Source organism: Streptomyces sp. PL-29 (assembly GCF_058344425.1).
Genome location: NZ_CP136996.1, coordinates 2256226 through 2371568, shown reverse-complemented (window position 1 = coordinate 2371568; position 115343 = coordinate 2256226). Strand labels below are relative to the sequence as shown.

Annotated in this window: 91 protein-coding genes, 4 tRNA genes and 3 pseudogenes (2 of these 98 only partly in view); 74 read left to right on the top strand and 24 right to left on the bottom strand. The window is 71.8% G+C overall.

Annotated features, from left to right (window positions below; all coding sequences use genetic code 11):
- Positions 1 to 537, bottom strand: partial view of a mechanosensitive ion channel family protein gene (locus R4Z63_RS10840; protein ID WP_384445901.1) — the 5' end (the start) only. 546 nt of this gene lie to the left of the window's left edge; 537 of the gene's 1083 nt are visible here — the first part of the coding sequence; it begins with the start codon at positions 535 to 537; its stop codon lies beyond the left edge, outside the window.
- A gap of 285 nt (positions 538 to 822) precedes the next feature.
- Between R4Z63_RS10840 and R4Z63_RS10835 the strand changes: the two genes are divergently transcribed.
- The gene (locus R4Z63_RS10835; protein ID WP_030650158.1) at positions 823 to 1365 is read left to right on the top strand and encodes an HNH endonuclease; all 543 of its coding nucleotides are present in this window, start codon (positions 823 to 825) and stop codon (positions 1363 to 1365) included.
- Positions 1366 to 1528: 163 nt separating this feature from the next.
- On the opposite strand, the gene R4Z63_RS10830 is transcribed toward R4Z63_RS10835, so the two are convergent.
- Positions 1529 to 4555: a beta-N-acetylglucosaminidase domain-containing protein gene (locus R4Z63_RS10830; RefSeq protein WP_384445898.1), complete on the bottom strand. Its 3027-nt coding sequence runs from the start codon at positions 4553 to 4555 to the stop codon at positions 1529 to 1531.
- Between the two features lie 230 nt (positions 4556 to 4785).
- On the opposite strand from R4Z63_RS10830, the gene R4Z63_RS10825 reads away from it, so the two are divergent.
- Together R4Z63_RS10825 and R4Z63_RS10820 are read left to right on the top strand one after the other, a co-directional pair.
- Positions 4786 to 6792: a 4-alpha-glucanotransferase gene (locus R4Z63_RS10825; protein ID WP_384445896.1), complete on the top strand. Its 2007-nt coding sequence runs from the start codon at positions 4786 to 4788 to the stop codon at positions 6790 to 6792.
- Positions 6793 to 6812: 20 nt separating this feature from the next.
- A complete protein-coding gene (locus tag R4Z63_RS10820) occupies positions 6813 to 7055 on the top strand; it encodes a hypothetical protein (protein WP_030650150.1) in 243 nt (80 codons plus the stop codon).
- 110 nt (positions 7056 to 7165) lie between these two features.
- Here R4Z63_RS10820 and R4Z63_RS10815 read toward each other — a convergent pair whose 3' ends face one another.
- On the bottom strand, positions 7166 to 7657 hold the full coding sequence (locus tag R4Z63_RS10815) for a MarR family winged helix-turn-helix transcriptional regulator (protein WP_384445893.1): 492 nt from the start codon (positions 7655 to 7657) through the stop codon (positions 7166 to 7168).
- Positions 7658 to 7764: 107 nt separating this feature from the next.
- Between R4Z63_RS10815 and R4Z63_RS10810 the strand changes: the two genes are divergently transcribed.
- From R4Z63_RS10810 to R4Z63_RS10795, 4 genes are all read left to right on the top strand, one after another.
- Positions 7765 to 9102: an MFS transporter gene (locus tag R4Z63_RS10810; protein WP_384445891.1), complete on the top strand. Its 1338-nt coding sequence runs from the start codon at positions 7765 to 7767 to the stop codon at positions 9100 to 9102.
- 64 nt (positions 9103 to 9166) lie between these two features.
- Positions 9167 to 10099 carry an EamA family transporter gene (locus tag R4Z63_RS10805; protein WP_384445889.1) on the top strand — a complete coding sequence of 311 codons (933 nt, stop codon included), beginning with the start codon at positions 9167 to 9169 and terminating at the stop codon, positions 10097 to 10099.
- A gap of 48 nt (positions 10100 to 10147) precedes the next feature.
- Positions 10148 to 11068 carry a DMT family transporter gene (locus R4Z63_RS10800; RefSeq protein ID WP_384445980.1) on the top strand — a complete coding sequence of 307 codons (921 nt, stop codon included), beginning with the start codon at positions 10148 to 10150 and terminating at the stop codon, positions 11066 to 11068.
- A 10-nt stretch (positions 11069 to 11078) separates the two neighbouring features.
- Complete coding sequence (locus R4Z63_RS10795) at positions 11079 to 11978, top strand: LysR family transcriptional regulator (RefSeq protein ID WP_037923670.1); 900 nt, start codon at positions 11079 to 11081, stop codon at positions 11976 to 11978.
- A gap of 98 nt (positions 11979 to 12076) precedes the next feature.
- On the opposite strand, the gene pepN (R4Z63_RS10790) is transcribed toward R4Z63_RS10795, so the two are convergent.
- Entirely contained in the window at positions 12077 to 14677 is a 2601-nt protein-coding gene (gene pepN / locus R4Z63_RS10790) for an aminopeptidase N (RefSeq protein ID WP_384445887.1), read from the bottom strand.
- Between the two features lie 139 nt (positions 14678 to 14816).
- On the opposite strand from pepN (R4Z63_RS10790), the gene R4Z63_RS10785 reads away from it, so the two are divergent.
- Positions 14817 to 15317, top strand: coding sequence for a DUF1203 domain-containing protein (locus tag R4Z63_RS10785; RefSeq protein ID WP_384445885.1), 501 nt, complete (start codon positions 14817 to 14819; stop codon positions 15315 to 15317).
- A gap of 64 nt (positions 15318 to 15381) precedes the next feature.
- Here R4Z63_RS10785 and R4Z63_RS10780 read toward each other — a convergent pair whose 3' ends face one another.
- The 3 genes and pseudogenes from R4Z63_RS10780 to R4Z63_RS10770 all read right to left on the bottom strand — a co-directional run bounded on the left by R4Z63_RS10780 (position 15382) and on the right by R4Z63_RS10770 (position 20838).
- On the bottom strand, positions 15382 to 16410 hold the full coding sequence (locus R4Z63_RS10780; RefSeq protein ID WP_037923676.1) for an aspartate-semialdehyde dehydrogenase: 1029 nt from the start codon (positions 16408 to 16410) through the stop codon (positions 15382 to 15384).
- Positions 16411 to 16679: 269 nt separating this feature from the next.
- Positions 16680 to 20003 (bottom strand): S8 family serine peptidase, encoded by a 3324-nt coding sequence (locus tag R4Z63_RS10775; protein WP_384445883.1) that lies wholly within the window; start codon positions 20001 to 20003, stop codon positions 16680 to 16682.
- Positions 20004 to 20276: 273 nt separating this feature from the next.
- Positions 20277 to 20838, bottom strand: a pseudogene (locus R4Z63_RS10770) (CGNR zinc finger domain-containing protein).
- A 122-nt stretch (positions 20839 to 20960) separates the two neighbouring features.
- Between R4Z63_RS10770 and R4Z63_RS10765 the strand changes: the two are divergent.
- Both R4Z63_RS10765 and R4Z63_RS10760 read left to right on the top strand, forming a co-directional pair.
- The gene (locus tag R4Z63_RS10765; protein WP_491522531.1) at positions 20961 to 21419 is read left to right on the top strand and encodes a VOC family protein; all 459 of its coding nucleotides are present in this window, start codon (positions 20961 to 20963) and stop codon (positions 21417 to 21419) included.
- Positions 21416 to 22300 carry a pyridoxamine 5'-phosphate oxidase family protein gene (locus R4Z63_RS10760; RefSeq protein ID WP_384445877.1) on the top strand — a complete coding sequence of 295 codons (885 nt, stop codon included), beginning with the start codon at positions 21416 to 21418 and terminating at the stop codon, positions 22298 to 22300. The genes R4Z63_RS10765 and R4Z63_RS10760 overlap by 4 nt, the downstream gene beginning before the upstream one ends.
- Here the strand turns inward: R4Z63_RS10760 and R4Z63_RS10755 are convergent.
- Both R4Z63_RS10755 and pepN (R4Z63_RS10750) read right to left on the bottom strand, forming a co-directional pair.
- Positions 22276 to 23238: a hypothetical protein gene (locus tag R4Z63_RS10755; protein WP_384445875.1), complete on the bottom strand. Its 963-nt coding sequence runs from the start codon at positions 23236 to 23238 to the stop codon at positions 22276 to 22278. The two genes, R4Z63_RS10760 and R4Z63_RS10755, sit on opposite strands and share 25 nt — an antisense overlap.
- 275 nt (positions 23239 to 23513) lie before the next feature.
- Entirely contained in the window at positions 23514 to 26069 is a 2556-nt protein-coding gene (pepN, locus tag R4Z63_RS10750; protein WP_384445873.1) for an aminopeptidase N, read from the bottom strand.
- 139 nt (positions 26070 to 26208) lie between these two features.
- On the opposite strand from pepN (R4Z63_RS10750), the gene R4Z63_RS10745 reads away from it, so the two are divergent.
- Positions 26209 to 26859 carry a mycothiol-dependent nitroreductase Rv2466c family protein gene (locus R4Z63_RS10745; protein WP_384445871.1) on the top strand — a complete coding sequence of 217 codons (651 nt, stop codon included), beginning with the start codon at positions 26209 to 26211 and terminating at the stop codon, positions 26857 to 26859.
- Between the two features lie 123 nt (positions 26860 to 26982).
- Here the strand turns inward: R4Z63_RS10745 and R4Z63_RS10740 are convergent, their stop codons facing one another.
- The 3 genes from R4Z63_RS10740 to R4Z63_RS10730 form a co-directional block, all read right to left on the bottom strand.
- Positions 26983 to 27639: a superoxide dismutase gene (locus R4Z63_RS10740; RefSeq protein ID WP_037923692.1), complete on the bottom strand. Its 657-nt coding sequence runs from the start codon at positions 27637 to 27639 to the stop codon at positions 26983 to 26985.
- A 161-nt stretch (positions 27640 to 27800) separates the two neighbouring features.
- Positions 27801 to 29204: an amino acid permease gene (locus R4Z63_RS10735; RefSeq protein WP_384445869.1), complete on the bottom strand. Its 1404-nt coding sequence runs from the start codon at positions 29202 to 29204 to the stop codon at positions 27801 to 27803.
- Positions 29205 to 29432: 228 nt separating this feature from the next.
- Positions 29433 to 30833, bottom strand: a complete 1401-nt coding sequence (locus R4Z63_RS10730; RefSeq protein WP_037923698.1) for an amino acid permease — start codon at positions 30831 to 30833, stop codon at positions 29433 to 29435.
- Positions 30834 to 31118: 285 nt separating this feature from the next.
- Between R4Z63_RS10730 and R4Z63_RS10725 the strand changes: the two genes are divergently transcribed.
- Complete coding sequence (locus R4Z63_RS10725) at positions 31119 to 31703, top strand: biotin transporter BioY (protein ID WP_037923700.1); 585 nt, start codon at positions 31119 to 31121, stop codon at positions 31701 to 31703.
- Positions 31704 to 31796: 93 nt separating this feature from the next.
- On the opposite strand, the gene R4Z63_RS10720 is transcribed toward R4Z63_RS10725, so the two are convergent.
- Entirely contained in the window at positions 31797 to 33233 is a 1437-nt protein-coding gene (locus R4Z63_RS10720; protein WP_037923702.1) for an amino acid permease, read from the bottom strand.
- A gap of 219 nt (positions 33234 to 33452) precedes the next feature.
- Between R4Z63_RS10720 and R4Z63_RS10715 the strand changes: the two genes are divergently transcribed.
- The 3 genes from R4Z63_RS10715 (at position 33453) to R4Z63_RS10705 (ending at position 36234) form a co-directional block, all read left to right on the top strand.
- Positions 33453 to 33938: a ribose-5-phosphate isomerase gene (locus tag R4Z63_RS10715; RefSeq protein ID WP_037923704.1), complete on the top strand. Its 486-nt coding sequence runs from the start codon at positions 33453 to 33455 to the stop codon at positions 33936 to 33938.
- Between the two features lie 107 nt (positions 33939 to 34045).
- Positions 34046 to 34855 carry an Fpg/Nei family DNA glycosylase gene (locus R4Z63_RS10710; protein WP_384445866.1) on the top strand — a complete coding sequence of 270 codons (810 nt, stop codon included), beginning with the start codon at positions 34046 to 34048 and terminating at the stop codon, positions 34853 to 34855.
- Between the two features lie 236 nt (positions 34856 to 35091).
- On the top strand, positions 35092 to 36234 hold the full coding sequence (locus R4Z63_RS10705) for a SpoIIE family protein phosphatase (protein ID WP_384445864.1): 1143 nt from the start codon (positions 35092 to 35094) through the stop codon (positions 36232 to 36234).
- A 363-nt stretch (positions 36235 to 36597) separates the two neighbouring features.
- On the opposite strand, the gene R4Z63_RS10700 is transcribed toward R4Z63_RS10705, so the two are convergent.
- Positions 36598 to 37209, bottom strand: coding sequence for a DUF4232 domain-containing protein (locus tag R4Z63_RS10700; protein ID WP_384456456.1), 612 nt, complete (start codon positions 37207 to 37209; stop codon positions 36598 to 36600).
- Positions 37210 to 37317: 108 nt separating this feature from the next.
- On the opposite strand from R4Z63_RS10700, the gene R4Z63_RS10695 reads away from it, so the two are divergent.
- From R4Z63_RS10695 to R4Z63_RS10685, 3 genes are all read left to right on the top strand, one after another.
- Entirely contained in the window at positions 37318 to 38706 is a 1389-nt protein-coding gene (locus R4Z63_RS10695; protein WP_384456458.1) for a pyridoxal phosphate-dependent decarboxylase family protein, read from the top strand.
- On the top strand, positions 38703 to 39158 hold the full coding sequence (locus R4Z63_RS10690) for an HD domain-containing protein (protein ID WP_384456461.1): 456 nt from the start codon (positions 38703 to 38705) through the stop codon (positions 39156 to 39158). The genes R4Z63_RS10695 and R4Z63_RS10690 overlap by 4 nt, the downstream gene beginning before the upstream one ends.
- Positions 39159 to 39313: 155 nt before the next feature.
- Positions 39314 to 39508: a hypothetical protein gene (locus R4Z63_RS10685; protein ID WP_384456464.1), complete on the top strand. Its 195-nt coding sequence runs from the start codon at positions 39314 to 39316 to the stop codon at positions 39506 to 39508.
- Positions 39509 to 39703: 195 nt separating this feature from the next.
- Here the strand turns inward: R4Z63_RS10685 and R4Z63_RS10680 are convergent.
- Positions 39704 to 39774, bottom strand: a tRNA-Gly gene (locus R4Z63_RS10680).
- A gap of 168 nt (positions 39775 to 39942) precedes the next feature.
- Here R4Z63_RS10680 and R4Z63_RS10675 point away from each other — a divergent pair.
- The 5 genes from R4Z63_RS10675 to clpX all read left to right on the top strand — a co-directional run bounded on the left by R4Z63_RS10675 (position 39943) and on the right by clpX (position 44659).
- A tRNA-Pro gene (locus R4Z63_RS10675) sits at positions 39943 to 40019 on the top strand.
- Between the two features lie 151 nt (positions 40020 to 40170).
- On the top strand, positions 40171 to 41565 hold the full coding sequence (gene tig / locus R4Z63_RS10670) for a trigger factor (protein ID WP_037923720.1): 1395 nt from the start codon (positions 40171 to 40173) through the stop codon (positions 41563 to 41565).
- Positions 41566 to 41876: 311 nt separating this feature from the next.
- On the top strand, positions 41877 to 42494 hold the full coding sequence (locus R4Z63_RS10665) for an ATP-dependent Clp protease proteolytic subunit (protein ID WP_030760907.1): 618 nt from the start codon (positions 41877 to 41879) through the stop codon (positions 42492 to 42494).
- A 56-nt stretch (positions 42495 to 42550) separates the two neighbouring features.
- The gene (locus R4Z63_RS10660) at positions 42551 to 43219 is read left to right on the top strand and encodes an ATP-dependent Clp protease proteolytic subunit (protein ID WP_030649987.1); all 669 of its coding nucleotides are present in this window, start codon (positions 42551 to 42553) and stop codon (positions 43217 to 43219) included.
- Positions 43220 to 43372: 153 nt separating this feature from the next.
- A complete protein-coding gene (gene clpX / locus R4Z63_RS10655) occupies positions 43373 to 44659 on the top strand; it encodes an ATP-dependent Clp protease ATP-binding subunit ClpX (protein WP_030840753.1) in 1287 nt (428 codons plus the stop codon).
- 63 nt (positions 44660 to 44722) lie between these two features.
- Here the strand turns inward: clpX and R4Z63_RS10650 are convergent, their stop codons facing one another.
- Entirely contained in the window at positions 44723 to 45661 is a 939-nt protein-coding gene (locus R4Z63_RS10650) for a hypothetical protein (protein ID WP_037923726.1), read from the bottom strand.
- 127 nt (positions 45662 to 45788) lie between these two features.
- On the opposite strand from R4Z63_RS10650, the gene R4Z63_RS10645 reads away from it, so the two are divergent.
- Positions 45789 to 48410, top strand: a complete 2622-nt coding sequence (locus R4Z63_RS10645; RefSeq protein WP_037923727.1) for a valine--tRNA ligase — start codon at positions 45789 to 45791, stop codon at positions 48408 to 48410.
- A gap of 251 nt (positions 48411 to 48661) precedes the next feature.
- Complete coding sequence (locus R4Z63_RS10640; protein WP_037924365.1) at positions 48662 to 49810, top strand: sensor histidine kinase; 1149 nt, start codon at positions 48662 to 48664, stop codon at positions 49808 to 49810.
- Positions 49811 to 49866: 56 nt separating this feature from the next.
- Here R4Z63_RS10640 and R4Z63_RS10635 read toward each other — a convergent pair whose 3' ends face one another.
- Positions 49867 to 50910, bottom strand: a complete 1044-nt coding sequence (locus R4Z63_RS10635) for a rod shape-determining protein (RefSeq protein ID WP_384455153.1) — start codon at positions 50908 to 50910, stop codon at positions 49867 to 49869.
- A 117-nt stretch (positions 50911 to 51027) separates the two neighbouring features.
- On the opposite strand from R4Z63_RS10635, the gene folC reads away from it, so the two are divergent.
- The 17 genes and pseudogenes from folC to galE all read left to right on the top strand — a co-directional run bounded on the left by folC (position 51028) and on the right by galE (position 73995).
- Positions 51028 to 52566: a bifunctional tetrahydrofolate synthase/dihydrofolate synthase gene (folC, locus tag R4Z63_RS10630; protein ID WP_037923729.1), complete on the top strand. Its 1539-nt coding sequence runs from the start codon at positions 51028 to 51030 to the stop codon at positions 52564 to 52566.
- Between the two features lie 4 nt (positions 52567 to 52570).
- Entirely contained in the window at positions 52571 to 52939 is a 369-nt protein-coding gene (locus R4Z63_RS10625) for a DUF4233 domain-containing protein (protein ID WP_384455149.1), read from the top strand.
- A gap of 90 nt (positions 52940 to 53029) precedes the next feature.
- Complete coding sequence (gene ndk / locus R4Z63_RS10620; protein WP_361596845.1) at positions 53030 to 53440, top strand: nucleoside-diphosphate kinase; 411 nt, start codon at positions 53030 to 53032, stop codon at positions 53438 to 53440.
- 296 nt (positions 53441 to 53736) lie between these two features.
- A complete protein-coding gene (locus tag R4Z63_RS10615) occupies positions 53737 to 54756 on the top strand; it encodes a rod shape-determining protein (RefSeq protein ID WP_030008578.1) in 1020 nt (339 codons plus the stop codon).
- A gap of 133 nt (positions 54757 to 54889) precedes the next feature.
- Positions 54890 to 55837 carry a rod shape-determining protein MreC gene (gene mreC / locus R4Z63_RS10610; RefSeq protein WP_037923737.1) on the top strand — a complete coding sequence of 316 codons (948 nt, stop codon included), beginning with the start codon at positions 54890 to 54892 and terminating at the stop codon, positions 55835 to 55837.
- Between the two features lie 13 nt (positions 55838 to 55850).
- Positions 55851 to 56558 (top strand): rod shape-determining protein MreD, encoded by a 708-nt coding sequence (gene mreD, locus R4Z63_RS10605; protein ID WP_037923739.1) that lies wholly within the window; start codon positions 55851 to 55853, stop codon positions 56556 to 56558.
- Positions 56559 to 56571: 13 nt separating this feature from the next.
- Positions 56572 to 58743, top strand: coding sequence for a penicillin-binding protein 2 (mrdA, locus tag R4Z63_RS10600; RefSeq protein ID WP_037923740.1), 2172 nt, complete (start codon positions 56572 to 56574; stop codon positions 58741 to 58743).
- A gap of 15 nt (positions 58744 to 58758) precedes the next feature.
- The gene (rodA, locus tag R4Z63_RS10595) at positions 58759 to 59958 is read left to right on the top strand and encodes a rod shape-determining protein RodA (protein ID WP_037923744.1); all 1200 of its coding nucleotides are present in this window, start codon (positions 58759 to 58761) and stop codon (positions 59956 to 59958) included.
- 49 nt (positions 59959 to 60007) lie between these two features.
- Positions 60008 to 61525 (top strand): CYTH and CHAD domain-containing protein, encoded by a 1518-nt coding sequence (locus R4Z63_RS10590; protein WP_384455143.1) that lies wholly within the window; start codon positions 60008 to 60010, stop codon positions 61523 to 61525.
- Positions 61526 to 61601: 76 nt separating this feature from the next.
- Positions 61602 to 63527 carry a TIGR03960 family B12-binding radical SAM protein gene (locus tag R4Z63_RS10585; protein ID WP_172671350.1) on the top strand — a complete coding sequence of 642 codons (1926 nt, stop codon included), beginning with the start codon at positions 61602 to 61604 and terminating at the stop codon, positions 63525 to 63527.
- A gap of 434 nt (positions 63528 to 63961) precedes the next feature.
- Entirely contained in the window at positions 63962 to 64741 is a 780-nt protein-coding gene (locus tag R4Z63_RS10580; protein ID WP_037924370.1) for a TIGR03936 family radical SAM-associated protein, read from the top strand.
- A gap of 112 nt (positions 64742 to 64853) precedes the next feature.
- Positions 64854 to 68763 (top strand): annotated as a pseudogene (locus R4Z63_RS10575) (Rne/Rng family ribonuclease).
- 261 nt (positions 68764 to 69024) lie between these two features.
- Positions 69025 to 69345, top strand: coding sequence for a 50S ribosomal protein L21 (gene rplU, locus R4Z63_RS10570; RefSeq protein WP_015033583.1), 321 nt, complete (start codon positions 69025 to 69027; stop codon positions 69343 to 69345).
- 13 nt (positions 69346 to 69358) lie between these two features.
- Positions 69359 to 69613, top strand: a complete 255-nt coding sequence (gene rpmA / locus R4Z63_RS10565; RefSeq protein WP_030027134.1) for a 50S ribosomal protein L27 — start codon at positions 69359 to 69361, stop codon at positions 69611 to 69613.
- A 176-nt stretch (positions 69614 to 69789) separates the two neighbouring features.
- Positions 69790 to 71235 carry a GTPase ObgE gene (obgE, locus tag R4Z63_RS10560; protein ID WP_037923754.1) on the top strand — a complete coding sequence of 482 codons (1446 nt, stop codon included), beginning with the start codon at positions 69790 to 69792 and terminating at the stop codon, positions 71233 to 71235.
- A 70-nt stretch (positions 71236 to 71305) separates the two neighbouring features.
- Positions 71306 to 72922 (top strand): glycosyltransferase family 2 protein, encoded by a 1617-nt coding sequence (locus R4Z63_RS10555; protein ID WP_384451006.1) that lies wholly within the window; start codon positions 71306 to 71308, stop codon positions 72920 to 72922.
- 59 nt (positions 72923 to 72981) lie between these two features.
- Positions 72982 to 73995 (top strand): UDP-glucose 4-epimerase GalE, encoded by a 1014-nt coding sequence (galE, locus tag R4Z63_RS10550; RefSeq protein ID WP_037923760.1) that lies wholly within the window; start codon positions 72982 to 72984, stop codon positions 73993 to 73995.
- A 126-nt stretch (positions 73996 to 74121) separates the two neighbouring features.
- Here galE and R4Z63_RS10545 read toward each other — a convergent pair whose 3' ends face one another.
- Both R4Z63_RS10545 and R4Z63_RS10540 read right to left on the bottom strand, forming a co-directional pair.
- Entirely contained in the window at positions 74122 to 75270 is a 1149-nt protein-coding gene (locus R4Z63_RS10545) for a glycosyltransferase (protein WP_037923763.1), read from the bottom strand.
- The gene (locus R4Z63_RS10540) at positions 75267 to 78146 is read right to left on the bottom strand and encodes a bifunctional glycosyltransferase/CDP-glycerol:glycerophosphate glycerophosphotransferase (protein WP_384451010.1); all 2880 of its coding nucleotides are present in this window, start codon (positions 78144 to 78146) and stop codon (positions 75267 to 75269) included. Before R4Z63_RS10540 ends, R4Z63_RS10545 begins: the two co-directional genes overlap by 4 nt.
- A gap of 176 nt (positions 78147 to 78322) precedes the next feature.
- Between R4Z63_RS10540 and R4Z63_RS10535 the strand changes: the two genes are divergently transcribed.
- From R4Z63_RS10535 to R4Z63_RS10505, 7 genes are all read left to right on the top strand, one after another.
- Positions 78323 to 79315, top strand: a complete 993-nt coding sequence (locus tag R4Z63_RS10535) for a glycosyltransferase family 2 protein (RefSeq protein ID WP_384451013.1) — start codon at positions 78323 to 78325, stop codon at positions 79313 to 79315.
- Positions 79312 to 79752, top strand: a complete 441-nt coding sequence (locus R4Z63_RS10530; RefSeq protein WP_037923771.1) for a GtrA family protein — start codon at positions 79312 to 79314, stop codon at positions 79750 to 79752. Before R4Z63_RS10535 ends, R4Z63_RS10530 begins: the two co-directional genes overlap by 4 nt.
- Positions 79753 to 79829: 77 nt before the next feature.
- Positions 79830 to 80957 carry a glutamate 5-kinase gene (gene proB, locus R4Z63_RS10525; RefSeq protein WP_037923773.1) on the top strand — a complete coding sequence of 376 codons (1128 nt, stop codon included), beginning with the start codon at positions 79830 to 79832 and terminating at the stop codon, positions 80955 to 80957.
- A gap of 105 nt (positions 80958 to 81062) precedes the next feature.
- A complete protein-coding gene (locus R4Z63_RS10520; protein ID WP_236647721.1) occupies positions 81063 to 81458 on the top strand; it encodes a DUF8830 family protein in 396 nt (131 codons plus the stop codon).
- A gap of 139 nt (positions 81459 to 81597) precedes the next feature.
- Positions 81598 to 82881: a glutamate-5-semialdehyde dehydrogenase gene (locus tag R4Z63_RS10515; protein WP_384451017.1), complete on the top strand. Its 1284-nt coding sequence runs from the start codon at positions 81598 to 81600 to the stop codon at positions 82879 to 82881.
- 77 nt (positions 82882 to 82958) lie between these two features.
- A complete protein-coding gene (locus tag R4Z63_RS10510) occupies positions 82959 to 83525 on the top strand; it encodes an SCO2584 family spore wall biosynthesis protein (RefSeq protein WP_384451021.1) in 567 nt (188 codons plus the stop codon).
- A 68-nt stretch (positions 83526 to 83593) separates the two neighbouring features.
- Positions 83594 to 84727 carry an SCO2583 family membrane protein gene (locus R4Z63_RS10505; protein ID WP_384451024.1) on the top strand — a complete coding sequence of 378 codons (1134 nt, stop codon included), beginning with the start codon at positions 83594 to 83596 and terminating at the stop codon, positions 84725 to 84727.
- Here R4Z63_RS10505 and R4Z63_RS10500 read toward each other — a convergent pair.
- Entirely contained in the window at positions 84711 to 85799 is a 1089-nt protein-coding gene (locus R4Z63_RS10500) for a M48 family metallopeptidase (RefSeq protein ID WP_384451027.1), read from the bottom strand. The genes R4Z63_RS10505 and R4Z63_RS10500 overlap by 17 nt on opposite strands.
- A 138-nt stretch (positions 85800 to 85937) precedes the next feature.
- On the opposite strand from R4Z63_RS10500, the gene R4Z63_RS10495 reads away from it, so the two are divergent.
- The 14 genes and pseudogenes from R4Z63_RS10495 (at position 85938) to R4Z63_RS10430 (ending at position 100098) form a co-directional block, all read left to right on the top strand.
- On the top strand, positions 85938 to 86105 hold the full coding sequence (locus R4Z63_RS10495) for a hypothetical protein (protein ID WP_037631388.1): 168 nt from the start codon (positions 85938 to 85940) through the stop codon (positions 86103 to 86105).
- A 36-nt stretch (positions 86106 to 86141) separates the two neighbouring features.
- Positions 86142 to 86759, top strand: coding sequence for a nicotinate-nucleotide adenylyltransferase (gene nadD, locus R4Z63_RS10490; protein ID WP_030760999.1), 618 nt, complete (start codon positions 86142 to 86144; stop codon positions 86757 to 86759).
- Positions 86760 to 86782: 23 nt separating this feature from the next.
- Positions 86783 to 88459 (top strand): LCP family protein, encoded by a 1677-nt coding sequence (locus R4Z63_RS10485; protein ID WP_384451031.1) that lies wholly within the window; start codon positions 86783 to 86785, stop codon positions 88457 to 88459.
- A gap of 120 nt (positions 88460 to 88579) precedes the next feature.
- Positions 88580 to 89026 carry a ribosome silencing factor gene (gene rsfS / locus R4Z63_RS10480; RefSeq protein WP_037923787.1) on the top strand — a complete coding sequence of 149 codons (447 nt, stop codon included), beginning with the start codon at positions 88580 to 88582 and terminating at the stop codon, positions 89024 to 89026.
- A complete protein-coding gene (locus tag R4Z63_RS10475) occupies positions 89023 to 89679 on the top strand; it encodes a histidine phosphatase family protein (RefSeq protein WP_037923789.1) in 657 nt (218 codons plus the stop codon). Before rsfS ends, R4Z63_RS10475 begins: the two co-directional genes overlap by 4 nt.
- A gap of 124 nt (positions 89680 to 89803) precedes the next feature.
- Positions 89804 to 89876, top strand: a tRNA-Ala gene (locus R4Z63_RS10470).
- Positions 89877 to 90019: 143 nt separating this feature from the next.
- Positions 90020 to 90253 carry a hypothetical protein gene (locus R4Z63_RS10465; RefSeq protein WP_008738908.1) on the top strand — a complete coding sequence of 78 codons (234 nt, stop codon included), beginning with the start codon at positions 90020 to 90022 and terminating at the stop codon, positions 90251 to 90253.
- A gap of 131 nt (positions 90254 to 90384) precedes the next feature.
- Positions 90385 to 90457, top strand: a tRNA-Ala gene (locus tag R4Z63_RS10460).
- A gap of 254 nt (positions 90458 to 90711) precedes the next feature.
- Positions 90712 to 93576: a leucine--tRNA ligase gene (gene leuS / locus R4Z63_RS10455; protein ID WP_037923791.1), complete on the top strand. Its 2865-nt coding sequence runs from the start codon at positions 90712 to 90714 to the stop codon at positions 93574 to 93576.
- A gap of 122 nt (positions 93577 to 93698) precedes the next feature.
- Positions 93699 to 94424 carry a hypothetical protein gene (locus R4Z63_RS10450; protein WP_037923794.1) on the top strand — a complete coding sequence of 242 codons (726 nt, stop codon included), beginning with the start codon at positions 93699 to 93701 and terminating at the stop codon, positions 94422 to 94424.
- Between the two features lie 326 nt (positions 94425 to 94750).
- The gene (locus R4Z63_RS10445; RefSeq protein WP_384451037.1) at positions 94751 to 95596 is read left to right on the top strand and encodes a DegV family protein; all 846 of its coding nucleotides are present in this window, start codon (positions 94751 to 94753) and stop codon (positions 95594 to 95596) included.
- A 98-nt stretch (positions 95597 to 95694) separates the two neighbouring features.
- The gene (locus tag R4Z63_RS10440; RefSeq protein ID WP_384451040.1) at positions 95695 to 96714 is read left to right on the top strand and encodes a ComEA family DNA-binding protein; all 1020 of its coding nucleotides are present in this window, start codon (positions 95695 to 95697) and stop codon (positions 96712 to 96714) included.
- Positions 96711 to 99080: pseudogene (locus R4Z63_RS10435) on the top strand (ComEC/Rec2 family competence protein); the annotation flags it as partial. The gene R4Z63_RS10440 and the pseudogene R4Z63_RS10435, both read left to right, overlap by 4 nt.
- Positions 99081 to 99216: 136 nt before the next feature.
- The gene (locus R4Z63_RS10430; protein WP_201773412.1) at positions 99217 to 100098 is read left to right on the top strand and encodes a YceI family protein; all 882 of its coding nucleotides are present in this window, start codon (positions 99217 to 99219) and stop codon (positions 100096 to 100098) included.
- A gap of 25 nt (positions 100099 to 100123) precedes the next feature.
- Here R4Z63_RS10430 and R4Z63_RS10425 read toward each other — a convergent pair whose 3' ends face one another.
- Positions 100124 to 100366, bottom strand: coding sequence for a hypothetical protein (locus R4Z63_RS10425; RefSeq protein ID WP_037924385.1), 243 nt, complete (start codon positions 100364 to 100366; stop codon positions 100124 to 100126).
- 76 nt (positions 100367 to 100442) lie between these two features.
- Between R4Z63_RS10425 and holA the strand changes: the two genes are divergently transcribed.
- Positions 100443 to 101435, top strand: coding sequence for a DNA polymerase III subunit delta (holA, locus tag R4Z63_RS10420; protein ID WP_384451044.1), 993 nt, complete (start codon positions 100443 to 100445; stop codon positions 101433 to 101435).
- A gap of 215 nt (positions 101436 to 101650) precedes the next feature.
- On the opposite strand, the gene rpsT is transcribed toward holA, so the two are convergent.
- On the bottom strand, positions 101651 to 101911 hold the full coding sequence (gene rpsT, locus R4Z63_RS10415; RefSeq protein WP_030030523.1) for a 30S ribosomal protein S20: 261 nt from the start codon (positions 101909 to 101911) through the stop codon (positions 101651 to 101653).
- Positions 101912 to 102191: 280 nt separating this feature from the next.
- Here rpsT and lepA point away from each other — a divergent pair, with 280 nt between their 5' ends.
- The 3 genes from lepA to hemW all read left to right on the top strand — a co-directional run bounded on the left by lepA (position 102192) and on the right by hemW (position 107545).
- A complete protein-coding gene (gene lepA, locus R4Z63_RS10410) occupies positions 102192 to 104057 on the top strand; it encodes a translation elongation factor 4 (protein ID WP_037923804.1) in 1866 nt (621 codons plus the stop codon).
- A 234-nt stretch (positions 104058 to 104291) separates the two neighbouring features.
- Positions 104292 to 106184: an AMP-dependent synthetase/ligase gene (locus R4Z63_RS10405; RefSeq protein WP_384451048.1), complete on the top strand. Its 1893-nt coding sequence runs from the start codon at positions 104292 to 104294 to the stop codon at positions 106182 to 106184.
- A 128-nt stretch (positions 106185 to 106312) separates the two neighbouring features.
- On the top strand, positions 106313 to 107545 hold the full coding sequence (gene hemW, locus R4Z63_RS10400; RefSeq protein WP_384451051.1) for a radical SAM family heme chaperone HemW: 1233 nt from the start codon (positions 106313 to 106315) through the stop codon (positions 107543 to 107545).
- Between the two features lie 226 nt (positions 107546 to 107771).
- On the opposite strand, the gene R4Z63_RS10395 is transcribed toward hemW, so the two are convergent.
- Positions 107772 to 108587 carry a DUF3097 domain-containing protein gene (locus R4Z63_RS10395; protein WP_037923811.1) on the bottom strand — a complete coding sequence of 272 codons (816 nt, stop codon included), beginning with the start codon at positions 108585 to 108587 and terminating at the stop codon, positions 107772 to 107774.
- Positions 108588 to 108621: 34 nt separating this feature from the next.
- The gene (locus R4Z63_RS10390; protein WP_384451054.1) at positions 108622 to 109341 is read right to left on the bottom strand and encodes an MBL fold metallo-hydrolase; all 720 of its coding nucleotides are present in this window, start codon (positions 109339 to 109341) and stop codon (positions 108622 to 108624) included.
- A gap of 153 nt (positions 109342 to 109494) precedes the next feature.
- On the opposite strand from R4Z63_RS10390, the gene hrcA reads away from it, so the two are divergent.
- The 7 genes from hrcA to R4Z63_RS10355 all read left to right on the top strand — a co-directional run.
- Positions 109495 to 110511 carry a heat-inducible transcriptional repressor HrcA gene (hrcA, locus tag R4Z63_RS10385; protein WP_037923815.1) on the top strand — a complete coding sequence of 339 codons (1017 nt, stop codon included), beginning with the start codon at positions 109495 to 109497 and terminating at the stop codon, positions 110509 to 110511.
- Complete coding sequence (gene dnaJ, locus R4Z63_RS10380; RefSeq protein ID WP_037923817.1) at positions 110512 to 111648, top strand: molecular chaperone DnaJ; 1137 nt, start codon at positions 110512 to 110514, stop codon at positions 111646 to 111648.
- 157 nt (positions 111649 to 111805) lie between these two features.
- The gene (locus tag R4Z63_RS10375) at positions 111806 to 112897 is read left to right on the top strand and encodes a nitronate monooxygenase (RefSeq protein WP_384451058.1); all 1092 of its coding nucleotides are present in this window, start codon (positions 111806 to 111808) and stop codon (positions 112895 to 112897) included.
- Positions 112894 to 113637 (top strand): 16S rRNA (uracil(1498)-N(3))-methyltransferase, encoded by a 744-nt coding sequence (locus R4Z63_RS10370; protein ID WP_037923821.1) that lies wholly within the window; start codon positions 112894 to 112896, stop codon positions 113635 to 113637. The genes R4Z63_RS10375 and R4Z63_RS10370 overlap by 4 nt, the downstream gene beginning before the upstream one ends.
- Positions 113638 to 113749: 112 nt before the next feature.
- On the top strand, positions 113750 to 114109 hold the full coding sequence (locus R4Z63_RS10365) for a histidine triad nucleotide-binding protein (RefSeq protein ID WP_037923825.1): 360 nt from the start codon (positions 113750 to 113752) through the stop codon (positions 114107 to 114109).
- Positions 114110 to 114112: 3 nt separating this feature from the next.
- Positions 114113 to 115018, top strand: a complete 906-nt coding sequence (locus tag R4Z63_RS10360) for a ribonuclease Z (protein WP_384451063.1) — start codon at positions 114113 to 114115, stop codon at positions 115016 to 115018.
- Positions 115019 to 115197: 179 nt separating this feature from the next.
- A protein-coding gene (locus R4Z63_RS10355; protein WP_384451066.1) for a PfkB family carbohydrate kinase crosses the window boundary here: on the top strand, positions 115198 to 115343 show its beginning. 949 nt of this gene lie beyond the right edge of the window; only the first 146 of its 1095 coding nucleotides appear in the window; its start codon is at positions 115198 to 115200; its stop codon lies off the right edge, out of view.

Below are 115343 nucleotides of genomic sequence, written 5' to 3'. Positions count from 1 at the left end.
GGCCACCCCGGCGTCGATCTTGTCGCCCACGCCGTACTGGTCCTCCATGATCATGAAGACGCCGGAGAGGAAGTCCGTCACCAGGTTGCGGGCGCCGAAACCGATCGCGACACCGGCCACACCGGCACTGGCCAGCAGCGGGGCCAGGTCGATCTTCAGGGCGGCCAGGACCATCAGCGCGGCCGTGCCCAGGATCAGGAAGGAGGCCACCGACCGCAGCACGGAGCCGATCGCCTCGGACCGCTGGCGCCGCCGCTCGGCGTTGACCAGCAGCCCGCCGAGGGCGGTGCCCTCGACCGCCTCGGCACTGCTGTTCATCCGGTTTATGAGCTTGGTCAGCGCCTTGCGGACCGCGGAGCGGATCACGGCCGCTATCACGACGATCAGCAGGATCCGCAGACCGATGCTCAGCCAGGTGGCCCAGTTCTGCTCGATGAAGCTCGCGGCCTCGGTGACGCTCTCCTGCGCCTCCTTGACCGAAGCGGGCGTGTCCGGGACATCGGCTGCCAGCGGCAGCAGAACGGCGGGCCAGGGCACGACAGGAACCTCCAGATGTGCGGTCTGCCCGTCCGGGGTGTCCCCCCGGACGAGGTCCGGGGGCGGTTGCGCGGGCAGACCAACCACACTAACGGGGCAACCCCGTCACCTCGGCGCCATGTTCGAGGGAGAGACAGGACTCACCCGGGGATGACTGACTGTGGTCGAAAACACCTCGGACCCGTTACGGGCGAGTGGTGGCGCTTCGACCAGCCGTAAGGAGAGACTGGAGAGCAGATCGTCCCGGCGCGAGCCACGCGCCGCCGACGTACAAGGAGGCAGTCCGTGCCGCACGTCCTGGTCCTCAACGCGTCGTACGAGCCCCTCGGCGTCGTACCGCTCCGCCGCGCGCTCGTCCTCGTCCTGGAGAACAAAGCGGTCTCCCTGGAGGAATCCGGCGCCTATCTGCACAGCGCGACAAGGGTCGTCCCCGCGCCCAGCGTGGTACGGCTCAAGCGCTTCGTGCGGGTCCCCTACCGGGGGCCCGTTCCACTCACCCGGCGCGCCCTGTTCGCGCGGGACGGCGGGCGCTGCATGTACTGCGGTGCCGTCGCCACCAGCGTCGACCACGTCATTCCGCGCAGCCGGGGCGGACAGCACGTCTGGGACAACGTCGTCGCGGCGTGCCGGCGCTGCAACCACGTCAAAGCCGACCGGCACCTGCTGGAACTGGGCTGGCGCCTGCGCCACCAGCCGGCCCCTCCCTCGGGCCTTGCCTGGCGCATCATCGGCACCGGGCACCGGGACCCCCGGTGGATGCCCTACCTCCAGCCGTACGGGGCCGACGACGCCCTGGAACGGATCGGGATCGGCGTGGCCGCCTCCTGACGGCCCCGCCCCGTCGAAGGCCGGCGCGGCGGGAACCGGCCCCGCCGGCCTTCGCGGCTCGGAGTTCGGGGCGGTGGCCCGGAAGCCGGGGCGCGCGCCCCGGCGCCGAGGTGCGCCCCGGCGCCGACGTGCGCCCCGCGGGTCCGGCGGAGTGCCGCCAGGGCTACGGGGTGACCGCGTAAGCCTCCGCCGACCAGAGCGAGCAGCCGTAGCGCGTCGCCCGGCGTTCGCACGTCACCCGCAGGAACCGGGTGCCCGGGGCGTCGAGTCGGAGCGACTCGTGCCCGCCCGCGGAGCCCGTGACGGCCACGGCCGGCCGCCAGGTCACCCCGTCCGCCGAGGTCTCCACCCGGTAGGCGGAGGGGTACGCGTCCTGCCACTGCAGCTCCAGCCGGCCGACGCGGGCCGGAGCAGGGAGCTCCGCCTGCCACCACGCGCCGTCCACCGGCGGTGACGACCAGCGGGTGCTCGGGGAGCCGTCGACGGCCGCCGACGCCGGGAAGGCTGCGGTCTCGTTCGCCGAGGAGCTCGCCCGCGCGGTGCGCAGCAGATCCGGTCCGCCGGTGCGCGGCACCGCCCGCACCGTCAGGGTGCGCGACTGCCCGTCGAAGGCGACCGGTACCTGGTAGGTCCCCGGCGGGGTGTTCGCGGCGACGGCCACCTCCAGCGGTATCGACGCCCGGCCGCCGCGCGGGACCACCGCGGTCTGCGGGACGCGGACCTCGATCCCGGCCGGCGGCTGGGCCGACAGCGGCCCGCGGAGCTCGCCCGGGCCCAGGGCGGACAGCTGAGCGGTGACCCGCTGCGGGGCGCCGCCGATCTCGGCGTCGGCCCGGCCGCCGTTCGCCAGCTCGAAGCCGGCCCGAGGGCCGTCGCCGAACCACGGGACCACCCGGTGCACCACGGGCGAGGCCCCGGACCAGGCCAGGCGCACCGCATCCGCGCGCAGGCCCGCCGTGTCGATCTGGGTCCAGCCCGAGGGGGCCGCATCGCCGACCTTGCGCCAGCCCTCACCCGGTACGTGGACCTCCACCACAGCGCCCCGGGAGCCCGCCGGGAGCGGATCCGTCATCGCCGTCACCGCCGTCACCGGGCGGGCGGTCTCCAGCCGCACCGTCCAGGCCTGCGCCTCCGTGGTCACCGTGCCGGTCGTGCGGGCGACGCCGGTCCAGGCGTCCGCCTCCTCCGCCGCCTTCGCCAGGAAGGGGTCCAGGACGGCCTTGTCCACCTGGGCGGGTCCCGGTTCGGTCAGGGCCTCGCGCGCCTCGGCGAGGGCCCGGGAGGCCTGCCAGGCGGCCGCTCCGTCCCCGCGGGCCTGGGCCCCCAGGACGTCCACGGCCAGCTCGCCGGCCGTGCCGTAGCGCGAGAGGCGCTCCAGCCAGGGGCCGGCCTCGTCCGACAGGGCGGTGAGCCGGTCCGGGGCCTCGCGCAGCACCGTGAAGGCCTTGCGCAGCTCGGTCCCGGCTGCCGGATCGCCGGCGGCCCTGGCCTTCCAGAACTGCTCGACCAGGGGCTTCAGGTACGCCGACTCCTCCTGCTTGAGCCCGGAGGCGGTGGTGTTCCCGGCCAGCGCCGCCACCGCCTCGCGCTCCCGCGGGTCCGAGCCCGCGAGGTCGCGCACCGCGGCCTGCCAGGACTCGCCGGCCCGGTAGCCGCGCGGGTTCCAGGCGAAGTCCGCCGCCGTGAACAGCGGGATGCGCGACAGGATGGGCTGCTGCATCGCGTTGGACAGCAGGGCCGCCGAGCCGCCGGCCACCGCCGGCTCGCGTCCCGCGTACGGGCCCAGGAAGATCCGGCCCGGATCCCAGTCGTTGACCGGGTAGTTGTCCATGGTGATCAGGGGCTGCTGTCCCAAGGCGGAGCGCGCTCCGGCCAGTTCCCGGCCGGTGATCGTGCGCGGCACCACGCCGACGCCGGTCCAGGCCACCTCCACCCGCGCGTCGAGCCCGCGGGCCAGGGCCGTCCGGTAGGACGTCGCGCCCTCCTGGTAGTACTCGGTCGGCAGCAGCGAAAGCGCGGGCGCCCCCGGATACCGGGAGGCCAGGTGCGCGGCCAGCTCGTTGGCGACCTCCGCGTGCGCCTTCGCGGCGGCCTGCGGGCCCCTCCCGTACCGCTGTACGTCCGCGCGGCAGCCCCATTCGGTGTAGCTGACGTCCTGGAACTGCACCTGGAAGGCGCGGAAGCCCAGGTCCCACATCGCGTCCAGCTTGCGTCCGAGCGCCGCCCGGTCGGCCGCCGACGACAGGCACATGGACTGCCCCGGCGTGACGGCCCAGGCCAGCACGACCCGGTTGGCGCGGGCCCGCTCGGCCAGCGCGCGGAACTCCTCCTGCCGTTCCTTCGGGTAGTCCTCGCGCCAGCCCGTCGTGCGGTACGGATCGTCGCCGGACGCGATCAGCAGCCGGTTCTGCTTGGTGCGGCCCATGAAGTCCAGCTGGGCCAGGCGCTGCTCGTGGCTCCACGGCTGTCCGTAGAAGCCCTCGGTGATCCCGCGCACCGGCGCCGCCGGCCAGTCCCGCACCACGACGCCGGGGACCTTCCCGCCGCCGGCGGCGAGCAGCTGGCGCAGCGTCTGCGCCGCGTGGAAGAGCCCTTCCTCGCCGACGCCGGCCAGCGCGACCGTGTCCCGCCCGCCGGGCCGTCCCACGGCCAGCCGGTAGCCGCCGTTCGGCAGGTCCGTGGCCGCGGTCGCGCCCAGCGCCAGCAGTGCCTCCTGCGCGCCCGCGTCCTGGAGCCGTACGACGGTGCCCCGACCGGGCAGCGGCTCCCCGGGGGCGGGTTCGCGCAGGGTCTTCACGCCCGCCTTGCGCAGGGCCTCGCGCACCACCCCGACGGCGTACGGATCGGCGTCGGCCGGAGCCACCAGCACAGCCTCCCTGCCGAGCGGCACCTCACGCGCCGGATCGGCGGCCATCGACTGCGGTCGGGGCCACACGGCGGGGCCCTCGGCGGCACTGCGGGGCGTGTCCGCCCCGGGGTCGAGCACGGGGCCGACCGTGCCGTTGGTGCCGACACCCGCCGCACCCGCGGCGCCGGCCGCGCCGGCGGCGCCCGGTGCGGCCGGCGGACCGTCGGGGAGAGAGGGGCCCGCGAGGAACCCGGGCGGCGCGGAGGCCACGGCGCCGCCGAGCAGCGACCCGATCACCGCGATGGCGGCGGCCGTCGACCGTTTCCTGCCCCTGAGCTGCACAGAGCCTCCTCGTCGCGAGACGTCCCCCACTCGTACGAATGAGCCCGAGCCCACCACCCGTGCGGCTGGAGTGTCAATGCGAGTGGGCGATCTGCCCCGGATCTGCCAGGAATGCGGCCCCTTCGAATGGGTATGGCTGCGTTGTCCCCCGGCGGCGTCCCGCCTTGGTGCTCCACGCTTCTGACCCACCCTCATTCCCTCTGCCCGCACGCACGAAGGAGCGCCCGTCCATGGACGACCTGGCCCGGCTCGCCACCCTGCACGGCATCGCCACCGCCTACCAGCCGGCCCCCGGCGTGACCGTCGAGGTCCCCGAGGCCACCGTCAGAACGGTCCTCGGCCTGCTCGGGGTGTCCGCCGGCTCCCCCGAGGACCTCCGGGCCCAGGCCGACCGGGCCGACCGGGAGCGGGCCGACCGGCTGCTCCCGCCGACCGTCGTGCACTGGCAGGGGTGCGGTGAACCGCCCGCGCTGCCGCCGGCCCTGGCCGCGCTGCCGACGGGCACCCGCGTCCGGGTGGTGCTGGAAGACACGGGCGAGAGCGTGCCGTGGAATCCCGTACTGCCCCTCGGGGTCCACCGGGTGCACGCCGAGGCCCCGGACGGGCGGCGTGCCGAGGCCGGCCTGGTCGTGGCCCCGGACCGGGCGCCCGCCGTGCCGGAGCGGGCCCACGGGCTGCTCGTCCAGCTCTACTCGCTGCTCTCCGAACGCTCTTGGGGCATGGGCGACCTGGGGGACCTCGCCGCACTCGCCCGCTGGGCGGGCCGGACCCACGGCGCGGCCTTCATCCAGGTCAACCCGCTGCACGCGGCCGTGCCGGGGACGCCGACCGACCCCTCCCCCTACCGGCCGTCCTCGCGCCGCTTCCCCGACCCCGTCCACCTGCGGATCGAGGACGTGCCCGAGTACCCCGACTGCCCCGACCGCGAGGCGCTCGCCGAACTCGCCGCGCAGGGCGGGCAGCTGCGCCGTGAGGTGCTGGAGAAGGGCGCGCTCATCGACCGGGACTCCGTCTGGGAGCTCAAGCGCCGGGCCCTGGAACTGCTGTACGCCGTCCCGCGCACCCCCGAACGCGAAGCGCTGTACCGGGAGTTCCGGGCGGAGCAGGGCGGCGCGCTGGACGAGCACGCCGCCTGGTGCGCGGCCGCCGCGGGCGAGGACCCCGCGGAGCGGGCCGACTTCCACCGCTGGCTGGTCTGGCTGACGGACGGCCAGCTCGTTGCCGCCCAGGCAGCCGCACGCGGGGCGGGGATGGCCGTCGGCATCGTGCACGACCTCGCCGTCGGAGTGCATCCCGACGGCTCGGACGCGGTGACCGGCGCCTTCCACGCCCGCGGCTCCTCGGCCGGGGCCCCGCCGGACGCCTTCAACGCGCGCGGCCAGGACTGGGGGCTGCCGCCCTGGCGCCCGGACGTGCTGGCCGCCACCGGCTACGCCCCCTTCCGGTCGCTGCTGCGCGGGGTGTTCCGCTGCGCAGGAGCCCTGCGCATCGACCACGTCATGGGCCTCTTCCGGCTGTGGTGGATCCCGGAGGGAGCCCCGCCCGCCGAGGGCACGTACGTGGGCTACGACGGCGAGGCCATGCTGGCGGTCCTGGTCCTGGAGGCGCACCGGGCCGGTTGCCCGGTCATCGGCGAGGACCTGGGGACGGTGGAGCCGCACGTGCGCCGCGAGCTGGCCCGGCGCGGTGTGCTGGGCACGTCGGTGCTGTGGTTCGAGCGGGACTGGGCGGACGGCGGGGGCCCGCTCGCCCCGCAGGCCTGGCGGGCGGACTGCCTGGCCACCGTCACCACCCACGACCTGCCGCCGACGGCCGCGAAGCTCGCCGGCGGCCATGTGGAACTGCGCGATCGGCTCGGCCTGCTGACCCGTCCGGTCGAGCGGGAGCGGGCCGAGGATGCCGCCGACACCGCCGAATGGCTGGACCTGCTGGACGGGCTGGGCCTCGATACCAAGGGCGAGGAGGCCGCCGTGCGGGCCCTGTACGCCTTCCTGCTGCGCACCCCCGCGCGCCTGGTGGGCGTATGGCTGCCGGACGCGGTGGGGGACCGGCGGCCGCAGAACCTGCCGGGCACGTGGGATCAGTACCCCAACTGGCGCCTGCCGCTCGCCGATGGTGCGGGCAGGCCGCTGACGCTGGAGGAGCTGATGGCGTCGCCCCGGGCGAACGCGCTGCTCAGCGCGGTGCGGGAGGGGGCGGGTCCCCGTACGGCACCCCCGGGCGCGCGCGGCGTTTAGGTGTTCGCTACGTTTGCACCGTGGACAAGAAGAACGCTCTGCGCGCCGGCGCCGTCTCGGCCGGAACGACGCTGATGATGCTGCTGATGACGTCTCCCGCTCTCGCGCTGACCCGCGACGACGGCGACGACCCGGGCCCGGGCCTGAGCATCGGCGAGACGCTCGGCCTGTACGTGGCCCTGCCGATCGTGATCTTCCTGGTCATCGTGGGGCTCGTGATGGCCCTCGACAAGTCGGACAGGCCGAAGAAGAAGCAGGCCTGACCCGGTCCGGCCCCGCGGGGGCCGGAGCCGTGTGACCTTCCCGGGCGCCGGGGGTCCGCACCGCCGATCGACATCGGCCGTGCGTCGACCCCCGGCGCCTCGTCATGTCCTCAGACGCCGGCCAGCAGCTTGCGGAGCAGGCCGGTGAGCTGGGCGACCTCCTCGTCGGTCAGCCCGGTGAGCGCGGCGCGCTGCACCTCCAGGCCGGCCGTGACGGCCTCGTCGACGAGTGCGAGGCCGCGGTCGGTGATCGTCACCTGGAGCCCCCGCCGGTCGTGCGGATCGGGCTTGCGGGACAGCAGTCCGGCCTTCTCCAGCTTGTCCAGCCGCCCGGTCATGCCGCCCGTGGTGAGCATGAGCGTCGCCGAGAGCTGACGGGGCGAGAGCGTGTACGGGGCGCCCGAACGGCGCAGCGTGCCGACGACGTCGAACTCCCCGCGCGAGATGCCGAAGCGCTGGTAGCGCTCCTCCATCGCGTCGCCCATGGCCCTGGCGATCCGGTAGATGCGTCCGAACACGGCCATGGGGGCCGTGTCCAGCTCGGGGCGCACGGCGAACCACTGGTCCGTGATCGCGTCGACCGCGTCCTTGTCCTCACTCATGAGCGCAGTATTCCGGTTCCCCCGGATCATTCGCAAGAAACTTGCTTGACGGAAAGTAGCTTAGCGGTAAGCTACTTGCTATCAATCGAATCGGGGGAGAGGTCGTCATGGCAGTGTTCAGGGGCAAGGCGTCGCAGGTAGGGGAGGCGAAGGTCGCGGGGGAGCGGTCGCTGCTCCTCGGCATCGCGATCAGCGCGGTCGGGATCGGCATGTACGTCCCCTTCTCGCTCGTCTTCTTCCACCACGTCACCGGCCTCTCCTTCACCCTCGTCGGTCTGGTGATGACGGTCACCGGCGTCGCCGGACTGGCCTTCATGCCGCTGGCCGGCTCGGCCGTCGACCGGTTCGGCGCCAAGCGGGTGAACCTGGTGCTCTACGGGATCCGGGCGCTCGGCTTCGCCCTCTACCCCTTCGCGAGCTCCCCGGCCGCCTTCGCGGCCGTCGCCCTGGTCACCGCGCTCGCCGACCGCTCCTTCTCCGTCGTGCAACAGTCCCTGATCGGCGAGGTGGCGCTGGGCGCCGCCCGCGACCGACTCCAGGCCTCCACCCGGGCCCTGCAGAACGCAGGGATGGGTGCGGGCGCCCTCCTCGTCTCCGGCGTCCTGGCGCTGTGGGGCACCGGCGCCTTCGCCTACACCGCCTGGGCCAACTCCGCGGCCTTCGCCCTCGCCGGACTGCTCGTCGGCCGGGTCCGCCCGGTCCCGGCCGACGCCAACGCCGCAGCCGCAGCCGCCCCCGCCGGATGGCCGGGTGCCGGCTACCGGACGGTGCTGCGCGACCGCCCCTTCCTCGGGCTCACCGCCGCCAACTTCCTCACCGCCCTGGGCTACTCCGCCCTCTCCGTGCTCTTCCCGCTCTACCTCTCCACCTGGCTGGCGGCCCCCGACTCCCTCACCGGGGCGGCCTTCACCCTCAACACCGCGCTGTGCGCCGGGATCGGCGTCCTGGTCGCGGGCCGCGTCCGCCGCTCCGGCGCCCGCCGCACCCGCTCCGCCGCCCTCGGCGCGGTGCTCTTCGCCGCCGCCTTCCTGGGGCAGATCGCGCTCGGCACCCTGCGCCCCGGCCAGGGCCCGACCCTCGCCGCCCTCCTCGTCATCGTCATCGTCTACACCCTCGGCGAGCTGGTGCACAGCCCGTCCGGCGGCGCCCTGTCGGTCTCCGCCGCGCCCGAGCCGGTCCGCGGCCGCTACCTGGCCACCTACCAGCTGTCCTACTCGCTGGCCACCGCCCTCGCCCCCTCCCTCTTCACCGCCCTGCTCGCCGTGGACGGCCGGCTGCCCTGGGCCGTTCTGACCGTCGCCGCGCTCGGCGCCGCCCTGGCACTGCTCCGGCTGGAGCGGCACCTGCCGGCCGAAGCCGTGCACGCCGAGCCCCCGGCCGCGTCCGACGGTCCCGCTCGGGCCGCGTCCGCAGCCGACCGCCGCCCAGCCACCGCGTCCGCCTGAACCGCGTCCGCCTGAACCGTGTCCCCGGTCTCGCCTTCGTCGCCCGCACGAGGAGCCACCCGCCATGAAGCGTCTCGCCACCGTCGCCCTGACCGCCCTCGCCCCCGTCTCCTGGGGCTCGACCTACGTCGTCGCGTCCGAACTGCTGCCGCCCGACCGGCCCCTGTTCACCGGCGTCATGCGGGCGCTGCCCGCGGGCCTGCTGCTGACCGCACTGGCCCGCACCCTGCCCAAGGGCGCCTGGTGGTGGAAGTCCGCCGTCCTCGGCACGCTCAACATCGGCGCCTTCTTCCCCCTCCTGTTCCTCTCCGCGTACCGGCTGCCCGGCGGGGTCGCGGCCGTGCTCGGCTCCGCCGGTCCGCTGTTCGTCGTGGGCCTCGCCGCCCTCGTCCTCGGGGAGCGCGCGAGCCTGCGTACGGTACTGGCCGCCGTCGCGGCGGCGTTCGGCGTGAGCATGGTCGTCCTCAGGGCCGAGGCTGCGCTCGACCTGGCCGGTGTCGTCGCGGGCGTGGCCTCCTCCGCCTCCATGGCCGCGGGCACCGTGATGACCAAGCGCTGGGGCCGGCCCGAGGGCGTGGGGCCGCTCGCCATGACCGGCTGGCAGCTCACCGCCGGCGGCCTGGTCATCATCCCGGTGGCCGCCCTCGTGGAAGGCGCGCCACCCGCGCTCGATGGCAGGGCCCTGCTCGGCTACGGCTACATGATGCTGATCAACACCGGTATCGCCTACTGGCTCTGGTTCCGCGGCATCGGGCAGCTCGACGCGACCTCGGTCACCCTCCTCGGACCGCTCTCCCCGCTCACCGCGGCGGCCATCGGCTGGGCGGCCCTCGGACAGGTGCTCACCCCCGTACAGCTCGCCGGCATGGCGATCGCCTTCGCAGCCACCGTCACCGGGCAACTGGCCGCAGCCCGCACCCACCAACCGTTCAGATCTACTGAAAAGAATGATCGGAACATTTCGATGGACCTGATCAATGGGCCGGTGCGACGGTAGATCCGCCGACACCGCACCGACCCGAGGGGGAGACACCCAGTGGCCGTCATGGACCGCGCCCGTACCGTTTCGCACGCCGAACCCGGCAGCACCGGCAGGAAGGGTGCCGCCGGGTTCGGCGTCCTCCTCGCCCTGCTCGCGACGGTCGTCTGGTCCGGCAGCTTCGTCGCCACCCGCGGCATGGCCGAGACCGTCCCGCCCGTCCAGGCGGTCTTCTGGCGCTGGATCATCGCGCTGCTCGCCGTCGCTCCCCTCGCCGCCCGCCAGGCCTGGCGGCAACGCGCCCTGATCCGCCGACACCTGGGGTTCATCGCCCTCGCGTCGCTGTTCGGAGTCGCCCTGTACAACACGCTCGTGCACCAGGCCGGACTGACCACCTCGGCCTCCAACATGGGCACGATCATGGCCGCCTCGCCCGTGATCATGGCGCTGTACGCCCGCCTCGGCGGCGAACGCCTGGGTGCCCGCAGGACCTTCGGCATGCTGCTCGCCGCCTTCGGCGTGCTGCTGCTCGTCGGGGACGGCTCGATCGGCTTCGACTTCGCCGCCGGCGACCTGTGGATGTTCGCCGCGGCCCTCTCCTTCGCCACCTACAGCGCACTGCTGAGGCGCAAGCCCGCCGAACTCGGCGGACTGACCTTCCTGCTCACCACCTTCGTCCTCGGCGCGCTGATGCTGGCCCCGGCCTACGCCGCCTCCCTGCACGCCCAGGGCGGCTTCGAGACGACGCCGGGCACCGTCGGACCGCTGCTGTACGTCGGGGTGTTCTCCTCGGCCGTCGCCTTCTTCGCCTGGAACAAGGCGGTATCGGTCATCGGGCCGGCCCGCGCAGGAGTCGTCTACTACCTCCAGCCGGTCTGCGTGGCGGGGCTCGGGCTCCTGCTGCTGGGCGAACCGACCGGACCGGAGCAGCTGGCCTGCATGGCGCTGATCCTCGGCGGGGTCGGGCTGGGAAGTGCCCGGCGGTAGGTTCGGCCTCATGACCGAGTGGGACATCAAGAAGCTGCGGATCCTGCGGACCCTCGCCGAACGGGGGACCGTGACCGCGACGGCCGAGGCCCTGCACATGACGCCCTCGGCCGTTTCGCAGCAGCTGACGAACCTCGCCCGGCAGCTGGGAGTCGCCCTGCTGGAGGCACAGGGCCGCCGGGTCCGCCTCACCGACGCCGCCCAGCTCGTGCTGCGGCACGCGGAGGCGGTGTTCGCGCAGCTGGAGCGGGCCGACGCGGAACTGGCCGGCTACCTCGCCGGGGACGCCGGCGAGGTACGGGTCGGCGCGTTCTCCACCGCCGTGCCCGCGCTGGTGGTCCCGGCGGTGGCGGAGCTGCGCAGGGCGCACCCGGGGGTGGAGGTCAGGGTGCGGGAGACCGAGGCCGCGGAGTCCTACGAGCTGCTGTCGGCCGGGGGCGTGGACCTCGCGCTGTCGCTGGCCGCCCACGCACCGACGGCGCGGGACCGGAGGTTCACCCGGGTCACGCTGATGGAGGACCCGCTGGACGTGGCGCTCCCGCCGGGGCACCCGCTGCGGGACGCGGGAGACCTGCGCCTGGCCGACCTGTCCGGGGACCCGTGGATCTACGGGGGCAGCGGACCGTGGTCGGAGATCGCCCGGGGCGCGTGCGAGGCAGCGGGCTTCGTCCCCGAACAGGCCCACTCCGCGTCGGGCTGGACGGCCATCCTGGCCATGGTCGAGGCGGGGATGGGCGTGGCCCTGGTCCCGCGGATGGTGTCGAGCCGGGCCTCGGGGGTGGCGGTGCGGGTACTGGCGCGGGATCGGCCGACGCGGCACGTCATCGCAGCCGTCCGCCGCGGCGCCGAGTCCGCCCCCGCGGTCGCCCACGTCCTCGCCGCCCTGCGAGCCGTCGCCGCGGCACGCTGACCGCTGCGCGGAGCCCCGCCCGGGCCCGGGGCCTCCCGCGGGAGGCCCCGGGCCGCGGGAGGCACTGCTCCCGCGGGGCGGGCAGAGCCCGGGAGCCCTCAGACCCGAGCGGCGGCGGAGTCGGCGGCCTGGGCCTTCAGCGCACGTTCGACGCCCGACCGGGACTCCGACACCAGACGCCGCAGCGCGGCGCTCGGGCCGGCCGAGGCCAGCCAGGCGTCCGTCGCGTCCAGGGTCTCCTGCGAGACCTGGAGCGCCGGGTACAGGCCCACCGCGATCTGCTGGGCGATCTCGTGGCTGCGGGTCTCCCAGACCTCCTTGACCACCGCGAAGAACTTCGCGGTGTACGGGGCCAGCAGCTCGCGCTGGTCGGACTGGACGAAGCCGCCGATCACGGCCTCCTGCACCGCGTTCGGCAGGTCGCCGGACTCCACCACCGAGGCCCACGCCGCGGCCTTCGCCGCCGCCGTCGGGCGAGCCGCCCGCGCGGTCGCCGCGTGCCGCTCGCCGGCCGCCGTCGCGTCCCGCTCCAGCTCCGCCGCGATCTCCGGCTCGTCCGCGGCGCCCGTCGCGGCGAGCCGCTCCAGGAACGCCCACCGCAGCTCGGTGTCGACGGCCAGGCCCTCGACCTCGGCCGAGCCGTCCAGCAGCGCCGACAGGTACGCCAGCTGCTCCTCGGTGCGGGCCGATGCCGCGAACGCCCGCGCCCATGCCAGCTGGTGGTCACCGGCCGGCTCCGCCGCACGCAGGTGCTCCAGGGTGGCCTCGGTCCAGGCCGCCAACCCCTCCTCGCGCCACGCCGGGTCCGCGTACAGGTCGATGGCCAACTTCACCTGGCGGTGCAGGGACTGCACGACGCCGATGTCGGACTCCTTGCCGATGCCCGAGAGCACCAGCGCGAGGTAGTCGCGGGTGGCGAGTTCCCCGTCACGCGTCATGTCCCAGGCCGACGCCCAGCACAGGGCACGCGGCAGGGACTCCGCGAAGTCGCCGATGTGGGCGGTGACCGCGGCGAGGGAGGCCTCGTCCAGACGGACCTTCGCGTACGACAGGTCGTCGTCGTTCAGCAGGAACACCGCCGGACGGGCACGTCCCACCAGCTCCGGCACCGTGGTCAGCGCGCCGTCGATGTCCAGCTCGATGCGGTCGGTGCGCACCAGCGCGCCGTCCTGGAGCTCGTACAGGCCCACCGCGATGCGGTGCGGGCGCAGCGTGGACTCGCCCTGGGCGCCGGCAGGCAGAGCGGGCGCCTCCTGGCGGATGCCGAAGGCGGTGATCACGCCGTTCGCGTCGGTGGTGACCTCCGGGCGCAGGACGTTGATGCCGGCCGTCTCCAGCCATGCCTTCGACCAGGCCGCCAGGTCGCGGCCCGAGGTCTCCTCCAGCGCGCCCAGCAGGTCCGACAAGCGGGTGTTGCCGAAGGCGTGCGCCTTGAAGTAGGCCTGCACCCCCTTGAAGAAGGCGTCCATGCCGACGTAGGCGACGAGCTGCTTGAGCACCGAGGCGCCCTTGGCGTACGTGATGCCGTCGAAGTTGACCATGACGTCGTCGAGGTCGCGGATGTCCGCCATGATCGGGTGCGTGGACGGCAGCTGGTCCTGCCGGTACGCCCACGTCTTCATGGAGTTGGCGAAGGTGGTCCACGCGTGCGGCCACTTCGAGCCCTCCGCGTACGCCTGGCACGCGATCGAGGTGTAGGTGGCGAACGACTCGTTCAACCACAGGTCGTTCCACCACTCCATGGTGACGAGGTCGCCGAACCACATGTGGGCGAGCTCGTGGAGGATGGTCTCGGCGCGCACCTCGTACGCCGCGTCCGTCACCTTCGAGCGGAAGACGTACTGGTCGCGGATGGTGACCGCGCCCGCGTTCTCCATCGCGCCCGCGTTGAACTCCGGCACGAAGAGCTGGTCGTACTTGGCGAAGGGGTAGTCGTAGGCGAACTTCTCCTGGAACCAGTCGAAGCCCTGCCGGGTCACGTCGAAGATCGCTTCTGCGTCGAGGAACTCGGCGAGCGAGGGGCGGCAGTAGATGCCGAGCGGTACGGACTGGCCGTCCCTGCCCTCGTACGAGCTGTGCACCGAGTGGTACGGGCCGACGATCAGCGCCGTGATGTACGAGGAGATGCGCGGGGTCGGCTCGAAACGCCAGACGGTGTCCTTGACGTCCGCCTGCGCCGCGCCCTCGGGAACGACCCGGGGGGAGTTCGAGACGACCGTCCAGCCCTCGGGGGCCGTCACGGTGAACTGGAACGTGGCCTTCAGGTCGGGCTGCTCGAAGCTGGCGAAGACCCGCCGGGCGTCCGGCACCTCGAACTGGGTGTACAGGTAGGCCTGCTGGTCGACCGGGTCGACGAAGCGGTGGAGGCCTTCACCGGTGTTCGTGTACGCGCAGTCCGCGACGACCCGCAGCTCGTTGGCCCCGGCAGCGAGGTGCGCCAGGGCGATCCGGGAGTCGCGGAAGACGGCGGCGACGTCCAGCGCCTTGCCGTTGAGGACGACCTCGTGCACCGCGGGGGCGACCAGGTCGATGAAGGTCTCCGCCCCGGCCTCGGCCGACTGGAAGCGCACGGTGGTCACGGACGGGTAGGTGCCACCCTCCTGCGCACCGCTGAGATCGAGTTCGATCTCGTACGAGTCGACGGTGAGCAGCTTCGCACGCTGCTGAGCCTCTTCACGGGTGAGGTTCGTGCCTGGCACGCGGTCATCTCCTTCGATGGTGACGTTGCCCCGCCATCCTTCCATGGGGGCAGGGTCACCGCCCCGGAGTAATCCACGGGCGAACGCGAGGTCGGAAACCCGCCGGACGGACGAGCCCGTTCCCGGCAGGCTGCTGGGCATGACCATCAGACACCGGGCCAGGCCCATCGAGGAGGCGGCGCTCCAGGAGCTCCGCGCGCACGACGATGCGGGACGGCCACTCGTCCCGTACCCCGACGAGAAGGGCGGTGAGCCGCTGCGGTGCTGCCTGCGCCCCAGTGAGGTGGGGGAGCGGATCGCCCTCGTCTCGTACGCGCCGCTGCGCCGCTGGGCGGCCCGTACCGGCGCCGATCCCGGCGCCTACGACGAACAGGGGCCCGTCTTCGTCCACGCCGAGGCGTGCGGGGGCCCCGCCGGCGGCGACGCACACCCCTTCGTCCGGTCCGGGGCGCGGCGCACCGTCCGGCGGTACGACGCCCGCGGGCACATCCTCGGCGGGCGGCTCCTGGACCTCGGAGAAGATCCCGACGGGATGATCGAGCGGGCTCTCGGCGACGCCTTCGCCGACCCCGCGGTGGCCCTCGTGCACGTCCGCGCCGCCGAGTACGGCTGCTTCCTGTTCGAGGTGCGCCGGCCCTGACGTGCCCGGAGGGCGGGCGCCGTGCGGCGCCCGCCCTCCGGTCGGTGCGGTTCCGGGTGCGGGGTCAGCCGCGCAGCTCCTCGGCCACGAGCTCCGCGATCTGGACCGCGTTCAGCGCGGCGCCCTTGCGGAGGTTGTCGTTCGACACGAACAGCGCGAGGCCGTTGTCCACCGTCTCGTCGACGCGGATGCGGCCCACGTACGAGGCGTCCTGGCCTGCGGCCTGGAGGGGGGTCGGGATCTCGGAGAGCTCCACGCCCGCGGCGTCCTTCAGCAGCTCGTAGGCGCGCTCGACGCTGATCGGCCGGTCGAAGCGGGCGTTGATCTGGAGGGAGTGCCCGGAGAAGACCGGTACGCGCACGCAGGTGCCCGAGACCTTGAGCTCCGGGATCTCCAGGATCTTGCGGGACTCGTTGCGCAGCTTCTGCTCCTCGTCGGTTTCGAAGGAGCCGTCGTCGACGATCGAACCGGCGAGCGGGAGCACGTTGAAGGCGATCGGACGCTTGTAGACGCCCGGCTCGGGGAAGTCGACGGCACCGCCGTCGTGGACCAGCCCGGTCGCGCCCTCGGCAACGGCCTTGACCTGGCCGTCGAGCTCGGCCACACCGGCCAGGCCGGAGCCGGAGACCGCCTGGTAGGTGGTGGCGACCAGCGAGGTCAGGCCGGCCTCGTCGTGGAGCGGGCGCAGCACCGGCATGGCCGCCATGGTGGTGCAGTTCGGGTTCGCGATGATGCCCTTGGGGCGGTTCCGGATCGCGTGCGGGTTGACTTCGGAGACCACGAGGGGGACCTCGGGGTCCTTGCGCCAGGCGGAGGAGTTGTCGATGACCACGGCGCCCTGCGAGGCGACCTTCTCGGCCAGGGCCTTCGAGGTGGCGCCGCCCGCGGAGAAGAGCACGATGTCCAGGCCGGAGTAGTCGGCCGCGGAGGCGTCCTCGATGGTGATCTCGCGGCCCTCCCACTCGATCGTCGAGCCGGCGGACCGGGCCGAGGCGAACAGGCGCAGCTCGTCCACCGGGAACTTGCGCTCGGCGAGGATGCTGCGCATGACTGCGCCGACCTGACCGGTGGCTCCGACGATTCCGACCCTCACGGTGACTCCTTCTGCTCCGTACGACGCGGGCGCGCGTGGAGCCATCATGCGTTCGACCCCACGCGCCTTGTCCAATTCATTGTCCGAGGAACGGACGGTTTTCTGGATGCGCACCCCCGTGACGCCTGCGTGACGGGGGCGCCCCGCCGGCTCCGGAACAGCCGTTTTGCCTGGTCGGAGCCGGAGCCGGAGCCGGAGCCGGAGGGGAAACGGCCCGAGGGGGCGGTGCTCGTCAGAGCGCCGCCCCCTCGGGTTCCCCGCGGAAGGTGCTAGGGGAGGACCTTCTCGATCTGCACGCTGCCGGTGCCCGCAGCGGTGCCGCGGGCGTTGAGCAGCTCGACCTGGCCGAAGAACTGACGGCCCTCCGGGGCCGCGCCGGTGACCAGGACGTTCGCCGAGACCTGCGCGGTGGCGCCGGTGGCGAGGTTCACCGCGGCGGCCTCGTCGACCTGGACGGAGCCCAGGGCGGCCGAGAAGAACACGTCGCGGTAGTCGTAGGTGGTGGAGCCGGCCGGGACCGCGTAGCCGATCACCTTGACCGTGTAGGTGCCCGCGGCCGGGTTCACCAGGCTCACGGCCTCCTCGGAGTCGCCGTCGGCGGAGGAGCCCACCTTGACGCCGTCCTTGTAGACCTCAAGGTCGAGGTCGGCGGCGGTGTCGGACACCTTGCCGATCGCGACGTCGAGGCGGGAGGTACCCGCGGGCACCGCGATCTCGGTGGTCTGGGTCTCACCGTCCGCGATGGTCGGCTTGGCGACCTTCGCGGAACCGAGCGGGCCGCCCTTGAGCTTGCCGCCGGAGATGGCCGCGCCGGAGTTCTTGACGCTCCACTGGACCGGGGCCGGGGTGCCCTGCTTCACCTCGGGCAGGACCTTGACCGCGGGGTCGAAGGCAGCGCCGAGCACGGAGACGTCCAGCGTGAACGGGTTGTCCAGGACCGGCGACGTACGACGGGCCTCGACCTCGATCTCCCAGACGCCCGGCGCCGGCTCGGGGTACGAGCGCACGTCGGGACGGCAGGTGTTGGCCGGGTTGTCGTAGTTCGGGTAGCAGTTGATGGTGGACGTGGGGTCCACCGGCACGCCGTACGGGTGGATCGCGATGAAGCGCGTCTGGGCGCCGGCCGCGAGACCGCTGAGGGCGACCTCCAGGCTCTTGGCACCCGGCGGCACCGTCACGAAGTACGACTTGTGCGAGTTGCGCTCCACGGTGGAGGACTGCGACAGGGAGAACGCCGGCGCGGCCAGGGGGGCGGAAGCCACGACGGTCGTCAGGATCTGCTTGTCGATGCCCTCGGTGGTCTCGTCGTCCAGCTGCAGGATGCCGCTGTGGACGCCGGCCGTCTTGGGCTTGGCCTCGACCTTGATGGTGACGGGCTTGTTCAGCGGCAGGGTGACGTAGTCGTAGCCGCCGATGACCTTGAAGGTGCCGTCGTTGTTGCGCCAGCTCAGGTCGTGCCGGGTGCCGTACTTGACACCCGTGGTGCGGGTGACGACGACGTTGTAGACCTTCTTCTGGCCGACCTTGAGGCCGCCCTCGCGGTCGTACAGGCCGGTGCCGAAGCCCGGGGTCTTCAGGAACTGGTCGATCGCGGTGTCGACCGGCGCCTTGACGGTGAACTCGTTGGCCCTGGCGTCGCGCTGGATGGACTCCCACGCGCCGTTCACGTCGATCAGACCCGAACCCTGCGCGTGCGCCGGGACGTCGTGGATCTTCTTCGCGGAGCTCGTCAGCGCGATGCGCAGGGAGGCCGGGGTCAGCTTGATGTTCTGCTGCTTCGCGGCCGAGATCAGCAGGGCGCTCGCGCCCGCGGCCTGCGGCGAGGCCATCGAGGTGCCCTGGAGCATGCCGTAACCGGCCGGCAGGGTGTAGCCGGCCTCCTTCACCGGCGCGCCGGGCAGCCAGGTCTGGATGGTGTTGATGGCCGCGCCGGGGGCGCTGATGGTCGGCGTGAAGCCGCCGTCCTCACGCGGACCGCGCGAGGAGAAGGGGAACATGTTGTACTTCGTGCTCACGCCGGAGCCGTAGTTGGCGGCCCAGGTCTCCTTCGAGACCGAGGCGCCCACGGAGATGACCTTGTCCGCGAGGGCCGGGTCGCCGATGGTGTTCAGCCCCGGGCCGGAGTTGCCGGCGGAGATGACCAGCTGGACCCCGTAGGTGTCGATGAGGTTGCGGTAGAGCTCGGCGCGCGCGTTGTTGCCGTCGTTCAGCGCCGGCAGGCCGCCGATGGACATGTTGACGATGTCCACACCGCGGTTGACGACGAGGTCGATCATGCCCTCGGTCAGCGCGATGTTGGTGCAGCCGCCGGACCAGGAGCAGGCGCGCGAGGAGACGAGCTTGGCGCCGGGCGCCTCGCCGTTCATCTTGCCGCCGAAGAGGCTGTTGGCGGCGGTGATGCCGGCGACGTGCGTGCCGTGCTCGGACTCGATGATGCCGATGTTGACGAAGTCGACCTTCTTGCCGACCCAGTCCCCGCCCAGCGGGTCCATCGGGACGTCCTTGCGGATCTCGATCACGAACGGGATCCGCTCGGCGACGTCGGTCGCCGGGTTGTCCGTGCCGAAGTAACCGATCTGGTAGCCGTCCTTGTACGGCTTCATCGGCTCGTTGTTGGTGAAGTCGCCGTCCTGGTCGGTGTCGACACGCACGGTGCCGGCGGCCGCGTCGTACAGCATGCCGAACCGGTCGGTGGTGTCCCCGTCCCGGTTGACGTCACCCTTCATGTCACCGTTCGCGGTGATCGACTCGCTGAAGCGGCTCCACTGGAAGCTGCCTTCGGGCGCCTTCCAGCTCTGGCCGCCCGCGGTGAAGGTGCCGCCTGCGGTGGTGACCGGGGTGATCTGGGCCCGCCAGGTACCGTCGTTGTCGGTGATCGGGTCGGTCGCCGTCACCCAGTCGACGATCTTGCGCTCGCCGGTGGTGGTCTTCTGCAGGGCCGGGTGGCCGAGGTCGACACCCGAGTCCATGATGCCGATCGTCACACCACGGCCGTCGGCCTGCGGGTTCTGCGCGACGAAGTCGACCGCCCCGGTCTCGAAGGACGGGTTGTACGGGTTCTTCGCCGGGGTGTTCCGGTCCGGCGCCGCGTACGTCCCGGCCGAGGTCTTCTTGGCCGTGCCGCTCTCCCGGCCGGCGTCGGGCCGCGGGTCGGGCAGCTGGATCTCGTGACGCAGGTCGATGCCGTGCACCGAGGACAGCTTGGCGGCCGCCTTCAGCGCGGCCTCCGCCTTGCCGGTCGGCAGGGTGGCGCGCACGTAGCCCAGGTTGTCGTAGGTCCGGCCGACCGAGGCGCCCTGGACGGAGTCCAGCTGGTCGGCGACCTGCTTGGTCTGGCCGGGGGCGGTCGCGACCATGACGGTGACGTTCGCGTCACCCTTGGCCTTGGCCTCCTGGAGGAGCTCGACGTCGGCCGAACCGAGCTTCTGGTCGGCGGACTTGACGGCCGGTGAGGTGCCCGGGGTGTCCGTGCCGGTCGCCGCGAACGCGGGCACGGCGCCGCCGGCCACGAGGGCGGCGACCAGGCCGGCCGCGGCCGCGACGCGCACGGCACGTCTGGCCCCGGGTATGGAGCTGGGGGATTCGAGGGTCATCAGCATCCCTGGTAAGTGAAAGATACGGTCCGGATTTCGGTGCCGGATGACCGGTCAGCTTTGCGCAACGGACCGCTCTTTGGGGAGGGATGTCATCGACCGAGACCTACCGTGGCGGACACTCGCCAGTGCGGTGTTTCCGCCAGTGGGTCCGTATCCGGGCACAGTGGTGCGAAACCCTGGGGCCAAATAGTCGATTTGTCGACATGGCGGCCCCGAGTCGACATCGGCGCGAGGCCGGGCGCCGGCACCGGTGTGACAGATTTCGAGCGATCAGCGCTCGCGCGTGCGCGCGTAGTGGCGCGAGGCCTTCGCCCTGTTCCCGCAGGACGACATCGAGCACCACCGCCGCGTTCCGTTGCGCGAGGTGTCGTGGAAGTGCAGGATGCACGTCTCCGAGGCGCAGGCGCGGATCCGCTCGGGCGTCGAGCTCAGCAGGTCGAGGTAGTCGCGCGCGGCCGTCCAGGCCGGACCCCAGGCCGGATCGGCGAACTCGGCCCGCTCGCCGGGACCTTCGGGGGTCAGGGTGGCGCGGATGCGGCCGTGCTCCAGTACGGCGTCCACGAGTGCCCGTGCACTGTCGTCGGTCGGGTCCGCCACCGCGCGGGCCAAGGCCTCGCGCGCGGTCATCAGGTGGACGAGGGTCGGGGCGTCGGCCCGGAACCGGTCGGCCAGTCCGGTGGACCGCAGCCAGACCGCGAGCCCTTCGACCCGGCCGAGACCGAAGGCGCCGGCGAAGAGGTCGACGGGCTCACCCTCGCGCATCCAGCGCGTGTTCAGCAGGTCGAGGGCGATCGGCTCCCCCGGTCAGGGGTCGCGGGTCCGCAGTCGTCATGTCCCTCTCCTCATTCACTAACCCCTCAAGGATACGTGAACGGTTGACGCCCTCCTCTCTAACCTTTAAAGTGCATGTAGAAGGTTAGAATTCGTTGAACGGCCTCTGGGGAAGGACCCGTCATGACCACCGCCAGCAAGCTCCGCACCGGGCACGTCGGCCTGAACGTCACCGATCTGGACCGTTCGCTCGCCTTCTACCGGGACGCCCTCGGCTTCCAGGCGCTGGAGGAAGGCAAGGAGGAGGGTCGCCGCTTCGCCTTCCTGGGCCAGGACGGCGAGCCCGTCCTCACGCTCTGGCAGCAGGCCGACGGCCCCTTCGTGCCAACCGCTGCGGGCCTGCACCACCTGGCCCTCTCGGCCGGCGCGGCCGAGGAGGTGCGCGCGTACGAGGAGCGGCTGCGCGGCCTGGGCGTCACCTTCGCCCACGAGGGCCTCGTCGCGCACGGCGAGGGCACGGCCTCCGGCGGCATCTTCTTCCACGACCCCGACGGCATCCGCCTGGAGATCTCCGTACCGGCCGGTGCCGAGGGTGCCCCCGCTCCCACCGCAGGGGCGCCGACCTGCGGGTTCTTCTCATGAGCGGGGTCTATCACCGGGGTTCGCTGGCGGTGCAGGAGCGGGTCGGCGTGCGCGGGCCGGCCGAGCACGTCGGCCGTTCGATCACAACGGGCATCCGCGACGTCGCCGCGGCCTTCCTGGAGCTCCAGCCGCACCTGGTCGTCGGGGCCGCGGACGGCGCCGGCCGGATGTGGGCCTCCTGGCTCACCGGGCCGCCCGGCTTCGTGCGGGCCACCGGCCCGCACCGGATCGCCGTCACGAGCGGTCCGCTCGCGGGTGATCCGCTCGCCGAAGCGCTGGCCACGGCCGGGACCCGGGTCGGGACCCTCGCCCTCGACCCGCGCACCCGGCGCCGGATGCGGCTCAACGGAACGCTCGCGACGACCCCGCGGGGCTTCGCCGTCGAGGCGGAGCAGGTCTTCGCCAACTGTCCGAAGTACCTGCAGAAGCGGCAGCCGCTGGAACGGGTCGCGGAGGGGGCCGGAGTGGTGCACCGCGGGGACGCGCTCACCGCCGGCCAGGTGCGGACCGTACGGGCGGCCGACACCTTCTTCGTCGCCACCACGGGACCGGACGGGGCCGACGCCAGCCACCGCGGCGGCTTGCCGGGCTTCGTGGAGGTGCTGTCACCGGCCGAGCTGACCTGGCCCGACTACGCGGGCAACTCCATGTTCCTGACCCTGGGGAACCTGACCGCCGACCCGCGGGCCGGGCTGCTCTTCCCGGACTGGGCGAGCGGGGCCGTCCTCCAGCTCAGCGGCCGGGCCCGGACGGAGTTCGCGTCCGACGGCAGCCGTCGCACCCGCTTCAGGGTGGAGTCGGTGGTGGAGGCCGTACATCCGGGGCGGCTGTTGTGGAGCACCCCGGAGTACTCCCCTCACCTCGGGAGCACCACCAGGTAGGCGGCGGGCTCGCGGTCACCGGAAGCCGTCAGGGCGGTCCGGATGACCGCGGCCTGCTGCTCGGGCCAGTCCCGGAGCTTGCGCGGGGTGATGTGGACGACGGTCACCCCGAGCCGCTCCAGGGCCTCCCGCTTGCGCACGCACGCGGACCACTCCTCGTCCTCCCCCTGACGCGGGGCGCGGGTGTCGATCTCCACGGCCACGGCGTGCTCGGGCCAGAACGCGTCGACGCCGCCGAGGTGCGGACCGCCGGGGATCCGCAGGTCCACGTTCCATACGGGGTCGGGCAGTCCATGGCCGCGGACGACCTGGTAGAGCCGGTCCTCGGCGATCGCCCGGCCCTCCGCCAGCAGGGACTCGACGGCGTCGACCACGTGCGGCCGGTTCAGCAGCCGGGCCACCGTCAGCTCCCGTACGACGGCGGCCGGTTCGCACGCCCCGCTGCGGACCGCCTCGCTCAGCAGCCGGCGTACGGTACCGGCGTCGTCGAGCTGCGCGACGGCGTCGGCGACGGCCCGCGCGACGGGCGCCACGGGCAGCCCGGTGACCTCCTGGGGTCGGGGCGCGGTGTGCACGCGCACGATCCGCACGTCGCCGGTGGACCGCAGCCGCCGGGTGCCCGGCACCAGGACGTCGATGTGCGAGAGGGCGAGCAGCGGGGGCGCGGAGGGGAAGCGGTACAGGGCCAGGGCCGCCAGCCCGGTGATCATGGCCTCGCCCGCGCCGCGCCGGCCCGCGTACAGCAGCGCCGCGTGCAGCCGTTCCTCGCTGGTCGCCGGCCCGGTGTGGAGCAGGAACACACCGGGCAGGATCTGCTGCCAGGGCCGCTCGGCGGCCTCGGAAGCGCTCACGCCGTGCTCGCGCAGCTGGGCGAGGGTCAGCACGCGCGGGCTGTTGCCGGTGAGGTGGGCGAGGGGGAGGGGTGCGTTGTGGTTCATGACGCGGTGATTCCCTCAGGCCATGGCCTTGCTAACCCCTGTTACACGCTCGTCGGCAAATCCGGACAAGCCGGGGCTAAAGTACGGGCGTTCGACTGCCGATGAGGTGCGCCCGTACGGGTGACCGGACCGCACCGCGGTTGCCGGGGCTCCGCCCGGACCCCGCCCGGACCCCGCCCCGGAGAGGCTGGATCGTCCAGCCCGTCCGGGGCGCGAGGCCCGGAGCCGGGCAGAGCACGGGCCCGGGGCCGGGCAGAGCACGGGCCCGGGGCCGGTCAGCCGGCCGCCGCGTCGCACCGCTGCGCGGCAAGGGCCCGGGCCAGGTCGTCGCGGGACTCCAGGACCAGGCGGCGCAGCGCCGGGGCGGCGTCCTCGTGTCCGGCCAGCCAGGCGTCCGTGGCGTCCAGCGTGGCGGCGTCGCCCTGGAGCGAGGGGTAGAGCCCCTTGACGATGTCCATCGCGATCTGGATCGACCGGTCCGACCACACCCGCTCGATGACCTCGAAGTAGCGCCCCGCGTGGGCCGCCAGCAGGTCCCGCTGCGACGACTGCTGCATACCCGCGATCGTCGCCTCCACCAGGGCGTTCGACAGCGCGTCCGACTCGACGACCGCGGCCCACGCCTGGTCCTTCACCGCCTGCGAGGGGCGAGCCGCCAGGCACCGCACCTGGTGCCGCTTGCCCGACGCCGTGTCGTCCCGCGCCAGTTCGGCGGCGAGGACTGCCTCGTCCACCGCACCGTGCGCGGCCAGCGGCAGCAGGAAGTCCCAGCGCAGCTCCTGGTCCACCTCCAGCCCGTCGATCCGCGCCGAGCCCTCCAGCAGCCCGAGGAGCAGCTGGAAGTCGCCCTCGGTCGCCGCGCTCGCCGCGAAGAACCGAGCCCAGGTCAGCTGGTGCTCCGACCCCGGCGCCGCCGCCCGCAGCTCGTGCAGCGCTCCCGCCGCCAGGTCCCGGCCGACCTGCTCGCGCCGGTCCGGCGCCGCGTAGTGGGTGATCGAGGCGCGAGCCTGCGCGTGCAGCTGCTGCAGGACGCCGACGTCCGTCTCCCGGCCCGCGTGCGCCAGTACCAGCGAGACGAAGTCGTGCGCCGGCATCAGGCCGTCCCGCGTCAGGTTCCACAGCGCCGACCAGCTCAGCGCCCGCGCCAGCGGATCCGTCAGGTCGCCCAGGTGCGCGCGCAGCGCGGCCAGCGAACCCTCGTCGAAACGGACCTTGCAGTAGGTGAGGTCCTCGTCGTTGACCAGGACCAGGTCGGGCCGGTCCTGCCCGGACAGCTCCCCGATCACCGAGCGGGATCCGCGGACGTCGGCCTCGGCTCGCGCGTAGCGGACCAGCGAGCCGTCCGGCTCCCGCCGGTACAGGCCGACGCCGACCCGGTGCGGACGCAGCTCGTCGCCCTCCTGGACGACGGCGAGCTCGGCGATCCGCCCCTGGGCGTCGTGGGTCACCACCGGCGTCAGCACGTTCACGCCCGCCGTCTGCAGCCAGGCCCGCGACCACTCGGTCATGTCGCGGCCGGACACCTCGCCGAGTACCGACAGCAGGTCGTCGAGGGTGGTGTTCCCGTAGGCGTTCGCCTTGAAGTAGCGGCGCGCGCCCTCCAGGAACGCCTCCCGGCCCACGTAGGCGACCAGCTGCTTGAGCACCGCCGCGCCCTTGGCGTAGGTGATGCCGTCGAAGTTCAGCTTCGCGTCCTCCAGGTCACGGATGTCGGCCGTGATCGGGTGCGTGGACGGCAGCTGGTCGGCGCGGTAGGCCCACGCCTTGCGGTTGTTGGCGAAGGTCACCCAGGCCTGGTCGAAGCGGGTGGCCTCGACGAGCCCGAAGGAGCCCATGAAGTCCGCGAAGGACTCCTTCAACCACAGGTCGTCCCACCACTTCATGGTGACCAGGTCGCCGAACCACATGTGCGCCATCTCGTGGAGGATCACGTTCGCGCGCCGCTCGTACGAGGCCTGCGTGACCTTGCCGCGGAAGATGTACTCCTCCCGGAAGGTCACCATCCCCGGGTTCTCCATGGCGCCCAGGTTGTACTCCGGCACGAAGGCCTGGTCGTACTTCCCGAAGGGGTAGGGGTAGTCGAAGATCTCGTGGAAGAGGTCGAAGCCCTGCTTGGTGACGAGGAAGACGTCGTCCGCGTCGAAGTGCTTCGCCAGGCCCTTGCGGCACATGGCGCCCAGCGGGATGGTCAGGTCGCCGCGGGTGTAGGTGTCCGTCACGTAGTGGTACGGCCCCGCGACCACGCAGGTGATGTACGTGGAGATCGGCGCGGTCTCGGCGAAGCGGCGGGTCCGGCCCTCGCGGGACTCCTCGGCGCCGTTGCTCCACACCTGCCAGCCCTCGGGCGCGGTGACCTCGAAGCGGTAGGGCGCCTTCAGGTCGGGCTGCTCGAAGTTCGCGTACACCCGGCGGGCGTCGGCCGGTTCGTACTGCGTGTAGAGGTAGACCTCGCCGTCCTCCGGGTCCACGAAGCGGTGCAGGCCCTCGCCCGTCCGGCTGTACGCACAGTTCGCGTCCACCACCAGGACGTTCTCGGAGGCCAGGCCGTCCAGGGCGATCCGGGCCCCGTCGAAGACGGCGGACACGTCCAGCGCCCGCCCGTTCAGGGTCACCGAGTTCACCGACGGCGCGATCAGGTCCGCGAAGGTGGCACCGCCGGGCGTCGCGGCCCGGAAGCGGATCGTCGTCACCGAGCGGAAGGTCCGCGGGCCCTCGGCCGGCTCGGCCTCGTCCACCGCCGAGCTGATGTCGAGGACGACCTCGTACCCGTCGACGGACAGCAGCTCGGCCCGCTCGCGGGCCTCCTCGCGGGACAGATTCTCTCCGGGCACCTGCACTCCTTCGTGCGCGATCGCGTTCTTGACCGAATCCTCGCACGAGGGGGAATGCGTGCGGCGGCGTCCTGGTTGGCGACGGAGGACATGCGCCGTTGACGCCTTTTTCCACCTGAGACCGACACCGAGGAGAGACATGAGCGAGACCCAGGTGCGCGAGAAGACCCCGGTCGACTTCTGGTTCGACCCGCTCTGCCCTTGGGCCTGGATGACGTCCCGTTGGATGCTGGAGGTCGAGAAGGTCCGCGACGTCGAGGTGCGCTGGCACGTGATGAGCCTGGCCGTGCTCAACGAGAACAAGCTCGACGAGCTGCCCGAGGTCTACCGCGAGCTCCTCGGCCCCAAGGGCTGGGCGCCGGTGCGCGTGGTGATAGCCGCCCAGCAGAAGCACGGCGACGAGATCACCGGCAAGCTCTATACCGCGCTCGGCACCCGCATCCACAACGAGGACAAGGGCGCGACCCGTGAGGTGATCGCCGAGGCGCTGGCCGAGGTCGGCCTGCCGGCCGAGCTGCTCGCGTACGCCGACTCCGACGAGTACGACGAGGTGCTGCGGGCCTCGCACGACAACGGCATCGACCGCGTGGGCCAGGAGGTCGGCACTCCGGTGATCTCCGTTCCGGGCGCCGACGGCGAGGGCGACATCGCCTTCTTCGGCCCCGTCGTGACCCCGACCCCGCGCGGCGAGGCCGCCGCCCGGCTGTGGGACGGCACCCTGCTCGTCGCCTCCACGCCCGGCTTCTACGAGATCAAGCGGACCCGCACCAAGGGCCCGTCCTTCGAGTAGCCCGTACGGCGAGGACACAGAAGACCCCCGTGAGTCACGTCCTCACGGGGGTCTTCCGTTGGACACGCCCGCCGGTGAAGGCTTGAGAAGACGATCACGAGGCGGACGGGCTCGGGCGTGCGATCAGCCCTTGACGGGGATCAGCAGCGGGGTGTTGGCCTTGGCGTCGGCGTAGCGCCGGGAGACGTCCTGCCAGTTGACGACGTTCCACATCGCCTCGATGAAGTCCACCTTCTGGTTCTTGTACTGCAGGTAGAAGGCGTGCTCCCAGGCGTCGAAGACCAGGATCGGGGTGCTGGCGACACCCACGTTGCCCTGGTGGTCGTAGACCTGCTCGACGACCAGGCGGCCGCTGACGGGCTCGTACGCGAGCACGCCCCAGCCGGAACCCTGCGTGGCGGAGGACGCGAAGGTCAGCTGCTTCTTGAACTTCGCGAAGGAGCCGAAGGACTCGGTGATCGCGTCGGCCAGCTCGCCCAGGCCGTCGGCCGCGGTGGGCTCGCCGCCGCCCTCGCCGGTCTTCGGGCTGGCCATGTTGTGCCAGTAGATGCTGTGCAGGATGTGGCCGGAGAGATGGAACGCGAGGTTCTTCTCCAGGCCGTTGAGCGCGCCCCAGTTCTCCTTGTCGCGCGCCTCCGCCAGCTGCTCCAGGGTGTTGTTGGCGCCCGTGACGTAGGCCGCGTGGTGCTTGTCGTGGTGCAGCTCGATGATCTGCGGGTTGATCACCGGCTCCAGCGCCGCGTAGTCGTACGGAAGCTCAGGAAGCGTGTAGATGGCCATGCGTGTTGTCCGGTCCCCTCGGCGTGCCAATCGCTAATTGCAATTAATGCGCAACTGCACGCTAGCAGTATCTATTCCCAGTCACACGTAAGGGTTGCCTCTGTGCGACGCAGGCGGGCCCCGTGCTTCCGCACGGGGCCCGCCTGGTGGTCGAAGGGTGTTCAGCGGGCGACGGCCGCCCGGCGCTGCAGCGCGTATCCGGTCACGGCCAGGGCCACGGCGAGCCCGCCGGTGAAGATCACCTGCACTCGGGTGTCCTCACCCCGAGCCATGAGCACGAGGACCCCGGCCACCCCGGCCAGCGCCACCCAGGTCAGGTACGGGAACCCCCACATCCGCACCACGAGCTTCTCCGGAGCCTCGCGCTCCAGCCGGCGGCGCAACACGCTCTGCGAGACGGCGATGAAGCCCCAGACGACGAGGATGACGCCGCCGACCATGTTCAGCAGCCAGGCGAACAGGGTGTCCGGGTACCAGTACGACAGCAGCACGGTGGCGAAGCCGAAGCCGGAGGAGGCGAGCACGGCCCGGCGCGGGACGCCGCCGGCGACCCTGCCCAGCGCCCGGGGCCCCTGGCCGCGGGAGACGAGGGAGTGGGCCATGCGCGAGGAGCCGTAGATGTTGGCGTTCATCGCGGACAGCAGGGCGATCAGGATGACCACGTTCATGATGTCGCCGGCGGCCGGGATGCCCAGGTGGTCCAGGGTGGCCGCGTACGGGCCGTCCTCCCTGACCTTCGGGTTGTTCCACGGCAGCAGGGTGACGATGACGAGCATGGAGCCGACGTAGACGACGGCGATGCGCCACATGGTGGTCCTCACCGCCGTGGCCACCCCCTTGACCGGGTCCTCCGACTCGGCGGCGGCGATGGTGACCGTCTCCAGTCCGCCGTAGGCGACGACCGAGGCCAGCAGGCCGACCAGCAGGCCGTCCACGCCGCCGGGCAGGAAGCCGCCGCCGTGGAGCAGGTTGGCCGTGCCGGGTGCGTCGGTGCCGGGCAGCAGGCCGAGGACGGCCAGCACGCCCAGCCCCAGGAAGAGGGCGATGGCACCGATCTTGAGGGCCGCGAACCAGAACTCGAACTCGCCGAAGTTCGAGACGGCGGCCAGGTTGGAGCCACAGAACAGTGCCATGAAGACCAGCACCCACATCCACGACGGGGTGCCCGGGAACCAGCCCGTCATGATGTGCGCCGCACCGATGGCCTCGATGGCCACGCCCACGCACAGCAGCGCCCAGAACATCCAGCCGACGGTGAACCCGGCCCACGGGCCGATCGCCCGTTCTGCGTGCACCGAGAAGGAGCCGGAGGCGGGGTTGGCGGCGGACATCTCGCCGAGCATCCGCATCACGAACATCACGAGCAGTCCGGACGCGGCGTAGGCGAGCACGATCGAGGGACCCGCCGCGGCGATGCCGGCCCCGGATCCGACGAAGAGTCCGGCGCCGATGACACCGCCGAGCGCGATCATCGAGAGGTGGCGCTGCTTGAGTCCGTTGCCGAGCGGGGATCCGGCGTCGGTCCGCGGCGGCTCGGGCGGTGCGGCGGTACTGCTGTGGCTCATGGGGAGGTGCCTGTCGGTGCGGGGGCGAAGCGGCCCCAGTGTGCCGAGCGTCCGATCACCGGACGTTCTCTGTCCGATATCCGGACAGCCGCTTCACGGGCCGTGATCGACTCCGTACGGCCCGGGAACGGCAGGACCCCCCGCGCCGCGGCGCGGGGGGTCCTGCCGGTGGTTCCCGGTCCGGTGATCCGGCAGACAGGCCGACGGGTAGACAGGCATGCAGGTGGGTCAGCCGGCCCGCCGGTCCCGCAGCTCGCGCACGCCCGCCACCGCGAGGACCAGCAGTGCGGCGCCCGTCGACCACAGCAACTGCGGCCGCGCGGAGTCGTCGAACAGCATCAGGACCAGGACCGCCACCATCCCGGCCAGGGCGGCCCAGGTCGCGTACGGGAACAGCCACATCGGCAGGACCAGCCGCTCGGGCGTGTCCCGCTCGATCCGGCGGCGCAGCTTCAGCTGGGAGACCGCGATCAGTGCCCACACGAACAGCAGCACGGCGCCGACCGCGTTGAGCATGTAGAGGAAGATCGTGTCCGGCCACAGCAGGTTGAGCACCACCGAGGCGAAGCCGAAGGCCACCGAGGCGAACACGGCCCGGCGCGGCACGCCGCCGCCCGAGACCCGCAGCAACGACTTCGGCGCCTCTCCGCGCTCGGCCAGCGAGAAGATCATGCGCGAGGACCCGTACAGGTTCGCGTTGAGTGCCGACAGCAAGGCCACGAACACCACGATGTTCATGATCTGGCCGGCCCCCGGGATGCCGATGGAGTCCAGGACCGCGACGTACGGGCTCTGTCCCGGCTCCAGCGAGTCCCACGGCAGCAGGGTCACGATGACCACCATCGAGCCGACGTAGAAGAAGAGGATGCGCCACACGGCGCTGCGCACCGCACGGGAGACCGACCGGGCCGGGTCGTCGGACTCGGCTGCCGCGATCGTGACGACCTCCAGGCCGCCGAAGGCGAAGACGACCGCGAGCATGCCGGCCACCACGCCGCCGAAGCCCTCGGGGAAGAAGCCGCCGTGGCCGGTGAGGTTCGCCATGCCGACCGGGTCCGTGTCCGGGAGCAGGCCGAAGACCGCGAGGGTGCCCAGGACCAGGAAGAGCACGATGGCGCCGACCTTGAGCGCGGCGAACCAGAACTCGAACTCGCCGAAGTTCTTCACCGCAGCGAGGTTGCTCACGGTGAAGACCACCATGAAGAGCAGCACCCACACCCACTGGTCGACCGAAGGCACCCAGCCGTTCGCGATCTTCGCGGCGCCGGTGGCCTCCACGGCGAGCACCACGACGAGCAGGAACCAGTACAGCCAGCCCGCCGAGAAGCCGGCCCAGCGGCCGAGCGCCCGCTCCGCGTAGACGGAGAAGGAGCCGGAGGCCGGCATCGCGGCCGACATCTCGCCCAGCGCGCGCATCACCAGCATCGCGAGGACGCCGGCCAGGAGATAAGAGCAGATGATGGCGGGGCCGGCGATGCCGATGCCCGCGCCGGAGCCGACGAAGAGGCCGGCGCCGATCACGCCGCCCAGCCCCAGCATGGTCAGGTGGCGCTGCTTGAGACTGTGACTGAGGGGTTCCGCGGGCAGCTCGCCCGTTGTGGGAGGTGCTTCTGGCAGGCGCTCACGCATGAGAAGTGCTCGTACTCTCGTTCGGCCCAGCGATGGTGGGGATCCCGCCGTGGGCTTAGCGGGATCCAACAGTCTCGCCGAGTGGCGGTCGTCCGTGCAAAACGGACGCGTTGTTGGATGTTGCACGTGACGGGGGTCACGTTGGCTCGATCGGGGGAGTGAGCTTTGTTGGTTCCCCACCATCGCGGGGAGCAGGGCTTTGTCCCGGGCGGCGGTGGGGCGACCCCGGACCGCGGACTAACGTCGGTGATCGTCCCCACCCCCACCACCTCGCGGAGCCCCCTCATGAGCACTGCTTCCGTCACCCTCCGGCCCGGCGTCGTCCTCGCCGACCTGCTGCCCGCGAGCCGCGTGCGCGATATCGCGCTCGTCGTCGGCGGTGCCGCCCTGACCGGGATCGCCGCGCAGATCGCGGTGCCCGTGCCCGGCTCCCCGGTCCCTGTCACGGGCCAGACCTTCGCCGCACTGCTCGTCGGCACCGCCTTCGGTGCCCGCCGCGGCTTCCTCTCGCTGGCGCTGTACGCCCTCGTCGGCATGGCCGGCGTGCCGTGGTTCGCGGGCGGCACCTCCGGCGCGGGCGGCGCGTCCTTCGGCTACGTGCTCGGCATGCTGCTCGCCGCCACCGTCGTCGGCGCCCTCGCGCGGCGCGGCGCCGACCGCTCGGTCCTGCGTACGGCGGGCGCGATGGCCCTCGGCTCCGCGGTCATCTACGCGGTGGGCGTGCCGTACCTCATGGCCGCCACCGGGATGTCCCTGAGCGCCGCCGTCGCGGCGGGCCTGACCCCGTTCCTGATCGGCGACGCCCTCAAGGCGGCCCTCGCGATGGGCGTCCTGCCGGCCGCCTGGAAGCTGGTGGGCCGGCGCGGCTGATGTCGACGCCCCGGTACCGGCCGGAGTCCGGCCCGCCTTCGGGTTTCGAGGCGGGCCGGACTCCGGCAGACGCACGGGAAGGGCGGGGCCGGCTCAGCCCTGGACGGCGGCCCGCCTGCGGCGCCGGTCCAGGACCACGCCGACGGCCACGACCAGACCGGCGACGAGCGTGGACAGGGTGACCACCTCGCGGTTCGCGTCGTCGACGAACATGTAGCCGATCACGAACGTGATCAGGCCGGCGGTGGCCCAGGTCAGCCACGGGAACAGCCACATCTTCACAGTGAGCTTCTCCGGGGCCTCGCGGACCAGGATCCCGCGCATCCTCAGCTGGGTGAGGCAGATCACCAGCCACACGAAGAGCGCGATGGCACCGGAGGAGTTCAGGAGGAAGTTGAAGACCGTGTCCTTGAAGGCGTAGTTGAAGTAGACGGCGACGAAGCCGAAGACCGTGGAGCCGAGGATCGCGGCGACCGGCACGCCCTTGGCGTTGACCTTGGCGAACGCCCGGGGGGCGTCGCCGCGCTCGCCGAGCGAGAACGCCATGCGCGAGGCGGTGTAGAGGCCCGAGTTCAGGCAGGACAGCACGGCGGTCAGGACGATGACCTCCATGATCGTGCCGGCGTGGGCGATGCCGATCGAGTCGAGGGCGGCGACGTAGGAGCCCTTCTCGGTGATCGACTTGTCGTTCCAGGGGAGCAGCGTCAGCACGACGAAGATCGAGCCGAGGTAGAAGACGCCGATGCGCCAGATCACGGAGTTGGTGGCCTGCGTAACGGCCTTGCGGGGGTTCTCCGACTCGCCGGCGGCGAGAGTGACGATCTCACTGCCCATGAAGGAGAAGACGACCATCAGCACACCGGTGAGGACCGCGCCGTACCCGTTGGGGAAGAAGCCGCCGGTGTCGGTCAGGTGCGCGAAGCCCGCGCCGGGGTTGTCGGAGCCGGGCAGCACGCCGAAGACGGCCAGCATGCCGATGACGACGAAGGCGCCGATGGCGACGACCTTGACGCCCGCGAACCAGAACTCGAACTCACCGTAGGAGGCGACCGAGCCGAGGTTGGTGGCGGTCAGCACCGCCATCACGATCAGGGCCCAGGCCCACTGCGGGACGGCCGGGATCCAGCTCTCCAGGATGGCGGCACCGGCGGTGGCCTCGACCGCGAGGACGACGACCCAGAAGAACCAGTAGAGCCAGCCGATGGAGAAGCCCGCCCAACGGCCGAGCGCGCGGTCGGCGTAGGCCGAGAAGGAACCCGAGTTCGGGCTGGCGGCGGCCATCTCACCGAGCATCCGCATCACGAAGACCACCATGGCGCCGACGAGGGCGTAGGAGATCAGGATGGCGGGACCGGCCTTGGCGATGCCGCCACCGGAGCCGACGAAGAGACCGGCGCCGATGACGCCGCCGATGGCGATCATGGACAGGTGGCGGTTCTTGAGACCGGCCTTCAGACCGTCGGAGGGCAGGCCCTCACCGGGGTTACCGGTGGAATCGCCTGCCTTCTGAAGGGTCGTCGTGGAGCTCATGGACGAATCCTTAGGTTCTCGGGTTGCGAGCCCAGGCATTCAAACCTGAGATGAACGCAGGACGGAAGACCTCAATCCGGACCACCGGCTTCGGGTGAACGTCCGGGGCCGACGCCCTGCCGTGTCCCATCTGCGTCCTTTGGGTTTACTTGAGCTTCAGAAGTGACTTACGCGACACCCACTGCGGGCGGTCGCGGCTCCTCGTGCCACACTCGTCCCATGCGCGTGTACCTCGGATCCGACCATGCCGGCTTTGAGCTCAAGAACCACCTCGTGGACTGGCTCAAGAACAACGGCCACGAGCCCGTCGACTGTGGCCCCCACATCTACGACGCGGTGGACGACTACCCGCCGTTCTGCCTCCGCGCCGCGGAGAAGACCGCCGCGGACTCCGGCAGCCTCGGCATCGTGATCGGCGGCTCCGGCAACGGCGAGCAGATCGCCGCGAACAAGGTCAAGGGCGTCCGCGCCATCCTGGCCTGGAGCGTCCAGACCGCCCAGCTCGGCCGTGAGCACAACAACGCCAACGTCATCTCGGTCGGCGGCCGCATGCACACGCAGGAAGAGGCCGTCAGCTTCATCGAGGCCTTCCTGGCGACCCCGTACTCCGACGAGGAGCGCCACACCCGCCGCATCGACATGCTCTCCGCCTACGAGCAGACCGGCGAGCTCCCCCCGATCCCGGCCCACCACCCGCAGGGCTGATCCCGCTTCCGGCCGTGCCACCCGCGGAGCGGGGTGGCACGGCCGTCGTCTTCCCCCTCACCGTCTCCCTTCTCCGTCTTCTTCTCCCATCCGCCGAGGAGCGCGCAGTGCCCGAGGGGCATACGATCCACCGCCTCGCCAAGGACCACCTGGAACGGTTCGCCGGGCGGCAGGTCGCCGTCAGCAGCCCCCAGGGCCGGTTCGCCGAGAGCGCCGCCCTCCTCGACGGCCGGATCCTGGACGGCGTCGACGCGCACGGCAAGCACCTCTTCCTCGGGTTCGAGGGCGGCGGGTGGATCCACATCCACCTCGGCCTCTTCGGCACGTACGCGCTCGGTCCCGCACCGGCCCCGCCGGCCACCGACACCGTCCGGCTGCGCCTGGCCAACGACGCGTACTTCTCCGACCTGCGCGGCCCGACCACCTGCGCCTGGATCACCGACGCGGAGAAGGCCGCGACCAGCGCCCGCCTCGGCCCGGACCCGCTGCGCAGCGGCGACGATCCCGACCGGGCCTGGGCCCGCATCTCCCGCTCCCGCACCACCGTCGCCGCGCTGCTCATGGACCAGAAGGTCGTCGCGGGCGTCGGCAACGTCTACCGCGCCGAGGTCCTCTTCCGGCACGGCATCGACCCGTACCGCCTGGGCAGGGACCTCACCCGCGCGGAGTGGGACGCCCTGTGGGAGGACCTGGCCGTCCTGATGCGCCGGGGCGTGCGCGACAACCGCATCGACACCGTCCGCGACGAGCACCTCCCCGAGGCCATGGGCCGCCCGCCGAGGGTGGACGATCACGGCGGAGAGGTGTACGTCTACCGGAGGGCGAACATGCCCTGCCACATCTGCGGCGGCGAGATCCGCACCGCCGGTCTCGCCGCGCGCAACCTCTTCTGGTGCCCCACCTGCCAGCGGAACTAGGGCCCGTCGCACCCCAGGGCGAACGGGAGCACCTCCGCCGCACGTCCGTTCGTACGGCCGTACCGGGCATCCGGCCCATCAGTCTGCAAAGCATCCAATAGGTGCATCTCCAGAGCCATGCGGTCATCACCGCCGGGGCATTCCGTGACGACCCCGGCGTTTCCCGGCGCCGCCCGGTTCCAGGTGCGGGGGTACCCCTGCGCATTCACAGCCGGGATGGATAAGGTCCCGAAGCAATGGCCCGAGCACATGTGGAGACCCTTCTGGCCCGGATGCGCATGCGGTCGCACCGGGGCCGCACCGCCCTGCGCAAATCCGCCGTCGACTACTTCCGCGGAGACGCCTCCGACTGGCTCGCCTTCGGCGGGCTGCTGCTCACCGTCCCCGCCATAGCCTTCGGCACGCTCATGCTGCCTGTCTGGTTCTCGCCGGCGGCGCTCGTCCTGCCGATCGTCGCCGGCGGCCTCCTGCTGCGCCCCGCCAGCCTCCTCGCCCTGTACGCCGCCTCCGCCGCAGCACTGATCGTCGAGGCGCTCGTGCTCGGTCCCTACACCCAGGGCCCGGCGCGCGTCACCCCCGGTACGGTGCTGGTCGTCGCGGCCTGCGGGTTCTTCGGACTGCTCATCGCGCAGTTCCGCAGCCGTGTCGGCGTGCCCTGGCGGCGCGGCGGCACCATGCTCTTCGACCTGCGCGAGCGCATCCGCGTACAGAGCAAGCTGCCCGCCCTGCCGCGCGGCTGGCACCGTGAGATGGCCCTGCGCCCGGCCGGCGGCCAGTCCTTCTCCGGCGACTTCGTGGTCGCGGCCCGTACCAACGGAGGTCGCACCCTGGAGATCGTCCTGACCGACGTCTCGGGCAAGGGCATGGAGGCCGGCTCCCGGGCCCTGCTGCTGTCCGGCGCCTTCGGCGGCCTGCTCGGCGCACTGCCGCCCAACGGCTTCCTGCCCGCCGCGAACGGTTACCTGCTCCGCCAGGACTGGGACGAGGGCTTCGCCACCTCCATCCACCTCGTGCTGGACCTGGAGACCGGCGACTACGAACTCCTCTCGGCCGGCCACCTCCCCGCGCTCCAGCTCTGCGCCGGCACCGGCCGATGGCAGGAGAAGTCCGGCGAGGGCCCGCTGCTCGGCGTCTACGACGGCGCCGAGTTCACCCCCGCCCGCGGCAACCTCCGCCGGGGCGATGTCCTGATGCTCTTCACCGACGGCCTCGTCGAGACGTCCGACCGCGAGATCAGCGAGGGCATCGACCGCCTGACCGGCGAGGCCGACCGCTACGTCTCCGCCGGCTGGCACGGAGCGGCCTGGCACCTGATCGAGAAGGTCGCCAAGGACGTCAACGACGACCGCGCCCTGCTCCTCATCCGCCGCTCGCCCTGATCCGCGCGGGGGTTCGTCCCGTCCGGGCCGCCCCGCCCACTCCGGGCCGATGCACGGCCGCCGCCCACGGTCTGCGCGAGAGGCCGGCCGGCCCGGTGACGGTCACCGGCACCGGGCCGGCCGGCCCCTCCCCGATGTCGCCCTGCCGCGAGGTCCGGCATGCCCGGACCTCCTCCGGCGCCCCCTCCAGCACCCCCGGCGCGAGGCAGCGAGGTCCCGAAAGCAGCCGTGGAGACCGGGCGGCCGCATCCGCTGCGGCCCGACCCCGACGTGCCGCGGTTCGCCCGCGGCGCTTCCGGTCGGCCGCCGGTGCGTGGCGGGGCGGCCTGTGTCCCGCCGCCGCAGGGGCCGCCCGGCGACCGGTCACCCGGCCGCCGCCCTCCACGGTCCGAGCCCCAGCCTGCCGGTGTTCCCGAGGTCGACCGGCCGGGCGAGCCGGAGCCGCAGCCGGGGCGCGCCCGGCCGGGGCTCGACCTCCACGACCGGCGCCGTCACGGCCCCCACCGCCGCGTCGGTCACCAGATTGCGCCACACCATCGACACGGTCGCCACCCGGCCCGGCGCCAGCGTCACCCGCTGCGGCGGCGCGTCGATGTCCGGCGCGCCCGAGGTGATCCCCGCCGCGCCGTGCTGGACCGAAACGTCCACCGGTTCGTTGCGGCCGTCCCACAACGACACCTGCGGGTATCCCTCCAGCACGTACGGCTCCGTGCCGCAGTTCTCCAGTCGGAAGCCCGCCACCCGCAACCCCATCGCCGCGTTCCCGTCCGTCTCCACCAGCCGTACCCCGCCCTCCGGGCACGTCCCGGCGGACGCGGACGGCGGTGCGGACACCGTCCCGCCCGGCCGCTCCGCCGCCCGCACCGGCCCCGGCGCGGGCGGCGGAGCCGGCGGGGTGGAGCACCCCGCGACCCCCGCCACCACGCCCGCCACGCCCACGGCCACCACGTTCCGCACCCACCGCTTCGCGATCATCCGCCGAGCCTACGGCGCCCCCGCCGGGCGGTGCCCGATCGGTACGGGCGGGCCACCCGTCCCGGATTGGCCCGCCCGCGCGGCCGGCCCGGGTCCTACCGTGCCTCCATGGACCGCACGCTCGCCGCCGACCTCGCCCGGCTCCCCGACCTGCTCGACGCCACCCGCCGCGCCGCCGCCGAAGCGCTCGCCGCCCTGGACGGACGCGTCGTCGTACCACCCGCCCCGGAGCCGCCGGCCCCCGAACCGCTCCCCGGGCCCGGCACCGGCACGGAGAGCGCACTCGCCGCGTTCCGCGAACGCTGGGAACCACGGCTGTCGGCCTCCGCAGGCCCCCGCTACTTCGGCTTCGTCACCGGCGGCGCCACCCCCGCGGCGCTCGCCGGGGACTGGCTCACCGCAGTCCACGACCAGAACTCCAACTCCTCGATGGACGGCGCCGGCCAGGACCTCGAACGCGAGACCGTGGGCTGGCTCCGCGAGCTGTTCGGCCTCTCCGACGCGCACACCGGCACCTTCGTCAGCGGCGCCACCATGTCCAACACCACCGGCCTCGCCATCGCCCGCGAATGGCTCGGCGAGCGCCTCGGTGTGTCCCCGGCCGAGGACGGCGCCGCATCCCTCGGCCCGGTCCGCGTCCTGTCCGGCGCCCCGCACTCCTCCATCGCCAAGGCCCTCTCCTTCCTCGGCCTCGGCCGCAGCTCCCTCGTCCGGGTCCCGACCCTGCCCGGCCGGGAGGCCGTCGACCCCGCCGCCCTCGACCGGGCGCTGGCCGACACCCCCGGCCCGGCGGTGGTGGTCGCCAACGCGGGCACCGTCAACACCGTCGACTTCGACGACCTCCCCGCCCTCGCCGCACTCCGCCCGCGCCACGACTTCTGGCTGCACACCGACGCCGCCTTCGGCGCCTTCGCCGCGCTCTCCCCGGACCACGCGCACCTCACCGAAGGCCTCGACGCCTCCGACTCCGTCTGCGTCGACCTGCACAAGTGGCTCAACGTCCCCTACGACAGCGCCGTCCAGTTCACCCGCCGGCGCGACCTGCAGGCCCGCGTCTTCCAGAACTCCGCCGCCTACCTCGGGCCCCTCGGCGAACACCCCGACCTCGTCCACCTCACCCCGGAGAACTCCCGCCGACTGCGCGCCCTCGCCGCCTGGTTCACGCTGCGCGCCTACGGCCGACAGGGCCACCGGGAGATCGTCGAGCGCAACATCGCCGGCGCCAGGGCCCTGGGCGCGGCGCTGGAGGAGGACTCCGCCTTCACCCTCCTCGCCCCCGTCCGCCTCAACGTCGTCTGCTTCACCCTCGCCCGAGACCCCGACCCGGCGCGTCTGACCGCACTGCGCGAGGCGCTGTCCGCCGAGGCGTTCGTCACCCCGACCGTCTACGAGGGAACCGCAGGGCTGCGCGCCGCGTTCTCCAACTGGCGTACGACGCAGGCAGATGTCCACAGGACGGTCCGGGCCCTGCGCGCGGCGGCGAGGGAGATCGCATGACGAGCAGTTCCCTGACCCTCCAAGAGGTCGAGGCCCTGGCGCGCGGTGCGCACGAGGGCCGGACCGACAAGGCCGGCAGGCCGTACGCCGAGCACCTCGCGGCCGTCGCGGAGGGGGTGCGCGTCCGCGGCGGCACGCCCGAACAGCAGGCGGCGGCCTGGCTGCACGACGCGATCGAAGACGAGGCGCTCAGCCTCACCTGGCTGGATTCCGCCGCTCTCCCGCAGTCCGTGAAGGACATGGTCCTCGCCGTCACCAAGCGGCCCGGCGAGCCCGTCGAGAGCTACGCGGCCCGCATCCTGGCCACCCCGGGCGCCCTGCTCGTCAAAGAGGCCGACCTCGCGCACAACGCCGACCCCGTACGTCTCTCCGTACTGGACGGCCCCACCCGCGAACGACTGTCCGTGAAGTATGCGTATGTCCGTTCCCTCCTGGGCCTCACTGCCCCCTGAGCCCCTTCGCTCACGGCCGTTGGCGAAAACGGAACAGCGGCCTTTCGTCACGGGGCGTATGACTGTGGTCCGTTGGTGGGAGGATGGTCCATGTGGGGGCATTCTCGGCCGTGCGCCCCCGGCCGACCAGGGGACGACCGAAGGTGTGATCAGAAGTGGCCATTTCGCTGTCAGTGGTGGTTCTGTTGGGGGTCATCCTGGTGGTGCTGATCCGTGGCAACCACATCAAGACGGGCCCCGCCATCGTCGCGGCCCTCTTCGGTTTCTTCCTGGCGTCCAGCTCGATCGCGGACGACGTGAACCGTTTCCTCAACTCCCTCGCGACGATGATCGCGAACATCAGGCTCTGAGGCCCGGCGGCATGACGCCGCAGGGCGCCCGGGTCGTCGCCCCGAAGGGGCCGGGCCCGCGGACCCGGGAGCGGAATCCCCGGCAGGCGGCTGCGGGGGCCGGTGCGCCGCACCCGCCCGTGCCGTACCCGGGCCCGGGAACGACCAAGGGCCAGGTCGAGGAAACGTCCTCTGACCTGGCCCTTCGTGCTTGAGAGCGGGCGACGGGAATCGAACCCGCGTAGCTAGTTTGGAAGACTAGGGCTCTACCATTGAGCTACGCCCGCATTGCGTGCGCCGCAGGTCCTGGGACCGCGGCACGGACAGCATCCTAGCGGGTCGTTCCGGCCGCGTGCACACCACATTCCGTGCCCGCGCCGACGCCTGTCCGAAATGGCTCTGGAAACACCGCGCATCAGAGGGTCTCCGGGCATGTACCCTACGTGTCGCACCGACGGGGTGTGGCGCAGCTTGGTAGCGCGTCCGCTTTGGGAGCGGAAGGTCGTCGGTTCGAATCCGGCCACCCCGACCACCACAAGATCGCGTTGTGGGCTGATTGCCGCTTGCGGCTACTATGCAAGCTGCGTGCCCGTGTGTCTGATGTACCGGGCCGAAGTCCGCCGGGCCGCTGATTCCAGCGAGACGGCAGATCCCCCAGCAGTCAGCCACAAGGAGACCGAACCGTGAAGAGCGCCGTTGAGACCCTGAACCCGACGCGGGTTCGGCTCACTGTTGAGGTGCCCTTCGAGGAGCTCAAGGACAGCCTCGACGCGGCGTACAAGAAGATCAACCAGCAGGTCACGGTGAAGGGCTTCCGCAAGGGCAAGATCCCCGCCCGCGTCATCGACCAGCGCTTCGGCCGCGGTGCGGTGCTGGAGGAGGCCGTCAACGACGCCCTCCCGAAGTTCTACACCGAGGCCGTCAACGAGGCCGACCTGAACCCGCTGGGCCAGCCCGAGGTCGACATCACCGAGCTGAAGGACGGCGAGCTGCTGGCCTTCACCGCCGAGGTCGACGTGCGTCCCGAGATCGAGATCCCGGACTACTCGGGCATCGAGGTCGAGGTCGACGCCATCGAGGTCTCCGACGAGGACGTCGAGAAGTCCGTCGAGCAGCTGCGCAACCGCTTCGCGTCCACCAAGGACGTCGAGCGTGCCGCCGCCGAGGGCGACGTCGTCACGCTCGACCTGGAGGCCAAGGTCGACGGCGAGGTGCTGCCCGACGGCGTCGCCTCCGACGTCTCCTACACGATCGGCTCGGGCGAGCTGCTCGAGGGCATCGACGAGGCCGTCACGGGCCTGGAGGCCGGCGGCGAGGCCACCTTCACCTCCCAGCTGAAGGGCGGCTCCGCCGAGGGCAAGGACGCCGAGGTCACCGTCAAGGTCTCCAAGGTCTCCGCCAAGGAGCTCCCGGAGCTGGACGACGAGTTCGCCCAGATGGCCAGCGAGTTCGACACCCTTGAGGACCTCAAGGCGGACAGCCGCAAGCGCCTCGAGAACATGAAGCAGTACGACCAGGCCACGCAGGCCCAGGAGCGCGTCCTGGAGAAGCTGCTGGAGCTCGTCGAGGTGCCGATCCCCGAGAAGCTGCTCGAGGACGAGGTCAACACCCGCAAGCACAACCTGGAGCACCACCAGCTCGGCCAGATGGGTCTTGACCTGGCGAAGTACCTGGAGTTCCAGGGCAAGACGGTCGAGGAGTTCGACGCCGAGACCAAGGAACAGGCGATCAAGGGCATCAAGACCCAGTTCGTCCTGGATGCCCTGGTCAACAAGGAGAAGCTGGGCGTGAACCAGGAGGAGCTCACCGAGCACCTCATGCGCCGTGCCTCCTCCTCCGGCATGTCCCCCGACCAGTTCGCCCAGGCCGTCGTCGAGGGTGGCCAGGTCCCGATGCTGGTCGGCGAGGTCGCCCGCGGCAAGGCCCTCGCGGTCGTCGTCGAGGCTGCCAAGGTCGTCGACACCAACGGTGACGTCGTGGACCTCTCCGACGAAGAGGACGAGGTCGAGACGGCCGCCGAGACCGTCGAGGCCGCCGTCGACGGCGACGACGAGGTCAAGGCCGACGAGGCCAAGTAACACCCCGGGCGAAAGCCCGCTGAGCAGTGCCCCGAAGGGCCCGGACGCGACCTGCGTCCGGGCCCTTCGGCGCGGTTCCCGCGCCGCCCGCACACCGTTTCCGCGCGGCCCCCACGGGGCCGCCGGAGCTTGCGCTCCGAGCGAACAGTTCGGGAAGCGGGATGGCGTTGTCCGACCTGCGCGTTAGGGTCCATGAATACGAGGGCACGTGAGTATCCGGGCGCCGGCGGACCAGTCCGCTCCGGCTGCACCGCGCCCCAGAACGAGACGCTGAGACGGCACATGGCCGTCGGAGACGAGCAGGTGGATACGTGACGAATCTGAAGCCTTACGCCGCGGGTGAGCCGTCCATCGGTGGCGGCCTCGGCGACCATGTCTACAACCGGCTGCTCGGCGAGCGCATCATCTTCCTCGGCCAGCAGGTCGACGACGAGATCGCGAACAAGATCACTGCGCAGCTCCTGCTTCTGGCCGCCGAGCCGGAGAAGGACATCTACCTCTACATCAACAGCCCCGGTGGCTCGGTGACGGCCGGCATGGCCGTCTACGACACCATGCAGTACATCCCCAACGACGTCGTGACCATCGGCATGGGCATGGCGGCCTCGATGGGGCAGTTCCTGCTCACCGGTGGCGCCAAGGGCAAGCGCTTCGCCCTGCCGAACACCGACATCCTGATGCACCAGGGCTCCGCCGGTATCGGCGGCACCGCGTCGGACATCAAGATCCAGGCCCAGTACCTGCTGCGCACGAAGCAGCGGATGGCCGAGATCACCGCGTTCCACTCGGGCCAGACCGTCGAGGCGATCATCCGCGACGGTGACCGCGACCGCTGGTTCACCTCCGAGGAGGCCAAGGAGTACGGCCTCATCGACGAGATCATCTCGGCCGCGTCCAACGTTCCGGGCGGCGGCGGCACCGGGGCCTGATCTCCGTAGCCACCCGTCAGTACCCGGCAGCCGACAGCCCGCAGAACGCCACCAGGATGGTGAACACCCAGATGCAGAACAACTTCTCCGCGAGCGGCCTCTACTCCGGCCCGCAGGTGGACAACCGCTATGTCATCCCGCGCTTCGTCGAGCGCACCTCGCAGGGCGTGCGTGAGTACGACCCGTACGCGAAGCTCTTCGAGGAGCGCGTGATCTTCCTCGGCGTGCAGATCGACGACGCCTCGGCCAACGACGTCATGGCGCAGCTGCTGTGCCTGGAGTCGATGGACCCGGACCGCGACATCTCGATCTACATCAACAGCCCCGGCGGCTCCTTCACCGCGCTGACGGCGATCTACGACACGATGCAGTTCGTGAAGCCGGACATCCAGACGGTCTGCATGGGCCAGGCGGCCTCCGCCGCCGCGGTCCTGCTCGCCGCCGGCACCCCCGGCAAGCGCATGGCCCTGCCCAACGCCCGCGTGCTGATCCACCAGCCCTCCGGCGGCACCGGCCGCGAGCAGCTCTCGGACCTGGAGATCGCGGCCAACGAGATCCTGCGCATGCGCGACCAGCTGGAGACCATGCTGGCCAAGCACTCGACGACGCCGATCGAAAAGATCCGCGACGACATCGAGCGCGACAAGATCCTCACGGCCGAGGACGCCCTCGCGTACGGCCTGATCGACCAGATCATCTCCACCCGCAAGAGCAACAAGCTCTGACCCTTGCCGCCAGTTGGCGCGGGCACACCGCCGGATTCGGCGATGTGAACCACGTCAAGGGGGCCCCGCACGGGGCCCCCGGCAAGGTACCGTCGGATATGAGGCACCAGGAGCGCTGAACCAGGCGTCTCCCAGGCGAAGGGGAAGCACCTCGTGGCACGCATCGGTGACGGCGGCGACCTGCTCAAGTGCTCGTTCTGCGGAAAGAGCCAGAAGCAGGTGAAGAAGCTCATCGCAGGACCCGGTGTGTACATCTGCGACGAGTGCATCGACCTCTGCAACGAGATCATCGAAGAGGAGCTCGCGGAGACCTCCGAGGTCCGGTGGGAGGAACTCCCCAAGCCCCGCGAGATCTACGAGTTCCTGGAGAGCTACGTCGTCGGCCAGGAGCCGGCGAAGAAGGCGCTCTCGGTAGCGGTCTACAACCACTACAAGCGGGTCCAGGCCGGCGAGAACGGCGGCGCGCAGGGCCGCGAAGACGCCATCGAGCTCGCGAAGTCCAACATCCTGCTGCTGGGTCCCACGGGCTCCGGCAAGACGCTCCTCGCGCAGACCCTGGCCCGCATGCTGAACGTCCCGTTCGCCATCGCCGACGCGACGGCGCTGACGGAGGCCGGGTACGTCGGCGAGGACGTCGAGAACATCCTGCTGAAGCTGATCCAGGCCGCCGACTACGACGTCAAGAAGGCCGAGACCGGGATCATCTACATCGACGAGATCGACAAGGTCGCCCGCAAGAGCGAGAACCCGTCGATCACGCGCGACGTGAGCGGCGAGGGCGTGCAGCAGGCCCTGCTGAAGATCCTGGAGGGCACGACGGCTTCGGTGCCGCCGCAGGGCGGCCGCAAGCACCCGCACCAGGAGTTCATCCAGATCGACACGACGAACGTGCTCTTCATCGTGGGCGGCGCCTTCGCCGGCCTGGAGAAGATCATCGAGTCGCGTGCCGGCGCCAAGGGCATCGGCTTCGGGGCGACGATCCGCTCCAAGCGCGAGATCGAGGCCAGCGACCAGTTCCAGGAGGTCATGCCGGAGGACCTGGTGAAGTTCGGGATGATCCCCGAGTTCATCGGCCGTCTCCCGGTCATCACCTCGGTCCACAACCTGGACCGCGAGGCCCTGCTCCAGATCCTCATCGAGCCGCGCAACGCGCTGGTTAAGCAGTACCAGCGACTGTTCGAACTCGACGGTGTCGAGCTGGACTTCGAGCGCGAGGCGCTGGAGGCCATCGCGGACCAGGCGATCCTCCGCCAGACGGGCGCCCGCGGCCTGCGCGCCATCATGGAAGAGGTCCTGATGTCGGTGATGTACGAGGTCCCGTCCCGCAAGGACGTGGCCCGCGTGGTCATCACGGCGGACGTGGTCCGCTCCAACGTCAACCCGACGCTGGTCCCGCGCATCGTCCCGAAGGACCAGGGCCCGCACGAGAAGTCGGCCTAGCCGCACGGCAGTACGCGAAAGGGGCGCCCCGGCCGGGGCGCCCCTTTCGCGTACTGCCGTGCGCTACATCTTGACGCGGGCGGTGCTGTAGAGCTTGGCGGCCAGTTCCGCGGTCTGCTCCTGGTTGTAGCCCGGCTTGCCCGCGAGGATGGACGCCACGTCCGTGGCGCTGACCATCGCCAGCGTGCTGTAGTCGCCCCAGATGCAGATCGGGAGGGTGGCCTCCTTGGGCCCCTTCGTGTTCGCCTCCTTCGCGGTGAACTTGACGTCCTGGCACTTCATGACGGCGCCCTCGAAGCCGGCCGGGGTCACCGCCTTGGGGGTGCCCACGAGTTCGACGTCGGACTTGCCGTCCTTGGCGCTCTCCAGCTTGGCCATGGCGAAGTAGCCGTCCACGGTCTTCTCCGGGTCGGCGATCTCGCCGTAGACGCCCGAGAAGTTGAGGCCCTTGGCGCTGAGCGGGTTCTTGGGGTCGCCCGCCTGGTAGTTCATGGCCGCCTTGGTCGGGTTCTTGATGCCCGCGGCCTCGGCCTCCGCCTTGTCCTTGTCGGTGAAGGGCTTGTCCTTGTACTTCGGGTCCTTCTTGAAGTCGTCCACCGACTCCGGGGCGACCAGCTTGTAGCCCTTGGTGTCGGCCGAGACGGAACCACTCGGGCCGCCGCCCAGGAGATACCAGCCGCCGCCCGCGATGACCGCCACCGCGACGACCGCCGCGATGATCACGCCGGCCTTGGACTTCTTCGGCGGCTCGGTGCCGTACGGGGCCTGCTGCGGGTAGCCGTAGGCCTGGGTCGGCGGCTGCTGGGGGTAGCCCTGCGGGGGGACGCCCGGCTGCTGGGGGTAGCCGTAGCCCGGCTGCGGGGGCGCGGGCTGCCCGTAGGGGCCCGGCTGCGGGGGCTGGCCGTAGGGGCCGGGCGGCGGCGGGGGCTGCTGCCCGTACGGTCCCGGCTGCTGAGGCTGCTGAGGCTGCTGTCCGTAAGGCCCCGGCTGGTTGTAGCTCATCCCGCGTCCCCCTCTGAGGTTGCTTATGCGTTCCTCACATCCTGACCGAAGCCGGAGCCCGTCAGGGCGCCGGGCCCCTCCACAACCGGTTTCATGACTGGACTGTTACGGCCCTAAACTGAGCCCCGTGACCGAGAACACGCAGACACCCAGTAGCCCCGACTCCGAACTGCCGACCGCCTACACGCCGGCCGATGTAGAGGGCAAGCTCTACGAGCGCTGGGTAGAGCGTGGGTACTTCACGGCCGATCCCGCGAGTGAGAAGCCCCCGTACACCATCGTCATCCCGCCGCCGAACGTCACCGGCTCCCTCCACCTGGGACACGCCTTCCAGCACACCCTCATGGACGCCCTGACCCGCCGCAAGCGGATGCAGGGTCACGAGGCGCTGTGGCTGCCCGGCATGGACCACGCCGGCATCGCCACCCAGAACAAGGTCGAGCAGCAGCTCGCCGAGGAGGGCAAGTCCCGCCACGACCTCGGCCGTGAGGCGTTCGTCGAGCGCGTCTGGCAGTGGAAGGAGGAGTACGGCGGCAAGATCCTCGGCCAGATGCGGCGCCTCGGCGACGGCGTCGACTGGTCCCGTGAGCGCTTCACCATGGACGAGGGCCTGTCCAAGGCCGTCCAGACCATCTTCAAGAAGCTCTACGACGACGGCCTGATCTACCGGGCCGAACGCATCATCAACTGGTGCCCGCGCTGTCTGACGGCCATCTCCGACATCGAGGTGGAGTACCAGGAGGACGCGGGCGAGCTCGTCTCCATCCAGTACGGGGAGGGCGAGGACACCCTCGTCGTCGCCACCACCCGCGCCGAGACGATGCTGGGTGACACCGCCGTCGCCGTCCACCCGGACGACGAGCGCTACCGGCACCTCGTCGGCAAGCAGATCAAGCTGCCGCTGACCGACCGCACCATCCCGGTCGTGGCGGACACGCACGTCGACCCGGAGTTCGGCACCGGCGCCGTCAAGGTGACCCCGGCGCACGACCCGAACGACTTCGCCATCGGGCAGCGCCACGGCCTGCCCAACATGACGATCATGGACGAGCACGGCGTCATCACCGTCCACGGCCCCTTCCTCGGCCTGGACCGCTACGAGGCCCGTTCCGCGGTCGTCGGCGCGCTGCGCGAGCAGGGTCGCATCGTCGCCGAGAAGCGCCCGTACCTGCACTCCGTCGGGCACTGCTCGCGGTGCAGCACCACCGTCGAGCCGCGTCTTTCGCTGCAGTGGTGGGTCAAGGTCGAGACCCTCGCCAAGGCCGCCGGCGACGCGGTCCGCGACGGCCGTGTCGCGATCCATCCGGTCGAGATGGAGAAGCGCTACTTCGACTGGGTCGACAACCTCAACGACTGGTGCATCTCGCGCCAGCTGTGGTGGGGCCACCGCATCCCGGTCTGGTACGGCCCGGACGGCGAGGTCGTCTGCCTCGGCCCCGACGACGAGGCGCCGACCGGCGAGGGCTGGACCCAGGACACCGACGTCCTCGACACCTGGTTCTCCTCCGGTCTGTGGCCGTTCTCCACGCTCGGCTGGCCGGAGAAGACCCCGGACCTGGCGAAGTTCTACTCCACCGACGTCCTGGTCACCGGCCACGACATCATCTTCTTCTGGGTGGCCCGGATGATGATGTTCGGCCTGTACGCCATGGACGGCGAGGTCCCCTTCAAGACGATCGCGCTGACCGGCCTGGTCCGCGACGAGCGCGGCAAGAAGATGTCGAAGTCCTTCGGCAACGTCGTCGACCCGCTGGACTGGATGGACAAGTACGGCTCCGACGCCGTCCGGTTCACCCTGGCCAAGGGCGCCAACCCCGGCACCGACGTCCCGATCGGCGAGGACTGGGTCCAGGCGTCCAGCAAGTTCGCCAACAAGATCTGGAACGCCACGCGCTTCGCGCTGATGAACGGCGCCACGATCGAGGGCGAGCTGCCGCCGGCCGAGCGGCTGTCGGCGACCGACCGCTGGATCCTCTCCCGCCTGAACAAGACGATCGCGCAGGTCGACGCGTACTACGAGGACTTCCAGTTCTCGAAGCTCAGCGAGGCGCTCTACCACTTCGCGTGGGACGAGGTCTTCGACTGGTACGTCGAGCTGTCGAAGACGACCTTCTTCGCGGGCGGCGAACAGGCGAAGGTCTCCGCGCGGGTCCTCGGTGAGGTCCTCGACGTCATGCTGCGCCTGCTGCACCCGGTGGTCCCGTTCGTCACCGAGACCCTGTGGACCACCCTCACCGGCCGCGAGTCGCTGGTCGTCGCCGACTGGCCGAAGGACAGCGGCTTCCGTGACGACGCCGCCGAGTCCGAGATCGGGAGCATCCAGACGCTCACCAAGGAGGTCCGCCGCTTCCGCAAGGAGCAGGGCCTCGACGACAAGCAGAAGGTCCCGGCCCGTCTGGACCTGACCGGCACCGCGCTGGCCGCCCACGAGGCCGCCATCCGCCAGGTGCTGCGCCTGCAGCCCGAGGGCGACTCCTTCAGCGCCACCGCGACCCTCCCGGTCGCCGGCGCCACGGTCGCGCTCGACCTGTCGGGCACCATCGACGTGGACGCCGAACGCAAGCGCCTGACCAAGGACCTCGGTGCCGCGGAGAAGGAGAAGCAGCAGGCCGAGGCGAAGCTCGGGAACGAGGCCTTCCTCGCCAAGGCCCCCGACAACGTCGTGGACAAGATCAAGGGCCGACTGGCCAAGGCCGAGGCGGACATCGCCCGGATCCAGGCCCAGCTGGAGACCCTGCCGGCCGCATAGGGCCGGCCGGACGTTGCGCGGCAGCCGGGACTTCCGCGACACGTCCCGGCAGCCGCCGGAGCTCGACCAGGGCCCCCGCCACCGGACTCCGGTGGCGGGGGCCCTCGCCGTACGCGGGTGCACGGCGGGCCCGCGGCATCCGCGCGGCCGCGGCCCGCGCGGACCTCCGGCCTGTCCGAAGTGCCCTACATCACGGTGTTTCCCTGCGGGCTGGACCTCATCCGCCGCGCCGACCACGGATGATGGAGGGCATGCACGTGAAGCCCCTCGCCCCGGTGTTCCGCCGGTGGGTGGCTGCCGGCCGCCGGACGGCCGGCACCTGGGCCGGTTCGCCGCGGGCGGTCGACGTGCTCACCGCTCTGGGCTGTCTCGGGCTGATGGCCCTGGACCTGCCGGGGTTGGCGGCCGCCGACAACTCGCTGAGCGGACCCGCCGCGGCCGTCGTGCTCGCTCTGGGCTGCACGACCCTGCTGGTGCGCCGCCGGCTGCCCTGGGTCTCGTACCTGGTCGCGCTGTTCTTCATCGGGTGGCTGCACGAGCTGACCCTGATCCAGTTCGCGCTCTACTCGGTCGGCCGCTTCCGCGGGCGCCGGGCGGGGATCCTGGCGACGCTCGCATACGTCGCCTTCGCCCTGGTCATGTTCTGGGTGCCGGGCTGGCCCGAGCCACAGGGGCAGCGGCTCAGCGGCTTCCTCAGCATCGTCGTGCCCATCGGCGCGCTCGCCTCGGCCGTGGGCATCGCCGCGTACCGGCACGACCTGGTGCGGGAGCTGACCGCCCGGCGGGCCGAGTCCGCCGTGTTCCGGGCCGTCCAGCAGGAGCGCGTCTCCGTCGCCCGCGACGTGCACGACTTCGTCGGCCGGGAGCTGACCATGCTCACGGTGCGCTCCGAGGTGCTGTCGGTACGGGCGCGCGGGACGGCGCACGCGAAGGACTTCGAGGAGCTGGCCGACTCCGCGCGCCGGGCCCACCTGGTGCTCAACGAGATCATCGTGCAGCGGGGCGAACGGGCATCGACCCCGGGTGTGGAGGGGCTGCCGGAGCTGGCGGAGCAGAGCGGACGGGCCGGTTCGCCCGTCCGGCTGGCCATGGACGAGGAAGTGCACCGGCTGTCGCCGCTGCGGCAGGCGGCGGTCTACCGGGTGGTGCAGGAGTGCCTGACGAACGCCGCCAAGCACGCGCACGGGGAGACCATCGACGTGTCGATCGCGGCGGACGGCCCGCGGCTGCGGATCGCCGTCAGCAACGCCCTGCCGGCCCGCACCCCGGGCCGGAGCCCGGTCTCGGCGGGCTCCGGCACGGCGAGCATGTCCGAGCGCGTCCGCAGCCTGGGCGGCACCTTGACGGCGACCCGCACGGACGACGCGTACGAGGTCGTCGCCACCCTGCCGCGCGGCTGAGGGCCGTCCCCCGGTTCCCGGCGGTCGCACGGCGCAGGCTGCGGCGCCGCGCCGGGTCAGGCCGGCGTCAGCAGGCCGTCGAGGCTGTCCAGGTCCTCCACGCAGCGGCCGGAGCCCAGCGCCACACAGTGCAGCGGGTGGTCGGCCACGAAGACCGGGATGCCGGTCGCGGAGGCCATGCGCAGGTCGAGGCCGGGCAGCAGGGCGCCGCCGCCGGTCAGGACGATTCCGTGCTCCATGACGTCACCGGACAGCTCCGGCGGGCATTCCTCCAGCGTGCCGCGGACCGCCGCGATGATCGCCCCGACCGGCTCGTCGAGGGCGGCGCGGACGTCGGCCGCGCCCAGGGCGAGCGTCTTCGGCATGCCGCCGACCTTCTGGCGGCCGCGCACGGTGAAGGTCGCCGTCTCCCGTTCGGGCCGGTCCGGTACCGGCCAGGCCGATCCGATGGCCAGCTTGGCCTGCTCGGCGGTGCGCTCGCCGATGAGCAGCGCGTGCTCCCTGCGCACGTGCTCCGTGATCGCCGCGTCGAGCCGGTCGCCGCCGACGCGCAGCGAGCGGGAGGTGACGATGCCGCCGAGGGAGATGACGGCGACCTCGGAGGTGCCGCCGCCGATGTCCACGACCATGGAACCGCGCGGTTCCGCCACGGGAAGACCGGCGCCGATCGCGGCCGCCATCGGCTCCTCGATGAGGTGCACGGTCCTGGCGCCGGCCCGGGTGGCGGCGTTGACGATGGCCCGCCGTTCGACCGGGGTGACGCCGGAGGGCACGCAGACGACCATCCGGGTGCGGGGCCGCCGCCCGGGCACGGCCTTGCGCACGAAGTGCCGGATCATCTCCTCGGCGGCCTCGTAGTCGCAGATCACGCCGTCCTTGAGGGGGCGGACCGCCGTGATGGAACCGGGGGTGCGGCCGATGGTCTCCTTGGCGTCCGCCCCGACGGCCAGGGCGGTGGCGGTGCCCGCTCTGACGGCGACCACGGACGGCTCATCGAGGACGATTCCCTGCCCCCGCGCGTAGACCAGGGTGTTGGCGGTTCCCAGGTCGATGGCTATGTCGCGGCTGGACGCTGTCTTGTTGCTGCTGGCCTGCGGCATTTGTTCCCCAATCTGCTGCTCGCAAGGCTTGCACGGAGATCAGGCCGCTCCGCCCGCCGGAGGTCCCGAAGCGCCCGGGCCGAAAGTCCTCCCGGTGGCCGTCCGTAGACTGGCCCTGTGAGTGACCAGCAGCCCGAGAACCACGACCGCCACGACGACGAAGACCGCACCGGCGCCTTCGACGAGTTCGACCAGATCGTCGCGGAAGAGTCCGACCGCGACCCCGACCTGGCGGTGATCGAGGCCGGCAGCCGCACCCTGCGCGCCCACGCCGGGCCGCCCCAGGGGGACCCGGTGCCTGCCCGACCCGTCGACCCGGAGGTGGCGAGGGCGCTGCTGGAGGTGGAGCAGGAGCTCTCCACCCGCTGGGGGGAGACCAAGCTGGAGCCCTCGGTGTCGCGGATCGCGGCGCTGATGGACGTACTGGGCGAGCCGCAGCGCGCGTACCCCTCCATCCACGTCACCGGGACCAACGGCAAGACCAGCACGGCCCGCATGATCGAGGCCCTGCTGAACGCCTTCGAGCTGCGCACCGGCCGCTACACGAGCCCGCACGTGCAGTCGATCACCGAGCGGATCAGCCTCGACGGGGCGCCGATCGAGGCCGAGCGGTTCGTGGAGACCTACCACGACGTCAAGCCGTACGTGGAGATGGTCGACGCCGCCGAGGAGTTCCGGCTGTCGTTCTTCGAGGTGCTCACCGGGATGGCCTACGCGGCCTTCGCGGACGCCCCGGTGGACGTCGCGGTGGTCGAGGTCGGCATGGGCGGCAGCTGGGACGCGACCAACGTCATCGACGGCTCCGTCGCCGTGGTCACCCCGATCAGCCTGGACCACACCGACCGACTCGGCTCCACGCCCGCTGAGATCGCCGTGGAGAAGGGCGGCATCATCAAGCAGGACGCGACCGTGATCCTGGCGCAGCAGCCGGTGGACGCGGCCCAGGTGCTGCTGAAGAGGGCCGTCGAGGTCGATGCGACGGTGGCCCGCGAGGGCATGGAGTTCGGCGTGGTCTCGCGCGAGGTCGCGGTCGGCGGGCAGCAGCTGACGCTGCGCGGCATGGGCGGCGAGTACGACGACGTCTTCCTCCCGCTGTACGGCGCCCACATGGCGCACAACGCGGCGGTGGCGCTGGCCGCGGTCGAGGCATTCTTCGGGGTCGGCGGGCAGCACGCCCGGGTGCTGGACGTGGAGACCGTGCGCAAGGCCTTCGCCTCGGTGACCTCGCCCGGCCGCATGGAGGTCGTGCGGCGCAGCCCGACGGTGATCCTGGACGCGGCGCACAACCCGGCGGGGGCGGCGGTCACCGCGGAAGCGGTCACCGAGGCGTTCGGCTTCAGCCGGCTCATCGGCGTGGTGGCCGCGAGCGAGGACAAGGACGTCCGCGGGGTGCTGGAGGCCTTTGAGCCGATCTTCGCCGAAGTCGTGGTCACGCAGAACTCCAGTCACCGGTCGATGGGCGCGGACGAGCTGGCGGCCGTGGCCGTGGAGGTCTTCGGCTCGGACCGGGTGCAGGTGGAGCCGCGGCTGGACGACGCCCTGGAGGCGGCGATCACGCTGGCGGAGGAAGAGGCCGAGTACGGAGGGGCCGGGGTCCTGGTGACCGGTTCCGTGATCACGGTGGGCGAGGCCCGCCTGCTGCTGAAGAGGGGTTGAGGGGATGCGCACGCTGTGTGCGAGCACGCTGATCGGCGAGTTCTTCGTGATCGGCTTCGCCGGACTGGTCGCCATGAAGGACCCGGACCTGACCCAGGCCGCGGTCTGGACGGTGTGCGGGGTCTCGATGCTGCTGTCGGTGCTGCTGTGCGGCATGCTCGCGCGCCCCGGGGCGGTGCAGCTGGGCTGGGCCCTGCAGATCGGTCTGATCGCGAGCGGTTTCGTCGTCCCGACGATGTTCTTCCTCGGCGCGGTGTTCGCCGGACTGTGGTGGTGCTCCGTGCACTACGGCCGGAAGGTCGACTCGATCAAGGAGCGCTGGGCCGCCGCGCAGGAGGCCGCCGCCGCGTCCGGGGCGCCCGACACCGCCTGACGGATCCCCGGACCACCCGGGCGGCGAGGCCGCCCCGGACGGCCCTGTAGATTCGCCCTACCGCACCCGTATGCCGCAAGGAGCCGCAACATGACCCAGCGCACCCTCGTCCTGCTCAAGCCCGACGCCGTCCGTCGCGGCCTGGTCGGCGAGATCATCGGCCGCATCGAGCGGAAGGCCGGCTGGACCATCCCCGCACTGGAGCTGCGTACGCTCGACCAGGAGACCCTGGAGGCGCACTACGGCGAGCACAAGGGCAAGCCCTTCTACGAGCCGCTCATGGGCTTCATGTCCAGTGGGCCGGTCGTGGCGCTGGTCGTCGAGGGGGAGCGGGTCATCGAGGGCGTCCGCCAGCTGGCCGGTCCCACCGACCCGATCGCCGCGGCGCCCGGCTCCATCCGGGGCGACTTCGGCACCATCACCCGGGAGAACCTCATCCACGCCTCGGACTCCGAGGAGTCCGCCGAGCGCGAGCTGAAGCTCTTCTTCCCCGCGCTCTGATCAGTCCCTCCTGACGAGACATCAGCCGAATAGCGCTCATGACCTGGGGCGACCGAAGTAATTTCGGTCGCCCCAAGGTATTTCCGGGCCCGGGCGGGAACGCCTGGGCAGGACACGTCGTCACCAGTAAGGGGGCGGGTATCCATTCCGGCGGGATTGCCGGAGTCCCGTCGCGCGGTGTCGGTACAACCGTGACTACGATGGGGCCTCCACCCACACACCCACCTCGCCGACCTGACAGCAGCCGCTATCAACTGGAAGGCCAGACGCTCCTCATGGGGAACAAGGGGAACAACATGTCGTTCATCGGCCGTGACATGGCGATCGACCTCGGGACCGCCAACACGCTGGTGTACGTGAGGGGCCGGGGGATCGTCCTGAACGAGCCGTCCGTGGTCGCCATCAACACGAACACCGGCGGCATCCTGGCGGTCGGCTCGGAGGCGAAGAAGATGATCGGGCGCACGCCCGGCAACATCGTCGCCGTACGGCCCCTCAAGGACGGCGTGATCGCCGACTTCGAGATCACCGAGCGTATGCTCCGGTACTTCATCCTCAAGATCCACAAGCGCCGCTACCTGGCCCGTCCGCGCGTCGTGGTCTGCGTGCCCTCCGGCATCACGGGAGTCGAGCGCCGCGCGGTCATCGAGGCGTCCACGCAGGCCGGCGCCCGCCAGGTGCACATCATCGAAGAGCCCATGGCCGCCGCCATCGGCTCGGGCCTGCCCGTCCACGAGGCCACCGGCAACATGGTCGTGGACATCGGCGGCGGCACCACCGAGGTCGCCGTCATCTCCCTCGGCGGAATCGTCACGGCACAGTCCATCCGGGTGGCCGGCGACGAGCTCGACAACGCGATCATCCAGCACATCAAGAAGGAGTACTCCCTCCTCCTCGGTGAGCGGACGGCCGAACAGATCAAGATCACCATCGGCTCGGCGTACGACCTCGACAAGGACGAGCACACCGAGATCCGCGGCCGGGACCTGGTCTCGGGCCTGCCGAAGACGGTCGTCATCTCGGCCGCCGAGGTCCGCAAGGCCATCGAGGAGCCGGTCAACTCCATCGTCGACGCGGTCAAGACGACGCTCGACAAGTGCCCGCCGGAGCTCTCGGGCGACATCATGGACCGCGGCATCGTCCTGACCGGCGGCGGCGCCCTGCTCCGCGGCCTCGACGAGCGGCTGCGCCGTGAGACCGGCATGCCGATCCACATCGCCGAGGACCCCCTCGACTCCGTCGCGCTCGGTTCCGGCAAGTGCGTCGAGGAGTTCGAGGCCCTCCAGCAGGTCCTGGACGCCCAGCCCCGTCGCTGACCGCCCTCCCGCCGGGGGAGGGGACTGAGCGGAACACAAGGATCCGCCGTACGGGTGCTACCGGGCCCGTACGGCGGATCGTTGATATACAGGCAAAACGAGAATTCCGACGAGGAAGGCACGGCCGCCGCACGTGAGGGACACACGAGAAAGCCGGCTGCTCCTGGTGCTTCTGATCGCCATCGCGTTCGCGTTGATCACGGTGGACATCAGGGCAGGCGAGGAGTCGCCGGTCGACGGTGCCCGGCAGGCCGCCGCAGCGGTCTTCGGGCCGGTCGAGGAAGGTGTGGCGACCGCGGTCGATCCGGTCGCCAACGCCATAGGGGCGGTCAGGGACTCCGGGAAGCGCCACAACCGCATCGCCGCACTGGAGCGCGAGAACGCGGCCCTGAAGGCCAAGCTCGGCAGCGAGGACCAGACCCGCAGCCGTATCCACGAGCTCGACGAGATGCTCAAGCGGGCCGGCGCGGGACAGTACGGCATCAAGGGCGCCGAGGTCATTGCCATAGGAGCGGCCCAGGGCTTCTCCTGGACCGTCACCATCGACGCCGGCAGCAAGGACGGCATCGAACGCGACATGACCGTCCTCAACGGCGACGGGCTCGTCGGCCGCGTCACCACCGTCGGACCCGACACCTCCACCGTCGTCCTCGCCAACGACCCCGACTTCACCGTCGGCACGCGCCTGGAGAAGACCGGCGAACTCGGCTTCGCCACCGGACAGGGCGATCGCGCCCTGTCCGTCCAGATGCTCAACGGCAAGGCCAAGGTCAGCCCCGGCGACCGGCTCGTCACCTTCGGCTCGCGCGGCAACAAGCCCTTCGTGCCCGGCGTCCCGATCGGCGAGGTCGTCAAAGTCGATCCCTCGCGCGGCGACCTGACCCGCACCGTCTGGGTCCGGCCGTTCGTCGGCTTCTCGCGCCTGGACATCGTCGGGGTCGTGGTCATGCCGCCGCGCGAGGACCCGCGCGACGCCGTCCTGCCGCCCAAGCCCGAGGCCCCCAAGCCCATCCCGACGGTCACCGTCACGGTCACCCCGTCCGGGTCCGCCAGCCGGCTCGCCCAGCCGGCCGACGACTAGGAGCCGACCCCGCATGCGCTTCAACCGGATCCTGCTCTCGGCCACGCTCGTCGTGGTCGCCCTCGTCATCCAGGTCACCGTTTTGGGCCGGCTCCAACTGCCCGGCGCCGTACCCGACCTGCTGCTCCTCACCGTGGTGTCCCTCGCACTCGTGTACGGGCACGTCAGCGGCGCGCTCATCGGCTTCGGTGCCGGACTCCTCGCCGACCTGGCACCGCCCGCCGACCACGCGGTCGGCCGGTACGCGCTCGTCCTGTGCGTCATCGGCTACGTCGTCGGACTGGTCCGGCCCGACGGCGGCCGGTTCCGCTCCGCCTGGGGCCCGATGCTGGCCGTCGTCGCCGCCGCGATCGGCTCCACGCTGCTCTACGCCAGCGTGGGTGCGCTGGTCGGCGACACCGCCGCCCGCCACGTCGGCCTGACCGGGCTGATGTTCACCGCCACCCTCTACGACCTGCTGCTCGCGCCGTTCACCGTGCCGTGGATCATGGCGCTGGCCCGCAAGGCCGAGAACGACCCGATGGCCGTCGAGGCGGGTGGCGGCCCCGGCAACAAGACCGCCGACGTCTCCGCCGGCTGGCTGGCCGGCGGTACCGGCCTGAGCATCGGCAACCAGCGCGGCGGCCTGCGCATGAAGACCGCGCGGTCCCGCGCCAACAAGGCGGTCCGCATAAAGGGCGTCAAGCCGGCCAAGGGTGTGAAGAGCGCCAAGAAGCTGTGAGGGAGGAGCAGACGTGACCAACGTCCCGGAGACCGGCCGCACCTCCCGGGTGCAGATCAGGCTCGTCATCATGCAGGTCCTCGTCTTCTCGATGCTCGTCACCCTCGGCGGCCGGCTCTGGTTCCTCCAGATCCGCAACGGCGCGGAGTACTACCACGAGGCCAAGAGCAACCACGTCCAGCGGGTGGTCCAGCCCGCCGTGCGCGGCTCGATCCTCGACGCCCGCGGGGTCCCGCTCGCCGACAACGAGACCCGCCTGGTCGTCTCCGCCAGCCGCACCGCGCTGATGAAGATGAAGGACAAGGGCAAGGGCGTGATGACCCGCCTCGCCGACGTCCTGGACATGACCCCCAAGGAGGTCATGGACAAGGTCCGGCTCTGCGACTCCCAGACCCCCAAGCCCTGCTGGAACGGTTCGCCCTACCAGCCGATCCCGGTCACCCTCGAAGCCACCACCCAGCAGGCGCTCCAGCTGCGCGAGCGCCCGGAGGAGTTCCCCGGCATCACCGCGGAGCCCACCGCCGTCCGCCGCTATCCCGCCCCCGGCGGCGCCCGTACCTCGCAGGTGCTCGGCTACCTCTCGCCCGTCACCGACGACGAGATCCAGAAGGCCAAGGACACCGACTCCCCGCACCTGCGCTCCGACCAGGTCGGCCGCTCCGGGATCGAGCGCACCTACGACCGGGAGCTGCGCGGCAAGGCACAGGTCACCTCCTACGAGGTCGACAACCTCGGCCGGGTCATGGGACAGACCAGGTCCGATCCCGGAATCGCCGGATCCACCCTCGTCACCAGCATCGACGCCCGGGTCCAGGCCGTCGCCGAGTTCGAGCTCCAGCAGGCCATGAAGGTCGTCCGCAACGAGACCGACAACATCACCGGCCGCAAGTACGAGGCCGACTCGGGCGCCGTCGTCGTCATGGAGGCCAAGACGGGCCGCATCGTCGCGATGGCCTCCCAGCCCGACTACGACCCGAACGCCTGGGTCGGGGGCATCTCCGGCACCGACTACGCCAAGCTCACCAGCAAGAGCTCCAACTACCCGCTGCTCAACCGGGCCATCCAGGGCATGGCCCCCGCCGGCTCCATCTTCAAGGTGGTCTCCGCGAGTGCCGCCGTCCGGGCCGGCTACAAGTTCAACGACAAGTACAACTGCAGCAGCTCCTACAGCCTCGGCGGCCGCAGCTTCGCGAACTTCGAGTCCAAGGGGCACGGCCCCATCACCCTCGGCGAGGCCCTCAAGTTCTCCTGCAACACCGTCTTCTACGCCCTCGGGCACAAGGAGTGGCAGCGCGACGGAGGGCTCAGCCCCAAGAAGGACGCCCACGACTGGTTCTACCGGACCGCCCGCGAGTTCGGGCTCGGCTCCGAGACCGGGGTCGACCTGCCGAACGAGGTCAAGGGCCGCATCCCCGACCGCCAGTGGAAGCAGAGCTTCTGGGCGGCCAACAAGGACTCCTGGTGCAAGCAGGGCAAGCGGGGCGGCACCTACGTCGAGCAGATCGCCTATGAGAGCTGCCTCGAAGGCAACCAGCTCAAGGCCTACGACAGCATCAACTTCGCCATCGGCCAGGGAGACGTCCTGGTCACCCCCATCCAGATGGCCACCGCCTACTCCGCCATCAGCAACGGTGGCACCCTCTACAACCCCACCGTCGGCAAGGCCGTGATCAGCCCGGACGGCAAGCGCATCGAGATGATCAAGCCCCAGTCCCACGGCAGGCTGCCGATCGGCGCCCAGACCATCGCGGACCTCGACAAGGGGTTGCGCATGGTCGTCGAGCCCGGCGGCACCGCCGCCTGGCGCTTCGGAGGCTGGCCCCAGGACAAGATCCCGATGCACGCGAAGACCGGTACCGCCCAGGTCTACGGCAAGCAAACCACCTCGTGGCTGGCGACCTACACCAAGGACTTCACGATCGTCATGACGATCTCCCAGGGCGGCACCGGCTCCGGAGCCTCCGGACCCGCCGTCCGCAACCTCTACAACGCCCTCTACGGTCTGACCATGGACGGGAAGCAGGACCTGAAGACGGCCCTGCTGCCGGCCCCGGAGGCGAAACTGCCCAGGATCAACCCCGACGGCTCCATCGATTCCCCGGAGATCCGGCCGTACGTACCGCCGTCCCCGGAGGAACCGGAACCGCCGGCACTCGCCGGGCCTCCCCCGACACGGCACGACTGAGGACCCCATACCGACATGCCAACCGCCAACAAGTTCTCCGTCTCCCGCTACGCGCCCGAGCGCGGCCCGATGGCCAGGCTCACCGCCCGTGACTCCGTGCTGCGCCGGCTCGACTGGCCGATCCTGCTCTCGTCGCTCGCCCTGTCCTGCCTCGGCGCCCTGCTCGTGTGGTCGGCCACCCGCAACAGGACCAGCCTGAACCAGGGCGACCCCTACTACTTCCTCGCCCGGCACGCCCTGAACACCGGCATCGGCCTGGTACTGATGATCGGCACCGTCTGGCTCGGCCACCGCACCCTGCGCGGGGCCGTGCCCGTCCTCTACGGGCTCTCGCTGGTGCTCATCCTGGCCGTGCTGACCCCGCTCGGCGCCACCATCAACGGCGCCCACGCGTGGATCGTGGTCGGCGGCGGATTCTCCCTCCAGCCGTCCGAGTTCGTGAAGATCACGATCATCCTGGTCATGGCGATGCTGCTCGCCACCCGGGTGGACGCCGGCGACCTGGCCCATCCCGACCACCGCACCGTCGTCAAGGCGCTCTGCCTGGCCGCGGCCCCGATGGGCATCGTCATGCTGATGCCCGACCTCGGCTCCGTCATGGTCATGGTCGTCATCGTGCTCGGCGTGCTGCTCGCTTCCGGAGCCTCCAACCGCTGGGTGATCGGCCTGCTCGGCTCCGGCGTGGCCGGAGCCGTCCTGATATGGCAGCTCGGCGTCCTGGACGAGTACCAGATCAACCGCTTCGCGGCCTTCGCCAACCCCGAGCTCGACCCCGCCGGTGTCGGCTACAACACCAACCAGGCGCGCATCGCCATCGGCTCCGGCGGCCTGACCGGCTCCGGGCTCTTCAAGGGCTCGCAGACCACCGGCCAGTTCGTGCCCGAGCAGCAGACGGACTTCGTCTTCACCGTGGCGGGCGAGGAGCTCGGCTTCGTCGGGGCCGGGCTGATCCTCGTCCTGCTCGGCGTCATCCTCTGGCGGGCCTGCGTGATCGCCCGGGAGACCACCGAGCTGTACGGGACCATCGTGTGCGCCGGCATCATCGCCTGGTTCGCCTTCCAGTCCTTCGAGAACATCGGGATGACCCTCGGCATCATGCCCGTGGCCGGGTTGCCGCTGCCGTTCGTGTCCTACGGAGGCTCGTCGATGTTCGCCGTGTGGATAGCGGTCGGACTCCTCCAGTCGATCAAGGTGCAACGGCCATTGTCGGCCTGATGTTCCGTTCATCCTGCATACGTGTTCCGTTCAGGACTAAGTTCGGTACATGGCGGACACAAAGCGCGAGATCGAGCGCAAATTCGAGTTCTCCAAGGCCGCATCTGCCCGGCGCGGGGTGCCGGACCTGACGGGGACGGCCGCGATCGCGGCCGTCACCGACCAGGGCACCGTCGACCTCGACGCCGTCTACTACGACACCCCCGACCAGCGGCTCGCCGCCGACGGGCTCACCCTCCGACGCAGAACGGGCGGCGCGGACGAGGGCTGGCACCTCAAACTGCCCGTCTCCCCAGGCGTGCGCGACGAGGTCGGCGCCGCGCTCAGCGACACGGTCCCGCCCGCCCTCGCCGCCCTCGTCCGCTCCCGCGTCCGCGACGCCGGGCTCGGGCCGCAGGTCCGACTGGTCTCCTCGCGCCGTGTCAGCCACCTGCTCGATGCCGACGGAGCACTCCTCGCCGAACTGAGCACCGACGAGGTCCTGGCCGAACGCGGCGACGCCACCGCCGCCTGGACCGAGGTCGAAGTGGAACTCGCCGACGGTGTCGGACCCGAACTGCTGGACGCCGTCGCGAAGACACTCCGCAAGGGCGGGCTCCGGGTCTCCGACGCCCCCTCGAAGCTCGCGCGGGCCCTCGCCGAGACCGGCGCCGAACCCCCGACCCGGCCGGCCGGAGGCGGCCCCGGAGGCACCGCCGGCGCGTACGTCATCGCGTACCTGGCCGAGCAGCGCGACGCCCTGGTCGCCCAGGACCCGGCCGTGCGGCGGAACCTGCCGGACTCCGTGCACCAGATGCGGGTCGCCACCCGCCGGCTGCGCAGCGCCTTCACGACCTACCGCAAGGTCCTCGACCGCGGGGTCACCGACCCGCTCGGCGAGGAGCTGCGCTGGCTGGCCGCCGAACTCGGCGTCGACCGCGACCAGGAAGTCCTGATGGAACGGCTCCAGGCCCAGCTCGGCGAACTGCCCCGCACCCTGCTGTCCGGCCCCCTCCGCAGCCGGCTCCGGACCTGGAACACGGGCCGGCGCTCCCGATCGCGCCGCAGGACCCTGGCCGCACTCGACAGCGACCGCTACGTCACCCTGTTGAACTCCCTCGACGCCTTGTTGGACGCGCCCCCGCTGCTCGACGCCGCCGCGGGATCCCCCGAGAAGGTGCTCCGCAAGGCGGTGCTCCGCGACTACGCCCGCCTCGCCGGCCGGATCGACGCAGCCCTCGCGCTCGACGCGGGCAAGGAACGGGACCTGGCCCTGCATGGGGCCCGCAAATCGGCCAAACGCGTCCGGTACGCGGCGGAGTCCGCCGTGCCCGAGTTCGGCAAGCCGGCGAAACGCCTGGCCAAGGCCATGAAGGAGGTCCAGAACCTGCTCGGCGACCACCAGGACAGCGTCGTGGCCCGGGACGCCCTGCGCGGCCTCGCGGCCCAGGCGGCGGACGCGGGGGAGGACTCCTTCACCTGGGGTGTGCTCTACGGCCGCGAGGAGGCCCTGGCCGAGCGGCGCGAACGGGAACTTCCGGACCTCTGGGCGAAGGCCTCGGCCCCTGCCCTGCGGGCGGCCCTGTAGTGATCATGCGGGTGGGGGCGGCTGGGCCGTCGGGGTACGCTAGATAGCTGCCCCCTGCCCGCTTCACGAAAGTCGCGTGATGACCGAGTCGGTCTTCCCTCAGCTTGAGGCCCTGCTTCCGCACGTGCAGAAGCCCATCCAGTACGTCGGCGGTGAACTCAACTCCACGGTCAAGGAGTGGGAGAGCTGCGACGTCCGCTGGGCCCTCATGTACCCGGACGCATACGAAGTCGGGCTGCCCAACCAGGGCGTCATGATCCTGTACGAAGTGCTCAACGAGCGCGAGGGCGTCCTCGCCGAGCGCACCTACAGCGTCTGGCCGGACCTCGAAGAGCTGATGCGCGAGCACAAGGTGCCGCAATTCACCGTGGACAGCCACCGCCCGGTCTCCGCCTTCGACGTGTTCGGCCTGTCCTTCTCCACCGAGCTGGGCTACACCAACATGCTGACGGCCCTGGACCTCGCGGGCATCCCGCTCGAGTCCAGGAACCGCACGGTGGACCACCCGATCGTCCTCGCGGGCGGCCACGCGGCCTTCAACCCGGAGCCGATCGCGGAGTTCATCGACTGCGCGGTCATCGGCGACGGCGAGCAGGCCGTCCTCGACATGACCGAGATCATCCGCACCTGGAAGGCCGAGGGCCGGCCCGGCGGCCGCGAAGAGGTCCTCCTTCGCCTCGCCAAGACCGGCAACGTCTACGTCCCCGGCTTCTACGACGTCGAGTACCTGCCGGACGGCCGCATCGGCCGCGTCGTGCCCAACCGGTCCGGCGTGCCGTGGCGGGTGTCGAAGCACACCGTCATGGACCTCGACGAGTGGCCGTACCCCAAGCAGCCCCTCGTCCCGCTCGCGGAGACCGTCCACGAGCGCATGTCCGTCGAGATCTTCCGCGGCTGCACCCGCGGCTGCCGTTTCTGCCAGGCCGGCATGATCACGCGCCCCGTGCGGGAGCGAAGCATCACCGGCATCGGCGAGATGGTCGAGAAGGGTCTCAAGGCGACCGGCTTCGAGGAGGTCGGCCTGCTCTCGCTGTCCTCCGCGGACCACACCGAGATCGCCGACATCGCCAAGGGACTGGCCGACCGGTACTCGGACGACAAGGTGGGCCTGTCCCTGCCGTCCACCCGCGTGGACGCCTTCAACGTGGACCTGGCCAACGAGCTGACCCGCAACGGTCGCCGCTCCGGCCTGACCTTCGCCCCCGAGGGCGGCTCCGAGCGCATGCGCAAGGTCATCAACAAGATGGTCTCGGAGGAGGACCTGATCCGGACCGTCGCCACCGCCTACGGCAACGGCTGGCGCCAGGTGAAGCTGTACTTCATGTGCGGCCTGCCCACCGAGACCGACGAGGACGTGCTCCAGATCGGCGACATGGCGGTCAACGTCATCGCCAAGGGCCGCGAGGTCTCCGGCCAGAACGACATCCGCTGCACCGTGTCGATCGGCGGGTTCGTCCCCAAGCCGCACACCCCGTTCCAGTGGGCGCCGCAGCTGTCGGCGGAGGAGACGGACGCCCGCCTCGGCAAGCTCCGCGACAAGATCCGGGGCGACAAGAAGTACGGCCGCTCCATCGGCTTCCGCTACCACGACGGCAAGCCGGGCATCGTCGAGGGCCTGCTCTCGCGCGGCGACCGCCGCATCGGCGACGTGATCCGCGCCGTCTACGAGGACGGCGGCCGCTTTGACGGCTGGCGCGAGCACTTCAGCTACGACCGCTGGATGCGGGCCGCGGACAAGACGCTGCCCGCCTACGGCGTGGACGTGGCCTGGTACACCACGCGCGAGCGCACCTACGAGGAGGTCCTGCCCTGGGACCACCTGGACTCCGGTCTCGACAAGGACTGGCTCTGGGAGGACTGGCAGGACGCCCTCGACGAGACCGAGGTCGACGACTGCCGCTGGACCCCGTGCTTCGACTGCGGTGTCTGCCCGCAGATGCAGACCGAGATCCAGATCGGCCCCACCGGCAAGAAGTTGCTGCCGCTGTCGGTCGTGAAGTAGCCGGCCCCGCCGGCCACGTGCACCCCGGGTCACGAGAGGCCCCCGCCCGCAACGGGTGGGGGCCTCCGGCGTTTCCTCGGGCGTCTCCTCCGGCGTCTCCTCCGCGTCCTCCTCCGCCGTCTCCTGCTCCGCATCGAAGCGGACGGGCGGCCCCCCGTCGGCGTCGGGTACGGCACGGAGCGGACCCGGGCCACCGTGCACCGCGCGGTCCCCGGTGCTCCTCCCGTGGAACCGGCGAGGTCACGGGCGCGTACTCTGGGTAGTACGACAGCCGCCGACGCGGCACCCGCTGACGAGATCTCCCTGCCCCGAGGACAGGGGTGAGCCGGAGCGGGTCGACAGACCTCAGGGCGAAGCGCGAGCCGCGGAGCCCCGCACAAGGAGAAGAACCCCTGGGCAAGCGACAGCCCGAAGGCCCGCCTCCCGCACCGGTGGTGCAGCGCATCCGACTGCGCTACACCAAGCGCGGCCGCCTCCGGTTCACCAGCCACCGAGACTTCCAGCGCGCCTTCGAGCGGGCCCTGCGCCGCGCCGAGGTGCCGATGGCGTACTCGGCGGGTTTCACCCCGCACCCGCGCGTCTCGTACGCGAACGCCGCCCCGACCGGGACCGGCAGCGAGGCCGAGTACCTGGAGATCGGCCTCGCCGCGCCGCGCGATCCCGAGAGGCTCCGCGAACTGCTCGACGAGTCGATGCCGGCGGGCCTCGACATCATCGAAGCCGTCGAGGCCCGCACCTCGGGCCTGGCCGACCGGCTGACCGCCTCCGTGTGGGAGCTGCGCCTGGACGGCGTGGAGCCCGCCGAGGCCGAGCGGGCCGTGACGGCCTTCCTGGCCGCCGAGGCCGTCGAGGTGCAGCGCAAGACCAAAAACGGCGTGCGCACCTTCGACACCCGCGGGGCGGTCGTCAGCCTCGAAGCGTTTCCCGCGCCGGCTGATAGGCCGCTGGACAATGCCTGTGCGATACTGCGGCTGGTTGTTCGGCATCTGACACCTGCCGTGCGACCCGACGACGTCCTGTCCGGTCTCCGAGCTGTGGCCGACCTGGCGCCGCCGGTCCCCTCTGCGGTGACCAGGCTGGCGCAGGGGCTCTTCGACGAGGAGTCCGGCACGGTGACCGACCCGCTCGCGCCCGACCGCGAGGCAGACACGGCCGCCCCACCCACGGTCGCCGTGACCGCCGACGCGAAGGCGCCGGAAGGTCCCGCCGCGTAAGGACCGTCGTCGTCGCGCAGCCCTGGTACTCGGGAGCCACCTGGGTCGGGCCGCGTACAGACCTGAAGACTTCCGCCAGGCCGTACGGACAACACGTACGGAACCGGCGGCCATGGACTACAGCTCCCGTGTGGCGAACGCGCCCCGGAGGCCGGCTCCGCGCCATCGTGCGGAGCCGCGCCGGACCGGAAGTCAGCCGCGGCGCCCGGGAGCGTGACGGGAGAACCGCCCGCAATGCTCAGTAACGAAAACGACACCACCCCCGCCGGCGCCGACAGCGGCAGCCCCAGTGACAACCTGCCCCCGCGCAGGCGTCGCCGCGCCGCTTCCCGGCCGGCCGGTCCGCCCGGCGGCGCCCCCGCCGCCGAGGTGACGCCGGAGGCGGAGCCCGCCCCCGCCGAGGAAGCCGCTCCGGCCGCCGCCCCCGCCCGCCCCCGCCGCCGTGCGACCCGCGCGGTGGCCGCTCCGAAGACCCAGGCCGCGGAGGCCGTCGTCGTCGAATCCGCTGCCGAGGCCGCTGCCGTGGAGGAGGCTGCTCCGGCTCCGGCTCCGGCTCCGCGTGCCCGCCGTCGTGCGACGCGTGCCGCGGCCGCGCCGGTCGCCGAGGCTGCGGAGGTTGCCGTGGTGGAGGCTCCGGCTGCTGCCGAGGCTGCTGCTGTGGTGGAGGAGGCTGCTCCGGCTCCGGCTCCGCGTGCCCGCCGCCGTGCCACCCGCGCCGTCGCCGCCCCGGCCGCCGAGGCCCCGGCCGCGGAGACCCCCGCCGAGCCCGCTCCCGCCGCCGAGGAGGCCCCCAAGGCCGCCCGCGCCGTGACCGTCGCCGACGCCGTGGACGCCCCCAAGCGCGGCCGCCGCCGTGCCACCCGCTCCACCACGACCGCGGCCGCCGCCCCGCAGCAGCCCGCCGCCGAGCCCGAGGCCGCCGAGGCGCCCGCCGCTCCGGCCCGTGCCCGCCGTGCGGCGCGTCCCGCCGTGGCCGTCTTCCAGGCACCGGTCTTCACCGAGCCGATGTTCCAGACCCCCGAGACCGCCGCGATGGCCGCCGCTGCCGCCGCGGCCGCGATCGAGGCCGAGGAGGCCGAGGAGGAGGAAGAGGTCGAGCCCGTCGCTCCCGCCGAGCCCGCGCAGCCGGCCGGCCGCCGCCGTCGCCGTGGCCGCGGCGCCGCCGAGACCGCGCCGGTCTCCCTTCCCGAGGTGCTCGCGGAGGAGGAGCCGGAGGCCGAGGCCCCCGGGCTCGAAGAGGAGTCGGCCGAGTCCGCCGAAGCAGCGGAGTTCGACGAGGACGACGAGTCGGGCGAGCGTCCCTCGCGCCGCCGTCGCCGCGGCGGCCGTCGTCGCCGTCGCGGTGAGGCAGCCGACCTCGACGAGTCCGCCGACGAAGAGGCCGAGGCGGAGTCTGCCGAGCAGGACGCCGAGGAGGAAGAGGAGGACACCGAGGAGGCCCTCGGCTCCACCTCCAGCCGCCGCCGTCGCCGTCGCCGCCGCCGCAGCGGTGAGCCCGCCGACGCCGCCGAGTCCGCCGGCGACGAGGACGGTGTGCGCACCGTCGTCAAGGTCCGCGAGCCGCGCCCGGCGCGCGAGAAGGCCGAGCCGTCCGACGAGGTCCAGTCCATCAAGGGCTCGACCCGCTTGGAGGCGAAGAAGCAGCGCCGCCGCGAGGGCCGCGAACAGGGCCGCCGCCGCGTCCCGATCATCACCGAGGCCGAGTTCCTGGCCCGCCGCGAGGCCGTCGAGCGCGTGATGGTCGTCCGCCAGAGCGGCGAGCGCACCCAGATCGGCGTCCTTGAGGACAACGTGCTCGTCGAGCACTACGTCAACAAGGAAGAGGCCACCTCGTACGTCGGCAACGTCTACCTGGGCAAGGTCCAGAACGTGCTGCCGTCGATGGAGGCCGCCTTCATCGACATCGGCAAGGGCCGCAACGCGGTCCTGTACGCCGGCGAGGTCAACTTCGAGGCGCTCGGCATGGCCAACGGGCCGCGCCGGATCGAGTCCGCCCTCAAGTCCGGCCAGTCGGTCCTCGTGCAGGTGACCAAGGACCCGATCGGCCACAAGGGCGCCCGTCTGACCAGCCAGGTCTCGCTGCCCGGCCGCTACCTGGTCTACGTGCCCGAGGGCTCGATGACCGGCATCAGCCGCAAGCTGCCCGACACCGAGCGCGCGCGTCTGAAGACCATCCTCAAGAAGATCGTCCCCGAGGACGCGGGCGTCATCGTCCGCACCGCCGCCGAGGGCGCGAGCGAGGACGAGCTGCGCCGCGACGTCGAGCGCCTGCAGGCCCAGTGGGCGGACATCCAGAAGAAGTCGAAGCAGATCACGACCTCTTCCCCGTCCCTCCTGTACGGCGAGCCGGACATGACGGTCCGCGTGGTGCGCGACATCTTCAACGAGGACTTCTCGAAGGTCATCGTCAGCGGCGACGGCGCCTGGGAGACCATCCACGGCTACGTCTCACACGTGGCCCCGGACCTGGCCGACCGGCTCCAGCGCTGGACCTCCGAGGTCGACGTCTTCGCGACGTACCGGATCGACGAGCAGCTCGCCAAGGCGCTCGACCGCAAGGTGTGGCTGCCCTCCGGCGGCTCCCTCGTGATCGACAAGACCGAGGCGATGATCGTCATCGACGTCAACACCGGCAAGTTCACCGGTCAGGGCGGCAACCTTGAGGAGACCGTCACCAGGAACAACCTGGAGGCGGCCGAGGAGATCGTGCGCCAGCTGCGGCTGCGCGACCTCGGCGGCATCGTCGTGATCGACTTCATCGACATGGTCTTGGAGTCCAACCGCGACCTGGTCCTGCGCCGCATGCTGGAGTGCCTGGGCCGCGACCGCACCAAGCACCAGGTCGCCGAGGTCACCTCGCTGGGTCTGGTCCAGATGACCCGCAAGCGGGTCGGCCAGGGCCTGCTGGAGTCCTTCTCCGAGACCTGTGTCCACTGCAACGGCCGCGGTGTCATCGTCCACATGGGAGACGGCGGCCGCGATCGGTGGCGGTGGCAACGGCAAGCGCTCGAAGCGCCGTGGCGGCCGCGCCGAGTTCGACCAGCACGACCACGAGGTCGAGACCGTCGAGACGGCCGGGTCCGACGCCTTCGAGTCCGAGTCCGAGGCCGAGGTGGCTGCCGAGGCCGCCGCGCCCAAGGCGCTGCCCGAGCCGGAGTTCGTCGCGGGCGAGGAGCTCTACAGCTCCCCGGCCGAGGCCGAGGCCGCGGCCGGCGTGAGTGGACGCCGCAACCGGCGCCGTGCCACCCGCAAGGCCACCGCTCCCGCGGGTGCCCCGCGAGGTGAGGCCGCCGCGGTGCAGGCCCAGGCCCCCGTGGCCGAGGACGTCGCCGAGCCGGTGACCGAGCCGGTGACCGAACCGGCCGACACGGGTCCTGGTGCCGGCCCCCGAGGTCGTCGCCGAGGCCGCTGCGGTCGAGGAGCCGGTCGAGGCCGCCCCGGCCGCTCCGGTCGAGGAGGCCGCGCCGAAGGGTCGTACCCGTCGCCGGGCGACCCGCAAGGCCACCGCGCCCGTGCCGGTCGCCGCGGAGCCCGCCGCGGAGGCGGAGGCCGAGCCGGCCCCGGAGCCCGTCGTGGCCGCCGAGCCCGAGCCCGAGCCCGCGCCCGTCGTCGAGCCCGAGCCGGCCGCCGCGGTTGAGGAGGCCCCGGTGGCGGAGGCCGTACCGGCCCGTCCGCGGCGTCGCGCCACCCGCAAGGCCACCGCGCCCGCCGGTTCCCCGGCCGGTGCGGCGGAGGCCGCCGTGGTGGTCGTCGAGGCCCCGGTCACCGAGCCGGCGACGCCGGCCGGGGAAGCCGGGTCCACCGAGGAGCCCGCACCGGCCAAGAAGGCCACCCGTAAGGCTCCGGCCAAGAAGGCGACCGCGGCGAAGAAGGCCCCGGCCAAGAAGGCGGCGACCGCCAAGAAGACCGCGGCCAAGAAGACGGCCACGACCAAGAAGACCGCGACGAAGCGGGCGACGAAGAAGACCGCGGCGGCGGAGCAGCAGGCTGCCCCGTCCGTCTCGGCTCCCGCCGAAGCCTGATCCGTCACGTGGCCGTGGGCCCCGCCGAACGGCGGGGCCCACGGCCGTGCGGGGCCCGGTTTGACCCTCCGGAACCGGCCCCGTAACCTAGACCGTCGGCGTGTCCTGTACGCGCCGCGCTCCTGAGCACCTTCCTCCCGCGTCCCGCGCGCAAGCGCGCGTACGGGAGAGGCCGCTCGTCCATTCCGGATCAGCGTGGGCCCCGGCCCGCCTGAGCGGCTGGCTTCAGGAGCATCCGTCCCGAGTGAGAGAGAGATCCGCGTGTACGCCATCGTGCGCAGCGGTGGTCGCCAGCACAAGGTTGCTGTCGGCGACATCGTTGAGGTTGACAAGATTTCCACTGCCAAGGTTGGCGACACGGTCGAGCTCTCGACCCTGCTCGTTGTCGACGGCGACGCCGTGACCAGCGACCCGTGGGTCCTGGCCGGTATCAAGGTCACGGCCGAGGTCGTGGACCACCACAAGGGCGCCAAGATCGACATCCTGCGCTACAAGAACAAGACCGGCTACCGCCGTCGCCAGGGTCACCGCCAGCAGTACACGGCGATCAAGGTCACCGGTATCCCCGCGGCTGCGAAGTAAGAGGGACTGAGACATGGCACACAAGAAGGGCGCATCGTCCACCCGGAACGGGCGCGACTCCAATGCCCAGCGGCTCGGCGTGAAGCGCTTCGGCGGTCAGGTCGTCTCCGCCGGCGAGATCCTCGTCCGCCAGCGCGGCACCCACTTCCACCCGGGCTCGGGTGTCGGTCGTGGTGGCGACGACACGCTGTTCGCGCTGCAGGCCGGTGCCGTGCAGTTCGGCACGCACCGTGGCCGCAAGGTCGTCAACATCGTTCCGGCCGCCTGATCCGGCTCCGGCCGATCGAGCGTTCGTAACTTCCCGAGGGCGGATCTCAGCTCTTCCCGGCGCAGGCCGGGAAGAGAGGTCCGCCCTCGGCGCGTTGTCGCATAGACACGTTTAATGGGCAGCAAGGCCTGCCACCGGACTTTCCGGACGATTCCGCTGTATCTGGAGGAACAACCATGACCACCTTCGTGGACCGCGTCGAGTTGCACGTCGCCGCGGGTAACGGAGGCCACGGCTGCGCCTCCGTGCACCGGGAGAAGTTCAAGCCGCTCGGCGGCCCCGACGGCGGCAACGGTGGCCGTGGCGGCGACGTCATCCTGGTGGTGGAGCAGGCGATCACCACCCTGCTGGACTACCACCACAGCCCCCACCGCAAGGCCACCAACGGCAAGCCCGGAGAGGGCGGCAACCGATCCGGCAAGGACGGCCAGGACCTGATCCTGCCCGTCCCGGACGGCACCGTGGTTCTCGACAAGCAGGGCAACGTCCTCGCCGACCTCGTCGGCCAGGGCACCACCTACGTGGCCGCCGAGGGCGGCCGCGGCGGCCTCGGCAACGCCGCGCTCGCCTCCGCCCGCCGCAAGGCCCCCGGCTTCGCGCTCCTCGGCGTCCCCGGCACCACCGGCGACATCGTCCTGGAGCTCAAGACCGTCGCCGACGTGGCGCTGGTCGGATTCCCGAGCGCCGGCAAGTCCTCGCTGATCTCGGTGCTCTCCTCCGCCAAGCCGAAGATCGCGGACTACCCCTTCACCACCCTCGTCCCGAACCTGGGCGTCGTCACCGCCGGCTCGACCGTCTACACGATCGCAGACGTCCCGGGCCTCATCCCCGGCGCCAGCCAGGGCCGGGGCCTCGGCCTCGAATTCCTGCGCCACGTCGAGCGCTGCTCGGTGCTCGTGCACGTCCTGGACACCGCCACCCTGGAGACCGACCGCGATCCGATCGCCGACCTCGACGTCATCGAGGAGGAGCTCAAGCTCTACGGCGGCGGCCTGGAGAAGCGCCCCCGTCTGGTGGTCCTCAACAAGGTCGACATCCCCGACGGCCAGGAACTGGCCGACATGGTGCGCCCCGATCTGGAGGCACGCGGCTACAAGGTCTTCGAGGTCTCCGCGGTGGCCCGCACCGGTCTGAAGGAGCTCTCCTACTTCCTTGCCGAGGTCATCGCCAAGGCCCGCGCCCGCAAGCCGAAGGAGGAGGCGACCCGTATCGTCATCCGCCCGAAGGCCGTGGACGATGCCGGCTTCACCGTCACCTACGACGAGGTCGAGGACGTGTACGTGGTGCGCGGCGAGAAGCCGGAGCGCTGGGTCCGCCAGACCGACTTCAACAACGACGAGGCCGTCGGCTACCTGGCCGACCGGCTCAACCGCCTCGGTGTCGAGGACGCGCTCAAGAAGGCGGGAGCCCGTGCCGGCGACGGTGTGGCCATCGGCTCCGACGAGAACGCCGTCGTCTTCGACTGGGAGCCGACCATGATGGCCGGTGCCGAGATGCTGGGCCGCCGCGGTGAGGACCACCGCATGGAGGCACCCCGCCCGGCCACCCAGCGCCGCAAGGAGCGCGAGGCCCGCCGCGGGGACTCCGCGCAGCAGGAGTACGACGAATTCCGGCCGTTCTGATCCGCTCCCGGGGCCGTGTGCCCCGGAGGGTTTGAGGGCGTCTTTACACGGGTCGCCTAGGATCCTGCGGGTGAACAGCAGCAACCCCCCGACGGTCTCCGTCGTGGTCATCGCGTACAACGACGCCGGGCTCGTGGGCGACGCCGTCTCCTCGGCGCTCGCCCAGGGCCCGGTGGTCACCGAGGTCATCGCGGTGAACGACGCCTCCTCCGACGGCACCGCGCGGGTGCTGGACGAGCTGGCCTCGGTCCACCCCCGCCTCAAGGTCGTGCACCGGACGGAGAACAGCGGGGGGTGCGGTACTCCGCGCAACGACGGGATCGCCGCCGCGTCCGGCCGGTACGTGCTCTTCCTCGACAGCGACGACATCCTGCCGCCGGGCGCGGCGGACGCCCTCGTGGGCACCGCCGAGCGGCACCGCGCCCCGGTCACCGTCGGCGCGGCCGTGCGGCGCGAGCTGCCCCAGCACCACGACGTGCCGTGGATGCCGGGTCTCTACACCCCCGGTGACGTCATCGAGCGCCCGGCGGACCGGCCCGAGCTCGTCCGCGACACCCTGTGCGTCAACAAGCTCTACGAGCGGGCCTTCCTCCAGGAGCACGGCCTGCGCTTCCCGGACGGCCGGTTCGTCTACGAGGACTTCGTCTTCACCTCCCGCGTGCTCGCCGCGGCCCCCCGCATCGCCGTCACCGGCGACCTCGTCTACGTCTGGCACGTGCGCCGCGGCGCCGCCCAGGTGTCCATCTCCCTGGACCGCAAGGACGTCGGGAACTGGCGCTCCCGCATCGAGGCCCACCGCACGGCCGCCCGGATCCTCACCGCCGCCTCCCCGGTGCTGGGCAGCGCCTGCCATGTGAAGTTCCTCGAATACGACCTGCGCATGTACCTGCGCGAGCTCGGCCGCGACCCCGGCTACCAGGCGGCCTGGTGGACCCTGACCCGTGACTACGTCGAGACCTTCGCCGCGGCCGACGTCGAGGCCGCCGCGGCGAAGGCCCGCTGGATCGTCCGGGTGCTGCGGGCCACCGCGACCCCGCCCGCCGACGTCGAGCGGCTCACCCGGCTGGCCGCCGAACCGCCGCTGCTGCTGCCCCCGTACGCGGTCGGCGACTCGGGCGAGCCGGTGTGGAGCGACGAGTTCCCGGTCGAGCTGGACGGCCTGTCGACGCTGCCGGTCGAGGAGCTGCCCGTCACCGTCGACGCCGAGCCGGCCGGCCGCGGCGCCGTCCGGATCCGCGTGCACGACCTCTACGGACGCCTCGCCGGGGCCGGCCCGCAGACCGCCCGCCTGAGCTTCGTGCCCCGCGCCGGCGGCGAGCCCGTCCTCGCACCCCCCGTCGAGCTGCTGCCCGACCGGGGCGGTGGCTGGATGGCCGTGCTGCCGTTCCCCCTCGCCGAACTGGCCGTCACCGGCCGCCGCCAGGGGCTGCGCAGGATGCAGGCGTGGAGCGTCGGGGTGGGCGTGCGGTGTGCCGACGGGAGCTCGGTGTTCACCTCCCTGCGCCCCCGGGGCCGGCTGCTCCGCCGTCGGGCGCTGCCCAGCAGCCGGTACGGTGTTCTGCTGGCGCAGCCCTACCGGACGGGGACCGGTGCCCTCGCGCTGCGCCTCGCGCCGGGTCCCGGGGGAGCCCTCTACCTCGTACGCAACCGGTTCCACCGGGCCCGCGCAGCCCGGGGGTCGGGCTGAACCCGATACGCCCCGCAGCGCTTTCCGCACCGAAGTCGGACAGGACCAAGGAGATACACATGACGTTTCTGATCACCGGTGGCGCCGGATACATCGGCGCGCACGTCGTCCGCGCGATGCTGCTCGCGGGGGAGAAGGTCGTCGTCCTCGACGACCTGTCCACGGGCAACGAGGACCGCGTCCCGGAGGGCGTCCCGCTGGTGGTCGGCTCCGTCCTGGACCGGCTGGTGCTGGAGAAGACCCTCCGCGAACACAAGATCACGGGCGTGGTGCACCTGGCCGGCAAGAAGCAGGTCGGAGAGTCCGTCGAGAAGCCTCTGTACTACTACCACGAGAACGTCCAGGGCCTGACGGTCCTGCTCCAGGCGGTGGCCGACGCGGGGGTGCGCAACTTCCTCTTCTCCTCCTCCGCATCCGTGTACGGCATGCCCGACGTGGACCTGGTCACCGAGGAGACCCCGTGCGCGCCGCTGAGCCCGTACGGCGAGACCAAGCTGGCCGGAGAGTGGCTGGTGCGGGCGGCGGGCAAGGCGCACGGCATCTCCACCGCCTGCCTGCGCTACTTCAACGTGGCGGGCGCGGCGACCCCGGAGCTCGCGGACACCGGCGTTTTCAACCTGGTGCCGATGGTCTTCGAGCGGTACGACGCCGGCCAGGGCGCCAAGATCTTCGGTGACGACTACCCGACGCCGGACGGCACCTGCATCCGCGACTACATCCATGTCGAGGACCTCGCGGAAGCCCACGTGGCGGCCGCCCGCAAGCTGGCCGAGTGGGCCGCGGCCGAGGACTACAAGGACCTCACCGTCAACATCGGGCGCGGCGAGGGCGTCTCGGTCGCCGAGATGGTCGAGCTCCTGAACAAGGGCACCGGACACGACTACGCCCCGGTGATCAGCCCGCGCCGTCCCGGCGACCCGGCGAAGGTCGTGGCCTCCGCCGACCGCATCAACACCGTGCTGGGCTGGCAGGCCCGCCACGACGTCAGCGAGATGGTCACCTCCGCCTGGGCGGGCTGGGAGGCCAACAAGGTGGCCCGCGGCGAGGCGCACCGCGACGTCCACAAGGCCTGACACTCCCGCCCCGCCCCGCCCGGCCCGGCTGTTCGGCGAGGCGCCGGCGCTACGGCGAGGCCGCCCGCCCCGGATCTCCCCGGGGCGGGCGGCCTCGCCGTGCCGTGTGTACGGCCGCGCCGCCGGTCAGCGCTCCAGGAAGGAGAACAGGTCCTCCCACCGGTCGGTGATCTCGGCGCTGGAGTAGCGCTTCACCGAACGGAAGGCGTTGTCCCCGAGCCGGTCGCGCAGCTCACGGTCGGACATCAGCGCGTCCAGGTGCCCGGCGAGCTCCATGGTGTTGCCGAGCCGGGCCAGCAGCCCGTCCTCACCGTGCTCGACGATCTCCCGTACGCCCGGCGCGCAGTCGAAGGCGGCCGGAGCCACGCCCGCCGCCATCGCCTCCAGCAGCGTGATCGGGAAGCCCTCGGCGCGCGAGGCCTGCGCGAAGACCGAGGCCTCGCGCAGCGCGCCCAGCACGTCGTCGGTGCTGCCCATCCACCGGACGGAGTCGTCGAGCCCGAGTGCGGTGCAGTGCGCCCGCAGCGCGGCCTCCTCCACACCCGCGCCATAGATCCTCAAGACCCAGTCGGGGTGCTGCGGGGCCGCGTCCGCCCATGCGTCGAGCAGCAGGTCGACGCCCTTCTCGAAGGCGAGGCGGCCGACGCTGGCCACGACCTTCCCGGTGCGCGGAGCCGGGGTGTCGGGCATGAAGGGGATCGGGTTCGGCATGCTGGCGACGTTCTCCATGCCCGCCCGGATCCACAGGTCCGCGTCCTCGGGGGTCAACACCAGCAGCCGGTCCACGTCCCGGTAGAACCGGCGGACCCGCTCGCCGCGGGTGGACTTCTGGCTGGCCTCGAACGACTCGTGGCTCATGCCGATGACGGACAGCCCCTTGGTGTCGGCGAGCGCCACCCACTCCATCGCCCAGACCTGGGTGACGATGACGACCCCGCCCGGACGGGCCGTGCGCAGCAGTTCGCCGAGCCGGTCCGCCTTGGCCTGCATCTGCGCCCGCCGGGCCGCCTGGCGGCGCCGCTCGGGCGCATTCAGCCGGCCCTTGATGCCGCGCAGGCGGCGGGCCGACGGCGGGTGGGTCTCGTACAGCGTGGTCGTGCCGTACGGCAGGTCCTGCGGCAGCTTCTGCCGGATCTCCTCGGCGACGGGCGCGATGCCGACGATGTGCACGCAGTGCCCGCGGTCGCTGAAGTGCCGGGCCATCTGGTGCGACCAGGTGGTCACGCCGCCGATCTCGTCGACGCTGTTGGAGACGATGAAGATGTCCCGGCTCACTTGCCGCTCCCGGTGAAGAACTTCTCGACGATCTGGCGGGCGGCGTCCCCGCGGTCGTACTCGCCGAACTCGGTGAGGAAACGCTGCCGCGCCTCCGCGTACTTGGCGTCCGCCTCCTCGAAGGCAGCCAGCGCCTGCAGGAGTTCGTCCGCGGTGGCCACCACCGGGCCCGGGGCCTTCTCCTTCAGGTCGAAGTACGTGCCGCGGATGTCGGTGGCGTACTCCTCGTAGTCGTAGGCGAAGAACACCATCGGCCGGTCCAGGACCGCGTAGTCGAACATCACGGACGAGTAGTCGGTGATCAGTCCGTCGGCGAGGGCCAGCAGCGGGGTGATGTCGTGGTGCCGCGACACGTCGACGACCCGGCCGGCGACCGACGGCGGCAGCGAGACGCTGTTGAGGTAGTGGGTCCGCACCAGCAGCGTGAAGCGGTCGCCGAGCCGGTCCGCGAACTCCTCCACGTCGAAGGGGAAGGTGAAGCCCTCCACCGTGCCGTCCGCGCCCGCCCGGAAGGTCGGCGCGTACAGCAGCACCTTCTTGTCCGGGTCGATGCCGAGTTCGGCGGCGAGGGAGCCGCGGACCCGCTCGCCGCTGTCGGCCTCGGTCCGGTGCGCCTCGACGAGGGCGTCGTTGCGCGGGTAGCCGGTGCGCAGCAGCACCTCGTCGCGCAGTCGGAAGCCCTTGGCGAGGGTGCGGGCGTCGTGCTCGGAGCGGATCAGGAAGTGGTCGAAGCGGTTCACGGCCGCCTGGAAGCGGTCCTGGCCGGCCCGGCCCTGCGCCTTGGTGCGGGGCTCGTGGAAGCCCATCCGCTTGAGCGCGGAGCCGTGCCAGGTCTGGATGTACGTGGTGCCCGGGCGCTTGGTGAGGGCCAGCGGGAAGCCCTGGTTGTCGATCCAGTACTCGGCCTGGGCCAGGGCGCGCAGGTACTGCCAGCTCCAGCGCTTGACCAGGGTGGCCTCCTTCGGGAAGCCGGTGGGCTTGGCACCCGCGTAGGACCAGATCGCCTCGAAGGCCACGCCCTGGCGGACCATCTCCTCGTAGACCGCCTTCGGGCTGTCGCTGTACTGCTTGCCCATGTGGCTCTCGAAGACGACCGTGCCCTTCTTGACGGGCAGTTTCGAGAAGACCTCGTGGTAGATCTTCACCTTCTGCTCGCCGGAGCCCAGGTTCCGGCGAGCCCGCAGCGCCTTGCGCAGACCCCGCTTGACCACGCCCGCCGCCCTGCCCTGTATGGCGTTGTTGATCAGCGACTGGGTGCGGACGGCTGCCGCGCCCTCCGCGGTCAGGACGTAGGAGAGATTGCCCTTCTTGGTCATCTGCGCGGCGAAGCGGTCGGAGACCAGGCGGGTCAGCCGGGGCCGGACGCGCAGCCGGGCCGCCGAGTCCAGATCGAGGCCGCCGACCGCGACGCGGGTGGTGATCCGCTCACCCCCGGCGGTCAGCTTGAGGCGGACGTCCCAGACGGCGTCGACGATGCCCAGGGGGCGCACGGTGCCGCCGATGTCCGCCGTGGTGCGCCACTCGATCGTGTCACCGGTGTGGCGCACGGACGCCACCGGGAAGCTGAAGGAGCGCACGCCGATCTGCCGGCGGGCCCGGAGCTCCAGGGTGGCCTTCAGCTCCGCGTCCTCGGCGATGCGGCCCAGCGGGTTCACGACCGTGCCGGACAGTGTCACCGTGCCGCGCCCGTCGTCCTCGTAGGAGGTGAGGCGGTTGCCCAGGGTGAGGGAGGAGAGCGGGGTGGTGTGGAAAGCTTCCTCGGTGACGTCCAGTATCCGGCGGGCCTCGGCGGCGTCGGGGCCGTCGATGTGCTGCGCGCACCAGTAGACGCGGCCGTCGCGCTCGGCGAGCGGGGAGGTCAGCCGCCCCTTGTTGACCATGGCGTCGGCGGCCGGGAGCAGGTTCTCCCAGTCCTCCCGGCCCAGCAGGTACGCGCAGATCGCCTGGAGGCGGGTGACGTGCTCGTAGGCCTCCGGATCGATGCCGGCGAGGTAGCCGTTGGCGAGGCCCGCGAACTCCCGGCGGTACTCGTCGCTCAGCAGCGGCAGGTCACGCAGGTGCAGGACCAGGTCGTGCTTGAGGAACTTGGCGTCCTTCGCGGACTTGATGTCCGTGTGGCCCTTGGCCGCCAGCAGCTCGTCGACACGCCGGTGGATCTCCATCCGGTGGACGAAGTTCGCGATCTCGTGGCGCCGGTTGCTGATCGACTTGGCCGCGGCCTTCTCGACCACGTTCCAGAAGTAGACGTGGTTGGGGATCAGCGTGATGCGCCGGGCCGCCACGTACGCCTGCGCCGAGAACAGCAGGTCCTCGTAGTGGATGCCGACCGGGAACTCCAGACCCTGCTCCAGCAGGAACGCGCGCCGGTAGCACTTGTTCGTGGAGAGGGTGTCGTAGACCAGCAGGTCCGGGAATTCGGTGATCGACTCCAGGGTGCGGGTGCGCGCGTAGATCCAGGGGTACCACTCGGTGGTCTTGCCCCACCGGTTGTCGAGGTGCACCCGTACGCACATGCCCGAGACCAGGTCGGAGCCGGTCCGCTCGGCTGCGGCCAGCATGTTCCGGCAGGCGTTGCGCTCCAGCACGTCGTCGCTGTCGAGGAACATCACGTACGTTCCGGTGGCCTGCTGGACACCGTGGTTGCGCGGGGCCCCGCAGCCGCCGCTGTTCTGCGGCAGCTGGAAGGCGCGCACCCTGCCCGGATGTGCGGACTCCAGTTCCTGGGCGACCGCGAAGGAGCGGTCCTGGCTGCAGTCGTCCACGATCACGACCTCGACACCCTGGAGTGTCTGGTCGAGAACCGACTGGACTGCTGTCGACAGACGCTCTGCGTCGTTGTAGACGATGACGACCACGGAGACGTCGGGCACGTGCACCTCGATCCCTTCGTTGCGTTCCGCTCATTCCGCTTATCCCGTCAAAGCTACCGTGTGCCGCCGTCGGCTCCGGCAGGGCGACTCTCGGTAGTCGCTCGCCGTGCATACTTCTAAGGAAGGTGGGAGGCGGCCCCGACCGTCGACAATCACCCGTTCGGATCCAGCAGGAAGTGTTCATGACGAAGCTGTCCGTAGTTGTTCCCTGCTACAACGAAGAAGCCGTCATCGACAGCTTCGACACGGAGATCCGCAAGGTGCTGGACACCCTCCCCGTCGAGTACGAGGTCTGCTACGTCGACGACGGAAGCCGCGACGGGACCCTCGACAAGCTCCGGAAGATCGCCGCGGGACACGGGGAACGGACCCGCTACGTCTCCTTCAGCCGCAACTTCGGCAAGGAGGCCGGCATGCTCGCGGGCCTGCGCGAGGCCACCGGCGACGCCGTCGTGATCATGGACGCCGACCTTCAGCACCCGCCGGAGCTCATCGCCACCATGCTGGAGCACTACCGGCAGGGCCACGACCAGATCATCGCCCGCCGCACCCGCGAGGGCGACAAGAAGGTGCGCTCCGCGCTGAGCCGCCTCTACTACCGGGGCGTCAACCGCTGGGTCGACGTCGAGCTGACCGACGGCGTCGGCGACTTCCGCATGCTGTCGCGCCCCGCCGTGGACGCCCTGCTGTCCCTGCCGGAGTACAACCGCTTCTCCAAGGGCCTGTTCTCCTGGATCGGCTTCGACACCGTCCACTTCGACTACCGCAACGCGCAGCGCGAGGCCGGCGAGACCAAGTGGAAGTTCGGCTCCCTGTTGAACTACGGCATGGACGGCCTGATCTCCTTCAACAACCGGCCGCTGCGGATCGGCATCTGGTTCGGCGTGTCACTGGTCGCCCTGACCGGCCTCTACGCGCTGTGGATCACCATCATGGCGATCACCAACGGTGTGGACTCCCCGGGCTACGTCACCCTGGTGGCCATCATCACGGGCCTGGGCGGTGTGCAGCTGATCATGCTGGGCCTCGTCGGCGAGTACATCGGCCGCATCTACTACGAGACCAAACGGCGGCCGCACTTCCTGGTGAAGGAGTCGCACGGCCGCGAGTCCCTCCCACGGACCGCCGTTACCGCGGCGGCGGAGCCGGCGGTCCGGGAGCGCAGCAGCCGATGACCCGCGCAGAACAGCTCGGCCAGGTATTCCGCTTCGCCCTCGTGGGCGGAGTCAACACCGGCACCTTCTTCGGCATCTACCTCCTCCTGCACCCGTGGATGCCGTACTTCGCCGCCTACTCGCTCGCCTTCGTGCTGGCGATGGTCGGCTCGTTCTTCATGAACACCTACTTCACCTACCGGACCCGGCCGACCTGGAAGAAGTTCCTCCTCTTCCCGCTGACGAACGTGACCAACTACGTCATCCAGTCCGCCGGCCTGTACGCCCTGGTGGCCTGGGCCGGGTTGGACACCCGGATCGCCCCGCTGGTCGCGGCGGTCGTGGCCATCCCGTTCACCTTCCTGCTCTCGCGCAAGATCCTCGTCCCGGGTGCGGCCCGCGCCGCCGCCGAGCAGGAAGAGGGCCAGGGGCGGGCCAGGACCTCGTCCACGGTCTGAAACCCCGGAGCGGCTGCCGCCCGCCACCCCGTAGATTGAGGTGGCAGGCATTGACGGCAAGGGGCAAGGGGAAGAACGTGTCAGCGGCTAGGCAAGGTGTCGTGGACGCCCGCAGGATCGTGGTCAAGGTCGGCTCCTCCTCCCTGACCACGGCGGCCGGCGGACTCGACGCCGACCGGGTGGACGCGCTCGTCGACGTCCTGGCCAAGGCCCGCAGCGGCGGTGAGAAGGAGATCGTCCTGGTCTCCAGCGGAGCCATCGCCGCCGGGCTCTCCCCGCTGGGCCTGCGCCGCAGGCCGAAGGACCTGGCCCGCCAGCAGGCCGCCGCCAGCGTCGGCCAGGGCCTCCTCGTCGCGCGCTACACCGCCTCCTTCGCGCGGTACGGTCTGCGCGTCGGCCAGGTGCTGCTCACCACCGACGACACCAGCCGCCGCGCCCACTACCGCAACGCGTACCGGACCCTCGACCAGCTGCTGGCCATGGGAGCCCTCCCAGTCGTCAACGAGAACGACACCGTCGCCACGGACGAGATCCGCTTCGGCGACAACGACCGGCTCGCCGCCCTCGTCGCCCACCTCGTCCGCGCGGACCTCCTCGTCCTGCTCTCCGACGTCGACGGCCTCTACGACGGCGACCCGTCCCAGCCGGGCACCACCCGCATCGACGAGGTCCACGGGCCCGCGGACATCGCGCACGTCTCCATCGGCAGCGCGGGCAAGGCGGGGGTGGGCACCGGCGGCATGGTCACCAAGGTCGAGGCGGCCCGGATCGCGGCAGCCGCCGGGATCCCGGTGGTGCTCACCTCCGCCAGCCAGGCCGCGGACGCCCTGGCGGGACGCGGGACCGGAACGTTCTTCCACGCCACCGGGCGCCGCTCCGCAGACCGGCTGCTCTGGCTCCAGCACGCCTCGACCCCGCAGGGCCACCTGGTCCTCGACGACGGGGCGGTCAGGGCCGTGACCCAGCGCGGCAGCTCGCTGCTGCCCGCGGGCATCGCGGCCGTCGAGGGCGACTTCGCGGCCGGAGACCCGGTGGAGCTGCGCTCCGCCGACGGCCGCGCCGTGGCCCGGGGGCTCGTCAACTTCGACGCCAAGGAACTCCCGCAGCTCCTCGGCCGCTCCACTCGCGAGCTCGCGCGGGAACTCGGACCCGCGTACGAGCGGGAGGTCGTCCACCGTGACGATCTGGTCCTGCTCCAGGGCTGAGGTTCGGCAAAACCGCAGCGCGGCCGCCCGGGGACTGGTCAACTGTGAGGGGCGGGGCAGGCGGACACGCGTAGCGGAGACAGGAGGCGGCTGGTGAGACGAGCGCTGACCAGCGTCGGTCCCGGGGACGGTGACGGCGGCGGGTACGAGGAGGACGAGGCCTCGCGCCTGTGGCACGTGACCCTGAGCGTCTCCGGCAAGCCGGCCCCGCTGTCCGAGGTCCGGCGGGGACTGGAGCAACTGGCCCACGACCACCCCTTCCTCCTGACCAGCCGGTACGCCGACGACCACGCGGAGATCCGCTACTGGGAAGAGGCACGCGACCTCCACGACGCGGCGGCCGTCGCCCTGCGCCTGTGGGGTGAGCACCGCTCCTCGGCGCAGTTGCCGCCGTGGGAGATCGTCGGCCTGGAGGTCATCGACCGCGCCACCTACCACCTGCGCGTCGCGGAGGGCTACGGACCGCCTCCCGCCCACCCGGTGGGCGTCCACCCGTACTGACGTGACGTGCCCGAACCCCGCCGGTGACCGCGGCGCGGGCGGCGGCTGCGCACCGGGGCGGGCGGAGCCGGGCCCGGAGCCCGTCTCGTGGTGTGGAAGCCCCGTCGGCCGGGCTCCGGCGTGGGCTTACCCTGGCCGCATGACCTCGCTCGACGACGCCACCGCCACCTCGCCCGTCCTCGCCACCGCGCGCCGCGCCCGGACCGCCGCCGCGGCCATCGCACCACTCCCGCGGTCCGCCAAGGACGCGGCCCTGCTGGCGGTCGCCGACGCGCTGGAGGCCCGTACCGCCGAGATCATCGCGGCCAACACCGCGGACACCGACAAGGCCCGAGCCGCCGGTACCAGCGAGACCGTCATCGACCGTCTCACCCTGACCCCGGAGCGGGTCGCCGCCATCGCCTCCGACGTGCGCGACGTCGCCGCCCTCCCCGACCCCGTCGGGGAGGTCGTCCGCGGCAGCACCCTGCCCAACGGCATCGACCTGCGGCAGATCCGCGTTCCCCTCGGCGTCGTCGGCATCATCTATGAGGCCCGCCCCAACGTCACCGTCGACGCCGCCGCCCTCTGCCTCAAGTCCGGCAACGCCGTCCTCCTGCGCGGCAGCTCCTCCGCCTACGCCTCCAACACCGCCCTCGTCGCCATCCTCCGCGACGCCATCCGGAGCGCCGGCCTGCCCGCCGACGCGATCCAGCTCGTCCCCGGCGAGTCCCGGGACTCCGTACGCGAGCTGATGCGCGCCCGCGGCCTCGTCGACGTGCTGATCCCGCGCGGCGGCGCCTCCCTCATCAAGACCGTGGTCGAGGAGTCCACCGTCCCGGTCATCGAGACCGGTACCGGCAACTGCCACGTCTACGTCGACGCCCAGGCCGACCTCGACATGGCCGTGGACATCCTCGTCAACTCCAAGGCCCAGCGGCCCTCCGTCTGCAACGCCGCCGAGACCCTCCTCGTCCACCGCGAGATCGCCGGCGCCTTCCTGCCGCGCGCCCTCGACGCGCTCGCCGAGGCCGGCGTCACCGTCCACGGCGACCCGGCCGTCCTCGCCGCCGCCGAAGGCACCAAGGCCACCGCTGTGCCCGCCACGGACGAGGACTGGGCCGCCGAGTACCTGTCCTACGACATCGCCGCGGCGGTGGTGGACTCGCTCGACGACGCCGTCGCCCACATCCGCCGCTGGACCTCCGGGCACACCGAGGCGATCGTCACCACCTCACAGGCCGCCGCGCGCCGCTTCACCCAGCTGGTCGACTCCACCACCGTCGCCGTGAATGCATCCACTCGGTTCACCGACGGTGGTCAGTTCGGTTTTGGCGCAGAGATCGGCATCTCCACGCAGAAGCTGCACGCCCGGGGCCCGATGGGGCTTCCCGAGCTCACCTCCACCAAGTACATCGTCACCGGCGACGGTCACGTTCGGTAGAGCGGCCGCCCACCTCGTGTGGCCGGAATTCGCCGAACAGCCTGCCCAAAGGCTCCCCCCAGGTCTAGGCTGTTCCCGTGCCGGACGACGTGGGGAGCAAGCCGTTCCCGGACGACGGGGAGCCCGACGACGACCGCGGAGGCGCGGAAGAGTACTTCGCCTCCGTGGTGTTCGACGAGGACTTCGTCCGGAACGCCGAGATCCGTGAACCGAGCGCCGCCGAGCGCCAGCGGGCGGCCGACCGGGCGCGTGCCGAGGCGGAGGCCGCCCGGGCCGTCGCCGCCGGCTGGACGGGCGACGACGACCATGACGGCTACGGCTACGGCCACCCCGACGGGTACGGCACCGACGACTACGGCTGGGAGCGCGGCGGTGACCACGAGCCCGGCCACGGCTCCCCGGACGGACCCTACGGGGCCTACGGAGGCAGCCTGCGCCCCTACCGGGGCCGCGCCCCGTGGCTGCGGCCCGTCGCCTGGGTGCTCGCCTTCGTGATGGGCCTGGGCATGGTCGCGCTCGCCTTCAGCGCCGTCTACCGCAGCGCCTCGGGTGAGGCGGACCCCGCTCCGGCTCCTTCCAGCACCCCCAGGCGTGAAGTCACCGGCGTCGGCGCGTTTACGTACCCTTCAGTACGCCAACCCTGAAGGTACGACCCCACTCGCGACCGCCGGAGCTGGGGGCTTCTCTGAAGCGGGGACAGCGGGGAGAAGCGATGGCCGTGCCAGGAGATCCACCCGACAGCACTCCCGACGGCACCGGCGGGGGCGACGACGAGTTCCGGTCGGACGAGTACCGATCGGTGGTGTTCGACGAGGATTTCGTCCGCGCCGCCCGGCTCCAGGAGTACTCCGCCCAGGAACGCATGGGCGAGCACGCCCGGGCCGTGCGCAGCCGGTCCATCTGGTCGGGCGGCGGCGCACCCCGCACCAGCACTCCCGGCCGCGGCGCCCGCCAGGGCATGCTGCTCGTGCTGCTCATCGCCACGGCCTTCGCCGTCGCCGTCTACCTGGGGCTGCGCAACCCCTACGTGCCGCCGGCCGGCGGCACCGCCCAGGCGCTCACCAGCACCGTCGTCCCGCTCGCGCCCACCGCCGCCGTGTCCGGCGGGCTGCCGCCGGAGCTGTTCGCGAAGAGCCCCGCCGCCGACTACCGGGTCGGGGCGGCCGGGATCACCCTGCCTGCGGTGCGCCGCACGCACCACTTCACCGACGCCCAGGTCCTCACCGCGCTGTCGATCGCCAAGGACTACCTGGTGCAGTCCTCGCTGGACCCCGATGTGCTGGCCGGATCCGCCACCCGGCCGGTGCGGGTCCTGCTCGACCCCGACCAGCTGGCGCAATTCGACCGCAGCATGACCGCCCCTGCCGGGGACGGCCGGCACGCCGCCACCGGCTGGCTGGTCCGCCTCGACCCGGCCACCGCCGTCATGGCCGACTCCCGGGTCCGGGTGAGCGGCACCCTCGCCTTCGAGGAGGTGGCCCAGGACGTGCTGGAGGTCACCACCGATCACACCTTCGTGTACGCCGTGCGGCCGGCCACCGGGGCCGTGGCCGAGGGCGCTTCGCTGTTCACCGTCCGGCGCGAGCTGCGGATGCGCTTCGACCGGGACGACCTGGGCGCCCGGCGGCTGGAGCTGGCATCGGCCTACGTGATGGCAGGGCCGCAGGACTGCTCCGCCGACCCGGCCGGGGGCTTCCGCCCGCTTCTGGCCGGGGCCGGTCCCACCACCGTGGGACCGGCCGCGAGCGACCCGTACGCCAGCGGCCACCCGAGGCGCTCGGCCGGGTTGTGCGGCGTACTGGCGCCCGCCGCGACTCCGGGCGCCCCGGTCAGCCCCGCTCCGTAGCCCCTGCCCCACCCTTGCCGTCCGAGCCGGTGTCCGGACCGGAACCGCCCCCGGCGCCGGTGAACTTGTCACGCAGCCTGCCGCCCATGTCGGCCGCACCGCCCGCGATGTCGCCCACCAGCTTGAACAGCGGGTCCTTGCTGCTGCGCACCGAGTCGGCGTAGTGCGCGGCCGACTCCCGGAAGGAGTCGGTGACCGAGGTGTCCTTGTCCTCCTCGCGGCGCGGGTAGTGGCCGTCCATGATCCGCTGGTAGTCCCGGCTCTCCGACCACTTCTTCAGCTCGGCCGCCCGGACCGTGGTGAAGGGGTGCGTGCGCGGCAGCATGTTGAGGATCTTCAGCACGGAATCCCGCAGGTCGCCGCCCTTCTCGTACTCGTCGGCCTGCTCCAGGAAGGCGTCCACGTTCATCTCGTGCAGGTGGTTGCCGCCCGCCAGCTTCATCAGCCCGCGCATCGAGGCCATCACGTCCTGCCCCACCAGCAGGCCCGCCCGGTCGGCTGACAGCTCCGACTTGCGGAACCATTCCCGCAGCGCGGTCACGATCGTCATGATCGCCACATTGCCCAGCGGAATCCACGCGACCTTCACCGCCAGGCTCGTCAGGAACAGCAGGATCGTGCGGTACACGGAGTGTCCCGACAGCGCGTGGCCCACCTCGTGGCCGACCACCGCCCGCATCTCCTCCTCGTCGAGCAGCTCGACGAGGCTCGTGGTCACCACGATGATCGGCTCGTCCAGCCCGATGCACATGGCATTGGGGCGCGGGTCCTGCTGCACGTACATCTGCGGGACCTTCTCCAGGTCCAGGATGGAGCAGGCGTCGCGGAGCATCGCATACAGGTGGGGGAACTGGGTCTCGCCCACCCGCACGGAGTCCGACAGGAACAGCAGCCGCAGGCTCCGCTCCGGGAGCAGCCCGCTCAGGGTCTTGAAGACCGTGTCGAAGCCGGTCAGCCTGCGCAGCGCCACCAGGGCCGACCGGTCCGCCGGATGCTCGTACGCACGCGAGGAGATGCCGGGGAACCTCCTGCGGTCCCGCGCCGGCACCTTCTCGAATCCCGTCTCCGTCATGCGCCCTCCCCTGGTGGAACTGCTCGACCTTGCGTCTATCCTCTCCAACGCCTGAGTCGGCGCGAGCGTGCCCGGGGCGCCCGCATACGATGTGGGCGAAGTCTCCGACAGCTCCCCGACTCGATAGGTACCTGCCTGATGAGCCTCTCCTCCACCGCCCACAACCTGGTCGTCCTCGCCTCGGAGGGGGCCGAACAGCACGGCGGCAACCACGACAGCCTCAACCCCTACCTGACCGGCGGCGCCGCCTTCGTCATCCTGATGCTGATGCTCTGGGTCACCACGCGCCTGAACCGCGACCGCTAGTCGGACCGGTCCGCCGGGCCAGTAGGCTCTGCGCTCATGGGAGAGCAGGAGACGCCTACCGGTCCGGTCAAGCGCCGGCTCGGCGTGATGGGCGGGACATTCGACCCGATCCACCACGGACACCTGGTGGCCGCCAGCGAGGTGGCCGCCCTTTTCCACCTCGACGAGGTGGTGTTCGTGCCGACGGGCGAGCCCTGGCAGAAGTCCCAGCGGGCCGTCTCGCCCGCCGAGGACCGCTACCTGATGACGGTCATCGCCACGGCCTCGAACCCGCAGTTCTCGGTGAGCCGCATCGACATCGACCGCGGCGGGCCGACCTACACGATCGACACCCTCCGGGACCTGAAGGCGCTGAACGACGACGCCGACCTGTTCTTCATCACCGGTGCCGATGCCCTCGCCCAGATCCTGACCTGGCGCAATGCCGACGAGCTCTTCTCGCTCGCCCACTTCATCGGAGTCACCCGGCCGGGCCACGTGCTCACCGACGACGGGCTCCCCGAGGGCGGCGTCTCCCTGGTCGAGGTGCCCGCGCTGGCGATCTCGTCCACGGACTGCCGCGCGCGCGTCGCCCAGGGCGATCCCGTCTGGTACCTGGTGCCGGACGGTGTGGTGCGCTACATCGACAAGCGTGAGCTGTACCGGGGAGCCTGAGCTTCCGGAGAGAGGGGCCCGCGGTGAACGACCGACAGGATCCGTACGACCCGTACGCCGCCCACGAGCAGCAGCTCATCGGCTACGACGCGTACGGGCGGCCGGTGTACGGCCAGGCGCCCGCGCAGCCCGCCCACCAGTACGAGCAGCAGGGCTACGGCTACGACTACCAGGGCTACGACCAGCCCCAGCAGTACTACCAGCAGCAGCCGGCGGCCCAGGAGTACGGGCAGCAGGAGTACCCCCAGGCGCCCTCGCACGGCTACGACGCGCAGCACGGCGGCCGGCCCCCGCAGCAGGCCCAGCACCAGCAGTGGATCCCGCAGCAGCAGGCTCCCGAGCCTCCGGCGGCCGAGCAGCTCTCGGCCCCGGCGGAGCGGGCGTCCGGCCAGGTCCCCGAGCCGCGCCGGTCCGAGGACGGCTCCGAGGCGGGCCGGGACTACCGCACCGAGATGTTCGCGTTCATCGACCAGCCGGACGAGGACTCCGAGGACGTCATCGACTGGCTCAAGTTCACCGAGAGCCGCACCGAGCGCCGCGAGGAGGCACGCCGCCGCGGGCGCAACCGGGTGGTCGCGCTGATCGTGGCCCTCGCCGTGTTCGTCGTCGCGGGCCTGGGCTACCTCTGGTACGCGGGCAAGCTGCCGTTCCTCGACGGCCCCGGCGGGAAGAAGACCGCCGCCACCGCGGACGCCGCGGCGCAGAAGCGCGACATGATCGTCGTGCACCTGCACAACACCAAGAAGGGCGGTACCTCCTCGGCACTGCTCGTCGACAACGTCACCACCGGGCAGGGCGCCACCGTCCTGTTGCCGAACGCCCTCGCCGTCACCAGCCAGGACGGCACCGCCACGGCCCTGGGCAAGGCGGTCGAGGAGGGCGGCCTCGGCACCCGCGAGGCCCTCGACTCCGTGCTCGGCACCCGGATCGGCGGCACCTGGCGCCTGGACACCCCCTTCCTGGAGAACCTGGTCGAGCTGGTCGGCGGCATCGAGGTCGACACCGACACCGCGGTCCCGGCCGACGACGCGGCGAAGACCCCAGCCGTGGGGCAGGGCCCGAAGCAGAGCCTGAGCGGCCCGATGGCCGTCGCGTACGCCACGTACCGGGCGCAGGGCGAGCCGGAGGCCAAGCAGCTGGAACGCACGGGCAAGGTGCTCCACGGCGTCCTGCGCAAGTTCCCGGGCGACCCGAAGGCCGGGGCCGTCACAGTCGAGAGCATCGGCCAGATCCTCGATCCCGCGCTGAACGCCCAGACCCTCGGGGCCCTGCTGTCCAAGCTCGGCGCGCACGCCAAGGTGGGCGCGTACCGCACCGACGTCGTCGCGGTGAAGGCGGACGGGACGCTCACGGACGAGGCCAACAAGAAGGTGGTCAAGGAGGTGCTCGGCGGCTCCGCGGACTCGGCCCGGCCCGGCGCCGTCCCGCGCGTCGGACTCAAGGACGCCAGCGGCGACGAGAAGGCGCAGGTCGCGGCGAAGGCGGCGCTGCTGAACGGCGGCTACACCTTCGTGGACGGCGGCAAGGCCGACAAGACCGCGGCCGCCTCGCAGATCACCTACCAGGACGACGCCCAGCGCGACCGCGCGATCGAGGTCGCCAAGACCCTGGGCCTGCCCGAGACGGTCGTGAAGAAGGCCGAGAACGCGGTGAACGCCGAGGTCGTGGTGATCCTCGGGAAGGACTACAAGCAGTCCTGACCTGGCCGCGGCCCGGCCAGGCGAGGGCGTTCGCGCCCGCGCGGAACGTTCCGCGCGGGCGCTGTCGGCGGTACATGAGACCCTTGTAAGGATCTGCCCGCCAACCCGAAAGCATGGCCAGTGACCGCCACGGACCGCTCCATCGAGCTCATCACCACCGCTGCCCAGGCCGCGGCCGACCGGCTCGCACACGACATCATCGCGTACGACGTCAGCGACGTGCTGTCGATCACCGACGCCTTCCTGCTCGCCTCGGCGCCCAACGACCGCCAGGTCAAGTCGATCGTCGACGAGATCGAGGAGCGCCTGCAGAAGGAGCTCGGCGCCAAGCCGGTGCGCCGTGAGGGCGACCGCGACGCCCGCTGGATCCTGCTCGACTACGTCGACATCGTCGTCCACGTCCAGCACAGCGAGGAGCGGGTCTTCTACGCGCTGGAGCGCCTGTGGAAGGACTGCCCCGAGATCGAGCTCCCCGAGGACGCCAAGCTCACCATCGGCAAGGCCGAGGAGCACGCCAAGCTGCGCGAGGCGCAGGGCGACGAGGACCTGGACGGTGATCTGTTCTGAGCGCGACCACCTCGGGCCGGGCCGGCAGGAAGATCGTTCTCTGGAGGCACGGCCAGACCGCGTGGAACCTGGAACGGCGCTTCCAGGGATCGACGGACATCGAGCTGACCGAGACGGGCCTGGCACAGGCGCGCCGGTCCGCGCGACTGCTCGCCTCGCTGCGGCCGGACGCCATCGTCGCGTCCGACCTGAAGCGGGCCGCGGCCACCGCAGCCGAGCTGTCCGCCGTCACGGGCCTGCCCGTGACGCACGCGGAGGCGCTGCGCGAGACGTACGCGGGCGAGTGGCAGGGCCTGACGCACGAGGAGATCGTCGAGAAGTACGGCGAGCAGTACGCGGCGTGGAAGCGCGGCGAGCCGGTCCGCCGGGGCGGCGGTGAGCTGGAGACCGAGGTCGCCGACCGCGCCGCGCCCGTAGTGCTGGAGCACACCGGCCGACTGCCGGCGAACGGCACCCTCGTCGTGGTCAGCCACGGCGGCACCATCCGCACCACCATCGGGCGTCTGCTGGGCCTGGAGGCGCACTCCTGGGAGAGCCTGGGCGGACTCTCCAACTGCTGCTGGTCCGTGCTCGGCGAGGGCGCGCGCGGCTGGCGCCTGCTGGAGCACAACGCCGGCACGCTGCCGGAACCGGTGCTCGGCGACGACGACTGAGCGGGCTCCCTGCCGCTTCCCGACGGGTCACCGACCCGGATTTCACTTTCCGGCTGGTCACAGGCTAGAGTTCTTCTTGTTCGCAGCGAAGAACACCGGAGACGGGGGAAGCGCAGCGGAGAGCGGGGCTATAGCTCAGTTGGTAGAGCGCCTGCATGGCATGCAGGAGGTCAGGAGTTCAATTCTCCTTAGCTCCACAATCAGGATCCCGTCCCCAAGTGGGGGCGGGATCCCTGTTTTTGTACCCTTTGCGTTTGCTGACCCTGCACGCACCGGCGTGGCAGAATCGGACCGCCGGAGGGGGAGTCGACGGCCCGACGCGGGAGGGAGTCGCGAACGGATGGGTGCACACCGGCGCCGGTGCGACTGGTGCAACAACGGGACGCCGATCGTGCGGGACATGGACCCGGTCAACCCCGACTACCAGTACTGGTGCGAGGAATGCGCGCGGGCGCTGATCATAAAGGGCGACCCGATCGAGACGTACCGCGAGCTGGAAGGGGAGCCGATCTACGGTCGGCTGCTCGATGAGCACTGCACGCTCAAGCGGTTCTACCAGTTCGCGAGAGCGTGACGGATCGATGTAAATCGGACATGGCCCGTGGTTCGCAGAAACCGATTTTTGGACCAGGGCCATGACCGTGTAATGTTTGGGACGTCGCCAAGGGGAACCGGCAAGGGAAACCGAAGCGGCAAGCAAGGCAAGGGGCTATAGCTCAGTTGGTAGAGCGCCTGCATGGCATGCAGGAGGTCAGGAGTTCAATTCTCCTTAGCTCCACAGTGAAGAAGCGGGCCACCCGATCGGGTGGCCCGCTTCTCGTGGTACCACCGGGTGGAACGGCCGAGCGTCGGCGGGGGCCGCTGCGGTACCCTGACGCCATGCGTGCCGTACGCCTCCTGCTTACCGAGCCGCGCTGATCAGTGCCGACCGTCGAAACGGTCGGACCCGGCGCGGCGCCCCCTCCTGTGCGAGGGGTTTTTTCGTTTGGGCAGGCAGAGACGGCAGAGACGATCGATGGAGCTTCAGAAATCATGAGCGAGACGAACACCCCGGCCCCCGAGGCGGCCGAGGCGCACCGCTACACGGCTGCCATGGCCGCCGACATCGAGGCACGCTGGCAGGACGTATGGGACGCGCAGGGCACGTACGAGGCCCCGAACCCGACCGGTGACCTCGCCGGGGACCCCGCGATCGTCGCCCGGCCCAAGAAGTTCATCATGGACATGTTCCCGTACCCCTCCGGTGCGGGCCTGCACGTCGGCCACCCGCTCGGGTACATCGCCACCGACGTCTACGCCCGCCACCAGCGGATGACCGGCCACAACGTCCTGCACACCCTGGGATTCGACGCCTTCGGCCTGCCGGCCGAGCAGTACGCCGTGCAGACCGGCACGCACCCGCGCGTGTCGACCGAGGCGAACATCGAGAACATGAAGCTCCAGCTGCGCCGGCTGGGCCTGGGCCACGACAAGCGCCGGTCCTTCGCCACGATCGACCCCGAGTACTACAAGTGGACCCAGTGGATCTTCCTGCAGATCTACAACTCCTGGTACGACGCGGACGCGCAGAAGGCCCGGCCCGTCGCCGAGCTGGTCGCCGCCTTCGAGGACGGCTCCCGTGAGGTCCCGGGCGGCCGCGCCTGGTCCGGCCTGACCGCGGCCGAGCGCGCCGACGTGCTGAACGGCTTCCGCCTGGCGTACTCCTCCGACGCGCCCGTCAACTGGTGCCCCGGGCTGGGCACCGTACTGGCCAACGAGGAGGTCACCGCCGACGGCCGTTCCGAGCGCGGCAACTTCCCGGTCTTCAAGTCCAGGCTGAGCCAGTGGAACATGCGGATCACCGCGTACGCCGACCGACTGCTCGACGACCTGGACGCGCTGGACTGGCCCGAGGCCATCAAGCTGCAGCAGCGCAACTGGATCGGCCGCAGCGAGGGCGCCCGCGTCGACTTCGCGCTGGGCGACGAGGCCATCACCGTCTTCACCACCCGCCCGGACACCCTGTTCGGCGCCACCTACATGGTGCTGGCGCCCGAGCACCCGCTGGTCGAGAAGTTCATCCCGGCCGCCTGGCCCGAGGGCACCCACGACGTGTGGACGGGCGGTTACGCCACCCCGGCCGAGGCCGTCGCCGCCTACCGCGGGCAGGCCGCCGCCAAGTCGGACGTCGAGCGCCAGGCCGAGGCCAAGGACAAGACCGGCGTCTTCACCGGCGAGTACGCGACCAACCCGGTCAGCGGCGACAAGGTCCCGGTCTTCATCGCCGACTACGTGCTGATGGGCTACGGCACCGGCGCGATCATGGCCGTTCCCGCGCACGACAGCCGTGACTTCGAGTTCGCGCGCGCCTTCGAGCTGCCGATGCGCTGTGTCGTGCAGCCCTCGGACGGGCGCGGAACCGACCCGGCCGAGTGGGACGACGCCTTCGCCTCGTACGACGCGAAGCTGGTCAACTCCACGGGCGAGGGCATCTCGCTGGACGGCCTGGGCGTCGTCGAGGCCAAGGCCGCGATCACCGAATGGCTGGCCGAGCGCGGCATCGGTGAGGGGACGGTCAACTTCCGTCTGCGCGACTGGCTGTTCAGCCGGCAGCGCTACTGGGGCGAGCCCTTCCCGATCGTCTACGACGAGGACGGCGTCGCGCACTCCCTGCCCGAGTCGATGCTGCCGCTGGAGCTGCCGGAGGTCGAGGACTACGCGCCGCGCACCTTCGAGCCGGACGACGCGGACTCGCAGCCGGAGACCCCGCTGTCGCGCAAGGCCGACTGGGTCAACGTCGAGCTGGACCTGGGCGACGGCGTGAAGTCCTACCGGCGCGAGACCAACACCATGCCCAACTGGGCCGGTTCCTGCTGGTACGAGCTGCGCTACCTGGACCCGAACAACGCCTCCGCACTGGTCGACCCGGAGATCGAGCAGTACTGGATGGGCCCGCGCGAGGGCGCTCCGCACGGCGGTGTCGACCTGTACGTGGGCGGCGCCGAGCACGCGGTGCTGCACCTGCTGTACGCCCGCTTCTGGTCGAAGGTCCTCTTCGACCTGGGGCACGTGTCGTCGGTCGAGCCGTTCCACAAGCTCTTCAACCAGGGCATGATCCAGGCCTACGTCTACCGTGACGAGCGCGGCTTCCCGGTCACGGCCACCGAGGTCGAGGAGCGCGACGGCGCGTTCTTCTTCGAGGGCGAGCAGGTCAAGCGCGAGCTGGGCAAGATGGGCAAGTCCCTGAAGAACGCCGTCACGCCGGACGAGATCTGCACGGAGTACGGCGCCGACACGCTGCGCCTGTACGAGATGGCGATGGGCCCCCTGGACGTCTCCCGCCCGTGGGACACCCGCGCGGTCGTCGGCCAGTACCGCCTGCTGCAGCGCCTGTGGCGCAACATCGTGGACGAGGAGACCGGCGCGGTCACCGTCGTGGACGCGGAACCCGCCGAGGACACCCTGCGTGCGTTGCACAAGGCCATCGACGGGGCGGGCTCGGACATGGCGGGGCTGCGGTTCAACACCGCCATCGCCAAGATCACCGAGCTGAACAACGCCCTGACGAAGGCGGGCCGCCCGCTGGAGCGCTCGGTCGCCGAGCGGCTGGTCCTGCTGGTCGCCCCGCTCGCCCCGCACATCGCGGAGGAGCTGTGGCACCGGCTGGGCCACAGCGAGTCGGTGGTCCACCAGGACTTCCCCGTAGCGGACCCGGCGTACGTCGTGGACGAGAGCGTGACGTGCGTGGTGCAGGTCAAGGGCAAGGTCAAGGCGCGGCTGGAGGTGCCGCCGACGATCACGGACGCCGAGCTGGAGCAGCTGGCCGTGACCGACGCCGCCGTGGTGGCGGCCCTGGGCGGCGCGGAGATCCGCAAGGTGATCGTGCGTGCGCCGAAGCTGGTGAACATCGTCGTCTGAGGGCGCACCCCCGTATGAGGGGGATCCCGTACGGGCAGGTTGGGGGTTCGAAGGGAACCCCCGACCTGCCCGTGGCGTTTACGGTGGAGGGGAAGAGCGGACGCCTGGGGAAAGGGGCCGTCATGGAGGCCGCGTTGATCATCTTCGCGCTGATGCTGCTGGCCATGGTCGGCCTCGGCGCGTACCTCACGGTCAAGGCGGTGGGCGCGGCCAAGCGGGGCGTGGAGCGCACCGTCGCCCAGGCGCGCCGCAGCGTGGAGGACACCACGCTGCGCGCCAAGAGCTTCGGCCAGGTCGGCGTTGCGGGCGCGCTGGCGCAGCTGCGGCTGGACCTGCGCACGTCCATGCGCGCCACCCAGCAGGCGCTGGCCGAGGGAGCCCGGACGGACGCCTCGCTGCGGGAGTCCCTTGGGCTGTTCGAGCGGCTCAGCGCCCACGGGCACGAGCTCGACGGGGAGCTGAAGCGGCTGGAGCAGGAGCCCGACCGGCGGCGCACCGCGGAACTGCTGCCGGATCTGCGCGAGCGCACCGCCAGGATCATCGAGGCGGCGGACTCGCTGCGGTGGGCCGCCCGCGACCGGGCCCGCCGCTTCGCGGAGGACGAGCTGTCCCTGCTGTCCGAGCAGATCGAGATGGAGTCGGGCGCGCTGCGCGACTGGTCGCGCGAGCCGGTGGACGGCCTGGCGACGGCGGCCGCCGAGTGGGACGCGGCCCAGGCCACGCCCACCGCGCCCGGGCCGGCGGCCCCGAAGCCGGCGACCGCACCCCCGCAGGCGGCCCTGAATCCGCCGACCCCGACGATGCAGTACCCGTGGCAGAAGACCGCCCGCCCGGAAAGCGCGGGCTGAGCGGAACCGGCGGCTGAGCGGAACCACCGCCCGGGGAACGGGGTCGGGACCGGGGCGTGGGTCCCTGGGGCGTGGGCCTGTGTGGCCGTGGACCTGTGTGGGGCGTGGGCCTGCGTCGGGCGTGGGTCCCAGCTGTGGGCCCCGGGGCGAGTTTCCGGCGCGGCAAAGGGCCGGGGCGGGGAGGCGCGGCAGCGACCCCGGGGGGCGGCCCGCGGCCCCCGATCCGTAGGATCTGACCGCCGCGGCCGAAGCCGAGCGGTGCCCGTCCCGCCCCAGCCCGGGGCCCCGGCTGCCGTACCGCCCCCACGGGCGGTAACCTCCGCCTCATGTCCCGCCATGTCGCCATCGTCACCGATTCCACGGCCTACCTGCCCCGTCCGGCCATGGCGCGGCACGGAATCACCTCCGTCCCGCTCACCGTGGTGCTCGGCGGCGAGGCGCTCGAAGAAGGCACCGAGATCTCGGCGCGCAGCCTGGCCCTCGCCTTGCAGAAGCGCCGCCCGGTCACCACCTCCCGCCCCGGCCCGGAGGAGTTCGTACGTGCCTACCGGGAGGCGGCGGACGCCGGGGCGACCGGCGTGGTCAGCCTGCACCTGTCCGCCGAGTTCTCGGGGACCTATGACGCCGCCGTGCTGGCGGCCAGGACCGCACCCGTGCCGGTGCGCGTCGTGGACACCGGCATGGTCGCGATGGCCCTCGGGTTCTGCGCGCTCGCCGCGGCCGAGGCCGCCGAGGCCGGCGGCTCCGTGGACGAGGCCGTGGCGGCCGCCGAGAAGCGGGCGGCGGACATGGCCGCGTACTTCTACGTGGACACCCTCGACTATCTGCGCCGCGGCGGCCGGATCGGGGCCGCGCAGGCGCTCCTCGGCTCGGCCCTGGCGGTGAAGCCGCTGCTGACCCTGGACGGCGGGCGTATCGAGATGCTGGAGAAGGTGCGTACGGCCTCCAAGGCCATCGCCCGTCTGGAGGAGCTGGCCGTCGAGCGCGCCGGCTCCGCGGAGGTGGACGTGGCGGTGCATCACCTGGCGGCACCGGAGCGGGCTGAGAGGCTCGCCGAGCGGCTCCGCGAGCGGATTCCCGGCCTGGTCGAGCTGCACGTCAGCGAGGTCGGCGCGGTGATCGGCGCGCACACCGGACCGGGGCTCCTGGCGGCGGTCGTCTCGCCCCGCTGATCACCGGAACGAGTGGCGCGGTTTTCCACAACAGGGCCGATATCCACCGGAATTGAAGGATCCGGACGGTGGTCGGGATCTGTCTCTACGGTCGTGGCATGACTCTTCGAACCCGTATCGCGTATCCGTCGGGCGCCACCAGTGGCCCGGGCCGTACCCGTCTCTCCGACAGCCGCCTGCGGCGCGGCGGTGGCGGCGGCAGGCGCCGCAACGGCCTCCGCGGCGCGCCCGCACGTCCTCGTCGGGGGCCGCACCCTGGGCCGGACGAGGGGTCGGGTCCCGACCCGGGTCGGGACCCGGGGCCGGACGCGGTGCGGCGGAGGGCCGAAGCCCTGCTCGGCGGTGCCGGCCCGCCGGAGCCGGCGGTCAGCCAGCCGTCGCCCCTGCAGCCGTTGCTCCCGTCGCCGTCGGCCGCGGAGGATCCGCCGGCACCGTCCGGCGGAGCGGTGGCCGGCGCCCTGACCGCCGGTGCCGCGCGGAGGCTGGCGGTGCGGGAGCGGCTGCCGGTATGGCTGCAGGCCCGTTGCGCGGTGGAGCCGCGCTCGGTGGCTGCGGTCGGGGTGGTCCTGGTCGCCGCCGTGTGCTTCGCCGCGCAGCAGTACTGGTCGGCCCGGCCGCAGGACGTGACCGCCCCCGCCCCGGCGGTGCTGCCGGCCGTGGCCGCGGCGCCGGCCGCGGCAGGGGGAGGGGGCGGCGCGGGGCCCGCGGGGACCGTGGTCGTCGATGTCGGCGGGAAGGTCAGGGACCCCGGAGTGCGGCGCCTGCCAGCCGGGTCCCGGGTCGAGGACGCGCTGGCCGCCGCCGGGGGAGTGCGTCCGGGTACGGACACCACCGGGCTGAACCGGGCCCGGGTGCTGGTGGACGGCGAGCAGGTGCTGGTGGGCGCGACGGCGCCGCCGGGAACGGCCGCGGGCGGTCCGGCCGCCGGGCCGCTCAGTCTGGGCTCCGCCACCGTCGAGCAGTTGGACGCCCTCCCCGGGGTGGGGCCGGTCCTGGCCCAGCACATCGTCGACTTCCGCACCGCCCGCGGCGGATTCCGGTCCGTGGAGGAGCTCCGCCAGGTCAACGGCATCGGCGAGCGGCGCTTCGCCGACCTGCGCACGCTGGTGCGGCCGTGAACCGCGGGGAGGGGGCGGGGCCTGCGGATCTGCGGCTCGCGGTGCCGGCGGTGGCCGCCTGGGCGGCGGCCGCCCTCGCCCTCGACTCACCTGTGGGGGCGACCGCCCTCGGTGCGGGGCTGGCGGTGGCCGCCGCGGGGCTGCTGCTGGTCCGAGGAGGGCGTCAGGGGGCCCGGTGGGGGGTCGGTCCGGCCGTGGCGGCGGCCCTGCTGGCCGCGGCCGCCGGAGCCTGTGTCGCGGGGCTCCAGTCGGCCGAGGCGCGGGCCGGGCCGGTCGCCGGGCTGGCGCGGGAGCACGCCCGGGTCCTCGCGGAGCTCACCGTCGCATCCGACCCCAGGACCGCGCGGAGCGGGAGCGGGCCGCCGGTGGTGGTGCTGGACGCGGTGGTGACCCGGGTGACCGGGCCCGACGGTGCGGGGAGTCGGGTCGCGACGCCGGTGCGGGTGCTGGCCGGACACGTGGGATGGGCCCGCCTCCTGCCCTCCACCCGGGTGGAGGTGGCCGCCCGGCTGGCCCCGGCGCGGGACGGGGAGCGGGCCGTGGCGCTGCTCCGCCCGGCCGGCGACACGCCGCCGGGGGTGACCGGTGGCCCGGATGCCGCTCAGCGGCTGGCGGGGCGGCTGCGGGCCGGGCTGCGCCGGGCTACCGATGGGCTCGCACCGGATGCTCGGGCCCTGCTGCCGGGACTGGTCGTCGGGGACACGTCCAGGGTCCCGCCCGACCTGCACGAGGCCTTCCGGGCCACCGATCTGCTCCATTTGCTGGCCGTTTCCGGGTCGAACCTGACCGTGGTGCTGTTCCTGCTCATCGGGCCCCCGGGCCGCGCCCAGCAGGCCGAGCGGCGGGGGCTGGCGCCCCGGCTGGGGCTTTCGCTGCGGGCGACCGCCGTGTGCGGGGCGGCCCTGACGCTGGCCTTCGTGGTGGTGTGCCGTCCGGAGCCGAGCGTGCTGCGGGCGGCGGCCTGCGGGGCGGTCACCCTGCTGGCCATCGCCACCGGCCGGCGCCGGTCCCTGATTCCTGCGCTGGGCGCCGCCGTGCTGCTGCTGGTGCTTTACGACCCGTGGCTGGCCCGCAGTCCCGGCTTCCTGCTCTCGGTCCTGGCCACGGGGGCGCTGCTGACCCTCGCTCCGCGGTGGAGCGGGGCCCTGCGGCGGCGCGGGGCGGGACCCCGGCTCGCCGAGGCGCTGGGGGCTGCCGCCGCCGCCCAGGCGGTGTGCGCGCCCGTCGTCGCCGTGCTCGCGGCCCGGGTCAGCCTGGTGGCGGTGCCGTGCAACCTGCTGGCCGAGCTGGCCGCCGGTCCGGCGACCGTCCTCGGCTTCGCCACCCTGGCCGCGGCCCCGCTCTCGATGCCCGCCGCGGAGGTGCTCGCCCGGTGCGCCGGGGTGCCCGCGGGGTGGATCGCGGCCGTCGCGCGGGCCGGGGCGGGGCTTCCCGGCGCCGAGCTCTCCTGGCCGGGCGGACTCGCCGGCGGCCTGCTGCTGACCGCCGCCACCCTGACGGCCGTGGTTCTCGGTGCCCGGTGGAGGCGGCGGCGGTGGCTGTGCTCCGCGCTGGCGGTGCTGCTGCTCCTCGCGGTACTGCGGCCGCCGCAGCTCACCCGCACGCTCACCGGCTGGCCTCCGCCCGACTGGAGTTACGTCCAGTGCGCCGTGGGGCAGGGGGACGCCGGCGTTCTGGCCGTCGGCCCGGGGGAGGCGCTGGTGGTGGATGCCGGCGCGGAGCCCGGGCCGGTGGACGAGTGCCTGCGCGGGCTGGGGGTGCGCCGGGTGCCGATGCTGCTGCTGACGCACTTCCACGCCGACCATGTGGGAGGGCTGCGGGGCGTGCTGCGGGGCCGCTCCGTGGGGGTGGTCCAGACCACCGTGCTGGAGGAGCCGCCGGGGCAGGCCGCGTTCGTCCGCCGGACCGCCGCGGCAGCCGGGGTGCCGGTGGTACGCGCCGTGCAGGGGGAGCGGCGCCGAGCCGGGCCGCTGGAATGGCAGGTGCTGTGGCCCCCGCCGGGCGGCTCGCCCTTCCCGGGGCCCAACGACGCGAGCGTCGTCCTGCTGGTGCGCGCCGCGGGGCTGACCCTGCTCCTGCTCGGAGACCTCGAACCGGCCGCGCAGCAGGCCCTCCTGAGGGAGCATCCGCAGCTGGGGCCGGTCGATGTCCTCAAGGTCGCCCACCACGGCTCCGCGCACCAGGATCCCGGGCTGTACGAGCGGGTCCGGCCCAGGCTCGCGATTGTTCCCGTCGGGACAAAAAACCGGTACGGGCACCCCGCGCCGGGTACGCTCACCCGCCTGCGGGCCGTGGGTGCGACGGTGCTGCGCACCGACACCGACGGCTCGATCGCCGTCAGTGGATCCGGCGTTCGGCTGCGTGCGTTTCCGGCCAGGAGGCGGCGTGACCGACGCGGCCATACCGGGCGCGAGTGTTCTGTTTGCCCACAACCCGACAGCATGATCGAATGCGTCTTCGCCAGAACGGTCCCAGTCCATACAGCACGGGGGTGCACACGTCATGTTCGGTCGCCGACGGGGGATGGAGTCGGCCGGAAGTTCCAGCCCGCACACATCCGCGACACTGACGCTGCCGCCGACGGCGCGTCTGCTCAGCTGCCGAGTCCTCGACACGGTCCACCGGCCCATCCGGCAGGCCGCGTTCGAGGTGACGGATCCGATCGGCCGCCGGATCGTCGGCGGCGAGACCGACCCGTTCGGCGGCTTCACCGCCACCGTTCCGGAAGGGGAGTACCGGCTCTCCGTCACCGCAGAGGGGTACACGCCGTTCCACGGGGTCACGCTCGTGGGAGACCCCGCGCAGCCCGGTACGGCGGAGATCGTCCTCGACGCGGTGGAGCCCCCGGTCCTGCCGCAGCCCGGTCACTGGGAGATCGACCCGACGCACTCGTCCATCGGTTTCACGGCCCGCCACATCGGCCTGGCCCGCATCAACGGGCGCTTCAACACGTTCGCCGGGGCGGTGCGGATAGCGGACCGCATGGAGGACTCCTCCATGCACGTGATCATCGATGCTGCGAGCATCGACACCGGGGTGCGGCTGCGCGACGACCACCTGCGGTCGGGCGACTTCCTGGACGCGGCCCGCCACCCCACGGTGGAGTTCTACAGCGAACGCTTCATGCACCGCAGCGGCAGCCGCTGGGCCGTTGCCGGTGCGCTGACCCTGCACGGAGTGAGCCGGTCCGTGACCCTGGACACCCAGTACCTGGGCCTCGGGACGGGCATGGAGGGTGAGGTGCGGGCGGCCTGCCGGGCCACCGCCGAGCTGCACCGCGAGGACTTCACCCTCAACTGGCAGTCGATGCTGGCGCACGGGATCGCGGCGATCGGGTCCAGCGTGGACATCACGCTGGACGTCCAGATCGTGCACAAGGCCTGACCTCCGGCCCCGGCCCGGGCGGGGCTCAGGGGGCCTCCAGCCAGCCTTCGTACTCGGCGGCGAGGCCGTCCAGAGCAGTGGCGTCGAGCCGTTCCCGCGGATCCTCGACGACGACCAGCCATTGGGCGTCCTCGGCGTCGTCCTCGCCGGCCAGCGCGTCGCGTACCAACTGCGGCTCCTCCGGGAGACCGAAGCGGTCGACGGCCTCCTGGGCCACCTCCTCGGCGGCGTCGCGGTCGGGCAGGACGAGTACATGTCGCACGTTCACCGGGCCATTGTCGAACACCCGGTGGAGGGGGCCGGGGCGCGGGGGGCTGTCAGCGCGGCGTGGGATGCTGGAGGCGATGGCCACCAGGAAGAACTCCACCGACGATCCCCTCGCCCCGATCACCCTCGCGGTGGGGCAGGAGGAACTGCTGCTCGACCGCGCCGTGCGGGAGGTGGTGGCGGCCGCCCGGGCCGCCGACGCCGACACAGACGTCCGCGACCTCACCTCCGACCAGCTCCAGCCCGGCACCCTGGCCGAGCTGGCCAGCCCCTCGCTCTTCTCCGAGCGCAAGGTGCTGGTCGTGCGCAACGCGCAGGACCTCTCCGCCGACACGGTCAAGGAGGTCAAGGCCTACCTCGCCGCGCCCTACGAGGAGATCACGCTGGTCCTCCTCCACGCGGGCGGAGTCAAGGGCAAGGGCCTCCTGGACGCCGCCCGCAAGGCGGGCGCCCGGGAGATCGCCTGCCCGAAGATGACGAAGGCGGCGGACCGGCTCGCCTTCGTGCGGGGCGAGTTCCGCACGCTGGGCCGGTCGGCCACCCCGGAGGCGTGTCAGACGCTGGTCGACGCGATCGGCAGCGACCTGCGGGAGCTGGCGAGCGCCGCGGCCCAGCTGTGCGCGGACGTCGAGGGAACCATCGACGAGGCCGTCGTCGGCCGCTACTACACCGGGCGCGCCGAGGCATCCAGCTTCACGGTCGCCGACCGTGCGGTCGAGGGGCGCGCGGCCGAGGCCCTGGAGGCCCTGCGCTGGTCCCTGGCCACCGGTGTGGCGCCGGTCCTGATCACCAGTGCGCTGGCCCAGGCGGTCCGCGCCATCGGCAAGCTCGCCGCAGCACCGCGTGGGGCCCGCCCCGGGGACCTGGCCCGTGATCTCGGCATGCCACCGTGGAAGATCGACCGGGTCCGCCAGCAGATGCGGGGCTGGTCGGCGGACGGCGTCGCGGACGCCCTGCGCGCCGTGGCCGCCGCGGACGCGGGCGTCAAGGGCGGGGGCGACGATCCCGAGTACGCCCTGGAGAAGGCGGTCGTCGCGGTGGCCCGCGCGGCCCGCCCCCAGCGCCGCTGACCGCCGGCCCTGCCCCGCCCGTCCCGCTTTCCTGCCCGGGCTGCGCGAAGGCCCCGGTCGTCACCCTGGGGAAGGGGGACGACCGGGGCCTTCGGTCACTGCTCGGTTGCTCCGCACCCGCGTGGCGAACGCTTCGTGTGCGGAGCGGGTTGCCGGTCAGGAGCGGGAGAGAGGGCCCGCTGGGTCCCTTCCGGCGATCACATCGAGTGCGGAACTCAGATGGCGGCAACCTTGGAGGCCAGCGCCGACTTCTTGTTGGCGGCGGCGTTCTTGTGGATGACACCCTTCGAGACGGCCTTGTCCAGCTTCTTGGAAGCCAGGCGGGCCGCAGCGGTGGCCTTCTCCGCGTCGCCGGCGAGGATGGCCTCGTTGGCCTTGCGGATGAAGGTGCGCAGCTCGGACTTGACCGACTTGTTGCGAAGGCGAGCCTTCTCGTTGGTCTTGTTCCGCTTGATCTGGGACTTGATGTTCGCCACGAAAGAGCCTTTTCAGGTTCAGGGGTTGATCTTCGGATGGTGTCCCTCCCCCGGACTTCGTCCAGGGTCCCCCTGGTGAGAGGGCATGCGAGACACAGCTGCCCAGGCTACCAGGCACGCTCCCGGCGGCCCAAACCGAGCGCACTGCCCCGTCCATGGGACCATGGGAGCCTGCGTATGGACCGACATCGTGCCGCCGAGAGCGACCGGAGCCGGGCCGTCCGCTGCGACCGACGCTCCGAAGACGCTTCCGACTGCGACCCGAGAATCAGGACACTGCGTGCCCGCGATCCCCAGCCACGTGCCCGAGCCGAGCCGTACCGACCCGGCGCTGATCCGCAACTTCTGCATCATCGCGCACATCGACCACGGCAAGTCGACCCTTGCCGACCGGATGCTCCAGCTCACCGGTGTCGTCGATCAGCGGCAGATGCGCGCCCAGTACCTCGACCGCATGGACATCGAGCGTGAGCGCGGCATCACGATCAAGTCCCAGGCGGTGCGACTGCCCTGGGCGCCCACCACGGGCGAGGGTCAGGGCAGCACCCACATCCTCAACATGATCGACACCCCTGGGCACGTCGACTTCACCTACGAGGTCTCGCGCTCGCTCGCCGCGTGCGAGGGCACGATCCTGCTGGTGGACGCCGCCCAGGGCATCGAGGCGCAGACCCTCGCCAATCTGTACCTGGCGATGGAGAACGACCTCGCGATCGTCCCGGTCCTCAACAAGATCGACCTGCCGGCCGCCCAGCCGGAGAAGTTCGCCGAGGAGCTCGCGAACCTGGTCGGCTGTGACCCCGACGACGTGCTGCGCGTCTCGGCCAAGACCGGTATGGGCGTCGACGCCCTGCTGGACAAGGTCGTCGCCACCGTCCCGGCCCCGGTCGGCGTCAAGGACGCCCCCGCCCGCGCGATGATCTTCGACTCGGTCTACGACTCGTACCGCGGTGTCGTGACGTACGTCCGTGTGGTCGACGGCCAGCTCAACAAGCGCGAGCGCATCAAGATGATGTCCACCGGCGCCACCCACGAACTGCTGGAGATCGGTGTCTCCTCCCCGGAGATGACCCCGGCCGACGGCATCGGCGTCGGCGAGGTGGGCTACATCATCACCGGCGTGAAGGACGTCCGCCAGTCCAAGGTCGGTGACACCATCACCAGCCTGAACAACGGCGCGACCGAAGCCCTCGGCGGCTACAAGGACCCGAAGCCGATGGTCTTCTCGGGCCTCTACCCGCTGGACGGCTCCGACTACCCCGACCTGCGCGAGGCCCTGGACAAGCTCCAGCTCAACGACGCCGCGCTGGTCTACGAGCCCGAGACCTCGGCGGCGCTGGGCTTCGGCTTCCGCGTCGGCTTCCTCGGCCTGCTCCACCTGGACGTGGTCCGCGAGCGCCTGGAGCGCGAGTTCGGCCTCGACCTGATCGCCACCGCGCCCAACGTGGTCTACCGGGTGGTCCTGGAGGACGGCAAGGAAGTCACCGTCACCAACCCGAGCGAGTTCCCCGAAGGCAAGATCAAGGACGTCTTCGAGCCGGTCGTCCGGGCCACCGTGCTCGCCCCGACCGAGTTCATCGGTGCGATCATGGAGCTGTGCCAGCAGCGCCGCGGCACCCTCCTCGGCATGGACTACCTCTCCGAGGACCGCGTCGAGATCCGCTACACCCTCCCGCTCGCCGAGATCGTCTTCGACTTCTTCGACCAGCTGAAGTCCAAGACGCGCGGCTACGCCTCCCTCGACTACGAGCCCACCGGCGAGCAGGCCTCCAGCCTGGTCAAGGTCGACATCCTGCTGCACGGCGACAAGGTCGACGCCTTCTCCGCCGTCTGCCACAAGGACGCCGCCTACGCCTATGGCGTGCGCCTCGTCGCCAAGCTGCGCGAGCTGATCCCGCGGCAGGCCTTCGAGGTGCCGGTCCAGGCCGCGATCGGCTCCCGCGTCATCGCCCGCGAGACCATCCGCGCCATCCGCAAGGACGTCCTCGCCAAGTGCTACGGCGGTGACATCTCCCGCAAGCGGAAGCTGCTGGAGAAGCAGAAGGAAGGCAAGAAGCGCATGAAGATGGTCGGCTCCGTGGAGGTCCCGCAGGAGGCCTTCATCGCCGTCCTCTCCAGTGACGAGTCCGGCGGCAAGAAGAAGTAGCCGTCCCTCCGTCACCCGGCGTACACAGGCCCCCGCGCATCGGCGCAGGGGCCTGTTTCGTTATGAACCGGCCGCTCACTGGCTCTTACGCGCACGCCGGAGGCGCTCTAGGCTGATCACTGCTCAACGGTTACTCGTCAGTTTAAAAAGTCAGCGGCTGCAAACCCGCCAGTCCCAAGCGCACCCAGCGCCCCACGCCCACGCTCTGCCGCGTGGACCGGTCCGGAGGATGTCGTGAGCGACACACAGACCTATCTCGAGAACCGCCCGCCCACCGTGGCGGTGCTCTTCCGTGAGCGCGTCGCCGCGACGCCGAACGACGAGGCCTACCGGTATCCGGTGCCGGCGGCCGGCGGCCAGGGCGCACCGGACGACTGGAAGTCCCTGAGCTGGAGTCAGGCCGCCGACCGGGTCTTCGCCATCGCGGCCGGGCTGATCTCCCTCGGCCTCGAAACGGAACAGCGTGTGGCGCTCGCCTCCAACACCCGGGTGGAGTGGATCCTCTCCGACCTCGGTGTGATGTGCGCCGGCGGCGCGGTCACCACGATCTACCCCAGCACCAACGCGGACGAGTCGGCGTTCATCCTCGCGGACTCCGAGAGCCGGGTGCTCATCGCCGAGGACGCGAAGCAGTTGGCGAAGGCGCGCGAGCGCCGCGCCGACTTGCCGGGCCTGCGCCACGTCGTGGTCCTGGACGCCGACGACGCGGTCGCCGTCGAGGGTGACCCGGAGGGCTGGGTGCTCTCGCTGGCCGAGCTGGAGGAGAGAGGCAAGGAGCACCTCACCAAGCACCCCGGGGCCGTCGACGAGCGCATCGCGTCCATCACCTCCGACCAGCTCGCCACCCTCATCTACACCTCCGGCACCACCGGCCGGCCCAAGGGCGTGCGCCTGCTGCACGACAACTGGTCGTACCTCGCCAAGGCCATGGTCGCCACCGGCCTGATCGGCAAGGAGGACGTCCAGTACCTCTGGCTGCCGCTGGCCCACGTCTTCGGCAAGGTGCTGACCTCCGGCCAGATCGAGGCCGGTCACGTGACGGCCGTCGACGGCCGCATCGACAAGATCATCGAGAATCTGCCGGTCGTGCAGCCCACCTACATGGCCGCCGTCCCGCGCATCTTCGAGAAGGTCTACAACGGCGTGGCCGCCAAGGCCCGGGCCGCCGGCGGCGCCAAGTACAAGATCTTCCAGTGGTCCGCCGGCGTCGCCCGCGAGTACGCCAGGGTCACGCAGGACAACTACCGCCGCACCGGGCGGGCGACCGCCCCCCTCGGCCTCACCACCAAGCACAAGATCGCCGACGCGCTCGTCTACTCCAAGCTCCGCGACGCCTTCGGCGGGAAGCTGCGCGCTGCCGTGTCCGGTGCCTCGGCCCTGGCCCCCGACATCGGCTTCTTCTTCTCCGGCGCGGGCATCCACATCCTGGAGGGCTACGGCCTGACGGAGTCCAGCGCGGCCTCCTTCGTCAACCCCGGCGAGGCGTACCGCACCGGCACGGTCGGCAAGCCGCTCCCCGGCACCGAGGTCCGCATCGCCGACGACGGCGAGGTCCTGCTGCGCGGCCCCGGCATCATGGAGGGCTACCACGGGCAGCCGGACAAGACCGCCGAGGTCCTGGAGTCCGACGGCTGGCTGCACACCGGCGACATCGGCGAGCTGTCGCCCGACGGCTACCTGCGCATCACCGACCGCAAGAAGGACCTGATCAAGACCTCGGGCGGCAAGTACGTCGCCCCGGCCGAGATCGAGGGCCAGTTCAAGGCGATCTGCCCGTACGTGTCGACCATCGTCGTGCACGGCGCCGACCGGAACTTCTGCTCGGCGCTGATCGCCCTCGACGAGCCGTCGATCCTCGGCTGGGCGGCCGAGAACGGGCTGGAGGGCCGCACGTACCAGGAGGTCCTGGCGGCGCCGGAGACCGACCGGCTGATCGAGACCTACGTCCAGACCCTGAACGAGGGCCTCCAGCGGTGGCAGACGGTCAAGAAGTTCCGGATCCTGCCGCGCGACCTCGACGTCGAGCACGGCGACCTCACGCCCAGCCTGAAGCTCAAGCGGCCGGTGGTCGAGCGTGAGTTCAAGCACCTGATCGAAGAGATGTACGAGGGAGCCCGCGAGGCCTGACGCCCGCCGCGGGCCCGGCGGTGCGGGGCGTCGGCCCGCACCCCACGCCCCGCCCCACGGCCGCCGGTGCGCCGGCGGCCGTGGGGCGGGCGGGCAGGGCGGGCTGCCGCGTGCGGGATGATGGGGGTATGCCTTCCGCACTCCCCGACGGTGAACCCATGCCCGAAGACGGCTCGCTGCCGTCGCACGCCCTGGCGGGCGCGGGGGAGCGGCCGCTCGGGTTCTACCTGCACGTCCCGTACTGCGCCACACGCTGCGGGTACTGCGACTTCAACACCTACACGGCGACCGAGCTACGGGGCACGGGAGGCGTGCTCGCCTCCCGCGAGAACTACGCCGCCACCCTGATCGACGAGGTCCGGCTCGCACGGAAGGTGCTCGGCGACGACCCGAGGTCCGTCCGCACCGTCTTCGTCGGCGGCGGCACGCCGACGCTGCTGCCCGCCGGGGACCTCGTACAGATGCTCGCGGCGATCCGGGACGAGTTCGGCCTGGCCGACGACGCCGAGATCACCACGGAGGCCAATCCGGAGTCCGTGGACCCGGCCTACCTGGCGGAGCTGCGGGCCGGCGGCTTCAACCGGATCTCGTTCGGCATGCAGAGCGCCAAGCAGCACGTCCTGAAGGTCCTGGACCGCACCCACACACCCGGGCGCCCCGAGGCGTGCGTGGCGGAGGCCCGCGCGGCGGGCTTCGAGCACGTCAACCTCGACCTGATCTACGGCACCCCGGGCGAGACGGACCAGGACTGGCGCGACTCCCTCGCCGCCGCCCTCGGGGCCGGCCCGGACCACGTCAGTGCCTACGCGCTGATCGTCGAGGAGGGCACCCAGCTGGCCCGCCGGATCCGCCGCGGCGAGGTCCCCATGACGGACGACGACGTCCACGCCGACCGCTACCTGATCGCCGACGAGGTCATGGCCCAGGCGGGGTACTCCTGGTACGAGGTGTCGAACTGGGCCACCTCGGACGCCGGGCGCTGCCTGCACAACGAGCTGTACTGGCGCGGCGCCGACTGGTGGGGCGCCGGACCGGGGGCGCACTCGCATGTGGGCGGGGTGCGCTGGTGGAACGTCAAGCACCCCGGTGCCTACGCCGCCGCCCTCGCCGAGGGGCGCTCCCCGGGGGCGGGGCGCGAGCTGCTCTCGGCGGAGGACCGCCGCGTGGAGCGGATCCTGCTGGAGCTGCGCCTCGTGGACGGCGTCCCGCTGTCCCTGCTCGCCCCGGCCGGTCTGGCCGCTTCCCGCAAGGCCCTCGCCGACGAGCTGCTGGAGCCGGACCCCTACGAGGCCGGGCGGGCCGTGCTGACCCTGCGTGGGCGGCTGCTGGCCGACGCGGTGGTGCGGGACCTGGTGGACTGATCACCCGCCGGGGTGAAGACCACCGGATCCTCGTTCGGACTGCCGCGCCGTCCCCGGGCCGCCGCCGACCCGTCGTCGCGCAGTGCGTCCCGCTGACGATCCCGGCCGGTCGGGGTAACGACGCCGTGGACCGCTCCCGGCCGGTCTCGGAGTGCGGCGAGCCGCTGCCGCCGGAACTGCTCGCCATCGAGCTGGACACGAGCGACTTCGGAAACCTTCGACGGCGTCAGGCCCCGCCGTCACCCGTGACGAAGTCGATGAGCTCCTCCACGCGGCCCAGCAGGGTCGGCTCCAGGTCCTTGTAGGAGCCCACCCGGGACAGGATGTGCTGCCAAGCGGCCCCGGTGTTCTCCGGCCAGCCCAGGGCGCGGCAGACGCCCGTCTTCCAGTCCTGGCCGCGCGGGACCACCGGCCATGCGGCGATGCCCAGCGCCGAGGGCTTCACGGCCTGCCAGACGTCCACGTACGGATGGCCGACCACCAGCACGTCGGGCGAGGTGGCGGCGACAGCGGCGGCGATACGGGACTCCTTCGAGCCCGGCACCAGGTGGTCCACCAGCACCCCCAGCCGGGCGTCCGGCGCCGGACCGAACTCCGCGACCACCGCGGGGAGGTCGTCGACGCCCTCCAGGTATTCGACCACGACGCCCTCGATGCGCAGGTCGTCGCCCCAGACCCGCTCCACCAGCTCGGCGTCGTGGCGGCCCTCCACGTAGATCCGGCCCGCCCGGGCCACCCGCGCCCGCGCGCCGGGGACGGCGATCGACCCCGATGCCGTCCGGGCCGGCGCCGACGGGCCCCGCGACGGGCGGACCAGGGTGACCACCGCGCCGTCCAGCAGGAAGGCCCGCGGCTCCATGGGGAACACCCGGCGCTTGCCGAACCGGTCCTCCAGGGTCACCGTCCCCGCCTCGCAGGCCACCACCGCGCCGCAGAAGTCCGTACCCGCCACCTCGACGACCAGGTCCGGGTCCGCGGCGACCTCCGGGACGGCCTTGGGGCGCTTCCACTGCGGGGTCAGGTCGGGGGAGTACTCGCGCATCCGGTCGACACTAGGAGAGCGGTGGCCCTCCCCGCTACGACACGCCGGAACGGGCCGCCAGTGTGGCGCGTTGCGCACGCACGAACCGCGCGTCGACCACTGCTCCGTGACCGGGTACGTACAGTGCGTCCTCGCCGCCCAGCGCCAGGAGCCGGTCCAGGGCCGCGGGCCACTGCCGCGGCACGGCGTCCGGGCCGGCCACCGGCTCGCCCGATTCCTCGACCAGGTCCCCGCAGAACACGGTCTCGCGGTCACCCGCGACGAAGACGGCCAGGTCGTGTCCGGTGTGCCCGGGCCCCACGTTGGCCAGCAGCACCTGCACCCCGCCCAGGTCCAGCGTCCACTCGCCCGACACCTGGTGGCCGGGCAGCACCAGGCGGTCCACCGCCTCGCTCGCCTCCGCCTGCGCGAGCCCGTGCCGCACCGCGTCCCGGCGCAGCTCCTCGCGGCCCGTGGCGAGCAGCGCGGCCAGCCCGACCGCGCCGAAGACCTGGGCCCCGGGGAAGGCGGACGCGCCCAGGACGTGATCGAAATGACCGTGCGTGAATGCGATATGGGTCACGCTCCGGCCCGTCAGTCGCTTGGCCTCGGCCCGCACCTCGGTGCCCTCGCGCACGCACGATCCGGGGTCGACGAGGAGGACGGACCCGTCCCCCACCACCAGTCCCACCGTGCAGTCCCACACCGGCAGACGCCGCCGGCCGGTCCTTGCGGTGAGCCGTTCCCAGCCCGCCTCTTCCCAATGCACGTCCATGCCGCGACGCTACCCTGGCGGGCCTCCCTTGCCACGGTCTCACCACCCGGCCGTACACTGAGCGGGGGATCTCTGGCACTCGAACGCACAGAGTGCCAACGAACGGCAGAACACGGCAGAACACGGCAACGGATCAGGCTGGAGGTGTGCGCGATGCTCAGCGAACGCAGACTCGAAGTGCTGCGCGCCATCGTCCAGGACTACGTCGGGACGGAGGAGCCGGTCGGCTCCAAGGCGCTCACCGAGCGGCACCGGCTCGGCGTCTCGCCCGCCACCGTGCGCAACGACATGGCGGTGCTGGAGGAAGAGGGCTACATCGCCCAGCCCCACACCAGCGCCGGCCGGATCCCCACCGACAAGGGCTACCGCCTCTTCGTCGACAAGCTCGCGGGGGTCAAGCCGCTGTCGACGCCCGAGCGTCGCGCCATCCAGAACTTCCTCGACGGGGCCGTCGACCTCGACGACGTCGTCGGCCGTACGGTGCGGCTGCTCGCGCAGCTCACCCGTCAGGTCGCGGTCGTGCAGTACCCCAGCCTGACCCGGTCGACCGTCCGGCACGTGGAGCTGCTCTCGCTCGCCCCCGCGCGGCTGATGCTCGTACTGATCACGGACACCGGGCGCGTCGAGCAGCGGCTCGTCGACTGCCCGAGCCCCTTCGGCGAGGCCTCGCTGGCCGACCTGCGGGCCCGGCTCAACAGCCGGGTCGTCGGCCGGCGCTTCACCGATGTCCCCCCGCTCGTCCAGGACCTCCCCGAGTCCTTCGAGGCCGAGGACCGGGGCACGGTGTCCACCGTGCTCTCGACGCTCCTCGAAACCCTGGTCGAGGAGGCGGAGGAGCGGCTGATGATCGGCGGTACCGCCAATCTCACCCGCTTCGGACACGATTTCCCCCTGACGATCAGGCCGGTGCTGGAGGCGCTGGAGGAGCAGGTCGTGCTCCTCAAGCTCCTCGGCGAGGCCAACGAGTCGGGAATGGCCGTAAGGATCGGGCACGAGAACGCCTACGAGGGGCTCAACTCCACGTCGGTCGTCTCGGTCGGTTACGGTTCGGGCGGCGAAACCGTCGCCAAACTCGGCGTGGTCGGACCGACCCGCATGGACTACCCCGGAACGATGGGAGCGGTACGCGCAGTGGCACGTTACGTCGGACAGATCCTGGCGGAGTCGTAAGTGGCCACGGACTACTACGCCGTTCTCGGCGTGCGCCGCGACGCATCGCAGGACGAGATCAAGAAGGCCTTCCGGCGCCTCGCGCGTGAACTCCACCCGGATGTGAATCCGGACCCGAAGACGCAGGAGCGCTTCAAGGAGATCAACGCGGCCTACGAGGTGCTGTCGGACCCGCAGAAGAAGCAGGTCTACGACCTCGGCGGCGACCCGCTGTCCTCCTCGGGCGGCGGCGGAGCCGGCGGATTCGGGGCGGGCGGCTTCGGCAACTTCTCCGACATCATGGACGCCTTCTTCGGCCAGGCCTCGCAGCGCGGACCGCGCTCGCGGACCCGGCGCGGCCAGGATGCCATGATCCGCCTCGACCTGGAGCTGGACGAGGCGGCCTTCGGGACGACCAAGGACATCCAGGTCGACACGGCCGTCGTCTGCACCACCTGCTCCGGTGAGGGCGCGGCCCCCGGGACCTCGGCGCAGACCTGCGACATGTGCCGTGGACGCGGTGAGGTCTCCCAGGTCACCCGGTCCTTCCTGGGCCAGGTCATGACCTCGCGCCCCTGCCCCCAGTGCCAGGGCTTCGGCACCGTCGTCCCGACCCCGTGCCACGAGTGCGCGGGCGACGGCCGGATCCGCTCCCGCCGCAGCCTCACGGTCAAGATCCCGGCCGGTGTGGAGAACGGCACCCGGATCCAGCTCGCGGGCGAGGGCGAGGTCGGCCCCGGCGGCGGCCCCGCCGGCGACCTGTACGTGGAGATCCACGAACTGGCGCACCCGACCTTCCAGCGGCGCGGGGACGACCTGCACTGCACCGTCACCATCCCGATGACGGCGGCCGCGCTCGGCACCAAATGTCCGCTGGAGACGTTGGACGGCCTGGAGGAGATCGACATCCGGCCCGGCACCGGGTCTGGCCAAGCGATCCCGCTGCACGGGCGCGGCGTCACCCACCTGCGCGGCGGCGGGCGCGGAGACCTGATCGTCCACGTCGAGGTCACCACCCCGACCAAGCTGGACGCCCAGCAGGAGGAACTGCTGCGCCAGCTGGCGAAGCTGCGCGGTGAGGAGCGGCCCATGGGCCAGTTCGCGCCGGGCCAGCAGGGCCTCTTCAGCCGTCTGAAGGATGCTTTCAACGGTCGCTGACCGCACGGCGGACGCCGCTTTCGAGCCCGGTCCGGGGACACCCCGGGCCGGGCTCTTCGCGTGCCCGCGAGGCCGGCCGTCCGCCCGCCGGGAACGGGACTATGCCAGGCGAATGCGGTGATTCGGCGCCCTGGGCGGGACGTGGCACGATGCAGCCATGTCCACCGCCGCGAACGGTCTCTCCCTCCATCCGATCGTGCAGGCTCCCATGGCCGGCGGCGCTTCCTGCCCGCCGCTCGTCGCCGCCGTGTGCGAGGCGGGCGCGCTGGGTTTCCTGGCCGGCGGCTACAAGACCGCCGACGGGATGTACCAGGAGATCAAGCAGGTGCGGGCGCTCACCCGGCACCGCTTCGGCGTCAACCTCTTCATGCCACAGACCGGGTACGTCGACCCGGCCGCGGTGGAGGCGTACCGCGGGCAGCTGGCCGGCGAGGCCAGCTGGTACGAGATCTCGCTCGCCGAGGAGGACGTCATCGGCACCAGCGACGACGGCTACGACGCCAAGCTCGCCATCCTGCTGGAGGACCCGGTCCCGGTCGTGTCGTTCACCTTCGGCTGTCCCGCCCCCGAGGTCCTCGCCGCCCTGCGCAAGGCCGGGACCCACACCATCGTCACGGCGACCTCCGCCGAGGAGGCCCGCAGCGCCCAGCGGGCGGGCGCCGACGCCGTGTGCGTGCAGGGCGTCGAGGCGGGCGGCCACCAGGGCACCCACCGGGACGACCCGCAGACGGACGGCACGGCGGCGGTCGGACTGCTGGCGCTGGTGGCGCAGGTACGGGAGGCGGTCGCCCTGCCGATCGTCGCCGCGGGCGGGGTCATGCGCGGCGCGCAGATCGCCGCCCTGCTGGCGGCCGGCGCGGCGGCGGCGCAGCTCGGGACGGCCTTCCTGGCGTGTCCGGAGTCGGGCGCCGACCCCGTGCACAAGAAGGCGCTGACCGACCCGCTCTTCGTCCGGACGGAGCTGACCCGGGCCTTCTCCGGGAGGCCGGCGCGGGGGCTGGTCAACCGTTTCGTGCGGGAGCACGGCCCCTACGCCCCGGCCGCCTACCCCCAGGTCCACCACCTGACCTCGGGGCTGCGCAAGGCGGCCGCGGCGGCCGGCGACCCGCAGGGCATGGCCCTGTGGGCGGGCCAGGGGCACCGGCTCGCGCGGGCGCTGCCGGCGGCGCAGCTGGTGGAGGTACTGGCGGCCGAACTGGCGCAGGCACAGGCGATGTTGAAGGAAATGAAGATGAGGAGTGCGTCATGACGGCCCCGGTGTTCGTGGTCGAAGAGGTCCCCGCGGGGGCGGAGTTCGTCCTGGACGGCCCGGAGGGCCGGCACGCGGTGTCCGTGAAGCGGCTGAACCCGGGTGAGCAGGTGGTCCTGACGGACGGCCGCGGCGGCTGGGCGGAGGCGGTGGTCGAGGCGGCCGAGGGCAAGGACCGACTCGTCGTGGCGGTCGCCGCCGCCGGGCGGGAGGAGGAGCCCGCGCTGCGCATCACCGTGGTCCAGGCCCTGCCCAAGGGGGACCGGGGCGAGCTGGCCGTCGAGACCATGACCGAGACCGGCGTGGACGCGATCGTGCCCTGGCAGGCCTCGCGCTGCATCACGCAGTGGCGTGGCGACCGCGGGGCCAAGTCCCTCGCCAAGTGGCGGGCCACGGCCCGCGAGGCGGGCAAGCAGTCCCGCCGGGTCCGCTTCCCGGAGGTGGCCGAGGCCCTGTCCACGAAGCAGGTCGCGGCGCTGCTGGCGGACGCCGATCTGGCGATGGTCCTGCACGAGGACCGCGACACCCCCTCGCAGGCCCTGGCCACGGCCGAGCTGCCCGTCACCGGCTCCGTCGTCCTGGTGGTCGGCCCGGAGGGCGGGGTCTCCCCGGAGGAGCTCGCGGTCTTCGCCGCGGCGGGGGCGCACCCCTACCGCCTGGGCCGTTCTGTCCTGCGGACCTCCACGGCCGGCACCGCGGCCGTGGCGGTCCTGCTGGCCCGGACCGGACGCTGGGCCTGATCAAACGCTGGGCCTGACGGGACGCTGGGCCTGACCGGCCGGAACGCACGCCCGCCGCCGGCCCCGGCTGGATACGATGCCCAAACCGATCAACGTCACGGGAGGGTGCGCAATGGCCGGGGAACCGCAGGCCGACTGCCTGTTCTGCAAGATCGTCGAGGGGTCCATCCCGGCGACCGTGGTCCGGGAGACCGAAACCACCGTCGCCTTCCGGGACATCAACCCGCAGGCGCCCACACACGTGCTCGTCATCCCCAAGGTGCACTACCCCGACGCCGCGTCGCTCGCGGCCGCCGAGCCGGGCGTCGCCGCCGACATACTGCGTGAGGCCGCACGGGTCGCCGCCGACGAGAAGATCGACGACCACGGCTACCGGATCGTCTTCAACACCGGCTCCGGGGCCGGCCAGACCGTATGGCACGCCCACGCGCACGTCCTGGGCGGCCGCGGCCTCCAGTGGCCCCCGGGATAGCGCGTGTCCGTCAGGGAGTTCGTGGTGCTGGGCACCGCCAGCCAGGTGCCCACCCGCCACCGCAACCACAACGGCTACCTGCTGCGCTGGGACGGCGAGGGCATCCTCTTCGACCCGGGCGAGGGCACGCAGCGGCAGATGCTGCGTGCCGGGGTGGCCGCGCACGACATCAACCGGATCTGCATCACCCATTTCCACGGTGACCATAGCCTCGGCCTCGCCGGGGTGATCCAGCGGATCAACCTCGACCAGGTCCCGCACCCGGTCGCCGCGCACTACCCGGCGTCGGGGCAGAAGTTCTTCGACCGGCTCCGGTACGCCACGGCCTACCGCGAGACCGTGCCGATCCGCGAGGAGCCGGTGGCCGCGGACGGAACCGTGGCGCATGGGGTCTCCTACGTCCTGGAGACCCGGCGGCTCTCGCACCCGGTGGAGTCCTTCGGCTACCGGATCACCGAGCCCGACGGGCGCCGGATGGTGCCCGAACTGCTCGCCCGGCACGGGATCAAGGGCCCCGACGTGGGCCGGATCCAGCGGGACGGGCACCTCGGCGGCGTCACGTTGGAGGAGGTCAGCGAGCCACGGCCCGGGCAGCGCTTCGCGTTCGTGATGGACACCCGGCTCTGCACCGGTGTGACCGAGCTCGCCGAGGGCTGCGACATGCTGGTGATCGAGTCGACCTTCCTCGACGAGGACGAACGGCTGGCCACCGACCACGGGCACCTCACCGCCGGCCAGGCGGCGCGGGCGGCGCGGGACGCGGGTGTACGGCACCTCGTGCTGACGCACTTCTCGCAGCGCTACACCGACCCGGCCGCATTCGAGCGCCAGGCCCGGGCGGCGGGTTTCGAGGGCGAACTCACCGTGGCCGCGGACCTGACGCGGGTGCCTCTGCCGAAGCGGGGCTGACACGGGCGGCCCCGGGTGGCACGGTGCCCGGGCTCGACCCTCCGCGGCTCCCCGAGCATGGGCCGCACGGCACGTTGTGGGTGATCTGCGCCACACTGGGTTTGGATCCCGCCCCGGGTGGGGATGCCTCGCAGATTTCACCGAGAAACGGCCCTTCGAGATCAACAGGGGAGACCACCGTGACCAGTCGGGACCCTGACAGCCGCACCGCAGCCGTGGACCCGCTCGGTCCGCTGCGCGACCCGGAGGACCCGGGCTGCGACGTCTTCCTGACCGGTACGGTCTTCCTCGACATCATCTTCACCGGCCTGGACTCGGCACCGGT

Coding starts and splice junctions, on each gene's coding strand:
- R4Z63_RS10430 (WP_201773412.1), top strand. CDS start 99,217: ATGTTCGGTCGCCGACGGGGGATGGAGTCGGCCGGAAGTTCCAGCCCG.
- mreD (WP_037923739.1), top strand. CDS start 55,851: ATGCGCTTCAACCGGATCCTGCTCTCGGCCACGCTCGTCGTGGTCGCC.
- R4Z63_RS10465 (WP_008738908.1), top strand. CDS start 90,020: ATGGGTGCACACCGGCGCCGGTGCGACTGGTGCAACAACGGGACGCCG.
- R4Z63_RS10445 (WP_384451037.1), top strand. CDS start 94,751: ATGTCCCGCCATGTCGCCATCGTCACCGATTCCACGGCCTACCTGCCC.
- R4Z63_RS10700 (WP_384456456.1), bottom strand. CDS start 37,209: ATGATCGCGAAGCGGTGGGTGCGGAACGTGGTGGCCGTGGGCGTGGCG.
- holA (WP_384451044.1), top strand. CDS start 100,443: ATGGCCACCAGGAAGAACTCCACCGACGATCCCCTCGCCCCGATCACC.
- R4Z63_RS10535 (WP_384451013.1), top strand. CDS start 78,323: ATGACGAAGCTGTCCGTAGTTGTTCCCTGCTACAACGAAGAAGCCGTC.
- rodA (WP_037923744.1), top strand. CDS start 58,759: ATGCCAACCGCCAACAAGTTCTCCGTCTCCCGCTACGCGCCCGAGCGC.
- R4Z63_RS10375 (WP_384451058.1), top strand. CDS start 111,806: ATGTCCACCGCCGCGAACGGTCTCTCCCTCCATCCGATCGTGCAGGCT.
- hrcA (WP_037923815.1), top strand. CDS start 109,495: ATGCTCAGCGAACGCAGACTCGAAGTGCTGCGCGCCATCGTCCAGGAC.
- R4Z63_RS10800 (WP_384445980.1), top strand. CDS start 10,148: ATGGACCGCGCCCGTACCGTTTCGCACGCCGAACCCGGCAGCACCGGC.
- R4Z63_RS10640 (WP_037924365.1), top strand. CDS start 48,662: ATGCACGTGAAGCCCCTCGCCCCGGTGTTCCGCCGGTGGGTGGCTGCC.
- R4Z63_RS10660 (WP_030649987.1), top strand. CDS start 42,551: ATGGTGAACACCCAGATGCAGAACAACTTCTCCGCGAGCGGCCTCTAC.
- R4Z63_RS10650 (WP_037923726.1), bottom strand. CDS start 45,661: ATGAGCTACAACCAGCCGGGGCCTTACGGACAGCAGCCTCAGCAGCCT.
- galE (WP_037923760.1), top strand. CDS start 72,982: ATGACGTTTCTGATCACCGGTGGCGCCGGATACATCGGCGCGCACGTC.
- R4Z63_RS10810 (WP_384445891.1), top strand. CDS start 7,765: ATGGCAGTGTTCAGGGGCAAGGCGTCGCAGGTAGGGGAGGCGAAGGTC.
- R4Z63_RS10775 (WP_384445883.1), bottom strand. CDS start 20,003: ATGACCCTCGAATCCCCCAGCTCCATACCCGGGGCCAGACGTGCCGTG.
- R4Z63_RS10440 (WP_384451040.1), top strand. CDS start 95,695: ATGACTCTTCGAACCCGTATCGCGTATCCGTCGGGCGCCACCAGTGGC.
- R4Z63_RS10745 (WP_384445871.1), top strand. CDS start 26,209: ATGAGCGAGACCCAGGTGCGCGAGAAGACCCCGGTCGACTTCTGGTTC.
- leuS (WP_037923791.1), top strand. CDS start 90,712: ATGAGCGAGACGAACACCCCGGCCCCCGAGGCGGCCGAGGCGCACCGC.
- R4Z63_RS10395 (WP_037923811.1), bottom strand. CDS start 108,587: ATGCGCGAGTACTCCCCCGACCTGACCCCGCAGTGGAAGCGCCCCAAG.
- R4Z63_RS10760 (WP_384445877.1), top strand. CDS start 21,416: ATGAGCGGGGTCTATCACCGGGGTTCGCTGGCGGTGCAGGAGCGGGTC.
- R4Z63_RS10735 (WP_384445869.1), bottom strand. CDS start 29,204: ATGAGCCACAGCAGTACCGCCGCACCGCCCGAGCCGCCGCGGACCGAC.
- R4Z63_RS10390 (WP_384451054.1), bottom strand. CDS start 109,341: ATGGACGTGCATTGGGAAGAGGCGGGCTGGGAACGGCTCACCGCAAGG.
- R4Z63_RS10530 (WP_037923771.1), top strand. CDS start 79,312: ATGACCCGCGCAGAACAGCTCGGCCAGGTATTCCGCTTCGCCCTCGTG.
- R4Z63_RS10635 (WP_384455153.1), bottom strand. CDS start 50,910: ATGCCGCAGGCCAGCAGCAACAAGACAGCGTCCAGCCGCGACATAGCC.
- hemW (WP_384451051.1), top strand. CDS start 106,313: ATGCCTTCCGCACTCCCCGACGGTGAACCCATGCCCGAAGACGGCTCG.
- R4Z63_RS10705 (WP_384445864.1), top strand. CDS start 35,092: ATGGCCCGAGCACATGTGGAGACCCTTCTGGCCCGGATGCGCATGCGG.
- R4Z63_RS10795 (WP_037923670.1), top strand. CDS start 11,079: ATGACCGAGTGGGACATCAAGAAGCTGCGGATCCTGCGGACCCTCGCC.
- R4Z63_RS10590 (WP_384455143.1), top strand. CDS start 60,008: ATGGCGGACACAAAGCGCGAGATCGAGCGCAAATTCGAGTTCTCCAAG.
- rpmA (WP_030027134.1), top strand. CDS start 69,359: ATGGCACACAAGAAGGGCGCATCGTCCACCCGGAACGGGCGCGACTCC.
- R4Z63_RS10765 (WP_491522531.1), top strand. CDS start 20,961: ATGACCACCGCCAGCAAGCTCCGCACCGGGCACGTCGGCCTGAACGTC.
- R4Z63_RS10805 (WP_384445889.1), top strand. CDS start 9,167: ATGAAGCGTCTCGCCACCGTCGCCCTGACCGCCCTCGCCCCCGTCTCC.
- R4Z63_RS10695 (WP_384456458.1), top strand. CDS start 37,318: ATGGACCGCACGCTCGCCGCCGACCTCGCCCGGCTCCCCGACCTGCTC.
- obgE (WP_037923754.1), top strand. CDS start 69,790: ATGACCACCTTCGTGGACCGCGTCGAGTTGCACGTCGCCGCGGGTAAC.
- R4Z63_RS10815 (WP_384445893.1), bottom strand. CDS start 7,657: ATGAGTGAGGACAAGGACGCGGTCGACGCGATCACGGACCAGTGGTTC.
- R4Z63_RS10725 (WP_037923700.1), top strand. CDS start 31,119: ATGAGCACTGCTTCCGTCACCCTCCGGCCCGGCGTCGTCCTCGCCGAC.
- R4Z63_RS10615 (WP_030008578.1), top strand. CDS start 53,737: ATGTCGTTCATCGGCCGTGACATGGCGATCGACCTCGGGACCGCCAAC.
- nadD (WP_030760999.1), top strand. CDS start 86,142: ATGGGAGAGCAGGAGACGCCTACCGGTCCGGTCAAGCGCCGGCTCGGC.
- R4Z63_RS10450 (WP_037923794.1), top strand. CDS start 93,699: ATGGAGGCCGCGTTGATCATCTTCGCGCTGATGCTGCTGGCCATGGTC.
- R4Z63_RS10740 (WP_037923692.1), bottom strand. CDS start 27,639: ATGGCCATCTACACGCTTCCTGAGCTTCCGTACGACTACGCGGCGCTG.
- R4Z63_RS10505 (WP_384451024.1), top strand. CDS start 83,594: ATGGCCGTGCCAGGAGATCCACCCGACAGCACTCCCGACGGCACCGGC.
- R4Z63_RS10720 (WP_037923702.1), bottom strand. CDS start 33,233: ATGAGCTCCACGACGACCCTTCAGAAGGCAGGCGATTCCACCGGTAAC.
- R4Z63_RS10515 (WP_384451017.1), top strand. CDS start 81,598: ATGACCTCGCTCGACGACGCCACCGCCACCTCGCCCGTCCTCGCCACC.
- R4Z63_RS10690 (WP_384456461.1), top strand. CDS start 38,703: ATGACGAGCAGTTCCCTGACCCTCCAAGAGGTCGAGGCCCTGGCGCGC.
- R4Z63_RS10755 (WP_384445875.1), bottom strand. CDS start 23,238: ATGAACCACAACGCACCCCTCCCCCTCGCCCACCTCACCGGCAACAGC.
- R4Z63_RS10715 (WP_037923704.1), top strand. CDS start 33,453: ATGCGCGTGTACCTCGGATCCGACCATGCCGGCTTTGAGCTCAAGAAC.
- R4Z63_RS10370 (WP_037923821.1), top strand. CDS start 112,894: ATGACGGCCCCGGTGTTCGTGGTCGAAGAGGTCCCCGCGGGGGCGGAG.
- R4Z63_RS10625 (WP_384455149.1), top strand. CDS start 52,571: ATGCGCACGCTGTGTGCGAGCACGCTGATCGGCGAGTTCTTCGTGATC.
- R4Z63_RS10730 (WP_037923698.1), bottom strand. CDS start 30,833: ATGCGTGAGCGCCTGCCAGAAGCACCTCCCACAACGGGCGAGCTGCCC.
- ndk (WP_361596845.1), top strand. CDS start 53,030: ATGACCCAGCGCACCCTCGTCCTGCTCAAGCCCGACGCCGTCCGTCGC.
- R4Z63_RS10500 (WP_384451027.1), bottom strand. CDS start 85,799: ATGACGGAGACGGGATTCGAGAAGGTGCCGGCGCGGGACCGCAGGAGG.
- R4Z63_RS10365 (WP_037923825.1), top strand. CDS start 113,750: ATGGCCGGGGAACCGCAGGCCGACTGCCTGTTCTGCAAGATCGTCGAG.
- R4Z63_RS10785 (WP_384445885.1), top strand. CDS start 14,817: ATGACCATCAGACACCGGGCCAGGCCCATCGAGGAGGCGGCGCTCCAG.
- R4Z63_RS10825 (WP_384445896.1), top strand. CDS start 4,786: ATGGACGACCTGGCCCGGCTCGCCACCCTGCACGGCATCGCCACCGCC.
- R4Z63_RS10495 (WP_037631388.1), top strand. CDS start 85,938: ATGAGCCTCTCCTCCACCGCCCACAACCTGGTCGTCCTCGCCTCGGAG.